The following is a 115,343-nucleotide window of genomic DNA, read 5'->3' as shown; positions in this document are numbered from 1 at the left end:
AACCATTGGCACAAAAAAGCCCGTGGGGCTTTCAACTTAAGTGCTTATAGGACTTTATTGGATGATTCTGGAGTTAAGATGGAGCCTTAAAGGCTTGCACAACATGGTCTGTGCGGGCTTTGCTGTGACTGCCTTGTCCCATTGAGAGTGAATAGATTTCACATCTCACGGCACCCTGTTTTTGACTCACAGTTTAAGGACGCAAAGTTTCAAGATTTGGAACAGGATAAAAGCCATCCTCCAAAAAAAATTCAGAAGAAGTCATGTTAAAGGAGAATGATGGGGTAGATATTTTATTTTTTATTGATTAGTTTAAATTCATTTCTTCTATTTCCTGTGGCAATACAGCTGCCATCGGTCATTCTGATATAGTAATAAACTGGATTTGGGAAGTGACCTAACATCCAAGGAAGTTCGTCGTTATATTTTATATCTGAGGTGGAAATGATCCAGACAGGCTCTCCATGCAAAACGGTTTCCTCTGCTTCATGATAATTCTCATCCCAGGCATTTTCGCTTTTAACAGCATATTCTTTCGCTATCTGTAATGCCTTTTCTTTAGAGATCATCGTTGTACTCCGTACCACGCTCTGTACATTATTTGTTTAATGCAGTTTTCTTCCGTGTGTCTATCGTGTACCTATTATTTTTTCTCATTAGGAAATGTACTCCTGAAAGCGTCACTTCTGTGAGCAAATCTGACGTACAGTCATCAGGAATTCATGAACAGTGGTTTCCCATAGTTCAGGCGCAAAATCAAACTCGTATCGTTTCTTGAACTCTTCCTCTACACCATCAGCATAGGTGGAGATGAAATCATCAACTTCTTCAACCAGATCTTTCAGCATCCAATCTGGCGCTGATTTTTTGAATATTTGAACGGTCCCTTCGATTGTGTCTTCTCCATCATTGATGATGTCGGCGTCCTGGTTGAAATAACCGAAAATCAGTTGGTCTAGAAAGTGGAAGTTTTGCATTTGTACCTTAAGCCTGCCAAATCTCATTAGATTCGAGCTTAGCATCCCGGAAGATTACAGGCACAAAAAAGCCCGCAGGGCTTTCACCGTGCGGGCTCTTAGGACTTCATCGGATGACTCTGGTGTCACCGATGGAGAATTTTGGTGGAGCTGGCGGGAGTTGAACCCGCGTCCGAAATTACTACACCGTCGGCACTACATGCTTAGTCAATCTTTACATTCGCCGGCCAGCTGCGGACAGACACGCCACTGACAAACTAGCCTGATTAGATTTAATGCTTCAACCCCAGGCAGGGCATCCACACGATCTCTTTTGGGTTTGACCTCTCTTGATCCCCGTCTTAAGAGCGGAAGCTAGGGAGAGAGGGCTTCAAAGCAGGGTATTAAGCTGCTAAAGCGTAGTTTTCGTCGTTTGCGACTATTTTTTTGCGGCTTTTTACGAGGCAAACCGCCCCTCGGCATGCTCCTAAGGCTTCACAATCCCGTCGAGTCCAGAATCAGCCCCAGAACTTCTCATACTACAGAAAGATGACGTCTGAATCCAGTGCTTAACGCTTTGAATTCTTCATAATACGTGCTTTATCCATCTTCCATTCACGTTCTTTCACGTCGTCACGCTTGTCGTGTTCTTTCTTACCGCGTGCCACACCAATTTTCAGTTTGGCCCAGGCGTTTTTCCAGTACATCGACAACGCAACCACGGTAAAACCTTCGCGATTCACTCGGCCATAGAGCGAGTCTAGTTCGCGCTGTTTTAACAGCAGTTTACGGTTACGGGTCGGGTCGCACACCACGTGTGTGGAGGCTACGGCCAGCGGTTGGAAAGTGGAACCAAACAGATAGGCTTCGCCATCGCGCAGCAAAATATAGCTGTCGCTGATGTTGGCTTTACCGGCGCGGAGTGATTTGACTTCCCATCCTTGCAACGACAGACCTGCTTCGAACTCTTCTTCAATGAAGTATTCGTGGCGAGCGCGTTTGTTGAGGGCAATAGTGGCTGAACCGGGTTTGTGAGCTTTTTTCTTTGTCATAGTGCGGCGTAGTCTACATCACTCAGTCTGTGGGCGCATCCCCCTGTCCTGGGGGCGGTAAAAAACAGTTCATTTTAGCACAGCTAGCAAACCCGTGAATTTTGTTTGGTAACCGAAAATGGTATTATTCAACGGTTTTGTGATGAACAGGAACCATTATGGCCCAGATTAGCCGTTCGGCGTTGGTCCCCTATAGCGCTGAGCAGATGTACCGTCTTGTTAATGACGTGGATGCTTATCCCGAATTTCTGCCAGGCTGCACGGGTAGCCGAGTGTTAGATAACAGCGGAAATCAGATGACGGCGGCGGTGGATGTCTCGAGAGCAGGCATCAGTAAAACCTTTACCACGCGCAATACATTGATCAGTAATCAAAGCATTTTGATGCAACTGGTTGACGGTCCTTTTCGTAAGCTGACCGGTGGGTGGCACTTCACCTCTTTAGGAGATGATGCCTGTAAAGTCGAGCTAAGCCTCGACTTCGAATTCACCAACATGCTGGTAGAAATGGCGTTTGGTCGCATCTTTAAAGAGTTGGCCAACAGTATGGTGCAGGCGTTCTCACAGCGCGCCAAAGAGGTTTACCGTGGCTGATATCAGCGTTGAAGTGGTGTATGCGCTGCCCGAAAAGCAGTATTCGCGCACTGTCACGCTCGATGAAGGCGCGACGGTAGAGCAGGCGATTAAAGCATCGGGACTCTTAACGCTGCGCAAAGACATTGACCTGAAAAGTAACAAAGTCGGTATCTTCAGCCGCCCGGTCAAATTGGGTGATGCCGTTCAGGATGGCGATCGTGTAGAGATTTATCGCCCGCTGATTGCCGATCCGAAAGAGATGCGCCGTCAACGCGCGGAACGTTCAGCTACCAATAAGTAACCCAATCTCAGACACAAAAAAAGGCGCTCAGGCGCCTTTTTTTGTTGTCATTCACTTAGCCTTCCGACCCAGTGAGCTTCGGTTTGTTGTCGATATTGGTCAACGTACCGTTGCTGTCGAAGGTCAGCGTCAGCGTTTGCTGTTTTACACCTTCATGACCTGGTTCCTGGCGGAACACGTAATACCAAACGTTGCTGCCAAACGGGTCGTGCATCATCGGCGTGCCGAGCGTGTAGGCAACCTGTTGCTGCGTCATGCCGGTGTGAATCTTCGACACATCGTTGGCGACCAGGTAGTTACCTTGGTTGATGTCCGGGCGATACACTACGCGCTCAAGGGTGGAACATCCGGCGGTCATCATCAACATTACCACTGCCGCGGCAGTCAGCGTTTTACAGCGCATCTATACATTCCTTTTCTGGGGCCAAACGCCTTTCATCAGGCAGTTTTGTTGCCATCGAAATCTGAACTCTGCATACGGCAGGCTTTATTATGGCGATATATACCCTTCATACTTCAAGTTGCAGGTGCGTTGACTAAGTGCATTCACCTCAGTCACTTACTTCAGTAAGCTCCTGAGGATTCATGCACTTGTCGCCTTCCTGAAACTCGAATTATTTTGTGTATTACTCCCGATGATAATAAACCTTTGTCCTATTGGAAACCTCTACAGAGCAAGCATATGACCATTGGGCCAGAAAAAAGTGCGGTATCAGGCTGCTAAAAGTTCTTTGGCGTTGGCCAGGGTGTTACGCGTGACTTCGCTGCCGCCCAGCAAACGTGCCAGTTCTTGCAGGCGAGCACGTTTATCCAGCGGCTGCATATGGGTTTCTGTCATGGCGCCATCCGTCTCTTTACTGACGAAGAAGTGTTGATGTCCGCAACCGGCTACCTGTGGTAAATGCGTCACGCACATCACCTGGGTTGACTCACCCAGTTGACGCAACATTTGACCCACCACCGCAGCCGTTGGTCCACTGATACCGACATCGACTTCATCAAAGATCATCGCCGGGGTTTCCATTTTCTGCGCGGTGATTACCTGGATCGCCAAGGCGATACGTGACAGTTCACCGCCGGACGCCACTTTGCCCAGTGGTTGCAGCGGTTGGCCTGGGTTGGTGGTCACGCGGAATTCAATACGGGTTGCGCCGTCCGCCGTCAGTTGATCGGCATTGAATTCCAGCTCAATGGCAAACTGACCGTGCGGCATGGAGAGGGTGCGCATGCTTTGGGTAATCAGTTGGCTCAACTCATGTGCTGACTGTTCACGCAGCTGATGCAGTTTTTCCGCACAGGCCAGTGCCGCCTGATGATGGGCAACGACTTCAGTTTGCAACGTTTCCTGATCGCTCTCTTGCTGCGACAGCTGTTCGGCTTCATCCAGCAACTGCTGATACAGCACCGGCAAGGTTTCCGGGGAAACGTGATGCTTACGGGACAAGGCGATCTGGCGTGACAGGCGCTGCTCCAGCTCATGCAAGCGGTTAGGATCGAGATCCAGTCGCTCGCAGTAATGGCGCAATTCATCGCTGGCTTCACTCAACTGAATCGCGGCTTCTTCCAGCAGATTGAACACGCCACTCACTTTGTCATCCAGCGTCACTAATTCACCCAGCATATTACGGGCGCTATACAACAAACTTTGCAGGTTCGTATCGTCACTGTCGGCAAGAATCTGCAGGGCCTGTTGGCTGGTTGAGAGCAGTTGGCCGCTATTAGCCAGGCGCTTGTACTCTTCATCGATCTGTTCAAACTCACCAGGCTGCGGGGCAAATTCATTGAGTTCTTTTAGCTGATATTGCAGCAGTTCACGACGCGCCTCACGCTCTTGCGAGAGTTGCTGATGCTGCGCCAGCGCGCGGCAGCTTTGATGCCAGCGCTGGTAGTGCTGGCGCATGTCGGTGAGCAGGCCATCATGGGCTGCATAGGCGTCCAGCAGGTGTTTTTGGTGATCGGATTTAAGCAGGAGCTGATGCGCATGCTGACCGTGAATCTGGATTAGCAGTTGGCCCAGTTCGCGTAGCTGTGAGAGCGGTACGGAAGTGCCGTTGATAAAGCCACGGGAACGGCCATCGGCGCTGATCACGCGGCGCAACAGGCACTCGTTGCCTTCATCAAGTTGATTCTCGATCAACCAGCGCTGGGCTGACGGCGAGGCTTTCAGTTGGAAGCGCGCACAGATATCTGCTCGACTGGCACCCTGACGCACCATATCTGCTTCAGAACGGCCGCCCAGGCACAGGCCCAACGCATCAATTGCGATGGATTTACCTGCGCCGGTTTCCCCTGTGATTGCTGTCATACCACGATGAAAGTCAATCTCCAGTTCACGAACGATAGCAAAGTTACTGATGGTCAGTTGTGCCAGCATAGAATCACCTGTATGTAAAAACAGATATGGTTTTTCATACAGTATAAACTGGTTTTTTATACAGTAAAGTAGCTGGCGGTGATTTTCAGAACAATTTTTTAGACCAGCCTAATTTTGAGCTTAAGGTATTAAAATAATTGTAATTTTTTGGATGGATAAGATTGAGGTGATGAGCGCTGCGACGGATCAACACATCCTCTCCTTCCTGAATTGGCAGCGCGATTTGGCTGTCGCAACTGATCTCCAGGTCGCTTCGCAGTGAGGAAAAACGCAGGCGAATGGTGCTGCTGCTGTTAATCACCAACGGGCGAGCGGAAAGCGTGTGTGGGAACATCGGCACCAGCGCAATCGCATCCAGCGACGGCGTCAGGATCGGGCCGCCAGCGGAAAGCGAGTAGGCGGTTGAGCCCGTCGGTGTGGAAATAATCAATCCATCGGAGCGCTGTGAAAACGCAAAGACTTCATCGATATAGACCTCGAATTCAATCATATGCGCCACTTTGCCCGGATGCAGCACCACTTCGTTGATAGCGCTGCCAATACGCGGTGAGCAGTCTTGCTTACACACTTGTGCTTCCAGCAGGAAACGGCTCTCCACGAAGTATTCGCCCTGCAGCACATCATCTAACTGTTGCTGAGCGTTGTCGGGGTCGAGATCGGTGAGAAAACCGAGATTGCCGCGGTTAATCCCAATCACTTTAATGTCATAACGTGCCAGCACGCGCGCGGCACCCAGCATGTTGCCGTCACCCCCGACCACGACCGCTAAATCGGCGCGTTGACCGATATCCGCCAGGCTGCCGGTTTCCACATCTTTCAAATTCAATTCGCGGGCAATCTGCTGCTCGACGATCACCTCATAGCCTTTTGCTGTCAGCCAGCGCCAGAGCATTTCATGGGTGGTTAACGCAGTGGGATGACGCGGATGACCCACAATCCCAATGCAGTTAAAGTGTTTGTTCATTTAGCAGGTGTTCCTCATAAGCCAAAACGGCCAGGCAATGTGATGGGTTCACTTGAAACCGTCAAACTGATCCCCATAATAAGCCAACCAGCGAGATGAATGTGCAAAACGCGGAGAAATTCATGAGTAGTAAAGAACAGAATACCCCTAACGAGCAAGTCTCAGACGAAATTCAACAGGATCAACAGCACGTGGACGCAGAGACGGCAACTGAGGTGGATCCGCGTGATGAGCGTATTGCGCAACTGGAAGCTGAATTAGCCCAGTCGCAGACCGGCGTGCGCGATGCGCAGCTGCGTGCTCAGGCGGAGATTGAAAATATCCGTCGCCGTGCCGAAATGGACGTGGAAAAGGCGCACAAGTTTGCGCTGGAAAAATTTGCCAATGAGCTGCTGCCGGTGATCGATAGCCTGGAGCGCGCGTTGGAAGTGACCGACAAAGAGAACACCGAGCTTGCCTCTATGATTGAAGGCATCGAGCTGACGCTGAAATCCCTGCTGGGTGCCGTACGTAAGTACGGTGTGGAAGTGGTCGGTGAAACCAATGTGCCATTCAACCCAGACGTGCATCAGGCGATGTCGATGATTGAATCTGAAGATATGGCGCCTAATCACGTGCTGATGGTGATGCAGCGTGGTTATACCCTCAATGGTCGCCTGCTGCGCCCGGCGATGGTGGCCGTGACCAAAGCAAAAGGTTAATTAGCCCGTTTTAAAGATCAACGGCCGCTGAATGCGGCCGTTTTTATTTGTCAGGGTAATACCGGCATCCAGTCGATAGGTGTTTGCCCAGACTGGCGCAGCAGCGCATTGGCCTGCGAGAAGTGCTGGCTGCCGAAAAATCCACGGTGGGCCGAGAGCGGTGAAGGGTGGGGCGCTTTCAAAACGTGATGGCGCTGAGTATCAATGATGCTGCCTTTCTTCTGCGCATGTGAACCCCACAGCAAGAAAATCACCCCTTCACGATGTTGATTAATGGCGCTGATCACGTTGTCGGTAAAGGTTTCCCAACCGAAACGCGCATGGGAATGCGCCTTGCTGGCTTCGACGGTGAGCACGGTGTTTAACAGCATCACGCCTTGCGTGGCCCAGCTTTCCAGAAAGCCATGCTTTGGGCGGATAAAACCGGGAATATCCTTCTCAAGCTCTTTGTACATATTCAATAGAGAAGGCGGGATGTTCACGCCCGGTAATACCGAGAAGGCCAAACCGTGGGCCTGATTGGGACCGTGATAGGGATCCTGGCCCAGAATCACCACTTTGATGTCACCCAGCTCCGTCAAACGGAAGGCATTGAACACATCTTTCTGCGGCGGATAAACGGTGACACCGGCTGCGCGCTCATTCGCCACCGCTTTTAACGTGTCGATAAAATAAGGTTTCTCTTTCTCTTCAGCCAGCACACTGTGCCAGGTTAGCTTTTCAGCCATTTTCAACTCCCTGCAAAATTTTGCACCTAGCTTAACGTGTCGTAAGCGGTAGCAGAAGGGTAAAAATAATTTGAGAAAACACAAAAAAAGTTATTGCGCATAATGGTTATGAATCAATTTGTTAGTTTTTTCGCTGACATTCGGGCTGGGCATAATTGATGCAGGTCAAAACGGCCTGTTTATCGGGGTGATATACCAGAGCATCTAATCACATGATGAACCGCGCTGTGCCTGTCAGCAGCGCATCAAAGCCCTGGAGGTCACTATGATTACTGGTATTCAAATTACTCAGGCCAACAACCCAAAACTTCTGAACTCATTCTGGTTGCTGGATGACGAGAAAGCCGAAGCGCGTTGCCTGTGTGCTAAAGGCGATTTCACTGAAGATCAGGTCGTTGCGATCAGCGATTTGGGCGAGATTGCTTACCGTGAGATCCCACTGGAGCAGAAGCCAGAAGTGCGTATTGAAGGGGGCCAGCATCTGAATGTGAATGTGCTGCGCCGTGAAACGCTTGAAGACGCCGTCAAGCACCCGGAGAAATATCCGCAGCTGACCATTCGTGTTTCAGGTTATGCGGTGCGCTTTAATGCGCTGACGCCGGAACAGCAGCGCGATGTGATTACCCGTACTTTCACTGAAAGTCTGTAATTGATCGGCTGACCAAAAGTCACACAATCATTCAGGCCGTGCCGATGTCAGTCGGTGCGGCCTTTTTTGCATTTAATGATGTGCGCCAAGAGTGTCAGAAAGGTCATTGAGATGAAAAGCGTAGCGTGAAGGCTATTTCTTATCTTCAGACATAAAAAAACGCCTCAAAAGAGGCGCTTTAATTGTGCGAGTGCTGTTTTATTCCGCACTGCTCTCTGGCGTGCTGCTGCCGCTTGGCTTGCGGCGCTTCCCGACATTTTTAGTGTCGCGATGACGCTGTTTAACACGCGGTTTTTCCGCTTCTTTCTCTTTTTGTTCTTTTCGCTTCGCCAGCACCTTTTTCGACGGTTTACCCGTGACTTTGGCACTTGGCGCGCGTGATTCTGGGCGCAACTCTTCAATCACGCGAGCCTTAACGGGCTCATTGATATAACGCGTGATTTTGCCCAGCAGCAGATGGTCATGCGCTTCAACCAGCGAAATCGCCGTGCCTTTACGGCCAGCGCGTGCGGTGCGGCCAATGCGGTGCAGATAGACATCAGCGGTGCGCGGCAGGTCAAAGTTAATCACATGCGTCACATCATCAATGTCGATACCGCGCGCGGCAACGTCAGTGGCAATCATCACGTTTACGCGATTTTCATTGATGCGCTTGATCGCTTCGTTGCGGTTGACCTGCACCATCTCACCTTCCAGATAACTGGTGCGGATGCCGGCTTCGTGCAACCAGGTCACCACCTCATGCAGACGCTCACGCTTGCGTACAAAGACGATCACGCGCTTGGCTTCTGGCATTTTCAGCAGATGGATCAGCAACTTGGTTTTGTGCTCAAGATTGTCGGCGCGGTAATACCATTGCTGAATCTTTTTACGTTCGCTTTTGCTCGGATCGGCTTCAATCGACACCGGATCATTCAGCAGACGCTCGGCGAAATCTTTGATGTTGTCGCCTTCCAGCGTGGCAGAGAACAGCAACGTCTGCTTACGCCAGCGCGTTTCGGCCGCGATGGTTTCGATATCTTGCGCGAAGCCCATGTCGAGCATGCGATCGGCTTCGTCGAGAATCAGGGTTTCAACGGCACGGCAATCAAAGTTCTCTTCTTTGATGTACTGCAGCAAACGGCCGGTGGTGGCCACCACGATGTCCTGGTTTTCACTGAACACTTCTGCGTGGTTCATGTACGCCACGCCGCCGGTAATGGTGGCGATATCAAGATGGGTGTGTTTTGCCAGCTCACGTGCCTGGTCAGCCACTTGCATCGCCAGTTCACGGGTAGGCGTAACAATCAGGATACGCGGTGGGCCCGATTTTTTACGTGGGAAATCGAGCAGGTGCTGTAATGCAGGCAGCAGAAAGGCTGCCGTTTTCCCCGTCCCGGTTGGAGCCGAACCCAGAACGTCACGGCCTTCCAGCGCGGCAGGAATGGTCTCAGCCTGAATAACAGTGGGGCGCGTGTAGCCTTTTTCCTGCAAAGCTTGCAGCAGGCTTTCGTCAAGTTCGAGTTCGGAGAATGTGGTTACGGTCATGGTCTACCTCAGTTTGGGGCGCTGATTATAGACAGATCAAACATAATCTTCATCTGTTTGTGCATTTCAGGTGCAGGTGAATTCCCCGCGTGACCACGTTACACTCCCCGCAGTAAACAATTCAATGGTAGTGAAGAATGTCTCAGGACCAGCCGCAGACGCGGGCGATGTTAAGAAAAGATGGTTTCACCTTTAAGCAATTTTTCGTGGCACATGACCGCTGTGCGATGAAAGTCGGTACGGATGGCGTGTTACTTGGCGCCTGGGCTCCCGTGGCGGGGACGCGTCGCATCCTCGATATTGGCTGTGGCAGCGGGTTGATTGCCTTGATGCTGGCACAGCGTACCCCCGATCAGGTCACCCTTGATGCGGTTGAGCTGGAGGAGAGTGCCGCAAGTCAGGCTCACGAGAATGTGCAGGCTTCACCCTGGGCCGATCGTATCACCATCCATCATCAGGATATTGTGAGCTGGAGTGAGCAAAGCGAGAAACGCTACTCTCTGATTGTCAGTAACCCTCCGTTTTTTGCACCGGGCAGCACCACCGGCAGTGTCGAGCGGGATAACGCGCGCAGCACCGCCACGCTCGACCATCCCACGTTGTTACGCTGCGCCGCACAATTAATAGAAGAAGAGGGGATTTTTTGTGTGGTGCTGCCTGAAGAGGCGGGAGAACAGCTGATTTCCCTCGCACTGGCAGAAGGCTGGCATCTGCGTTACCGCTATGATGTCGCGGCTTATGCCCAACGCCCACCAAATCGTCTGGTATTGGGCTTTTCCCCGACCGCGGGCGAAACGTTGCTGGAACGTCTCGCCATTCGCGATGAAGATAAGAGTTATTCGGCTGACTGGCTCAGCCTGGTTTCTGATTTTTATCTGTTCAGATAATTATCTGGCTGGAGTTGCGTGGGTAGGGCTTCAGAAAGCTGATCGGGATAGTCTGGCGTGTAATGCAGACCTCGGCTCTCTTTGCGCTGCAGCGCACAGCGCACCATCAACTCCGCCACCTGAACTAAATTGCGCAGTTCCAACAGATTGTTAGAGAGACGGAAGTGCGCATAGTATTCATCAATTTCCTGCTGTAACAACGTAATGCGACGCAGGGCGCGCTCCAGTCTTTTGGTGGTACGCACAATGCCCATGTAGTCCCACATAAACAGGCGTAGCTCATGCCAGTTATGCTGAATCACCACGCGCTCGTCGGCGTCATCCACGCGGCTTTCATCCCATGCGGGTAACTGCTCAACAGCGGTAACCGCTGGCAGGCGACGAATCATATCTTCCGCCGCCGACCAGCCATAAACCAGACACTCCAGCAGTGAGTTGGATGCCATGCGATTGGCGCCATGCAGTCCGGTATAGCTCACTTCTCCGATGGCATACAGCCCATCAACGTCGGTACGGCCGTGCTGATCCACCATCACGCCACCGCAGGTGTAATGTGCAGCGGGGACGATCGGAATGGGCTCTTTAGTGAGATCCAAACCGAAGGTCAGCAATTTTTCATAGATCATCGGGAAGTGGGCGCGCACAAAACTTTCCGGCTGATGGCTGATATCGAGATACATGCAATCCACGCCCAGGCGCTTCATTTCGTGATCGATGGCGCGCGCCACGATATCGCGCGGTGCTAACTCAGCACGCTCATCAAAGTCAGGCATAAAGCGCGAACCGTCCGGACGCAGTAGCCACGCACCTTCACCGCGCAGGGCTTCGGTCAGCAAAAAGTTCTGCGCCTGAGGGTGGAATAAACAGGTAGGATGGAACTGGTTGAACTCCAGATTGGCCACGCGACAGCCCGCACGCCACGCCATGGCAATACCATCACCGGAGGCGACATCCGGGTTAGTGGTGTATTGATACACTTTTGCCGCGCCGCCAGTCGCCAGCACTACGGCTCGTGCACGGCAGGTTTCAACCTGTTCGCGATTGCGATTCCAGAACCATGCCCCCACCACTCGACGTTTGCCCGGCAGTCCGACTTTATCTGAAAGAATTAAATCCACTGCGTTGGTACGTTCAATGATGCGTATATTGGGATGGCTTAACGCCTGGCTGACCAGTGTCGTTTCCACTGCGCGACCTGTGGCATCGGCACTGTGCAGAATACGGCGATGGCTGTGGCCGCCTTCACGCGTCAGATGATAACGCGCCTCACCGTCGGGTTGCGGCTCCATATCGAACGCCACGCCATTATCAATTAACCACTGCACGCAATGGCGCGCGTTGCTGGCGATAAAGCTGACGGTTTCACGGTCGCATAACCCGGCGCCAGCGATCAGAGTATCTTCAACGTGGGATTCAATGCTGTCGGTTTCATCAAACACCGCCGCGATCCCGCCCTGTGCATACAGTGTTGAGCCTTCGTTAACCTGCGCTTTGCTCAGCACGGTTACCTGGTAATAGGGGGCAAGACGCAGCGCCAGCGACAAACCGGCGGCACCGCTGCCCACAATCAACACATCACATTGGTAATCAGGTATCGAAGTCATGGTGTTTAATTTACTAAACAAAAGGTGACCCGAGCATATGCCTGGATGGCGGTCGTGTGAAGTATTTTGAACAAATTACGCGGAAAAAATCTTCAGGCAGTGGAGATAACAACGCGATTTCAGTGAGTTATGTCTTAAAATGAGCACCTCGTGTTTTTTATATCAAACACTATGAAAATTCAGGTAATAAAGATGAAAATTAGGGCGTCATAGGGTACTCTGCCAGCGATTATCGGTGCCGCAAAAGACACCACCAGCGTAGTCAGTCGCTACACTGAAAGACAATCAACAACAAATGATGTCGTGGTTCCGATACGGAAATTATCTGGTCGTAGTGAACTTCAGGCCAACATATGACTCAAAGCGCATGCTTGCTCAGAACAATGAGATGTGCTGGCAGTTCACTTACGAATAAAAAAGATTTGGGGAGACATTACCTCGGATGAGCGAGCAGTTAACGGATCAGGTTCTCGTTGAGCGGGTTCAGAAGGGAGATCAAAAGTCATTTAACATACTGGTTATTCGATACCAGCATAAAGTGGCGAGCCTGGTTTCACGCTATGTTCCTTCAGGCGATGTGCCTGATGTGGTTCAGGAATCCTTTATCAAAGCGTATCGCGCACTGGAATCATTCCGTGGCGATAGCGCCTTTTATACATGGCTGTACCGCATCGCGGTGAATACCGCAAAAAATTACCTGGTGGCTCAGGGGCGTCGTCCACCCTCTAGTGATGTGGATGCGATTGATGCAGAAAATTTCGAAAGTGCGGGTGCACTAAAAGAAATTTCGAACCCTGAGAACTTAATGTTGTCAGAGGAACTGAAACAAATTGTTTTTCGGACCATTGAGGCGCTTCCCGAAGATCTGCGTATGGCCATTACCCTGCGGGAATTGGATGGCTTAAGTTACGAAGAGATTGCCGCCATCATGGATTGCCCGGTTGGTACCGTACGTTCGCGTATCTTCCGCGCCCGAGAGGCCATTGATAATAAAGTTCAACCGCTTATCCAACGTCAGTGATAACGGCTACTGGAAGGGTACCAAAGCATGCAGAAAGAAAAACTTTCCGCTTTAATGGATGGTGAAACTTTAGATAACGAGCTGTTGGCGTCGTTATCGAAGGATGCAGATCTTCAAAAAAGTTGGGAGAGCTACCATCTAATCCGCGACACCATGCGAGGTGACGTTGGTGAAGTGCTGCATTTTGATATCTCCGCACGTGTTGCAGCGGCCATTGCTCTTGAACCAGCGCGCAAAGTCACTACGCTGATTCCTGAAGCGCAGCCGGAGCCTTCACGCTGGGAGAAAATGCCATTCTGGCGTCGTGGCGGCACCTGGACTGCGCAACTGGCGCAAATCGGTGTGGCTGCCTGTGTGTCGCTGGCGGTGATTGTGGGTGTTCAACATTACAACAATCAACCTGGCAGTGGCGCGACAGAAGCATCTGATTCCCCTGCATTCAATACGCTGCCTATGATGGGTAAAGCTTCACCTGTCAGCCTCGGCGTGCCGTCTGATGCGTTTGACACCAACAGCTCTAACCAGCAGGTGCAAGAACAGCGTCGTCGTGTGAATGCAATGCTGCAGGATTACGAATTGCAACGCCGTCTGCATGCCGATCAGGTTCAGTTTGATGAGAAGAACGATCCGCAGCAGGCCCAGGCTAACGTTCCCGGAAATCAGTCGTTAGGAACTCAACAGCAGTAATGAAGCAGCTTTGGTGTGCCGTTAGCCTGCTGGCAGGCAGCCTGCTTTGGTCATCCACCGCCCCGGCGCAGACCTCTGCGTCCGGGGCGTTGTTACATCAAATGGAGCAGGCAAGTCAGAACCTCAACTACGAATTTGCCTACATCAATGTCTCGCGTCTTGGCATTGAGTCTCTGCGTTATCGTCACGCGGTTATCGACAATCGTATCTTTGCCCAACTGTTGCAGATGGATGGACCACGCCGTGAAGTGATTCAACGGGGTAATGACATCAGCTATTTCGAGCCAGGGCTTGATCCCTTCTCGTTGCCGGGTAACCACATCATCGATGCGCTGCCTGCGTTGATGTTTGCGGATTTCTCGCGTTTAGGTGAAGCCTACGATTTCATTCCGGTAGGGCGTTCACGCATGGCTGACCAGATGTGTGAAGTGGTGCGCATCGTGTCGCGTGATGGCACCCGTTACAGCTATGTGGTGTGGTTGGATGTGGACACCAAATTGCCATTGCGTATCGATCTCCTCGATCGTGATGGTGAAACGCTGGAGCAGTTCCGCGTGATCAGTTTTGCTGTCGATGAAGGCGTGCGAAACCTGATGCAAGGGCTGGAAAAAGCCAATCTGCCACCTACCTTGTCATTACCGGCGGGCGATAAAGTCCAACTCAGCTGGCAGCCAGGTTGGCTTCCGGCAGGGATGACGCTGATTTCGCAAAGCCGCCGCGATATGCCGGCCATGAACAAAACGGTCGAATCTCGTCTGTACAGCGATGGCCTGTTTAGCTTCGCCATCAATATTACCCCTGCCGATAAAAGCAGTGTGCCGCAGTCATTGCGCACTGGGCGTCGTACGGTGCAGACAGAAGTGCGCGATAATCGTGAAATCACGGTGGTGGGTGAGTTACCCCCTGCCACGGCTAAACGTATTGCGGACAGCATAGATTCAGGTGCACAAAAATGATGAGAGAATGGGCCACAGTGGTGGCGTGGGAGAAGGGCGTTGCCACGCTGCATTCGGAAGCTAAAACCTCCTGTAACAGCTGCTCGGCCCGTAAAGGCTGTGGCAGCCACGCGCTTAACCAACTGGGGCCGAAAAATGCCCATGTGATGACCATTGCCAGCCCAGAGCCTTTACAGCCGGGCCAGCGCATTGAGCTGGGCATCCGTGAAAGCAGCTTGTTGGGATCGGCGTTGTTGGTTTACATGACGCCACTGTTTGGCCTGTTTCTGGTTGCAGGCATCTTCCAGATGCTGTTCCACAGCGATTTAGCCGCAGCATGCGGTGCGCTTTTAGGCGGCATTGGCGGTTTTATTGTTGCGAAAGGTGTTTCCAGTCTGTTTGGCGATCGCGAAGCCTTCCAACCGGTGATTCTGAGCGTGGCGTTACCGCCTGATGCCTTACGCGTGGAAAACGAAGTTTGATCCCCGTCTGGGCCGCATCTGTGCGGCCTTTTCGTTTTGGCTTAACCGCTGAAATCTGTTGCGATTCCCCGCAGTTCCATTCTTTAACGCGCGGCATTAACAGTGTAATATGCGTCGTCATTAATGAGGCTGACAGGGTTCCGGGTGAAGCTCACTTTCCTGAATGTGTCTGTGCTCAAGTTTTCCACTGATTTTTTACGTGAAGATATTCATATAAATGAAGCACATACGAAATTTCTCTATCATCGCTCACATTGACCACGGCAAATCAACGCTGTCAGACCGTTTGATTCAAATTTGTGGTGGCCTTAGCGATCGTGAGATGGCAGCGCAAGTTCTGGACTCCATGGATCTGGAGCGCGAGCGCGGCATCACCATCAAAGCGCAGAGCGTGACGCTCGATTACAAAGCGTTGAACGGTGAAACTTACCAGCTCAATTTTATCGATACTCCCGGTCACGTTGACTTCTCTTACGAAGTTTCCCGCTCTCTGGCGGCGTGTGAAGGGGCATTGCTGGTGGTCGATGCAGGCCAGGGCGTTGAAGCACAGACGCTGGCAAACTGCTACACCGCAATGGAAATGGATCTGGAAGTGGTACCGGTTCTGAACAAAATCGACTTGCCTGCAGCCGATCCAGAGCGCGTGGCGGAAGAGATTGAAGACATCGTGGGTATCGATGCTGCTGATGCGGTGCGCTGCTCAGCGAAAACCGGCGTGGGTGTGCCTGATGTGCTTGAGCGTCTGGTGCGTGATATTCCACCACCGGAAGGCGACCCTGAAGGGCCACTGCAGGCGCTGATCATCGACTCATGGTTTGATAACTACCTGGGCGTAGTGTCCTTGATTCGTATCAAGAACGGTACATTGCGCAAAGGCGACAAAGTGAAAGTGATGAGTACTGGACAGACGTATAACGCTGACCGTCTCGGTATTTTCACGCCTAAGCAGGTTGACCGTAACGAACTGAACTGCGGCGAAGTAGGCTGGTTAGTGTGCGCGATTAAAGACATCCTCGGCGCGCCAGTCGGCGATACGCTGACGCTGCAGCGCAATCCTGCGGACAAAGTGTTGCCGGGCTTCAAAAAGGTGAAACCACAGGTTTACGCCGGTCTGTTCCCGATCAGCTCTGATGACTATGAAGCGTTCCGCGATGCACTGGGCAAACTGAGCCTGAACGATGCTTCCCTGTTCTATGAGCCAGAAAGCTCGACAGCATTGGGCTTTGGTTTCCGCATTGGCTTCCTGGGTCTGCTGCACATGGAGATCATTCAGGAGCGTCTGGAGCGTGAATACGATCTCGACCTGATCACCACGGCACCAACAGTAGTATACGAAGTGGAAACCACCGATGGTCAGGTGATCTACGTCGACAGCCCTTCCAAGTTGCCGCCGCTGAATAACATCGCTGAACTGCGTGAACCGATCGCGGAGTGCCACATGTTGCTGCCACAGGAGTTCCTCGGCAACGTTATCACCCTGTGTATCGAAAAACGTGGCGTTCAGACCAACATGGTTTACCACGGTAAACAAGTTGCGCTGACTTATGAAATTCCAATGGCGGAAGTGGTGCTCGACTTCTTCGACCGTCTGAAATCGACGTCTCGCGGCTATGCATCGCTTGACTACAACTTTAAACGTTTCCAAGCCTCTGACATGGTGCGTGTCGACGTGATGATTAACTCAGAACGTGTTGATGCGCTGGCGCTGATTACCCACCGTGATAACTCACAGTATCGTGGCCGCGACCTTGTGGAAAAGATGAAAGATCTGATCCCGCGTCAGCAGTTCGATATTGCGATTCAGGCGGCCATCGGCAACCACATTATCGCTCGCTCAACGGTCAAACAGCTGCGTAAAAACGTCCTGGCAAAATGCTATGGCGGTGACGTTAGCCGTAAGAAGAAACTGTTGCAGAAGCAGAAAGACGGTAAGAAGCGAATGAAGCAGGTCGGCAACGTTGAGCTGCCGCAGGAAGCATTCCTTGCCATTCTGCATGTCGGTAAAGACAGCAAATAAGGAATTTTAATGGCTAACATGTTTGCCCTGGTCCTGGTGATCGCCACACTGATAACTGGCGTTATCTGGTGTATCGATCGCTTTAAATGGGCACCCGCGCGTCGTGCTAAGCAGGCTGCTGCACAAGCGCAGGCTGGTAATACTTTAGACAGTAAAACGCTGGCCAAAGTTGCTGCACAGCCGGGCTGGGTCGAAACCACGGCATCGGTGTTCCCGGTGCTGGCGGTGGTGCTGATCGTTCGCTCGTTCATTTTTGAGCCGTTCCAGATCCCGTCTGGTTCAATGATGCCCACGCTGCTGATTGGCGACTTTATCCTGGTGGAGAAGTTTGCTTACGGTATCAAAGATCCGATTACGCAAACCACGCTGATCCCAACGGGTCATCCGCAGCGCGGTGATGTGGCGGTATTTAAATACCCGAAAGATCCCAGCGTGGATTACATCAAGCGTGTGATTGGTTTGCCGGGCGATAAAGTGGTGTTTGATCCTTACAGTAAAACGCTGACTATCAATCCAGGCTGTGGCACAGGCAAGTGTGAAACCGCACTGCCCGTGACCTACACCAATGTTGAACCGAGCGCCTTCATTCAGACCTTTAGTGGTTTTGATGGCAATGAAACCGGTAATGGTTTCTTCCAGGCGCCACAAGGCGAAACCATGAAAGGCGGTTTGCGCCTGGGGACACGCAAAGAGACATTGGGCACCGTCACGCACGATATCCTGTTAGTCAACGAAGCGCAGAGCCAGGCAAGCATGTATTATCAGCAGCCGGGCCAGCCGCAATCGACGTGGATCGTGCCGGAAGGGCAATACTTCATGATGGGCGATAACCGCGATAACAGCGCCGACAGCCGCTACTGGGGCTTTGTGCCTGAGAAGAACCTGGTCGGTAAAGCGGTGGCGATCTGGATGAGCTTTGATAAACAAGAAGGACAGTGGCCAACGGGCGTGCGCTTAAGTCGCATTGGCGGAATCCACTGATATTAAAAACGGTTGGCCTCTCTCGGGGGGCCACTGCACACCAAACAGAACGTGTTGGAACCTCAGCCCTGTTTCGTATGCAGAGTTACAGACGCACAGAATAACTGGAATCGCATGAACCCCATCCTTATTAACAAGCTGCAGCGCAAACTGGGCTACACTTTTACTCATCCGGAACTACTGCAGCAAGCGCTGACTCACCGTAGTGCCAGCAGTAAACATAATGAACGTCTTGAGTTTCTTGGCGATTCCATTCTCAGCTATGTGATCGCCAATGCGCTGTATCACCGCTTCCCGCGCGTTGACGAAGGCGATATGAGCCGCATGCGCGCCACGCTGGTGCGCGGCAATACGCTGGCAGAAATGGCGCGTGAATTTGAGCTGGGAGAATGCTTACGTCTGGGACCGGGCGAACTGAAGAGCGGCGGTTTCCGTCGTGAATCCATTCTTGCCGATACGGTGGAAGCGCTGATTGGCGGGATCTTCCTCGACAGCAATATCCAGACCGTCGAGAAGCTGATTCTCGACTGGTATCAAAATCGCCTTGATCAAATCAGCCCAGGCGATAAGCAAAAAGATCCAAAAACGCGTTTGCAGGAGTATCTGCAAGGGCGCCATCTGCCACTGCCATCCTATTTGGTAGTGCAGGTGCGTGGCGAAGCCCACGATCAGGAATTCACCATTCACTGTCAGGTGAGTGGCATGGCAGAACCGGTGGTGGGCGTAGGGTCCAGCCGCCGTAAAGCAGAGCAGGCTGCCGCCGAACAGGCGTTGATTAAGCTTGGTCTCGAATAAATAAATAGTCATATCGCAGCGTCAACAGTGGCGCTGCCCAAGTCAGGACTCGAATGAGCGAACTCGAAACATATAGCGGCTTTGTCGCGATTGTAGGCCGACCTAACGTCGGTAAATCCACTTTGCTGAACCAGTTGCTGGGGCAGAAAGTGTCGATTACGTCACGCAAGCCGCAAACCACGCGTCACCGCATCATGGGGATTCACACCGAAGGCGCTTATCAGGCGATTTACGTGGATACCCCAGGGCTGCACATGGAAGAAAAGCGGGCGATTAACCGTCTGATGAACCGTGCTGCCAGTAGTTCGATTGGTGATGTGGAGCTGGTGATTTTCGTCGTTGAAGGCACGCGCTGGACGCCAGACGATGAGATGGTGCTCAACAAGCTGCGCGACGGCAAAGTGCCCGTAGTGTTAGCCATCAATAAGGTCGATAACATTCAGGATAAAAGTATTCTGCTGCCGCATTTGCAGTTCCTCAGCCAGCAGATGAACTTCCTTGAAATCGTACCGATCTCGGCGGAAAGCGGGAAAAACGTTGATGCCATTGCCGCAATCGCGCGCAAATGCTTGCCAAAATCTGAGCATCACTTCCCAGAAGATTACGTCACCGACCGCTCTCAGCGCTTTATGGCCTCTGAGATCATCCGTGAAAAACTGATGCGCTTCCTGGGGGCTGAACTGCCTTATTCCGTCACCGTGGAGATCGAGCAGTTTGTCTCAAATGATCGCGGCGGCTACGACATCAATGGCCTGATCCTCGTTGAGCGTGAAGGGCAGAAGAAGATGGTGATCGGCAACAAAGGTGCCAAGATCAAAACCATCGGCATTGAAGCGCGTAAAGACATGGAAGAGATGTTTGAAGCGAAAGTGCATCTTGAATTGTGGGTCAAAGTGAAATCGGGCTGGGCAGACGACGAACGTGCGCTGCGCAGCTTGGGTTACTCCGACGAAGGTTAATTGATGGAAGGCTGGCAACGCGCCTTTGTGCTGCATAGTCGCCCTTACAGCGAAACCAGCCTACTCCTCGATCTGTTCAGCGAAAGCGAAGGGCGCGTTCGCGTCCTGGCCAAAGGCGCCCGCTCGCGCCGCTCTCAACTCAAAGGTGCTTTACAGCCTTTCACACCGTTGCTGGTGCGTTGGGGCGGTCGTGGTGAAGTGAAAACACTGCGCAGCGCCGAAGCGGTATCGCTGGCATTACCGCTCAGTGGCATCACACTCTACTGCGGACTGTACGTCAATGAACTGCTGTCCCGCGTGCTTGAGCAAGAAATTCCCTTCTCCGATCTCTTCTTCGATTACCTCAATTGCATCCAGATGCTGGCAGTTGGCAATGGCACGCCGGAACCTGCGCTGCGTCGCTTTGAGCTGGCGCTGCTGGGTCACCTGGGTTATGGCGTCGATTTCTTGCATTGCGCGGGCAGTGGCGAAGAGATCGATGACGGCATGACGTACAGCTACCGGGAAGAGAAAGGATTTATTGCCAGTCTGGTGGTGAATCAGCGCAGTTTTACCGGCCGCCAGCTGCGCGCCTTGTGGGAACGTGATTTCCCCGATGCCGACAGCCTGCGTGCGGCAAAACGCTTTACGCGAATGGCGTTGAAGCCCTACCTCGGCGGTAAACCCCTGAAGAGCCAGGAACTGTTTCGTCAGTTTGTCCCAAAAAAGAAACCCGATGTGTCAAACGACTAGCGCTGGTCGTACCGCTTGATATTCTTAAGCCCGGTAAACTGCAAACACACTGAACACATTTAAGGATTGTCATGGCTGAGTTGCTGTTAGGGGTCAACATTGACCATATCGCCACCGTACGTAACGCACGTGGCACGAATTATCCCGATCCCGTTCAAGCGGCGTTTGTTTCAGAGCAAGCGGGTGCAGATGGCATTACTGTTCACCTGCGCGAAGATCGTCGCCATATTACCGATCGTGATGTGCGGATCCTGCGTGACACCATCCAGACACGCATGAATCTGGAGATGGCGGTCACCGATGAGATGATCGATATCGCCTGTGAGATCAAACCGCATTTCGTCTGCCTGGTGCCTGAAAAGCGTCAGGAAGTGACCACGGAAGGCGGTCTGGATGTGGCGGGCCAGCAGGACAAAATCAACGCTGCGGTGCGCTTGTTAAGCGAGGCAGGCATTCTGGTCTCTCTGTTTATCGATGCCGATCACCGTCAAATAGAGGCGGCAGTGGCCAGCGGTGCGCCTTATATCGAAATTCATACTGGCGCTTATGCGGAAGCCCCGGAAGGCTTGGAGCGTGATGCTGAGTTGTCGCGCATTCGTAAAGCCGCGACCTTTGCCGCCAGTTTAGGTCTGAAGGTCAATGCCGGTCATGGCCTGACGTATCACAACGTGCAACCTATCGCGGAATTGCCAGAAATGCATGAGCTGAATATTGGTCACGCGATTATTGGTCGCGCACTGTTTAGCGGACTGGCTGATGCAGTAGCTGAAATGAAACAGCTGATGCGGGAAGCGCGTCGCTAATGGCGATCCTCGGGCTTGGCAGTGACATTGTCGAAATCGAACGTATTGCAGGTGTGATTGAACGATCCGGCGATCGTCTGGCGCGTCGCGTACTGAGTGAAGCCGAGTGGCAGCAATATCAAGCGCACCAGCAGCCCGTTCGCTTCTTGGCAAAACGTTTTGCCGTCAAGGAAGCGGCAGCCAAAGCGTTCGGCACCGGCATCCGAGGAGGATTGGCGTTTAATCAGTTCGAAGTCTACAACGATGCCTTGGGCAAACCGGGTTTACGTTTCTTCGAGCAGGCGAAAGTGATTGCCAGCCAACTCGGTGTGAAACACGTGCATGTCACGTTAGCCGATGAACGTCATTATGCCTGCGCCACGGTGATCATCGAAGATTAGACATTTAAGACCACAAATTTCTCCCACAGCGCCTCGCGACTTTCAGGGTGCTGTGGGTCCGAAATGATGGTGTTATCAATCGGGCAGACGCTTTGGCAGGTCGGCACATCATAATGGCCCACGCATTCTGTGCAGCGGTCGACATCAATCTCATAGATCGCCTCCCCTAAGCTGATCGCCTGGTTTGGGCATTCAGGTTCGCACATATCACAGTTGATGCATTTCGTGGTGATCAATAACGCCATGGTGTCTGTCAGTGTGTTTAGCAGGCGCGCACCTTAGCATAAATCACCTCAATTGACCCGACAGGGTATTGGCCTGCATCAAACAATCTGCGAATAAAACTCACTGTAGAACTATTCATCAATTATTGATGACGGGTTGCTAGTGAGTGGGAATAATCCGAGTTATCATTTCGTGCGATAATGACCGGCACAATTGCTTGTCATACAGGCATGAAAAATAACGAAGTGAAAAATATTCTGATTAAACAACACTGTTTGTGCTGCGGTCGACCCATTGGGTTCTGGGCGCGACTCATCTCTGCTGAGCAGTCGCTGTGCGATGAATGCTTACACCATCTGCAACGTGATAGTCGCGAAGCCTGTCGTCAGGCGGAAAGGGAGAGTGTTAAAAAGGCCGACTAATGGTCTATTCAGCTCACTAAACTAAACATTAAATCTTGATGCCAGTGCGCATTAATGTGCACCCTACGAAAATCGTGCTCGATCGTCGCAGGGTTGCCATGTATGGCGAGCAAAAAGCGCTTAAGTGACCAGCATCTGATTCAAACCAGCTTCTTCACCAACTCTTCACTGTGGCGAATATGGCTCGACGCGCGTTCTGGGTCGTTCTGAACCAGCGCCATAAACAGCAGGTCGGTCAACGCCAACTGTGCGCTGGTTGAAGAGATGGCCGCACTGCGTGTGCTCTGCTCTTCAGCCACGGTGTAGAGGCAGACAGACGCACACTGCTGCAATGAGTTAGGGGTGAAGCCGGTAAACGCCAGCACATCTACACCCAACTGCGCGGCTTCCTGCGCGGCAAGATTGATTTCCCGACGTTCACCGGTGTAGGAGATCGTCAGCAAGACATCGCCCGGAGCCATCGCCTGCACGCTCGCCAGTAAAGCATGCATATCCTGCTCGGCCACCGCGTTGATGCCAATCTTCATTAGCTTCCACGAGAAATCTTTCGCCACCAGCCCCGATGCGCCAATCCCGACCAACAAAATGCGGTTGGCGTTTTTCAGCAGTTGCAGCGTCTGTAACAGCTTCTCTTCGCTGTTGATATCCAGCGTGGCGCGGATTGCGGAGATCTTTTCTGTCAGCAACTTCTCACCCACTACTTTGAGCGGGTCATCGCTGAGGATATGGTTATGAACCGTAATGGCGTCACGATCGGCCAGCGATTCACTCAGCGCCAGCTTTAACGCCGGAAAACCTTTGTAGCCCAGTTTCTGGGCGAATTTCACCACGCTAGACTGGCTGACACCCGATTCCTCAGCCAGTTTTTGCGAACTCAGATGCCGTGCCCGATCCGGCTGCGACAGCAAAAAATCCGCCAGCCGACGCTCATTCAGCGCCAGTCGAGGGTAAAGCTGGCGAATTCGCAGCAATGAACTCATGTTCGATCCTTAATCCAACTATTCCCGATTGAGCGTAGTCTCTTTTCGCGCCGTCACTGTTTAATGACAGCGCACCGCTACAAAGAATAAACTATTCAGCTGGCATTGTAGTCATTGGAATTAAAAATGACTGTTTTCGCCCCCGAGAATGAAGCTGGCTACACTGTAGGGCAAGCCGTAGAGTTAAAAAGCGATAAGGAGTGAAGTTTGACTAAGGGTACGCAACGCCGAGTGGTATTTTTCGATCTGGATGGCACGCTGCACCAGCAGGACATGTTTGGCACCTTTATGCGCTATCTGTTGCGTCGTCAGCCGCTCAATTTGTTGCTGGTGGTGCCGCTGCTGCCGGTGATTGGCTTAGGCATGCTGATTAAAGGCCGGGCTGCGCGTTGGCCGATGAGCTTACTACTTTGGGCGATTACCTTTGGTCACAACGAACAGCGGCTACGTCAGCGTGAGGCGGAGTTCGCTGCCTGGTTCCGTCAACGTGTTACCGCATTTCCGGTGGTGCAGCAGCGACTCACCGACTATCTCAGCAGTGATGATGCCGACGTGTGGCTGATAACCGGTTCTCCGCAATCGCTGGTTGAGCAAGTTTATTTCGATTCGGCGTTCCTGCCACGTGTACAACTGATCGCCAGCCAGATGCAGCCAGGGCTGGGTGGGCGCGTGCTGGCGATGCGCTGCCTGGGTCATGAGAAGGTGGCACAGCTCGAAGAGAAGATTGGTACGCCATTACAGCTTTACAGCGGCTACAGTGACAGCAAGCAGGACAACCCGCTGTTATTCTTTTGCCAGCATCGCTGGCGCGTCACGCCGCGCGGTGAGCTGCAACAGCTGGAGTGAATCACGCGGCGATTCCGTCTATAATGCGCCGCCTTTTCTATCCGCAGGAGTTGCCGGTGAGCCCACAAACTGATGAATACTGGATGCGTCATGCGCTTGAACTGGCGCGGCGTGCGTGGGAGCAGGGCGAAGTGCCCGTGGGCGCGGTGTTAGTCCAGGGCGATAAAGTGATCGGCGAAGGCTGGAACCGCCCGATTGGTCAGTGCGACCCCACCGCCCATGCCGAAATCATGGCGCTGCGTCAGGGCGGGAAAATCCTCGAAAATTACCGTCTACTCGACACCACCTTATATGTCACGCTGGAACCCTGTGTGATGTGTGCGGGCGCGATGGTGCACAGCCGCATCACGCGGCTGGTGTATGGTGCGAAAGATGAAAAGACCGGTGCGGCAGGTTCACTGCTTGACGTGATTGGTCATCCGGGTATGAATCACCAGATTCAAATCGATTGCGGTGTATTAGCAGAAGAGTGTGCCGGGATGCTGAGTGACTTCTTCCGCATGCGCCGGGAACAAAAGAAAGCGCTGCGTCAGGCGCAGCGCGAAGGTTAATTCATCGCAATCTTGGGTTCGACCGCCGGATAGCCGGCACCCAGTTCGGCTTCCAGTGCAGACTGCTGCGCTAACCGCTTATCCTGCTCTTGCAGGTAACCCACCAGACTGATCTGATACTTACGGATATTCTCGACGTAATTATAGGCTTCATGGCCCCGCGCGTAGCCATAGGTGGTCTGCGCGTAGTAACGCTTCTGGCTGAGCATCGGCAGACGTAATTTCACATCGGCCCAGCTGTCGGGGTTACCGCCCTGTTTCGCCGTCAGCTTACGCACATCCAACATATGCGCATACCCCATGTTGTAAGCCGCCAGTGCAAACCAGATACGCTCGTCATCAGGAATGGTGTCGGGCACTTTTTCCATCATGCGTTGCAGGTATTCACTGCCACCGCGGATGCTCTGCTCAGGGTCGAGGCGGTCATTCACATTCAGGCTGTCTGCCGTGTTACGCGTCAGCATCATCATGCCGCGCACCCCGGTGGGGGAGGTGGCCTGAGGATTCCAGTGCGACTCTTGATAGGAGATGGCCGCCAGCAGACGCCAGTCCATGCTCGCCGCATACTTTTCAAACAGCGGCTTGATATCCGGCAGCGTGCTATCAATGGCGCGCAGGAAGGTACGCGTATCAACATAATCGAAGGTACCAACGTGACCGAGATATTTCTCTTCCAGCCGCGCCATGGTGCCTTCTTCACCCATCTGGCTGTAGAAGTCGAGCATCGCGGCATTCAGACTGTCGTCATCGTTACGCGGTAAATACCACGTCACCGGCTCTTCATCGGTCACGTCAAACGCCACGGCCAGCTGTGGATGGATACGCTGTAACAGGCCGATGGTCACGGAGTCGCCCACGGTGTAGTCAAGTTTGCCATCTGCCACCGCTTCCAGCAGGGCCTTTTGTCCCTGATCGGTGGATATCGCCCAATCGAGATCGGGATAGCTGTCAGCTTTAGCGGAACGTAAAGTTGACAGATATGCCGAACCGGACTGCACAATCAGGCGGCCTTTCAGATCGCCAAGGTTCTTCGGCCGTGGCTTATCAATGCGGTACACCAACTGCTGAGAAACGGAGTAGTAGCTGGGGCCACTTTGATAGTGGGCCAGGCGTTCACCGTTATAAATCAGCCCGGCTGCCAGCAAATCCGCTTTACCATCATCGAGATCGTCAAACAGATCGCCGAGGTTCGGACGCACCGTCACCTCAAGTTTGACGCCTAAATAATCGGCGAAGCGTTTCGCCAGCTCGTAATCCATACCGGCTGGTGCATTGTTGATGGTGTAGTAAGTCAGCGGGGAGTTCACAGTACTGATGCGCAGTACTCCCCGTGATTTAATCTGCGATAGCGCGTCTTTTCCACCGCCGTACCACGGGATGGAGGGCCACAGTGCCAGCGCAAGCAGCACGGTGATCAGACCGATAAACAGATAGTTTATTTTCAGGCGTTTCAAATAGTTGTCTCTTAATGGCTCACAGGCCTCTGTCTTTTAAAGGCAGTATTTATGTTGTTTTCACTCCCAGAGCGAGGGGCATTTTGCGCAACAAAGCGCAACAGGGCAACTTATATAGCAAGAATTGCGCAAAATTCAGCCAAATGCTGAGTGCCAGATTTTATGCGCAAACGGTTTCGTAACCCGCGAGGTTTCTCTATAATACCGCCCGTTTTCCCCTGTTGCGCCCAATGAAGCGTCGCCCGGCGCTTCAAAGACGAGAGATCTTTGATGATGGAAATTCTGCGTGGTTCGCCCGCTCTGTCGGCATTTCGTGTAAACAAACTGCTGACCCGCTTTCAGGACGCTCACCTGCCAGTGAGTGATATTTACGCCGAGTACGTCCATTTTGCCGATGTCAGCGCACCACTCAGTGCGGATGAACACGCCCGCCTGCAACGTTTGCTGAAATACGGTCCTTCTCTCGCCGAACACGCGCCACAAGGGCGTCTGTTGCTGGTGACCCCGCGCCCTGGCACGATCTCCCCGTGGTCCTCAAAAGCCACCGACATCGCGCACAACTGCGACTTGCCACAGGTTATTCGCCTGGAACGCGGTATGGCGTTTTATGTGCAGGCACCGCAACTGACCGAAGCACAATGGCAGCAGCTGGCTAGCCTGCTGCATGACCGCATGATGGAAACCGTGTTTGGTGACCTCAATGACGCACAGCAGCTGTTTGCACATCATGAGCCGCAGCCGCTGAAAAGCGTTGACGTGCTGGGCGCAGGCCGCATCGCACTGGAGCAAGCCAACACCACGCTGGGGCTGGCGCTGGCCGATGACGAGATCGACTACCTGCTGGATGCCTTTACCAAGCTGGGCCGCAATCCTAACGACATCGAGCTCTACATGTTTGCCCAGGCAAACTCTGAGCACTGTCGTCACAAAATCTTCAACGCCGATTGGATCATCGACGGTGAAAAACAGCCGAAATCGCTGTTTAAAATGATCAAAAACACCTTTGAACATAATCCAGAGCACGTGCTGTCTGCTTATAAAGACAACGCTGCTGTGATGGAAGGTTCACAGGTTGGCCGCTTCTACGCCGATGCGCAGAAGGGCGAATACAACTTCCATCAGGAAGATGCCCATATCCTGATGAAGGTGGAAACCCACAACCACCCAACGGCGATTTCACCGTGGCCAGGTGCGGCAACCGGTTCAGGCGGTGAAATCCGTGATGAAGGCGCAACCGGACGTGGCGCTAAGCCAAAAGCAGGTCTGGTCGGCTTCTCGGTTTCCAACCTGCGTATTCCGGGTTTTGAACAGCCATGGGAAGAAGATTTCGGTAAGCCAGATCGCATCGTCACTGCGCTGGACATCATGACCGAAGGCCCGCTGGGCGGCGCGGCGTTCAACAACGAATTTGGTCGTCCGGCCCTGAATGGTTACTTCCGTACCTACGAAGAGCGCGTCAACAGCCATAATGGCTCAGAACTGCGTGGATACCATAAGCCAATCATGCTGGCGGGCGGAATTGGTAACATTCGTGCCGACCATGTGCAAAAAGGTGAAATCGTTGTCGGCGCGAAACTGATCGTGCTCGGTGGCCCGGCGATGAACATCGGTTTAGGCGGCGGTGCGGCCTCTTCCATGGCGTCGGGTCAGTCTGATGCTGACCTGGATTTCGCTTCTGTACAGCGTGATAACCCAGAAATGGAACGTCGTTGCCAGGAAGTGATCGACCGCTGCTGGCAGCTGGGCGAAGCCAACCCAATTCTGTTCATCCATGATGTGGGTGCGGGCGGCCTGTCAAACGCAATGCCTGAACTGGTCAGCGATGGCGGCCGTGGCGGTAACTTTAATCTGCGCGATATCCTTAACGATGAGCCAGGCATGAGCCCGCTGGAAGTGTGGTGTAACGAATCGCAGGAGCGTTATGTGCTGGCGGTTGCGCCTGCGCAGTTAGCGCTGTTCGATGAGCTGTGTCAGCGTGAGCGCGCGCCGTATGCGGTGATTGGTGAAGCGACGGAAGAGCTGCATCTGAACCTCGGCGACAGCCACTTCGACAACAAACCTATCGATATGCCACTGGACGTGCTGCTGGGCAAAACGCCGAAGATGACGCGTGATGTTGCCAGCCAGCAAGCCAAAGGTGATGCGCTGGTACGTGACAACATTACCGTGGCCGATGCGATTAACCGCGTATTGCACCTGCCAACTGTGGCAGAGAAAACCTTCCTGATCACCATCGGTGACCGCAGTGTGACTGGTATGGTGGCACGCGATCAGATGGTGGGACCATGGCAGATTCCGGTAGCAAACTGTGCCGTCACCACCGCTAGCCTCGACAGCTATCACGGTGAAGCCTTCTCACTAGGCGAGCGTGCACCGGTCGCCTTGCTGGACTTCGCCGCATCAGGCCGTCTGGCCGTAGGTGAAGCGCTGACGAACCTGGCCGCCACCTCGATTGGTTCCCTGCAGCGCGTGAAACTCTCGGCAAACTGGATGGCCGCAGCCGGTCACCCAGGTGAAGATGCCGGTCTGTATGCGGCAGTGAAAGCGGTTGGCGAAGAGTTGTGTCCAGCGCTGGGTATCACTATCCCGGTGGGCAAAGACTCCATGTCGATGAAGACCCGCTGGCAGCAGGGCACCGAGCAGCGTGAGATGACCTCACCGCTGTCTCTGGTGATCACTGCATTTGCGCGGGTAGAAGATGTGCGTCGCACGGTTACTCCACAGCTGCAAGCGGATAAAGATAACCTGCTGTTGCTGGTTGATCTGGGTAACGGTGCCAACACCTTAGGTGCCACCGCGCTGTCTCAGGTTTACCGTCAGCTGGGCGACAAACCTGCTGATGTGCGTGATGCGTCGCAGCTGGCAGGCTTCTTTAACGCCATTCAGGCGCTGGTGGCCGAGCAGAAATTGCTGGCATACCACGACCGTTCAGATGGCGGCTTGCTGGTGACACTGGCCGAAATGGCCTTCACCGGTCACTGCGGTATTGAAGCCGATATCGCCGCACTGGGCAGCGATGCGCTGGCGGCACTGTTCACCGAAGAATTGGGTGCCGTGATCCAGATTAACGCCGCAGATCGTGCAGCCGTTGAGCAAGTGTTTGCCGATCATGGTCTGAGCAGCAACGTGCATGTGATTGGCCAGGCATTACCGGGCGATCGCTTTGTCATTCGTTCTGGCGACAGCGCCGTGTACAGCGAAAGCCGCACCACGCTGCGTACCTGGTGGGCAGAAACCACCTGGCAGATGCAGCGTCTGCGTGATAACCCAGCCTGTGCTGACCAGGAACATGAAGCGAAGAAAGACGACAACGACCCAGGTCTGAACGTGCATCTGACCTTCAAGCCAGAAGAAGATGTGGCTGCACCGATGATCGCCACTGGCGCTCGTCCACGTGTTGCCGTGTTACGTGAGCAGGGTGTGAACTCCCACGTTGAGATGGCGGCTGCCTTCCATCGTGCCGGCTTCACCGCCGTTGACGTCCACATGAGCGATCTGCTGGCGGGACGTCGTGGTCTGGAAGAGTTCCAGGCGCTGGTAGCCTGCGGTGGTTTCTCTTACGGCGATGTGCTGGGTGCCGGTGAGGGTTGGGCGAAATCGATTCTGTTCAACGGCCGTGTGCGTGACGAGTTTGAAAACTTCTTCCACCGTCCACAGACCCTGGCGCTGGGCGTGTGTAACGGTTGCCAGATGATGTCAAACCTGCGTGAGCTGATTCCGGGTAGTGAGCTGTGGCCACGTTTCGTGCGTAACCAGTCCGAGCGTTTTGAAGCGCGTTTCAGCCTGGTGGAAGTCGCGGCAAGTCCATCACTGTTGCTGGACGGCATGGCCGGTTCTCACATGCCTATCGCGGTTTCTCACGGCGAAGGCTTTGTGGAAGTACGTGATGCTAACCATCTGGCACAGCTGGAAAGCAAAGGCCTGGTGGCACTGCGCTTCGTTGATAACTTCGGTAAAGTGACCGAGAGTTACCCAGCAAACCCGAACGGTTCGCCGAACGGTATCACTGCGGTAACCAACGAAAGCGGACGTGTGACCATCATGATGCCACACCCGGAGCGCGTGTTCCGTACCGTGAGCAACTCCTGGCATCCGGCAGAGTGGGGCGAAGACAGCCCATGGATGCGTATTTTCCGCAATGCGCGTAAACAGCTGGGATAAGTCTTCCCATTCGTTTAAGAAGTCGCCTTCGGGCGACTTTTTTTTTGCGCCCGGTAAAGCGGTTTTTGCCGGATTTTAGCGAGTGTCTAAAATCGGCGACAATTATTGCTTGTTATTGTCTCTAAAAGGCGACATTTAACCCATTGATTTTTAATGTCTCAATTTAACGATCTTTATAACGTTGCCGATTAGCGACACTTTTACCGGACCAGCCGGTCCGCTTTGAGCCTTAAAACGTGATTAACCCCCGCATAACTCTGATAATACTGGCTATTTCATTTTTGGCACGATAGTTGCTATACTTACAACGTTGCTCATTCTCCTGTCTATGAATGCCCCGCATTGCGGTTGAGCTCATAAAAACTGAATGACGCACCAAACGGAGCCTGCCGTCCACCCCACCGATAATCGTTTGCTTTGCAACGTTATCAAGCATCGGACGTAACGTTGAGTAAGGCTCCACCTATTTTGCAAGCGATGCTGCGGCGTCGCTCTCACGGCAGGCCAAAAGGCCTGCCGTTTTCATATCTCCACTTTCTAACCTTCTGATACTTCGCTAGCATGCCTGCAGTTCACCTTTAAGGAAGCGCGGTTGTGAATAAATGGCGTCTGTTTCCCCGTTCTCTCAGGCAATTAGTGTTGCTGGCTTTCCTGCTGGTGCTGCTGCCGCTGTTAGTGCTGGCGTGGCAAGCGTGGGAAAGCCTCTCAGCGTTGAGCGATCAGGCGGCTGATACCAACCGCAATACCTTCACCGATGTCCGCCGCAGCGAAGCAATGGCGCGCACGGCACTGGAGTTGGAACGCAGCTACCGCCAGTATTGCGTGTTGGGTGATGCCACGCTGCAAAAGCTGTATCAGACGCAATGGACCCGTTACGGCCAGATGCTGGCAAGCCATGCCGCCAGCCTGCCGGATCTTCCCTCCTTTAAAGTGCTGCAGACGGCCTTACCGCAATTAGCCAACGTGCAATGTGACAATGGCAATCCACAGGCCGTTGCTGCTACGGCACTGGAACGTTTTTCAGACGCAAATGCGCAAATGGTGCAGGCAACGCGCGAAGTGGTGTTCTCTCGTGGGTTACAACTGCAACGTGAGATTGCCGATCGCGGCCAGTTCTTTGGCTGGCAAGCGCTGATACTCTTTCTTATCAGCCTGGCGCTGGTGCTGCTGTTTACCGGTATGATCATCGGTCCGGTCAAACGCGTCGAACGCATGATTAATCGTCTGGGGCAGGGCAAAGCACTGGGGGATAGCGTGAGTTTTCGAGGCCCAAGGGAGATCCGTTCACTCGGGCAACGTATTGTCTGGCTCAGCGAACGTCTGAGCTGGCTGGAAGCTCAGCGCCATGAGTTTCTGCGTCATCTTTCACATGAACTGAAAACACCGCTGGCCAGCCTGCGTGAAGGCACAGAGCTGTTGGCCGATCAGGTCGCTGGGCCACTGAATGCGGAGCAGCAGGAAGTGGTGGCGATTCTGGATACCAGCAGCCGTCATTTACAGCGTCTTATTGAACAGCTGCTGGATTACAACCGTAAGCTGGCGGATGGCCCTCTGGCGCTGGAGCCGGTGGCGATTAATGACATCGTTGATGCGGTGGTGAAAGTCCATTCACTGCCCGCCAGCGCCCGGCAGTTGACTACGCATGTTGATTTACAGGTGACGCATTGTCTGGCCGAGGCCACGTTGTTGCAACGCGTCATCGATAACCTCTATTCGAACGCCGTGAACTACGGCAGCGAATCCGGTAACATCTGGCTGCAGAGCCAGCAGAAAGGCAACCAGGTATGGATTGAGGTGGCGAATACCGGCACACCGATTCCTGCGGAAGAACAGGCTATGATCTTTGAGCCCTTTTATCAGGGCAGCCAGCAGCGCAAAGGGCCGGTTAAAGGCAGCGGGCTGGGCTTAAGCATCGCCAAAGATTGCTTGCGCAGGATGCAAGGCGATTTGCAATTGGTGACGCGCAAGGATGCAGATGTATGTTTTCGAATTATTTTGACTACCAGCGCCGGGAATGCCTGATTAATGAAACTCTCCCTGATGAAACTTTTCAGCTGCGCGTTAATGGCGTTTGGCCTGAGTGCCTGCCAGACGCCGCCAACGGGCAGCACCTTGCATGATGGTGCCAGTCTGGCTGAGCCAGACCTGCGGCTGCCCGATTATTTGGCCACCGATTGCCAAAATGTCTGGAAGATTGAAACCCCTGCGGCGATGAGCAATCCCCTTTACTGGCAGCGCGCCATCGACTGTGCTGAAAGGTTATCTCCTGCTGAAGCACGCGCTGAGGCGCGTCGTTGGCCGGTACAGGGCTGGGCGAGAGCCTATAAACAAAGCATTCTGCTGGCCAATGGCAACGTGACGCCAATCGAGCGCCGTCAGTATCTGGACACATTAGATGGCTACAGCGCAGCTTATCCCACGGCGGTTCGTCCACTGTTACAACTGTGGCGCAGTAATCAGGCGGCACAGTTAGCGCTCAGTGGTGAGCGTAGCCGCTATGCTGCGTTGCAGCAGAGTAATGACGCCGAACTCGATAGCCTGCGCCAGCAGCAGACTAAACTGCGTCAGTCGCTGGAAGAGACCCAGCGCAAGCTTGAGCGCTTAACGGACATCGAACGCCAGCTGTCATCACGTAAAGCACCTGACAGCAGCGATACGTCGCACGGTGCCAGTGATGCGCAAAGTGAGGATCAGTAATCATGAAACAGTCCGCACGTTTACTGCTGGTGGATGACGACCCAGGTTTGCTCAAGCTGCTGGGGATGCGGCTCAGCAGTGAGGGTTTTCAGGTATCGACAGCCGAAAGTGGCCCGGAAGCACTGCGTCATCTGCAAAAAGAGAAAGCAGATTTAGTGATTAGCGATCTGCGTATGGATGAGATGGACGGGCTGGCGCTGTTTGGCGAAATCCAAAAACGCCACGCCGGCTTACCGGTGATCATCCTTACCGCGCATGGCTCTATTCCTGAAGCCGTATCGGCGACGCAGCAGGGCGTGTTCAGTTTCCTGACCAAACCCGTAGATCGTGACGCGCTGTACAAAGCCATTGATGAGGCGCTGGCACAGCGAGCGCCCGCCAGTGATGATGCCTGGCGTGAGGCAGTAGTCACGCGCAACCCTTTGATGCTGCGTTTGCTGGAGCAGGCGCATATGGTGGCGCAATCTGACGTCAGCGTACTGATCAACGGCCAAAGCGGCACCGGCAAAGAGGTGCTGGCGCAGGCGATTCATGCCGCCAGTCCACGCGCGAAGAAAGCGTTTATCGCCATCAACTGCGGTGCATTGCCGGAACAGCTGTTGGAATCTGAACTCTTTGGTCATGCGAAGGGCGCCTTTACGGGGGCAGTCAGTGCGCGTGAAGGGTTGTTCCAGGCGGCTGAGGGCGGCACGCTGTTTCTGGATGAAATCGGGGATATGCCACAAGCGCTGCAGGTGAAACTGCTACGCGTGTTGCAGGAGCGCAAAGTGCGGCCGTTGGGCAGTAACCGCGATGTCGATATCAACGTGCGCATTATCTCTGCGACCCATCGCGATCTCCCTAAAGCCATGGAGAAGAAGAGCTTCCGTGAGGATCTCTACTATCGGCTCAATGTGGTGAATCTGAAGATCCCCGCGCTGCATGAGCGCGCTGAGGATATTCCGCTGCTGGCCAACCATCTGTTACGCCAGTCAGCTGAGCGGCATAAACCTTTTGTCCGCAGTTTTTCCGTTGATGCGATGAAACGGCTGGTCGGTGCCAGTTGGCCAGGCAACGTCCGGCAGCTGGTGAACGTGATTGAGCAGTGCGTTGCACTCAGCACCTCGCCGGTGATCAGCGATGCGCTGGTGGAGCAAGCGCTGGCAGGAGAAAATACGGCGCTGCCCACCTTTGTCGAAGCGCGAAATCAGTTCGAGCTGAACTATCTGCGTAAATTGCTGCAAATGACCAAAGGAAATGTCACCAATGCCGCGCGTCTGGCTGGACGTAACCGTACTGAATTCTATAAGCTGCTGTCACGCCATGAGCTGGACGCCAGTGAATTTAAAGAGTAGCTTGCTGCGGCAGCGTCAGGAACACATATACTAAGGTTATCCGTCCATCATGGAGGGAGTGAAAAAAGGATCTGTCATGAAAAAGATCGATGCAATTATTAAACCATTCAAACTCGATGATGTGCGCGAAGCGTTAGCAGAAGTGGGCATCACCGGGATGACGGTCAGTGAAGTGAAGGGCTTTGGACGTCAAAAAGGCCATACTGAGCTGTATCGTGGTGCGGAGTACATGGTCGATTTTCTGCCAAAAGTGAAAATCGAGATGGTGGTGGGTGATGACATCGTCGACACCTGCGTAGAAGCCATTATGAAAACCGCGCAAACCGGTAAAATCGGTGACGGTAAGATCTTCGTCTTCGACGTGGCGCGCGTAGTGCGTATCCGTACCGGTGAAGAGGACGAAGAGGCAATCTAAACCTCTCCGTTACCCACTAAAAAGCCTGCATTGAGCAGGCTTTTTTGTTTACAGCACTTTATGTGGTCCGAAGACTTCATAGTGGATGCGATCGGCACTGACTCCGGCATCAACCAGCTGACGGGCGACAAACTGCATAAATGGCAGAGGACCACACAACCAGTATTGGCGATCTTGCTGATTTAATTCACCTGAGACGCTGGCGAGATCCATCAATCCCTGCGCATCGTAACTTCCCGCATCCTGGCTTTCAGGCTGGCGATACCAGATATGGCTGCTGAATGTTGCCAGGCGCGCGCCTGTGGCTTTAACTTCGCCAGCAAACGCATGCTGTGATTTGCATTCGGCGGCATGTAGCCAATTGACGGCACCCGCATGCTGTTGGTCGGCTAGGCTGGCCAACATCGCCAGCATCGGGGTCTGTCCGACACCGGCTGAGATTAGCGTGACAGGGGCCGAGGATTCGGTTTGCAGGAAGAAATCACCGGCGGGCGCCGCACACTGCACAATGTCGCCGACTTTGGCGTTGGTGTGAAGCCAGCCTGAAACGCTGCCGTGTTCTTCGCGTTTAACGGCAATGCGATAAGCTTTTCCGTTAGGCAGATGCGTCAGTGAATACTGGCGATGCTGAATATTATCGCTGCCAGCGGGGCGCAGACTCACCGCCAGATACTGTCCGGGTAAGAAATCAGCCACTGGCTGTCCATCATTAGGCACCAGTTCAAAGCTTTTGATGACCGAACTTTCCTGATTGATGGCGCGGATACGGAAGTCTCGTGCACCACGCCAGCCACCGGCTTTCTCTTCGGATGTACGATAAATCTCTTCTTCACGCTGAATAAACACATTAGCCAGCACGCCGTAAGCTTTACCCCAGGCTTCCAGCACCTCATCGCCCGGATTGAGCAGCTCTTCAATGGTTGCCAGCAAGGTTTCACCCACCACGGCGTACTGCGCAGGCTGAATGTTCAGACTGGTATGTTTCTGTGCGATCTTCTCCACAGCGGGCAATAACACCGCCAGATTTTCCAGATTGCTACCGTACGCCACAATCGCATTGAACAACGCTTCACGCTGGTTGCCGCTGCGCTGATTATTCATGTTGAACACGTCTTTTAACTCTGGGTGTTGTGTTAACAAACGCTGATAGAAGTGGCCGGTGAGTTGAGGGCCAACCTGGGCTATGGCGGGTAAAGAAGATTTAACGGTAGCGATAGTCTGCGCATCTAGCATGGTGAATACCTCAGGGTAATTTTAAACATGTATTTTAAATGCATCTTATGATCGTTCACCTTGCCTGTAAATCCCCCGCTTTGATTACGGGTTATGCGGTAAAGCTGGAAGCTGGCACACAAACCTGAAAAATATTCCCGTTCAATGTGAAGGAATATCGTGATTTTCAGGCATAAAAAAATGCGTAAAAATCCCGTTCCAGCGCCATGCCAATCGTTTGCGTAAAAAGAGCGGGTTGCGGCTACCTTCACCTGACAAAACCGTTTACACTATTGGCCTTCGCCCCCTTGCCGGGGCCTAAACTGCCGTTAAAAGTTAGCTAGTCAGGAGATGCCGGATGTTAAAGCGTGATATGAACATTGCCGATTATGATGCCGAGTTGTGGCAGGCTATGGAGCAAGAGAAGGTGCGTCAGGAAGAGCACATTGAACTGATTGCTTCTGAAAACTACACCAGCCCACGCGTTATGCAGGCGCAAGGTTCACAGCTCACCAACAAATACGCGGAAGGGTATCCGGGCAAGCGTTACTACGGCGGATGCGAATACGTTGATATCGTTGAACAGCTGGCGATTGATCGCGCAAAAGAACTGTTCGGCGCAGACTTTGCCAACGTACAGCCTCACTCAGGTTCTCAGGCGAACTTCGCGGTGTACACTGCGCTGCTGCAGCCGGGTGATACCATCCTGGGGATGAACCTGGCGCACGGTGGTCACCTGACTCACGGTTCTCCGGTTAACCTGTCGGGCAAACTGTATAACGTTATCCCTTACGGCATCGACGAAACCGGTAAAATCAATTACGACGAACTGGCTGAGCTGGCTAAAACCCACAAGCCTAAAATGATCGTCGGCGGTTTCTCTGCTTATTCTGGTGTTTGTGACTGGGCTAAAATGCGTGAAATCGCGGATAGCGTGGGTGCTTACCTGTTCGTTGACATGGCGCACGTTGCCGGTCTGATCGCAGCGGATGTGTACCCGAACCCGGTTCCACATGCGCACATCGTCACTTCAACCACGCACAAAACCCTGGCGGGTCCACGTGGCGGTCTGATTCTGGCGAAAAACGGCGACGAAGATCTGTATAAAAAACTGAACTCCGCGGTGTTCCCGGGTGGTCAGGGCGGTCCATTAATGCACGTCATCGCCGGTAAAGCGGTCGCGTTCAAAGAAGCCATGGAGCCAGAATTCAAGTCTTACCAGCAGCAAGTCGCGAAAAACGCGAAAGCAATGGTAGAAGTGCTGCTGGAGCGTGGCTACAACATCGTTTCAGGTGGGACTTATAACCACCTGTTCCTGATCGATCTGGTGAGCAAAAACCTGACCGGTAAAGAAGCCGATGCTGCGCTGGGCCGTGCAAACATCACTGTGAACAAAAACAGTGTGCCAAACGATCCCAAGAGCCCATTCGTGACCTCTGGTGTGCGTATTGGTACCCCAGCGGTGACCCGTCGTGGCTTCAAAGAAGCAGAAGTTCGCGAACTGGCTGGCTGGATTGCGGATGTGTTGGACAACATCAACGACGAAGCGACCATTGAGCGCACTAAGCAGAAAGTTCTCGACGTCTGCGCACGTCTGCCAGTTTATGCCTGATTTGGCATAACGCTGAAGTGATAAAAAAGGATGGCGAAAGTCATCCTTTTTTTATTGTGCAACAAAAGCTTATCCAGCTGCATACCTTCACATTCCTCCTGTCTCACTATTTCTTTTTGAGTTCTCCTCTGACAAAGTAGCCGCCAAATGGGCTGCGGGCGCAGCCGACATGCCTGCGGGAGGCAAAATGACCATCGGATCGGCCAGATGGCTGGGACTCAGCTACTTCACTTATTTCTTTTGTTACGGCATCTATCTCCCTTTCTGGAGCGTTTGGCTAAAAGGCATCGGCTTAGATGCTGAGAAAATCGGCTTGCTGCTGGGATGCGGCATGGTGGCGCGATTCGTTGGCAGTTTGTTTATTGCCTCACAGGTGAAAAATCCCTCCCAACTTATTCTGGCGCTGCGGCTGCTGGCGTTAATGACCTGCTTATTCGCTTTGGGATTTTGGTTAGGCGGTCAGTGGCTCTGGCTGCTGCTGGTGATGGTGGGTTTTAATCTGTTCTTCTCACCCCTGGTGCCATTAAGCGACGCACTCGCCGCGACCTGGACGCAGCAAATCGGTCTGGCGTATGGTCCGGTGCGGTTATGGGGATCGCTGGCGTTTGTGATCAGTTCCGCGCTCACCGGGATGATGGTCAATGCCTGGTCATCGCAGGCGATTCTGGTTTTACTGAGTTTGGGCGTGCTGGTGATGTTATCCGGCATGATGCTGGTTCCTAAAACACGACCACAAGGGGATGTGCGGCAGGGAGCCAGCGGTGGATGGTCGGCGTGGTGCGACCTGCTGCGTGAAAATGCGGTTTGGCGCTTTATGCTGTGTGTGACATTAATGCAGGGCGCCCACGCAGCCTATTACAGCTTCAGTGCCATTTGGTGGCAGGACGCGGGCTACTCGACTTCAGTGATTGGCTATTTGTGGTCATTGGGTGTGGTCGCGGAAATTGTGATATTTGCCCTCAGTAATCGGCTGTTCCGCCGCTGGAGTGCACGTGACTTGCTACTGCTCTCCTGCGTTTGTGCGCTGGTGCGTTGGGTGATGCTCGGTTCAAGCACGGCGCTGCCGCTATTGATTGTGGCGCAAATTCTGCATTGCGGCAGTTTTACCGTGTGCCATCTGGCGGCGATGCGTTTTATTGCTTCACGTAAAGGGGCAGAAGTGATCCGTTTGCAGTCGCTCTACTCGGCGTTAGCGATGGGGAGCGGTATTGCCGTGATGACGATGATTTCCGGCGTGCTGTTCACCCATTTACAGGGACATCTGTTCTGGGTAATGGCACTGGTCGCGCTTCCTGCACTTTTCCTGCGGCCGCGCGCTACTTAAGCCTCCAGTAATTGTCGGATACGCTGCTGCTGATGATAACTCAGCGGCAGCTCGGCATGGATCAGTGGCGGGGAAAATAGCGGTAAAGAGGTGGCATAAGGGGTGATCACCAGCGCAATGTCACGCGGGGCGCCTTCACGCTGAAAATGCAGCATATCCTGATAGGTGATGTTGATGGGCAGCAGTGTCATCTCGCGGATCTGCTGCTCCAGTAATTGCTCCAGCGCAGCATCTGCGCCCGTTAACAGCAGTACCTGCTTTTCCTGCAATGCGCTCTCCTGCATCAGCCAGGCGCCAAAGAGTACCGCCACTAAACTCACCTCCTCAGCATTGAATTGCGTGCCGAAATCGCTGCTGAAGTGATACAGCGCGCGCTCGGTGGTGCGCAGCAATCGTGGATAGAGTCGCGCAACATCCAACGCCACACTGTTATCAATGCCAATGGCGAAATGGCTGCGATCCAGTGCCTGAGCCAGATGGGTAAAGAGTTGCAGTTTTAGCTCATGCTGATTTTTGATGCGTGTCTGTGCCAGTTGCTCAAAGCGGGCAATCAGCGCTTCCACCGCCGCCATTAGCTTCTCAGCCTGTGCATCCCGCAGTTGATTGCCATCCGGCGCATGGATCAAGCTGAATAACAGTGTCCAGAAATCAGTTTCACTGACGTCCGGGGCTAAATGACAACGCTTCTGCCAGTGATGGATGACATCGTCAGCCGCGCCGCGCTCTGTTTTAGCGGCCAGCCATATGCGTTGTTTTTCGCTGAACAAGGCGTTTTGCCGCTGGCACAGGGAATACTTCATGAAGATCTGCAGGAACAGGCGATCGCGCGGACTAAAGTCACGAGACAGCCTTAAACTGCAGTGCTGGATCAGCGCCTGTAAGTTGGTTTCATCCCACAGTGCTTTTTCGATGTTGAGTACTTTCAGGCGCTGGCGTAGCACCGGAGCAAAATGTTGGCAGACAAAATCCTGCGACAAACGCAGCGCGCGTCGCAACCAATGGAGCAGGCATAGCCGCCTGTCCAGTTCCGTCCCATGTATGCGAAAACTGCCATCGACCATCTGGTGTAACTCCAGTTGATGGTAGCGCTGTATCTCATCACCGACTTCCGCGATATCCTGTCGGGCGACGACAGGATCAACGCCATTTAACTGGCAGAGTTTTTCAAGCGTTAGCGCGGGAGCGGGCAGAAACAGTAGCAATAGCAGATGGCAACGACGCTGGGCGCGGCTGAAGAGTGGTGCAGATGAAGGTGCAGAACTCATCAAGTGTATTATCCGCAGGTCATTTTTTTAGCTAAGAATAGCTAACTCCACGCGGTAACCCTGCACTTTGTCGTGACTTTTGCTCAGAGCTTTAAAGCGGGTCACAGTTTTTCTGGACCACTATAATCTTCACTTGAGAATTGTTACTTTATAACACATGAAAATTTTACTCATTCCCATTACGCTGCTGTTTAGCGCCGCGGCCTGGTCACATCCGCATAGCTTTATCGATATGAAAACCGAGTTTGTCAGTGACAACAATCATCTGACCGGCATGAAGATGGTGTGGACCATGGACGAGATTACCTCAGCCGATTTGCTCTATGACGCGGGCAAGGCGAAACCCGGGGATGTGGTGTGGAAAAAGCTGGCGGCACAGGTGATGGCGAATGTGTTGGGGCAGCACTACTTTTCTGAAGTGTGGCAGGACAAAACGCGCGTGAAATTCCTGAATTTACCCAAGGAGTACAACTTGTCGCGTAATGGCAACAAAGCGGTGCTGGAGTTTATTGTGCCGTTTGGTGAGCCCCAGTTACTCACTGACAGGCAGTACCGCATCCAGACGTTTGATCCGAGTTACTTTGTCGATATGTATTACGACAACCCACAGGCATTAACCATGGACGACAGCGTGAAAGCGCATTGCCAGATTGATTTGCATACCCCGAAACCTGACGACTCGCTGAAACAATATGCGCTGTCACTGGACAAAGCCGATGCGCCGCCTGAAGACATGGACCTGGGCCAGCAATTTGCACAAACGGTAACCCTGACATGTCATTGATTTCTCTGCCTGCCCGTACACGTCGCCTTTGGCCGCTGTGGTTGTTAGCGTTAATCATGTTGGCGGCGGGTTTTACCTTATGGCAGCACTGGTCGCAAATTCTGCTGCAAAGCGTGATGTGGCAAAAAATTCTCAATCGCGAAATGACGCAGTTACTGCAGCAAGTTTCACAGCAGCCGCAGCAGGCGGGTGTAACGCTGATGCTGTTCAGCCTGGCGTACGGTGTCTTGCATGCGCTTGGGCCTGGCCACGGCAAAGTGGTGATCAGCACCTTTCTGGCCACCCATCCTGCAAAGCTAAAAACCAGTATGAAACTGACGCTGTTGGCCGCGCTATTACAAGGTGGCGTGGCGATTGGGTTGGTGACGGTGATGCTGGTGGTACTGCAAACCTCATCACGGCAGATGCACCTCGGCAGCTATTGGCTGGAGAAGGGGAGCTATCTGTTAGTGATGGCGCTAGGCGTGTGGGTGGGATGGCGAGCCCTGCGTTCTCTTTATCAGGTGTTACGTCCCGTGCGGCAAAAAATGCAGATTCACGCCCTTCGGCCGCATCATCAGCATGATGAAAACTGTGGATGTGGCCATGCGCACTTGCCCAGTGCTGAACAGATGGATCAGGCAGTCAGTAAAAAAACGCAGGCGCTGGTGGTGTTTTCCATGGGGATGCGCCCCTGTTCGGGAGCCATCATGATGCTGCTGTTTGCAAAGGTCATTGGTGTCTACGCCTGGGGTGTGGCCTCGGCGGTAGCGATGGCGGTTGGCACCGCGGTGACAGTATCCGCTATGGGGCTACTGGTTCAGCGATCGCGCCGACTGGCGGAACGATTAGGAGCTGCGAACAGCGGTACACGCATGGCAAAAATCGTGATGCCGGCGTTGGCATTGGCTGGAGGGGCATTATTGGTTCTGGCGGGAGCCTTACTGTGGCAAAGCGCGCAACCAATGATGAGTAGCGGTTTGCGCCCGTTTTAAGGGCGTAAAAAAGGCGGATAGGATATCCGCCTTTATTCTGCTTAGCGCTTCAGCGCTTCGCTCAGTTCTTCACGCATGGTCGCCAGCATGGCTTTCACCACGCGAGGGTTACCGGCAACGATGTTACCGGACATCATGTAGCCGTGGTTGCCGGTGAAGTCAGTCACCAGGCCACCTGCTTCACGCACCAGCAGTTCGCCCGCAGCGAAATCCCAAGGCTTCAGGCCGATCTCAAAGAAACCGTCCACACGACCAGCCGCCACGTAGGCCAGATCCAGCGCAGCAGAACCCGTACGACGGAAGTCAGCACACTGAGTAAACAGTTTGCCCACGATATTGATGTATGGCGTGGCGTGTTGCTTCAGTTTGAACGGGAAGCCGGTGGCGAGGATGGTGCCATCCAGATCGCGTGCTGTGCTGCCACGAAGACGGTAGCCATTCAGCTGTGCGCCCTGGCCGCGTACGGCGGTGAACAGTTCGTTGCGCATTGGATCGTAAACCACGGCAACTTCGGTGCGGCCTTTAATGCGCACAGCGATAGAAACAGAGAAGTGTGGTAAACGTTTGATGAAGTTGGTGGTGCCATCCAGCGGATCGATTACCCATTGAATATCTTGATCATCGCCCGCCAGTTCACCGCTTTCTTCGGTGACGATGGAGTGCTGCGGGTACGATTTACGAATGACTTCGATAATCAGACGTTCTGCGTCACGGTCAACATTGGTAACGAAGTCGTTGCTGCCTTTCTGGCTAGCTTCAACCGCGTCCGGGGTTTCATAATTCTTGGCAATTAAATTTCCGGCCTTGCGCGCTGCGCGCACGGCGATGTTGAGCATCGGATGCATCGGTATCTCTCGCTGGATGTTAAAGAACGGGTGAAAACGGCGCGGAGTATATCAGGGTGTTCAGCAAATGTCCTGCTTTTATGCTAGGCTACGCGCCATCATTTTCTCATCACTGACTATTATGCTGCAAAATATCCGAATCGTACTGGTTGAAACCTCGCACACCGGCAACATGGGCTCTGTTGCCCGCGCTATGAAAACCATGGGCTTATCCAATCTGTATCTGGTCAACCCGCTGGTTAAACCGGATTCACAGGCCATCTCGCTTGCTGCTGGCGCCAGTGATGTGATCGGCGACGCGAAGATCGTTGATACACTGGACGAGGCGATTGCCGGTTGTAGCTTAGTGGTGGGCACCAGTGCGCGTTCACGTTCACTGCCGTGGCCGATGCTGGATTCACGTGAATGCGGCATTAAAAGTGTCGAAGAGGGCCAGCAGGCACCCGTTGCACTGGTGTTTGGTCGCGAGCGCGTTGGCCTGACTAACGACGAATTGCAGAAGTGCCATTATCACGTTGCCATTCAGGCCAACCCAGAATACAGCTCGCTCAACCTGGCGATGGCCGTGCAGATTATTGCCTACGAAGTGCGTATGGCCTGGCTGGAAGCACAGGAAAAAGCCAACCCGCAGCCGCAAGAAGAGGAGTCTCCTTATCCTTTAGTGGACGATCTGGAGCGTTTCTATCAGCACATTGAAAAGATGATGCTGGACAGTGGCTTTATTCGCGAAGGTACGCCGAGCCAGGTGATGAGCAAACTGCGTCGTCTCTATACCCGCGCGCGCCCGGAGCGTGATGAATTGAATATCCTGCGCGGCATGCTGGCATCCTTCCAAAAGCCTAAAGGTGATAAGGGTAATAGTTGAGTAAAACAGTTGGTTAAATAGTTGAGTAAATTACTTGGTTAAATAGTTGACCGTTTTACTCAGGAATGGCAGACTGGCGTCAATTCATCAGATAGCCCGCCGATACCCGGACGGACGCTTACGAGGTTGTATGCTATGAGACTGACATCCAAAGGACGTTATGCCGTAACCGCTATGCTGGACGTTGCACTGCACTCCAATGAGGGCCCGGTGCCACTGGCAGATATTTCTGAGCGTCAGGGCATTTCGCTCTCCTATCTGGAGCAGTTATTCTCGCGTCTACGTAAGCACGGCCTGGTAGCCAGTGTTCGTGGCCCAGGCGGCGGTTATCTGTTAGGTAAAGATGCGGGCGCTATCGCCGTGGGTGCAGTGATTACCGCGGTTGACGAATCCGTTGATGCGACCAAATGCCAGGGCAAAGAAGGTTGCCAAGGCGGCGAACGTTGCCTGACCCACGTTCTGTGGCGTGATCTGAGCGAGCGCATCAGCGAATTCCTCAACAACATCACCTTGGCAGAACTGGTCAACAACCAAGAGATCCTGGACGTAGCAGACCGTCAGAATATGACTGATAACCGTCGCTTCCAGCAGCACCGCATGCAAGAAACCATCAACGTTAATCTGCGCGCTTAATTCTCTCCCAGTTCTAACCCGTCATGCTTGGTCTTCAGCCAAAGCATGACGGGTTCATTCCCTCAAACGTTTTCGTCGCCCACTCTTAAACTCTCAATTTCAACGCTATAGTTCTCGATCCCGACCCTAAATGATTTACGTTGCAAGAAGGCGGTAAGTGAACGAATCCCCAGGAGCTTACATCAGTAAGTGACTGGGGTGAGAGCGCGCAGCCAACGCACTTGTGGCGTAAAGCATGACGCATTCATTCCCTCAACGTTTTCGTCGCCCACTCTTAAACTCTCAATCCCAACGCTATAGTTCTCGATCCAGACCCTAAATGATTTACGTTGCAAGAAGGCGGCAAGTGAACGAGTCCCCAGGAGCTTACATCAGTAAGTGACTGGGGTGAGAGCGCGCAGCCAACGCACTTGTGGCGTAAAGCATGACGGGTCGATTCATGCTATAAAGGCGTATGATTTAATATACGGAGTTCTAGCGCAATGAAATTACCGATCTACCTGGATTACGCAGCGACCACGCCTGCGGATCCGCGTGTCGCCACCAAAATGATGCAGTTCCTCACTTTGGATGGCACCTTCGGTAACCCCGCTTCCCGTTCTCACCGTTTTGGCTGGCAGGCTGAAGAAGCCGTTGATGTGGCACGCAATCAGATTGCTGAGCTGGTTAACGCCGATCCGCGTGAAATCGTTTTTACCTCTGGCGCTACTGAAGCTGACAACCTTGCGATTAAAGGTGCAGCGCAGTTCCATCAGGCACGCGGCAAGCACATCATTACCAGCCAAACAGAGCACAAAGCCGTGCTGGATAGCTGCCAACAGCTGGAGCGTGAAGGTTTTGACGTCACCTGGCTTCAGCCGGGTAGCGACGGCATTGTCACGCCTGCGATGCTGGAAGCCGCGCTGCGTGACGATACCGTACTGGTTTCACTGATGCATGTGAACAATGAAACCGGGGTGATTCAGGACATCGCGGCCTTTGGCGCATTGTGCCGGTCGCGTGACATTCTGTTCCACGTTGACGCCACCCAAAGTGTGGGCAAGCTGCCGATTGACGTCAGTACACTGCCGGTCGATCTGATGTCGTTCTCTGCACATAAAATTTATGGTCCAAAAGGCATTGGTGCGCTGTGGGTGCGTCGCAAGCCTAAATTGCAGATTGATGCGCAGATGCACGGCGGTGGACACGAGCGAGGGATGCGTTCAGGGACGTTACCGGTGCATCAAATCGTGGGGATGGGCGAGGCGTACCGCATTGCGCGTGAGGAGATGGACAGTGAAATGGCGCGTCTTGCGACATTGCGTCAGCGTCTCTGGCACGGTGTGAGTCAGTTAGATAATGTTAAGGTTAACGGCTCGCTGGAGCAGGGCGCGCCGAATATTCTGAACCTCAGTTTTGCCCACGTTGATGGCGAATCGCTGATTATGGCGTTGAAAGACTTGGCGCTCTCATCCGGTTCCGCCTGTACCTCTGCCAGCCTCGAACCCTCTTATGTGCTACGCGCCATGGGCGTTGAACAGGAGCTGGCTCACAGTTCACTGCGCTTCTCTCTGGGCCGTTTCACCACAGAGGAAGAGATTGATTATGCTATTGAACTGGTTAAAAAAGCGGTCAGTCGTTTGCAGACGTTAACCCCTGCAACGTCCCGCTAATTCATGCACCCCTTGCGCCGGTTCTGGCGCAAGGTGACACCTAACGCAACGGAGCCACGCGATGACAACACAACCGATGACAATTACGCTCAGCTCCCAGGCCGCCGATGCGCGCTGGGGTGAAAAAGCGTTGCTGAGCAGTACTGAAAGTGGCATGACCGTACACCTGACTGGCGCGGATGCGCTGATGAGCATTCAGCGCGCGGGGCGTAAGCTGGACGGCCAGGGTATCCGCCATGTTGCACTGAGCGGTGAAGGCTGGGATTTAGAGAAGTGCTGGGCATTCTGGCAAGGCTATCGCAGCCCAAAAGGCCAGCGCCAGGTTGAGTGGCCAGAACTGAATGAACACGATCAGGAAGAATTCGATCGTCGTCTGAAGATCATTGATTGGGTTCGCAACACAATCAACCTGCCAGCGGAAGATCTGAGCCCAGAGCAACTGGCACACGGTGCTATTGATCTGATAACAGAAGTGGGCGCAGATGCTGTCAGCTATCGCATCACCAAAGGCGAAGATCTGCGCGAGCAAGGTTATGCCGGTATTCACACCGTAGGCCGCGGTTCAACGCGCCCACCGGTATTGTTGGCGCTGGACTTTAACCCGACTGGTGATGAGAATGCGCCAGTTTATGCCTGCCTGGTCGGTAAAGGCATCACCTTCGATACCGGTGGCTACAGCCTGAAGCAGAGCGCCTTTATGGATTCGATGAAATCCGATATGGGCGGGGCTGCAACCCTGACGGGCGCGCTGGCGTTGGCGATTTCACGCGGCCTGACGAAACGCGTGAAGTTGTATCTGTGCTGTGCAGACAACATGGTGAGCGGTAACGCGTTCCGTCTTGGCGACATCATCCGTTATCGCAACGGTAAAACCGTTGAAGTGATGAATACCGATGCCGAAGGCCGCCTGGTATTGGCTGATGGCTTGATCGATGCCAGCGAGCAGAATCCTGAGTTGCTGATTGATGCCGCCACCCTGACCGGTGCAGCGAAAACCGCGCTGGGTAACGATTATCACGCGCTGTTTACCTTTGATGACGTGTTGGCTGAATCACTGATGGGGAGCGCAACCGGTGAAAACGAAGCTTTCTGGCGTTTACCGCTGGCCGAGTTCCATCGTAGCCATCTGCCATCGAACTTCGCCGATCTGAATAACATCGCCAGCCCAGCGCATGCCGCCGGTGCCAGCAGTGCGGCCGCTTTCCTCTCGTATTTCGTTAGCAAATATCAGCAGGGCTGGCTGCACATTGACTGCTCTGCGACCTATCGCAAAAGTGCTGTCGATCAGTGGTCTGCTGGCGCAACCGGCCTTGGCGTGCGTACCGTCGCCAACCTGTTACTGAAATAAAGCCGCAGCGCATCATGCGCTGCTGCAGGGCCGCCATTTATGGCGGCCAAAAAGCGCTAAAGTCACATACTTCTGCCTGAGCTTGCCGTTTTTTGGAACTGGATAAATGAGTAATCGTCTTGAAGAGGTGCTGAAGCTGGCCGCTACTGAGCCCGCGCACCGTCCGGAATTTTTTCAACTGCTACTGGAATCTGACGTCTGGGTACCGGGTGAAAGTCCTGCTGAACAATTTGATGCCACCTCACCGGTGGAATTGCTGCACTGGGAAAAAGAGGGCGGTGGTAGCGTGATCCCGTTCTTCACTTCTGAAGAGGCGATGGGTGAGGCGATCAAAGAGGAGCAGCCATACCTGCGCTTACCGGCGCGAACCCTGTTCGAGATGACGTTGGGGGAGAGTTTGTTCCTCAATCCGAAGTTGCCAGCGGGCAAAGAGTTTTCTCCGGGCGAGATTGCGCATCTTATCGGTGAAGAGGGCAGTGCACTTAGCCAGCAAACCGTTCTGGAAGGTGGCCATGCGCTGTTATTGTCGGAAGTCGCTGAGCCACCGGCGCAGATGATTGATTCGCTCACGCAGCTGTTTGCCAAGTACAAGCAGGTGCGTCGTGCTTATATTGCCAGCATCCGCGAAAGCGCCACGGAAGAACCGAACCTGCTGATTGGCATTGAAGCGGACAGCAATATTGATGAGATTATCCAGGCCGCAGGCAGTGTCGCTACCGATACGCTGGCAGACGATGCCCCCATCGATATCTGCGAAGTGGTGAGCGATGAGAAGGGCGTGAGCCATTTCTTTACTGCTCACATCACACCGTTCTACGAGCGCCGCTGGGGCAGCTTCCTGCGTGATTTCAAAGGCAGCCAGCGCATTATTTAAAATACCCGTTGTAGCGGCGCAATTTATTGCGCATCGGTCAGCCATCGTGCGGCTTCAGATACGCGCGTTAAATCGCGCCGCTACCCTGCATTGCAATCTCTTATTTCTCGATCGGTAAATCGTCGCGGCTGCCCCATTCTCCCCAAGAGCCGTCATACAGCGTCACATCTCGCACACCCAAAGCGGTCAATGCCAGAATCACCACTACCGCCGTCACGCCAGAACCACAACTGGCGACAATCGGCTGATCCAGCTTGATTCCTGCTTTCTCGAACAGATCGCGCAGCTCAGCAGCGGGCTTAAGCGCACCGTTCACCACCAGATTATTCCACGGCATGTTCAGGCTGTTGGGAATGTGTCCGCGCAGTAAGCCGGGACGGGGCTCATCCACTTCAGCGTTAAAACGGTTAGCGGCGCGGGCATCAACGATCTGTGCGCCACCTTCATGGCTGATCAGCAGCACATCCGTCAGGCGCTTCACCTGCGCGCTGTCATAGTTGGCTTCAAACTCGCCTTCCGGCAAGCTGACTGGCCCCGTCGCAACGTCAAACCCGGCCGCTTTCCAACCCTGTAATCCTCCCGCCAGTATGGAGACGTTCACGCAACCAAAGGCGCGCAGCATCCACCAGGCGCGTGGCGCAGAAAACAGGTTGCCCTCATCGTAGATCACCAGATGTTTATCCTGGTTGACGCCCAGTTCGCGCATCGCGACTGCAAAAGCTTCGGGGCGCGGCATCATATGTGGATAAGCGCTGGTGTGATCGGATAAAGCTTCGATATTGAAGTAAGGCGCATCCGGCAAATGTCCAGCCAGATATTCTGCCTCGATATCGCGCACCGCTTCCTGACCAGGCGGCAACATGCGCGCATCCAAAACCTGCAACGTTTCCTCGGTGTAATGCTCTTTTAACCAATCGGCAGATACAAACAGGGGAGCTGTCATCGCAACAACCTCTTCTTAATCATCGGAAAGCAGAAAGGCCCAGTGTCCGGGAATGTGAACGCTATCTCAAGGGTATCATTGCTAAAGTGAGTAGGTTGATGTGAAATTGCGCAGCAAACACTTTTTAACCTTTTGGGGCTGGTGAGGGACTTACCATGGCAAGACGTGTTAATCGACTGCTGCTCAGTGTGCTGATCGGCGGATCACTTTTGGGCAGCACATTGCTGCCTGCACAAGCGGTGGATACGCCTGCGGTGCAAAAGGCGGCAAAAACACTCGCGGTTATCGACCTTTCAGAACTGCAACTGGATGGCGCGGCGGCACTGGTGTTGACCTTCAACACCGCGCTCGACAGCAAGCAGGATATCAATGCGCTTATCCACCTCAGCGATGAGAAAAGCGGTAAAGTTGATGGCGGCTGGGAGCTGGCGCAAAATGGCAAAACCTTGCGCTTCCGCCATCCTGAGCCGTCGCGCAAATTGACGGTCACCGTTGATGCTGGCCTCAAAGCCGCCGATGGCAGCAGCTTATCCAGCCCTTTTAACCAGACACTCACCACGCGTGACATCCAGCCGATGGTCGGTTTCTCCAGCCGGGGTTCATTACTGCCGCTGCGCCTGACGCAGGGTTTACCGGTGCTGGCGCTGAATGTGAATAACATTGATGTCGACTTCTTCCGGGTAAAAAGTGCCGCGCTGGCCGATTTTCTCGCCCAGTGGAATTACGGCAACAATCTTTCGTACTGGGAATCCCGCGACCTGCTGAAAAATGCTGATTTAATCTACAGCGGTCGTTTTGACCTCAATCCAGCACGTAACACCCGTGAAAAAATGCAGCTGCCGCTGGGTGACGTTGATGCACTCAAACAACCCGGCGTGTATCTGGCGGTGATGAAGCAGGCGGGCACTTATAACTACACGCAACCCGCGACCCTGTTCACCCTCAGCGACATTGGCTTATCGCTGCACAGCTTCCCGGATCAACTGGAACTCTTTACGCAAAGTCTGGCGAGTGGCGCGCCGCTGGATGACGTCAATGTGCAACTGCTGGATGAAAAAGGCCAGCAGCTGGCAAGTGGCACCAGTGACAGTCAGGGACATCTTCGTTTGCCCGCCAATGCTAAAGGCAAGCTGCTATTAGCGACGCTGAAAGGACAAACCTCGCTAATCGATCTTAATCGCCCCGCCTTGGATCTGGCCGAATTCCCGATCGACGGCCCACAAGGTTACGACAAACAGTTCTTTATCTTTGGTCCGCGCGATCTCTATCGCCCCGGCGAAACCGTCATTGTTAACGCATTACTGCGTGATGCGGATGGCAAACCGCTGCCACCGCAACCGGTGAAAGCTGAGGTGGTGCAGCCGAATGGTGAAGTCACACAAACCTTTGTGTGGCAGCCGGAAAACGGTGTCTATCAGCAGCGTTTTGCGTTACCTGCTTCGTCCATGACCGGAGAGTGGACGCTACGTATTAACAGCGGGGATAACCAGCCGCGAAACTGGTCATTCCATGTGGAAGATTTTCTGCCAGAGCGGATGGCGTTGGCGCTGAGCAACAGTGAACAGCCGCTGGCACCGGATGCGACAGTGACTTTTGCGGTTGAGGGGCGTTATCTCTATGGCGCGCCTGCGGCAGGCAATGAACTGCAGGGGCAACTGTTCCTGCGCCCGGCGCGTGAAGCGGTGACGGCACTCCCTGGCTACCAGTTTGGTGACATTACCGAAGAGCTAAAGCGCAGCCTGGACGATGTCGACGAGAAGCTGGATGAAAGCGGCAAGCTGCAGCTCAACGTGGAGAGCAACTGGGCGGAGAGTCACTCACCATTAAATTTGATTTTGCAAGCCAGCCTGCTGGAAACCGGTGGCCGTCCGGTGACGCGCCGCGCAACTCAAGCCATCTGGCCTGCGCCTGCACTGCCGGGTATTCGCCCGCTGTTTAACAGCGAATCAGTCTACGATTATCGCACCGATCGTTATCGTGATGAACCGACGGTGCCAGAAAACAGTCTGGCGGAATTCGATGTGGTTTATGCCAACCCTCAGGGGGAGAAACTGGCCGCACAGGATCTGGATGTGCGCCTGATTCATGAGCGTCGTGACTATTTCTGGAGCTTCTCCGACAGCGAGGGCTGGCAGTCGCGTTACGATCAAAAAGATCTGCAGGAAGATGAGCAGCACATCACTATCGCGGCGGGTGGCAGCCAGAAAGTGAGCTTCCCGGTGGAGTGGGGCACCTATCGGCTGGAAGTGCATGCGGGTGACAAGATTATCAGCAGTGTGCGCTTCAATGCCGGTTACTGGTGGCAGGACAATACCGACGGCACGGGTGCGCTGCGTCCCGATCAGGTCAAACTGAAAATCGATAAAAGCGCCTATCAGCCGGGTGACACTGCGCACGTGCAGGTCGAATCACCTGCGGCCGGTAAAGGTTATCTGATGGTGGAGTCAAGCAGCGGCACACTGTGGTGGCAACCGCTGGATGTGCCTGCAGGTGGCGCGACCATTGATGTCCCTGTCAGTGAAAGCTGGCAGCGTCACGATCTTTATCTCAGCGCTATCGTCGTGCGAGACGGCGATAAAGCCAGTGGCACCACACCCAAACGGGCGGTGGGTCTGCTGCATTTGCCGATGGCTACGGAAGCGCGTCGCCTTAACCTGGTATTGGATGCGCCGGATAAAATCCGCCCTGAGCAGACCATAAAAGTGAAGGTCAAAGCCAGCCGAGAAGGTGGCGAGTTACCCAAGCAGGTTCAGGTTTTGCTGTCTGCGGTGGACAGTGGCGTGTTGAACATCACGGATTACAAAACGCCGAACCCGTGGCAGGCGTTCTTTGGTCGCAAGCGCTACAACGCCGATCAATACGATGTTTATGGTCAACTAATTGAAGGCGGCGGCAAGCTGGCCGCGCTGCGTTTTGGCGGTGATGGTGACGATGCTGATGCGCTGTCTCGTGGCGGCAAGAAACCTGTGACGGACGTGCAAATTATCGCGCAGCAGCTGCAACCCGTCACGCTGGACGCTAATGGTGAAGGCACACTTGAACTGCCTGTTCCCGCCTTTAATGGTGAGTTACGCCTGATGGCGCAGGTGTGGAGTGACGACAGCTTTGGCTCGGCGGATCGTAAATTGGTGGTGGCTGCACCCCTGATCAGCGAGCTGGCAACGCCGCGCTTTATGGCCAGCGGTGACCAATCGACGCTGGCGCTGGATCTCACCAACCTCACCGATCAGCCTCAAACATTGAAGGTTGATGTGACGGCGAAGGGGTTGATTGCGTTGACCGGTAATGTGCCCTCTTCGGTGCAGCTGGCGAAAGGGGCGCGCACCACCTTGCAGATTCCCGTGAAAGCGCAGGGGGCCTTTGGCGAAGGCGCGGTGCAGGTCAAGGTTTCGGGCATGAGCCTGCCAGGGGAAACTTTGGCGCCGAGTGAGCGTCAATGGTCCATCGGCGTGCGCCCGGCCTATCCAGCACAAACCCTGAATTTCGAGAATGTGATGCAAACCGGCCAGAGTTGGCAGGTTGTCGCCAGCGCGTTTAATGGCCTGCAAAAAGACACCTTGACCGGGCAATTATCCCTGAGCAATCGACCACCGCTGAACATCGCCAGCTTCATCAGCCAACTTTATGCTTATCCTTACGGTTGCCTGGAGCAGACGGCCAGCGGGATTTGGCCGTCGGTATTCACCAACAAGGCGCAACTGGATGCCTTAGGCATCAAAACCAGCACAGACGAGGCGCGCCGCGCGTCGATTGCTACCGGTATTGCGCGCCTTGCTGGCATGCAACGTGGCAACGGCAGCTTTGGCCTGTGGAGCAAAGAGAGCGCTGAAGAGTTCTGGCTGACCGCTTACGTCACCGACTTCCTGCTGCGCGCCAGTGAGGCGGGGTACAGCGTGCCAGAAGGCGTCATCAGCCGTGCAGATGAGCGTCTGCTGCGCTACTTGCAGGACCCGTCACAGATTGAAACCAGCTGGAGCAGCGATGCCGATGGCCTGCGTTTCAGTGTGCAAGCCTATGCCGGCTTGGTATTGGCACGCCAGCAACAGGCACCACTCGGGGCACTGCGTGCCTTGTATGACAAGCGTGAACAGGCAAAATCGGGTCTGGCACTGGTGCAACTCGGCGTGGCGTTGAAACTGATGGGCGATCAACAGCGCGCGCAGCTGGCATTGGCGCAAGGAATCGGATTGGAGCGTAAACCGAATAGCTGGCTGGGAGACTATGGTAGCCCGGTGCGCGATCGTGCACTGATACTCTCGCTGTTAACGGAAAATCAGCTGTTGCCAGATATGCAGGGGCCATTACTGATTGACCTGGCAAAAGCGGTGCACGGCCAGCGCTGGTTCTCCACCCAGGAAAATAACGCCCTGTTCCTTGCTGCGCGCACCTTACAGCAGCACAAAGGTGAGCAGTGGCAAGCCTCGCTACAAGGAAGAAGCGAACCGTTGAGCAGCAATCAGGCAATCAACATGGGGATCGACGAAGCGCAGCTGCGACAAGGGCTGTCGGTGAAAAGCGACAATGCGTCACCACTGTACGGCACGCTGAATGTGGTGGGTTATCCGCGTACGGCACCGTCGCCAATGAGCAACGTCCTCAGCATTACCCGTGAATACTTCACACTGGAAGGGAAACCGGCCGAACTCACTAATCTGAAGAGTGGTGAACTGCTGGTGGTCCGACTGAAGGTGGCGGCCAGCGAACGTGTCAGTGATGCTTTGGTGGTGGATCTGTTGCCCGCGGGGCTTGAGCTGGAAAACCAGAATCTCAGCGACAGCAGCGCCAGTCTTGGCGACAGTGCTGATGCGCTGAAAGAGAGCATGATGGATATGCAGCAGGCCAACATCAAACACATTGAGTTCCGCGACGATCGTTTTGTCGCGGCGCTGGCGCTGGATGGCTACACGCCAGGCACGTTGCTGTATCTGGCGCGGGCCGTGACGCCGGGTAGCTATCTTCTGCCGCCGCCGCAGGTGGAATCCATGTATGTGCCAGAGTGGCGCGCGATTGGCAGCACGCCAGAAAAACTCAATGTGCGCTAAGCATTGATGAACAAGGTAAAGCGACTAAAGCGGTGGCGCTGGCTGCCGCTTTTTTTACTGCTGCTGTTAGCGGGCTTGTGGTTGCTGGATCAGCTCGATCCGCTGCCGCTGCGAGAGGTGCAGCCCGCGCGTGTCGTGGTGGCCGAAGATGGCACACCGCTGTGGCGTTTTGCGGACCAACACGGGGTCTGGCGTTATCCCGTCACGCTGGAAGAGGTCTCGCCTGATTATATCCAGGCACTCCTGACCTACGAAGATCGCTGGTTCTGGCATCATCCGGGCATCAACCCGATGGCGGTTGTGCGTGCCATCGGGCAAAACGTGCTGCATCACAGCATTGTCTCGGGCGGCAGTACACTCACAATGCAAGTCGCGCGGCTGATCGATCCGCAACCGCGTACGCTGCGTGGCAAAGTGGTTCAGGCGTGGCGCGCACTGCAACTGGAGTGGCACCTGTCGAAGCGCGACATTCTGACGCTGTATCTCAATCGCGCCCCTTTTGGCGGTACCGTTGAAGGTGTCGGAGCGGCAAGCTGGATGTGGCTGGGTAAGCCACCGTCACAACTCACTAAAGGTGAGGCGGCGTTACTCGCGGTACTTCCGCAGGCGCCGAGCCGTCTGCGCCCAGACCGCTGGCCGCAACGTGCGGAAGCCGCCCGCAACAAAGTCCTGGATCGTCTCGCTGAGTATCGGGTGTGGTCGGCGCAAGATGTCGCTGATATCAAACAGGAGTCCGTCTGGTTGCCGCCGCGTCAGACGCCGCAAATGGCTCCGTTACTGGCGCGTCGTCTGCTGTCGCTCTCACCCGACAATAAAATTACCTCCACGATTGATGTGTCGCTGCAGCGTGAGCTGGAGAATCTGGCCACTTCGCTTAAAACTCAGTTGCCACCGCGCACCTCGCTGGCACTGCTGGTGGTCGATCACAGCAATATGAAGGTGCGTGGCTATGTGGGTTCGGTGTCTTTCAATGACGACAGCCGCTTTGGCCATGTCGATATGATCGCCAGCGTGCGCTCGCCCGGTTCGGTGCTAAAGCCTTTTGTCTATGGTATGGCGCTGGATGAAGGGCTGATCCACGGTGAATCGCTGTTACAGGATGTGCCGCGCCGCTTTGGCGATTATCGTCCGGGTAATTTTGATGCCGGTTTTCATGGCCCGGTCAGTGCCAGTGAAGCGCTGGAACGTTCGCTGAATCTGCCTGCGGTACAGTTACTGGATGCGCTCGGCCCGAAAACGGTGGCGGCGCGCTTACGCAATGTGGGCTTGAACCTGCGATTCCCGGCTGGCGCCGAGCCCAACCTGTCATTGATCCTGGGCGGCACGGGCGCAAGACTGGATGATATTGTCGCGGCGTACAGCGCTTTTGCCCGTCAAGGTAATGCGGCGCAACTGCGCTGGTTACCTGACCAGCCTCTGCTGGAACGGCCCTTGCTGTCACCCGGAGCAGCCTGGATTATTCGGCGCATACTGGCAGGTGAAGCGCTGCCTTCGGGCGCGGTGCCGGATATTGCACCACTGGCATGGAAAACCGGCACCAGCTATGGCTATCGGGATGCCTGGACCATTGGCATCACGCCACGTTATCTGATTGGTGTATGGGTCGGCAGACCTGACGCCACACCCGTCGCCGGGCAGTTTGGCTTTGCCTCGGCTGTGCCGGTAATGAATCAGGTCAACAATCTGCTGGCGGGGCATATGTCGGTGCGCGGCGCACCGCGTGACCCGCGCCCGGACTCGGTCAGCGCCATGAGCATTTGCTGGCCCGGAGGTCAGCCTTTACCGATGGGTGACGATAACTGCCGCCAGCGTCGCCAAAGTTGGGTGCTGAATCAAACGGTGCCGCCCACGCTATTGGCACCCGGTCAGGAGAGCGTTAACGGTCTACGCCAGCAATACTGGCTGAATAGCCAAGGCTTACGTGTGGCGGCAGATTGTCCGGATGCGCAAAGCCATGAGCGGCTGATGTGGCCATTACCGCTTGAGCCCTGGCTACCCTTAGCAGAGCGCCGCGAACAGCGCTTGCCGCCGATTGACCCGCGCTGCCCGCCGTTAAATCAAGGCAATGCGCCACCAATGGTGATCACCGGCGTCATCAACGGTCAGCGCGTGCAGCCGCTGCCGGGCAAAATGGTATTGATATTGCCGGTGGCGGTGCAGGGTGGAAAAGGGGAGCAGCGCTGGTGGTTTTTGAATGGACAACCCGTTGAGCAGGAAGCGGAGAAAAACAGTGCCGCACTGGTGTTGAGTGAGCCGGGCCCGTATCAACTGGTGGTGATGGATGAAGCGGGGCAACTGGCATCCGTCTCATTTATTCGCGGCTGAATCCACGCTATGCCAGATTTTGCGCGTGTCCGCCCCGACAAAAATCAATTATTTTCGATAATTCCACCAATCGGCAATAGGCAACGCCTGATGATGTCCCTATAATCGGCGCGTTTTCTTACCGGGAGCGAGTTCCCGGTTTCTTCAGGATGCTAACTAGAGGTCATCATGGCAATCGAACGTACTTTCTCAATCGTTAAACCAAATGCTGTCGCTAAGAACGTGATTGGTGCTATCTACAACCGTTTTGAAAGCGCAGGCTTCAAAATCGTTGGCGCGAAAATGCTGCACCTGACCAAAGAGCAGGCAGAAGGCTTTTACGCTGAGCACAAAGGCCGTCCATTCTTCGATGGTCTGGTTGAGTTCATGACTTCTGGTCCCGTTGTTGTTTCTGTTCTGGAAGGCGAAAATGCCGTTCAGCGTCACCGTGACCTGATGGGTGCTACCAACCCAGACAACGCACTGGCCGGTACTCTGCGTGCTGATTACGCTGACAGCTTCACCGAGAACGCGACCCACGGTTCTGACTCAGCTGAGTCTGCTGCACGTGAAATCGCTTACTTCTTCGCTGAGAACGAAGTCTGCCCACGCACTCGCTAAGTGCGTTGCAGCTGATGCGGATAAACGTCTTTACACCTTTTACGCTTAAGTAAAGTCGTTCCCCCTGGCATCATGCAGCAGATGTAGTACAATTATGCGCCCTTGTTGAGCCAGCCTCAGCGAGGGCGCCTTTTTTTTCCTATTCTTAACCAGAGCCGTAACGTGTAACAACGAGGCCAGAGAACATTATGTCCGAACAGATTGTGACGCCGTCGTCCGCTTCCCCCGTGGTTGTTTCCCCAAAAAACGAAAAAATTAACCTGCTGGATCTTAACCGTCAGCAGATGCGTGAATTCTTCCTTGAAATGGGCGAAAAGCCGTTCCGCGCTGATCAAGTCATGAAGTGGATGTACCACTACTGCTGCGACGATTTCGAGCAGATGACGGATATCAACAAAGTGCTGCGTGGCAAACTGATGCAACGCGCTGAAATTCGTGCGCCGGAAGTGGCGGAAGAGATGCGTTCCAGCGATGGCACCATCAAATGGGCGATCCGCGTGGGCGATCAGCTGGTAGAAACCGTCTATATCCCGGAAGCCGACCGTGCAACGCTGTGCGTCTCCTCGCAGGTAGGTTGTGCGCTGGAGTGCAAATTCTGTTCGACCGCGCAGCAGGGCTTTAACCGTAACCTGCGCGTCTCCGAAATCATTGGTCAGGTATGGCGTGCGGCGAAAATCATCGGCGCAGCTAAGATCACCGGCCAGCGCCCGATCACCAACGTGGTGATGATGGGCATGGGTGAGCCATTGCTCAACCTCAACAACGTGGTGCCTGCGATGGACATCATGCTGGACGATTTTGGTTTTGGTCTGTCAAAACGTCGCGTGACGCTTTCGACTTCAGGCGTAGTTCCCGCACTGGATAAGTTGGGCGATATGATCGACGTTGCGCTGGCGATTTCACTGCACGCGCCGAACGATACCATCCGTGATGAAATTGTGCCGATCAACAAAAAGTACAACATCGAAACCTTCCTGGCTGCAGTGAAGCGTTATATCGGCAAATCAAATGCCAATCAGGGCCGTGTGACCATTGAGTACGTGATGTTGGATCACATCAATGACAGCACCGACAATGCCCATGAACTGGCGGCCTTGCTGAAAGATACACCGTGCAAAATCAACCTGATTCCATGGAACCCCTTCCCTGGCGCACCTTACGGCCGCAGCTCAAACAGCCGTATTGACCGCTTCTCTAAAGTGCTGATGGATTACGGTTTTACCACTATCGTGCGTAAGACGCGCGGCGATGATATCGATGCCGCCTGTGGTCAGCTGGCAGGGGATGTGATTGACCGTACCAAGCGCACACTGCGTAAGAAAATGGCCGGTGAAACCATCTCTGTGAAGGCGCTCTGAAACCCATCGTCTGGTGATATTCACCGGGCGTGAGGCGTGCCAGTCTCTCTGCTCGATTTTGAGCAGGAGAGACAGAAATGCGTAAAGGATTACTCGCGGTGGTTGTGGCTGGCTTTGTTGTAAGTGGTTGTGTCAATCCACCCCCCAACACCCGTGCCGCTGACATCAGACTACAGTTAGGATTACACTATCTGGCTGTGAAAGATTATGGCGCGGCGCACCGCAATCTATTACGTGCAGAGCGTGCCGCACCAAAGGACTACCGCGTGCCGTTGGCGCTTGCGCGATTGGCACAGGCGCAGCAGAATAGCGCGCAGACACATTGGCACTACCAACGCGCTCAGCAGTTAGCGCCAACGAATGGCTATGTCGCTAACAATTACGGTGCGTTTCTCTGCGGTTTAAGGCAGTATGACGAAGCGCATCAACAGTTTAAGCTGGCGATCGCAGCGCAGGAAATTGATGCCCGGCAGGATGCATTTCTGTTTTCGGGCTATTGTTACCTGCAGGCTGGAGAGAGTGCCGCAGCGCGCGAGCCACTAGGCCACGCGCTGGATGCCGCACCGGAGCAGGGGAGTCATCTGCTTGCGGAAGTGGAAAGGCGTCTTGAGCAGCAGGATCGCACGGCGGTTCCGCTGTTATTAGAAGTGTACCACCAGCGGTTGCCCGCAACGGCAGACAGCCTGTGGTTACAAATACGTTTCGCCGCGCAACAGGGAAACGCTGCTGACGTTACACGTTATGGCGATCTGTTGGCGCGAAGTTTTCCACAATCGATACAGTACCAGCGTTATTTTGCTAATGAATACTGAAGCCACTCAAGAGAATTCTGCAGTACATTCCACAGGTGAACGCCTGCGTCTGGCCCGTGAGCAGATGGGACTGACCCAGCAAAACGTCGCTGAACGCCTGTGCCTGAAACTTTCTACCGTGCGGGATATTGAAGAGGACAAATCACCAGCTGATTTAGCCTCAACTTTCCTGCGAGGTTATATCCGTTCTTATGCTCGTCTGGTGCATGTGCCGGAGGATGACCTGTTGCCGATGATGGCAAAACAGGCACCGGTGCGCGCGGCTAAAATTGAGCCGATGCAGAGCTTCTCATTGGGCAAACGCCGTAAAAAGCGCGATGGCTGGTTGATGATTTTCACGTGGCTGGTGGTCTTTGTGGTCATCGGCCTGACAGGTGCCTGGTGGTGGCAGAACCATAAAGCCTCGCAGGCGGATCTGGTCTCCATGGCGGACCAGAACGGCAGCAGCAACGATAGCAGCCAGTCAATTCCGTTGGGTGATAGCAGCACTGACAGTGCTGCAGATACAGACACCAATGCAGCAGGTACACCGGTCGACAATGGTGCCGGTGCCGTTGCGACGCCGAACACCAGCAGCAATGCTCCAGTGGCAAACACCTCTTCTCCGGCAGCAACTAGCGATAACGCGGTGGTCTCGCCAAGCCAGGCGCCTGTTGACAACGCACCGCCAGCAGCCACTTCACCGGCTCCGGCCAACAGCATTCCGGCGGGTCAAATGCCGACGGGTAATGCCGCAGTCAGCGAGCCAGCGGGCGATCCGAACGCTGTCGTCATGAATTTCAAAGCGGATTGCTGGTTGGAAGTCACAGACGCGACCGGTAAGAAGCTGTTCAGTGGTCTGCAACGTAGCGGCGGTAAGCTCAGCCTGTCTGGAACGCCTCCGTATCGTCTGAAAATTGGTGCTCCAGGTGCGGTTGATGTGCAATATCAGAATCAGCCCGTTGATTTAAGTCGTTTTATCCGTAATAACCAGGTTGCCCGTCTGACGCTGGGTGCGCAATAACGCGCAGCGCGCTTTCCGGGTAATTGTGGAGAGAGAATATGCATAACGAAGCACCCATTATCCGTCGCAAATCAACACGGATTTACGTCGGCAAGGTGCCGGTTGGTGATGGTGCGCCCATTGCCGTTCAGTCAATGACCAACACCCGCACCACGGATGTGGAAGCCACGGTTAACCAGATTCGCCAGCTTGAGCGAGTCGGTGTCGATATCGTCCGTGTTTCTGTGCCTACCATGGATGCGGCTGAAGCGTTCAAACTGATTAAGCAACAGGTCAATGTGCCGCTGGTGGCGGACATTCATTTTGACTATCGCATCGCCTTGAAAGTCGCCGAATACGGCGTAGATTGCCTGCGTATCAATCCGGGCAACATCGGCAACAACGAGCGTATTCGCCAGGTGGTGGATTGCGCGCGTCACTACAATATTCCTATCCGTATTGGCGTTAACGCCGGTTCACTGGAAAAGGATCTGCAGGAAAAATACGGTGAGCCAACGCCTCAGGCGCTGCTTGAATCCGCTATGCGTCACGTTGATCACCTCGATCGCCTCAACTTTGATCAATTCAAAGTGAGTGTTAAAGCCTCTGACGTCTTCCTCGCCGTTGAATCTTATCGTCTGCTGGCGAAAGCCATTGATCAGCCACTGCATCTCGGTATCACCGAAGCAGGCGGCGCGCGTGCCGGTTCGGTGAAATCGGCTATCGGCCTCGGTTTGCTGCTGGCAGAAGGTATTGGCGATACGCTGCGTATCTCGCTGGCGGCCGATCCGGTTGAAGAAGTCAAAGTCGGTTATGACATTCTGAAATCACTGCGTATTCGTTCTCGCGGCATTAACTTCATTGCCTGCCCAACCTGCTCACGTCAGGAGTTTGATGTGATCGGTACCGTGAATGCGCTGGAAGAACGTCTTGAAGACATCATCACGCCAATGGATATCTCCATCATCGGGTGCGTGGTGAACGGTCCGGGCGAAGCGACGGTTTCAACCATGGGCGTGACGGGCGGTAGCCGCAAAAGTGGTTTCTACGAAGACGGCGTGCGTCAACGTGACCGCCTTGATAACGACAACATGATTGACCAGCTGGAAGCGCGCATTCGTGCCAAGGCCAGTATGCTGGATGAAAGCCGCCGCATTAACGTGCAGCAGCTGGAAAAATAAGGGACGGTGCGCGTTCGCCGCGCGCCAGTTTGTGAATGAACCTGTGCGGTTTCATCCTCATAAGGTATGATGCCGGACAGGTTTTTTTGTATTAAGAGATTCTAACGTGGCGAAGAATATTCAAGCGATCCGTGGGATGAACGATTACCTGCCGGCGGATACCGCGATTTGGCAGCGTATTGAGGGCACCCTGAAGCAGGTGCTGGCCAGTTACGGTTTTAGCGAAATTCGCTTACCGATTGTGGAACAAACGCCGCTGTTTAAACGCGCAATCGGTGAAGTCACCGATGTGGTTGAAAAAGAGATGTATACCTTTGACGACCGCAACGGTGAAAGTCTGACGCTGCGCCCAGAAGGTACCGCAGGCTGCGTGCGTGCCGGTATCGAGCATGGCTTGCTCTACAACCAGGAACAGCGTTTGTGGTACATCGGCCCGATGTTCCGCTACGAACGTCCGCAAAAAGGTCGTTATCGCCAGTTCCATCAGATTGGCGCTGAAGTGTTTGGTCTGCAAGGACCGGATGTCGATGCCGAACTGATTATGATGACCGCACGTTGGTGGAAAGCGTTGGGTATTGCTGACCACGTGCGTCTGGAACTGAACTCCATCGGCTCCCTTGAAGCGCGTGCTAACTATCGTGATGCACTGGTGGCATTCCTCGAACAGCATAAAGATAAGCTGGACGAAGATTGCAAACGCCGCATGTACAGCAACCCGCTGCGCGTGCTGGACAGCAAGAATCCGGACGTGCAGGTTCTGCTGAATGACGCGCCAACCTTGAACGAGTACCTTGACGAAGATTCTCGTGCGCACTTCGACGGCCTGTGTGCCCTGTTGGACGATGCGGGCATTGCTTATACCGTGAATCAGCGTCTGGTGCGTGGTCTCGACTATTACAACCGTACCGTCTTCGAATGGGTGACCAGCAGCCTCGGCGCACAAGGTACCGTGTGTGCCGGTGGCCGCTATGATGGCCTGGTTGAACAGTTAGGTGGACGCGCCACGCCAGCCGTTGGTTTCGCGATGGGTCTGGAGCGATTGGTGTTGCTGGTTCAGGCGGTTAATCCAGATTTTGAACCGACGCGCATTGTTGATGTCTATGTTATCGCTTCGGGGCAGGGCGTTCAGTCTGCCGCGATGCAACTGGCGGAAAAACTGCGTGATGCTGATCCGGCACTGAAGCTCATGACGAACTTCGGTGGTGGTAACTTCAAGAAGCAGTTTGGCCGTGCAGACAAGTGGGGCGCACGCATTGCGCTGGTGCTGGGTGAAGATGAAGTGAAAACCGGTCAGGTTGTCGTCAAAAATCTGGCAACCGGCGATCAACAAACTATCGCCCAGAGCGAAGCCGCAGCAACGTTGCGCACGCTGCTGCAGTCAGCGTAGCACTGCGACAGCCATTTACAGGAGAGGGATTGCGTGGAAGTTTACAGCAACGAAAACGAACAAGTTGACGCACTGCGTCAGTTCTTTGCCAACAACGGTAAAGCACTGGCTGTGGGTGTGATCATCGGCATCGCTGCGCTGGGTGGCTGGCGTTTCTGGACCAGCCATCAGGATGGTGCAGATAAAGCCGCATCGGCACAGTATCAACAGTTGACCACGGCAATGCAGGCTGACAAGCCTCAGACGCTGGAAGCCGTCGCGACGTTTGCCAGTGAAAACAACAACACCTACGGTGCACTGGCGTCGCTGGATTTGGCGAAGCAGTACGTCGAAGCCAATCAGCTAGACAAAGCCATTACGCTGTTGCAAAGCGGGCTGAAAGACACCAAAGATGCCAACCTGCAGGCGGTGATTAACCTGCGTCTGGCGCGCATTCAACTGCAACAAAACCAGGCTGATGCCGCACTGACTACCCTCAACAATGTTAAGGGGGATGGCTGGACAGCCATTATTGCGGACATTCGTGGTGAAGCACTGCTGAGTAAAGGCGATAAGCAGGGCGCACGTGATGCCTGGAGCAAAGGCGCTGAATCGCAGGCCTCTCCTGCGTTGAAGCAGATGCTGCAGATGAAGATGAATAACTTAAGCTAAGCCAGTCAAGAGAGCGCACATGGAATTACGTAAATACCTGCTGCCAGGGCTGATTTCAGTCACCTTGCTCAGCGGTTGCTCGCTGTTCAGCGGCGAAGAAGATGTAGTGAAAATGGCCCCGCTGCCGAAAGTGGAAAACCAGTTTACGCCACAGACTGCCTGGAGCACCTCTGTGGGTGACGGCGTTGGCGATTTCTATTCCAATCTGCATCCGGCCTGGCAAGATGGCACCGTCTATGCAGCTGACCGCTTTGGTGTGGTGAAAGCGTTGGACGCCAGCAACGGTAAAGAGAAATGGAAAGTTAATCTCTCTGAGAAAACCGGCTTCTTCTCGAAAAACATTTCGGCACTGCTCTCTGGCGGTATTACCGCTACCAGCGATCGCATCTATATCGGCAGCGAACGTGGCCAGGTCTATGCGCTGAACAACAGTGATGGCAGCATCGCATGGCAGACCAAAGTCGCCGGTGAAGCCTTGTCGCGCCCGGTGGTTAGCGACGGTCTGGTGCTGATTCATACCAGCAACGGCATGTTGCAAGGATTGGATCAGAGCAGCGGCGCCATCAAATGGAGCGTAAACCTGGACATGCCTGCGCTGTCACTGCGTGGTGAATCTGCCCCAACCGTGGCCTTTGGTGGTGCGATTGTCGGCGGTGATAACGGTCGTGTCAGTGCCGTGATCCTGAACCAGGGGCAGCTGATTTGGCAGCAGCGTATTTCGCAACCGAGCGGCGCCACTGAAATTGATCGTCTGAGTGATGTGGATACCACGCCAGTTGTGGTCAATGGTGTCGTTTACGCGCTGGCGTACAACGGTAACCTGACGGCACTGGAATTGCGCTCAGGCCAGATTTTGTGGAAACGTGAAATCGGCGGCGTGAAAGATATGGTGATTGATGCGGGCCGTATTTATCTGGTCGATCAGGACGACCGTGTGATTGCACTCAATGCTGACGGTGGCGTGGCCATCTGGCGTCAGAGTGATCTGCTGCACCGTAATCTGACTTCACCAGTACTGTTCAACGGTTATCTGGTAGTGGGTGATAGCGAAGGCTACCTGCACTGGATCAACACGCTGGATGGTCGCTTTGTCGCGCAGCAGAAACTGGACAGCGATGGCTTCCAGACTGAGCCGGTCGTGGCGGGTGATAAGCTACTGATTCAGGCGAAGGGCGGCGAAGTTTACGCCATCACGCGTTAAGATCTGGCTCTGCGGGGATCGATTTCCCGCTCGCTTTTACGGCTCCTGATTCGTCAGGGGCCGTTTCGTTTTTTGTCAGGCATGGTATTCTTTGCGCCTTCAGCCTGACGCCTTCCGGCAAATGTCGTTATAATCACGCCATTCGGGCGATTTATTTTTAAAACTGAGGCAAGTGTTATGGTACCTGTGGTCGCGCTGGTTGGGCGTCCCAATGTGGGAAAATCTACGCTATTTAACCGCTTAACGCGCACTCGTGATGCGCTGGTAGCGGATTTTCCTGGACTGACTCGCGATCGCAAATATGGTCGCGCCGAAGTGGAAGGGCGCGAATTTATTGTTATCGATACCGGTGGTATTGATGGCACCGAGGAAGGCGTCGAAAACCGCATGGCAGAACAGTCGCTGCTGGCGATCGAAGAAGCCGATGTGGTGCTGTTTATGGTCGATGCGCGTGCAGGCGTCATGCCGGCCGATCAGCAGATCGCCAATCATTTGCGAGCACGTGAAAAAGCCACCTTTGTGGTCGCCAACAAAACGGACGGCATCGATCCGGATGCTGCGGTGTTGGATTTCTACGCGCTGGGCTTGGGTGAAATTCATCCCATCGCTGCCTCGCATGGTCGCGGTGTAAACAACTTGCTCGAAGCAGCACTGCTGCCGTGGATGGACGAAATCGTTCCAGAAGTCGAGCTAACGGAAGAAGAAGAGAACGCTGCCTATTGGGCCGCGTTAGAAGCAGAAGAGAACGATCAGGCACTCGAGGAAGAGGAAGAAGAAGATTTCGATCCCACCACCTTGCCGATCAAGCTGGCTATCGTTGGTCGCCCTAACGTAGGTAAATCCACGTTAACTAACCGTATTCTTGGCGAAGACCGTGTTGTGGTCTACGACATGCCAGGCACAACACGTGACAGCATCTATATCCCGATGGAGCGTGATGAGCGCGAATACGTGCTGATCGACACTGCGGGTGTACGTAAGCGCGGTAAGATCACGGAAACTGTCGAGAAGTTCTCCGTCATCAAAACCTTGCAGGCCATCGAAGATGCCAACGTGGTGATGCTGGTGATTGATGCGCGTGAAGGCATCTCTGATCAGGATCTGTCGCTGCTTGGCTTTATCCTCAACAGCGGACGCTCACTGGTGATCGTGGTCAACAAGTGGGATGGCATGACGCAAGAAGCCAGAGAAGAAGTCAAAGAAATGCTGGACTTCCGTCTGGGCTTTATCGATTTCGCGCGCATCCACTTTATCTCGGCACTGCACGGTAGCGGCGTAGGTAACCTGTTCGAGTCCGTGACCGAAGCTTACGATTGCTCAACCAAACGTGTTGGCACCGCGATGTTGACACGTATTATGACCATGGCGTCAGATGACCATCAGCCGCCATTGGTACGCGGTCGTCGTGTGAAGCTGAAGTATGCTCATGCCGGTGGTTATAACCCGCCTATCGTGGTGATCCACGGTAACCAGGTGAAGGACCTGCCAGATTCTTATAAACGTTATCTGATGAATTACTTCCGTCGTTCACTTAACGTCATGGGTACACCAATTCGTATTCAGTTTAAAGAGGGCGATAACCCGTATGCGGGCAAACGCAATCTGTTGACGCCAACGCAGCAGCGTAAACGTCAGCGTCTGATGTCGCACCTGAAGAAAAACAAACGTTAATATGATGAGGGCCCATACGGGCCCTTTTTTTTGGCTTTAAAATGGGATCACGCCGCTACGACTTGTGCCATATCAGGCGCGAAAAATGTAACAAGGAGAATCTATGCCCCATTTGTGCCCCCACTGCCAGCACGCTCTCAACCCTACCGATACCGGCTTCACTTGCGATAATTGCCATCACCATTATGCCCAACGCGCGGTCTGCCCGGATTGCCAGCAGCCGCTACAGGTGCTGAAAGCCTGCGGTGCAGTGGACTATTTTTGCCAGCACGGACACGGGTTGATCTCGAAAAAGCGTGTCGAATTCGTGCCTGAATTCCCAGCGCTCTAAAAATCTCACCTTAGCGGCGTCATATTTATTAATACCTTACGACTGGTTTTGTAGCAAAAATGCTATTAGCCAGTAACTCCTTCGTTATGGATGTTCACTTTCTAATGTACCAGGTGGTACAATCCTGCCGCCTTGAAGCGAGAATGACTCTCACCTGCGATGTGTCCTCGCTCACAAGCGCCGAATCACGGGCATTGTACCCGTACCAATAGATATAAAATAAAGCGTAACGGATTAGCTCTTGCCGCCAGTTTCGGCGGGAGCATTGTCACCGGCTGCCAATGGCGTATCGGCACCAGCGCGTTATTTTTTCAGGAGAGTTTTTGTTATGGCAGAAAATTCCGCTCGTCCCTGTAAAGGGCTGAGTATCTGGTCTGTATTGTTCGGGCTGGTCCTTCTGGCTGTCGGTCTGTTCTTCGCGATCGGTGGCGGCAAGTTGGTCGCTTTGGGCGGCAGTTGGTACTTCCTCATTTCCGGTATTGTGATGTTGCTGTCGGCGATTCAGTTCTTCCGTCGCAAATCCTCTGCCGTCACCCTGTTTATTCTGGTCTTCGTTGGCACCCTGATTTGGGCGCTGTTCGACGCAGGCTTCCATTTCTGGCAGTTGGTTTCTCGTCTGATGGTCCCAGCGGGCCTGATGCTGCTGGCGTTCCTGACATGGCCTGCACTGCGTAAGCGTGAAGGCAAAAGCTCACTGGCGAAAGTGTCTTACGTGCTGTCTGCGGTCATCGCTGTGGGTATGGTGGCGACTTTCGTTCAGATGTTCCAGCCGCATCCAACCGTTGCGTTTGAAGGCAAACAACTGCCGCTGATTCCGGTAGACAAGTCTAAGCCACAGCAGGACTGGAGCAGCTATGGCCGTACGCCAGAAGGCGACCGTTTTGCGGCAATCGACCAGATTACCCGTGATAACGTTAAAGACCTGCAGGTTGCATGGACCTTCCACACGGGCGATACGCCAATCAGCCCAACCGGTAACGGCGCAGAAGATCAGGAAACGCCACTGCAAGTGGGTAACACACTGTATCTTTGCACCCCACACAACAACGTGATTGCGGTTGCAGCTGATACCGGTAAGCAGATCTGGAAGCGTGAAATCAACGCGCAAGCCGAAGTGTGGAACCGTTGCCGTGGTCTGGCGTATTTCGATGCGACCAAACCTGTGCAGCAGCCCTCTCAGCCGGGTTCAACACCGGTTCCTGCGCCGGCACTGGCGGCAGGTGATACCTGTCAGCGTCGTATTCTGATGAACACCATTGATGCGCGTCTGATTGCTATCAACGCTGACAACGGTGAATTCTGTGAAGACTTCGGTGACCACGGTGTGGTTGACCTGAAAAAAGGTCTGGGCGCTGCGCCAGATCCACAATATCAGCTGACCTCTGCGCCACAATTAGCCGGTACCACCGTTGTGGTGGGTGGCCGTGTAGCGGATAACGTACAGACGGATATGCCTGGCGGCGTACTGCGCGGCTTTGATGTGATCACCGGTCAGATGCGTTGGGCGTTTGACCCAGGTAATGTTGATCCAAATGCCGTTCTGATGCCGGGCAAAGACTACACCCGTAGTACCCCGAACTCATGGGCTCCGATGTCTTACGACCCAGCCATGAACACCGTGTTCCTGCCGATGGGTAGCTCATCTGTTGACCTGTATGGTGCAGATCGTACCAAGCTGGATCACACCTATGGCGCGTCTATCCTTGCGCTGGATGCCACCACCGGTAAGCAGAAGTGGGTTTATCAGACCGTGCATAACGATCTGTGGGACTTTGACCTGCCAATGCAGCCGAGCCTGGTCGACTTCCCGATGAAGGATGGTACGACCAAGCCTGCTGTAGTTATCGGTGCGAAAACCGGCATGATTTGGGTGTTGGATCGCCTGACCGGCAAGCCTTTAACGAAAGTTGAAGAGCAGCCAATGCCGCAGGGTCATATCCCGAACGAGCAGTACACCAAAACTCAGCCGCACTCAGTGGAAATGCCAAACATTGGCAACCAGAAGCTGACCGAGTCTGATATGTGGGGTGCAACACCGTTTGACCAGTTAGTCTGCCGTATTGCCTTCAAAGGCATGCGTTACGATGGCCTGTTCACCGTACCCGATACAGATAAGTCTCTCAGCTTCCCAGGTTCTCTGGGTGGGATGAACTGGGGCAGCATCTCGTTTGACCCGAACAACCAGTACATGTTCGTCAACGACATGCGTCTGGGCTTGTGGGTGCAGATGATTCCTCAGGACACCACTAAATCGGCTGCCAGCAACGGTGGTGAAGCCATCAACACCGGTATGGGTGCGGTTCCGCTGAAAGGTACGCCGTATGCGGTGAACAAAAACCGCTTCATGTCACCGCTGGGCATTCCGTGCCAGGCGCCACCGTTCGGAACCTTGTCTGCTATCGACATGAAAACCCGCCAGATTGTTTGGCAGGTGCCAGTGGGTACGGTGCAGGATACCGGTCCATTTGGTATCAAGATGCATGCACAGATGCCAATCGGTATGCCTACGCTGGGCGGTACTTTAGCGACTCAGGGCGGCCTGGTGTTCATCGCCGGTACGCAGGATTACTATCTGCGCGCCTTTGATAGCTCAACCGGTAAAGAAGTGTGGAAAGCACGTCTGCCAGTGGGCAGCCAGGGCGGTCCGATCAGCTATGTTTCACCGAAAAATGGTAAACAGTACATCCTGATCTCTGCAGGTGGTGCTCGCCAGTCACCAGACCGTGGTGATTACGTGATTGCTTACGCGTTGCCAGACAGCAAGTAAGTTGCCTTAAATATGAGAAAGGCCGACATCATGATGTCGGCCTTTTTTTATAACCATCCGTGGCGCACACATTCCCTTAAGGTACCTTATTTACTGCTGCTTGGAGGGGCGACGGCTTTTTTGACCTCCTTTTCTTCCAGCTTCCCTGGCTCTCTCAGGATCGTTTCTGAAATTGCCCCCACTGACTTTGCCGCCAGCACTGCCGGCTTCCCTGGCACGCTCTGGGTCCTCTGCAAAGTTCCCAGCACCGCCTCGTTGCTTCTTTTGTGTCATAGCAGAGACCTCATCTAAGGGTGTTTTCTTCGACGTGGACTAGCTAGCCACTTAATGATTATAGTCAGTAAGTTACAGCCTGCTTTGGGAGATCTCTGAGATTACTGGCCGTCACGCCACAGCGCCTCCAGCTCAGGAGAAGCCAGCGTTTCCGGAATCAAAATCACGACTGATCCCGCTTCCTGATGTGTGGCATAGGTGATTTGAATACGGAAATAGCGTTGATCGCCACGTCCAAGATTAGCTGCCTGATCTTCAGGCTCACCCAGCGGCAGTGCCTGCTCCAGCACGTTGCAGACGCGCTGTTTTTGCGGTTCGGGCAGCTGCCCCAAAGCAATGCGTCGTTCTCCGCGTAAACGAGGGATAAAGGCGATACCGCCCTCGCGTGCCAGCTCAATGACGGCGTCATCACTCAGATGAATGTTCACGTTACGCCTACCTGTTGCCATGCGGATTGAATCGCTTCCGCTACCGAACGGTTAAAGCGTTTGCCGCCATGCTCAATGGTAAAGCGAGCGAAGGTGCTGAAGTCAGCATCCTGCGGCAGTGCTTTATCGCACAAGGTGTCATACCAGGCTTGGCCCGCAAGCTCCCATGCAAAGCCCCCCAGCGCACTGGCGGCAAGATAAAACGCCCGGTTGGGAATGCCTGAATTGAGATGCACACCGCCATTGTCATCGCGTGTTTCAATGTAGTGCGCCATATCGGCAGGTTGGGGATCTTTGCCGAGTTGTGGATCGTCATAGGCGGTGCCAGGCGCGGACATCGAACGTAGACCGCGGCCATGAATGCCTTTTGCCAGCAATCCTTCACCAATGATCCAGTCAGCCTGATCGGCGCTCTGTTTAAGATGAAACTGTTTAACCAGTGAACCGAACACATCGGACATCGATTCATTCAGCGCACCAGACTGCTGGAAATAGACCAACCCCGCCTCGGTTTCCGTCACCCCGTGCGTCAGTTCGTGCGCCACCACATCTAAGGCGATGGTGAAGCGGTTGAATATCACACCGTCGCCATCGCCAAACACCATCTGTTGGCCGTTCCAGAAGGCGTTCTGATATGCCTTGCCATAGTGTACGGTGCCGTCCAGTTTCAGCCCTTTGTTATCCAGAGAATTGCGCTTGAAGGTTTGCCAGTAGAAGTCGTAGGTGATGCCAAGATAGTTCCAGGCTTCTTCAGCCGCCACATCGCCATTGGTGGGTTGCCCTTCATCACGAATCAGTGTGCCGGGCAAGTTTTGTGTATTTTCGGCATCATAAATGGCACGTAGCACTGTGCCCGGTGGCGAAGTCGCAACGCCGATATTAGGACGATTGTGCTCAGCCATCAGTTGTTGAACATGGGTGAGGGTGCGGCGAGCGGAATCTTGAGGTGCACCTGAACAGTGGTCAATGATATTGCGTAGCATGTACGGAGGAATAACGCTGTAAGGCATAGTAACTCCTGGCCGTGAGTGAACATGCCAGAAGTATAGTTTTTCAGCTAGGTACGTGCTTTACGACTGCGTGATTTGAGGGGTTCGAGAGTGGTCACCTGGCTTTCCACCCAGCCATCATCCAGACGTGTGCGCAGCAAATCGCCTTTGTGCAGTTGCCTGGTCTTCTTCACCAGTTGGCCTTGGGTATCGGTGGTGACACTGAAGCCACGAGCCAACGTCGCCAAGGGACTGACGCCTTCCAGCTGTGCCGCCAGCGTACCAAAGCGCTGACGATTGTGGTTGAGCTGTTTTTCCATACCCTGCTGTAAGCGATATTGCCACTGCTGCATTTGCTGTTGTGCACGATGAATACGGCCCTGTGGCTGTTGCGTGTTGAGACGGTGGAGCAGGCGATCCTGTTGGCGACTGGCTAAACGCAGCCGTTGATCCATCGCTTCACCGAGGCGGCGTTGCAGCTGGAACAGCGTGGTTTGCTGACGTGCCAGGCGTAACTGAGGATGTTGCTGCTGTAAGCGGTGATGAATGCGTGTGAAGCGGCACTGCTGCTCAGCCAGATAGAAATCCATCGCCATTTCCATCCGCTGCTGCTGGGACTGCAAACGACGCAGCAGTTCTTGCTGATTACGGCTCACCAGCTCTGCCGCAGCGGAAGGGGTTGGCGCCCGCAGGTCAGCCACAAAGTCGGCGATGGTGATGTCGGTTTCGTGTCCGACCGCGCTGACAATCGGTAAACGGCTGGCAAAGATCGCCCGCGCGACGCGTTCGTCGTTAAAACTCCACAGATCCTCTAATGATCCACCGCCACGGCCGACAATCAACACATCACACTCATCGCGCAGGTTGGCTAGCTCGATGGCGCGCACAATCGCTGCGGGCGCATCCACACCTTGTACCGGAGTGGGGTAGATCACTACGGGCAATGAGGGATCGCGCCGATGCAGAACACGCAGTACATCATGCAGCGCCGCGCCGGTGGCGGAGGTAATCACGCCAACCTGACGAGCGGGCTCGGGCAACGGCTGCTTGAACTGTTGATCAAACAAGCCTTCTGCTGCCAGGCGCGCTTTCATCTGCTCGAACTGTTGTTGCAGCAGGCCTTCACCCGCAGGGTGCATGCTTTCGATAATCAGTTGATAATCGCCACGCGGCTCGTACAACGTGATGCTGGCGCGCACCAAAACCTGCTGACCGTGTTGCGGACGGAAAGTGACCCGACGATTGCTGTTGCGGAACATCGCACAACGCACTTGTGCACCATCATCTTTCAGTGTGAAGTACCAGTGACCGGATGAGGGCTGGCTAAAATTTGAAATTTCCGCACTGAGCCACACCAGGCCCATCTCATTTTCCAGCAGTTGACGCACTGTGGTATTGAGGCGACTGACAGTAAAAATATTGGCGGTTGGCGGTAGCGACATGTGATGTAGATCAAATTTTAAATCAGAGGGTTAATTAACCAATACTACATGCCTGACCAGGAGGATCAAGACTTTTTCTGAAAAAACACTGGAGGCAACCGATTTCGGCCTGTATAATGCCGCGGCAATATTTTATCTGTTTTAATCGCCCCCAGGTGGAGATATTGCTATGTTAAGAATCACTAAAGAAGCCCTCACTTTTGACGACGTTCTGCTCGTTCCAGCTCACTCCACTGTCTTACCGAACACCGCTGATCTCAGCACCCAACTGACGAAAAACATCCGTCTGAACATCCCTATGCTGTCTGCTGCAATGGACACCGTGACCGAAGCCGGTCTGGCAATTGCACTGGCACAAGAAGGTGGTCTGGGCTTTATCCACAAAAATATGTCGATTGAGCGCCAGGCGGATGAAGTTCGCAAAGTTAAAAAACACGAAAGTGGCGTAGTGACCGATCCGCAAACTGTACTGCCAACCACCACGCTGGCGGCAGTACAAGAGTTGACTGAGCGTAACGGTTTCGCCGGTTACCCGGTGGTCAACACCGACAACGAACTGGTTGGTATCATTACCGGTCGTGACGTGCGTTTCGTCACCGATTTGAACCAACCTGTTTCTGCGGTGATGACCCCGAAAGAGCGTCTGGTCACGGTGAAAGAGGGTGAAGCACGCGACATCGTACTGCAGAAAATGCACGAAAAACGTGTTGAGAAAGCGCTGGTTGTTGATGACAGCTTCCACCTGCTGGGCATGATCACCGTTAAAGATTTCCAGAAAGCAGAACGTAAACCTAATGCGTGTAAAGATGCAGAAGGTCGTCTGCGCGTAGGCGCTGCGGTGGGTGCCGGTGCGGGCAACGAAGAGCGTGTTGATGCGCTGGTCGCTGCCGGTGTTGACGTGCTGCTGATTGACTCTTCACACGGCCACTCTGAAGGCGTATTGCAGCGTATCCGTGAAACCCGTGCGAAATATCCAAATCTGGAAATTATCGGCGGTAACGTGGCGACCGGTGCAGGTGCACTGGCGTTGGCGAAAGCCGGTGTTAGCGCGGTGAAAGTGGGTATCGGCCCAGGTTCAATTTGTACCACGCGTATTGTTACTGGTGTCGGTGTACCACAGATCACTGCGGTTTCAGATGCGGTTGAAGCACTGGAAGGCACTGGCATCCCGGTTATCGCTGATGGCGGTATTCGTTTCTCCGGTGATATCGCGAAAGCGATTGCTGCGGGCGCGGCGGCTGTGATGGTGGGTTCTATGCTGGCGGGTACTGAAGAGTCTCCTGGCGAAATCGAACTCTATCAAGGCCGTTCATTCAAATCCTACCGTGGTATGGGTTCACTGGGCGCGATGTCTAAAGGTTCATCTGACCGCTACTTCCAGACCGACAACGCTGCTGACAAACTGGTACCTGAAGGTATCGAAGGTCGCGTAGCCTATAAAGGCCGTCTGAAAGAGATCGTGCACCAGCAAATGGGTGGCCTGCGTTCATGCATGGGCCTGACCGGTTGCCCAACCATTGACGACCTGCGTACCAAGGCTGAGTTCGTGCGCATCAGTGGCGCAGGCATCAATGAAAGCCACGTGCATGATGTGACCATCACCAAAGAGTCACCGAACTACCGCATGGGTTCATAATCCCGTAAGATTCAACGCCCGGCACCTGCCGGGCGCTTTTATTATTAAGTCCATCCCAATGGAAACGCCTCAATGACGACTGAAAATATTCATAAACATCGCATTTTGATCCTCGATTTTGGTTCTCAGTATACGCAGCTGGTTGCGCGCCGCGTGCGTGAGCTGGGCGTCTACTGTGAACTCTGGGCGTGGGATGTCACCGAAGAGCAAATTCGTAGCTTCAATCCTAACGGCATCATCCTGTCAGGTGGCCCGGAAAGCACCACTGAGTTGAACAGCCCACGTGCGCCAGAATACGTGTTCAACGCTGGCGTGCCGGTTCTGGGTGTGTGCTACGGTATGCAGACCATGGCGATGCAGCTGGGCGGCAAAGTTGAAGGTTCTAACGAGCGTGAGTTTGGCTATGCGCAGGTCGAAGTGCTGACCCAGAGCGCGCTGGTGCGTGACATCGAAGATGCCATCAGTGCCGCCGGTAAACCGCTGCTGGATGTGTGGATGAGCCACGGTGACAAAGTCACTGCCATCCCAGCCGGCTTTGAAACCGTCGCCAGCACCGAGACTTGTCCGTTTGCCATCATGGCGAACGAAGAGAAGAAATTCTACGGCGTGCAGTTCCACCCCGAAGTGACGCACACCCGTCAGGGTCTGCGCATGCTGGAGCGTTTCGTCCGCGATATCTGCGGCTGTGAAGCACTGTGGACCCCAGCCAAGATCATCGAAGATGCGGTAGAGCGTATTCGTGAGCAGGTCGGCGAAGATAAAGTGATCCTCGGCCTGTCTGGTGGTGTGGATTCTTCTGTGACCGCAATGCTGCTGCACCGTGCCATCGGTGAGCGCCTGACTTGTGTGTTCGTGGACAACGGCCTGCTGCGTTTGAATGAAGCCGAGCAGGTGATGGACATGTTTGGTGACCACTTCGGTCTGAACATCGTGCACGTTGCCGCAGAAAACCGTTTCCTCGACGCACTGGCGGGTGAGAACGATCCAGAAGCCAAGCGTAAGATCATTGGGCGTGTGTTCGTTGAAGTGTTCGACGAAGAAGCACTGAAACTGACTGATGTGAAATGGCTGGCGCAGGGCACCATCTATCCGGACGTGATCGAGTCTGCGGCTTCTGCCACCGGTAAAGCGCACGTGATCAAATCGCACCACAACGTGGGCGGTCTGCCGAAAGAGATGAAGATGGGTCTGGTTGAGCCGCTGAAAGAGCTGTTCAAAGATGAAGTGCGCAAGATCGGTCTGGAACTCGGCTTGCCGTACGCGATGCTGTATCGCCATCCGTTCCCAGGTCCAGGCCTCGGCGTACGTGTGCTGGGCGAAGTGAAGAAAGAGTACTGCGATCTACTGCGCCGTGCAGATGCGATCTTCATCGAAGAGCTGCATAAAGCCGACCTGTACAACAAAGTGAGCCAGGCCTTCACCGTGTTCCTGCCAGTACGCTCTGTTGGTGTGATGGGCGATGGTCGTAAATATGATTGGGTGGTATCACTGCGTGCAGTTGAAACCATCGACTTCATGACTGCGCACTGGGCGCACCTGCCGTACGATTTCCTCGGCCGCGTTTCCAACCGCATCATCAACGAAGTGAACGGCATTTCCCGCGTGGTTTATGATATTTCAGGTAAACCACCAGCGACTATTGAGTGGGAGTGATTCCCCTTATTTGAACCGTCCATCAAGCCCGCTTAACAGCGGGCTTTTTCTTTAGAGGTGAGGGATCAACCTAACGCCTGCCGCACGAGTAATCTCAGTGAGTGTAGAGATCGTAGGATTGCCCTTTTCGGAGAGTGTCTTATACAACTGCTGGCGTGATAGACCTGATTTACGGGAGATTTCGCCTATACCCCCTCGGGCTTCAACAACTCGGCGCAGGGCGATCAGAAAGGCTGCAATGCCGCCATCTTCGTAGATATCTTCCAAAGCGGTTTGCAGGTAGATTTCAGCGTAATCAGGGTTTTCTCGCAGCTCCGCTACCATCGCATCGTCGTGACTGACTGTTTTTTTCTTAGGTGCAGATTGATTGATGATAGTCATGCTGTTACCTCGTTTGATATTCACGCCAGAATTTGACTGCTTTCGCTAAATCGCGAGACTGTGACGATTTATCCCCACCAATGAGTAACAAAATTATGTTATCGCCATCGAGTGCGTAATAGACACGATAGCCCGGGCCATAATCGATTTTGAATTCCCAAACGCCATCTCTTTCAAATCTGTAGTCGCCAAAATTTCCGCTTTCAGCCCGATCCACTCGAGTATCAATCTTTGCTGCGGCGCGAGGATCCTTTTTCCTCAATTTGGTTATCCATTCGGTGTAGGGAACATCGCCATCAGCATCCTGATAACGTTGAGTGGTGTATAGCATAGCGTCCTGGCAAGCATTCAATCCAGTAAAAACTGTCTTTTATAAGCGACGAGAAGGCAAGGTAAGTGTAGGGGAAGTGCGCACAAATGCGAGCCACACACCAATCTACCGGGGCAACATGCACCAGTTTTTCATAACAAATTGCTCTATCGCATAGTTGGTGAATACAAACTCACTTCTCTCAATGCATGATGGCCGATGAATTGTTACTCATCAGGATGCCGTCGATGCTGCCACTGAAAGCCTTTTTACTCTCCTTTCTGTGCATTGTGCTGCTCTCTTTGGCAGCCAGTCTTGCGCAGGCCACGCGTACCGGCGAATTGACTACCGAACGTGGTGGTTGGGCCACTGCAAGACGAGATTCTGCCGGGTTAGCGCCGGACCCGCACCAATATGCCAATCTGGCTATTGTGCAGGTCTATGCCGCGCCCACCTATGGCTGGAAGGGCGCAGTTGCCGTACATCCGTGGATTATTTTTAAACGTGCCGGAGAAACGGCATACAGCCGCTATGAAGTGATCAGTTGGGGCAGTGATAATAAGGTACGGCGCAACTCAAACTTGCCCGACGGTTACTGGTATGGCGCGAAACCACGGTTGCTGGTGGAGCATCGCGGCAAAGCGGCAGAGGCGATGATTCCGCAGATCGAAGCGGCGATAAAATCGTATCCGTGGCCGCACACCTATCACGCATGGCCGGGGCCGAACAGCAACACCTTTATGGCGCACATTGGTCGTGAAGTACCGTCGTTGCAACTAGATCTGCCCGCTAACGCGATTGGTAAAGATTACCGCTCGTTGCTGCATCCGATTGGTTTACCGCCGTCCGGGCGTGGTGTGCAGGTTTCCCTGTTGGGTGTGCTTGGCGTTACCGTGGGGGCAGAAGAGGGGCTGGAGGTGAATGTATTGGGGCTGAATCTGGGGCTCGACTTCACGCCGTTTAAGCTGCGTTTGCCCTTTATCGGCGGGATAGGGCAGGACAATTTGCAGAAAGAGAATCCGTGATTGTTAAGGTCGCGCAATAAATTGCACCGCTACGTTAGAGCGCATTGCACTGTAGCGGCGCGATTTATCGCGCAATCAATACTCAGCACACGCCGAAATCACCGTCTTCGTGATACAACGCCACGGTATCCGCTCTGAGTTCAATTTCACGCTTGATGTGATCATCAATGCGGGCGCACCAAAGCAATTCCCCTTCAACGCGCGTGACCTGCATTTTTGGGCCACCGGTTTTCGACTGCACAATATCACCTACATTAAACATGCTGTATCTCCGTCAGGTCAGTGTTAGCGCTAAGTGTATATGCGCATGTGATAAGGAGCGCCTGATTTTGTGCGCTGCTTTTTTTAACCCCCCAAGTAATAAATGAATGGTATCACTTAACTGCTGGTCATTTATTGTCACTCAGTGTGATTACTTGGTTGTCATTTGACAACCTTGGCTGGTATATTCGTTTTATATTTTGGATCGGCGGAGTATTAAAAATGGAATTTGAATTTACCCTTCGTTTTCAGTTGAGTGATGCCATTTCTTGCGATGAAGCGCTGGAACGTCTCGGCGCTGCGGGATGCACTGATGCGCTGGTAGGGGCTGGCGTTGCTGGGAAGTTGAGTATGGTATTTACGCGGGAAGCGACCGATGCGCAGCAAGCCATTCGTAGCGCGCTGGATGATGTTATTGCGGCACTGCCCGATGCTGAGCTGATTGAAGCGGCGCCAGACTTAGTGGGGCTGACAGATATTGCCGAGTTGATTGGTGTATCGCGCCAGAATATGCGTAAGCTAATGCTGGCGCATAGCCCGCAGTTTCCACGCCCGATTCATGATGGGAAAACCGCGCTCTGGCATTTTGTTGACGTTGTGGAATGGTTAAATCAACGAGGTTCGGCAAGGGTGGCCCCGGGAGTGAGCGAACTGGCTCGCGCAACGTTACAGCTCAACATGCAGCAGGCACTGCAACGTTACGCGCACTGTCTCTAGCTTAATGATGCAGCAAAAACACCGTCGCCAAACCGAGGAAAATAAAGAACCCACCGGTATCGGTGATCGCGGTGATCAACACGCTGGAGCCCACGGCCGGATCGCGTTTCATCTTGGTCATGATCAACGGAATCAGTACGCCCATTAAAGCCGCGAGCAACAAATTCAGCACCATTGCCAGCATCATCACGCCGCCAAGCGGCAGGTTGTCGTACATCAACCAGGTGATGCTGCCCATAATCCCGCCCCAGAACAGACCGTTAATCAACGCGACACCGAGTTCACGCACCACCAGGAATGAGAAGTTACCTGGCTCAACCTGATGCAATGCCAATGCGCGCACAATCATGGTGATGGTCTGGTTGCCGGTGTTACCGCCAATCCCGGCCACAATCGGCATCAACGCTGCCAGCGCCACCAGTTGGGAGATGGTTTCTTCAAACAGGCCGATCACCCGTGAAGCGATAAACGCCGTACACAAGTTGATGGCGAGCCAGGCCCAGCGTTTACCCACGGCTTTGCGCACTGGAGCAAACACGTCTTCACCCTGGCTGATACCCCCCATTTTACGGATATTGCTTTCGTTCTCTTCGTTGACCAGGTCGATGACATCTTCCACGGTAATACGACCAATCAACTTGCCTTTCGCATCCGTCACGGCAGCCGAAATCAGGTTATAACGTTCGAAGGCACTGGCCGCCTCTTCCGCATTGTCGTTGAGCTGAAAAGTGGTGGGGCGGGCGTTCATCACGTCTGCGACCAGGGTTTTCGGCTTATTGAGCAAAATATCGGTCAGCGATAACTCACCCAGCAGCTGGTTCTCTTCATTGGTGATGAAAATTTTATCCGTGCCATCCGGCATGCTTTTACGCTTGCGCAGAAAACGCTGCACCGTGGCGAGCGTCACATCTGAACGGACGGTCAGGATGTTGAAATCCATCACCTGGCCCACGCGGTCACGATCTAACTCGATGACCTCCAGCAGGCGTGCTCGCAGGCTGGGTTCCAGCGTGGTCAGCAGGCGTCCAGTCAGGTCTCGCGGCAGATAGCGCGCCAGATATACCTGATCGTCGATGTCCAGCGGCTCTATAGCGTGCAGAATCTCGCGATCAGTCATACCTTCGGTCAAACTGGCCCAGACGGTTTCCGATGCTTCAACCAACACGCGGCCTCGTTGCTCGGAGGGCACCAGACGCCACAATGCCAGACGTTCTTGCTCGGGTAACGCCTCAAGAATATCCGCCAAGTCAGCGGCATGCAGATGTTGAAGCTCATCTTCCAACTGCTGACGCCAGTCGGTGATCTCGCGCAGTTCCGCTGCGTTGAGATCGACAGATTTATCCAGTAACACGTCGACTAAGTCGTGCTCACTGAGTAACAGGTGAAGAATGCGTTGGCGGGTTTCGGTTAATTGTTGTGCATACGGTGCAGACATAGCGCGTCCCTTGTGTCTGTAAAGTCAGGTCAAAGTGTAGCGCGTTGCGGGTTATCAGGGCGAGTTAAGCAGCATTGTCATATCCGGACAATGTGGACGAGCAACGATGACCCGCAAATTCTCTAGCGCGAATCGCTGATGCTCAGTGTAGGGACCGGCTCAGGTAAGGCTTTTTTTTGCTGATGATGCTCAATGGCACCAGGGATGATGAAAATCAGACGGCCAACCAAAATAAAGAAACTGATCAGCAAAATAATGCGAGTCATGGTGCCGGTTTTAGGACGTCTTCGTGCAGGGAAAGCGCTGTTCACGCGGGGTGGTTCCTGTAGATACCCAGTTGGGCGATGGCAACATTTAGTCACAGTTAGATCTTCAGGTCAATCGCTGTGTGAAAAATGAGCAGGAATGGTTAAGGGTAAATTGATCAAAACCAGATTAGGCCGCGGGTGGCGGCCTTATTTTTTAATAGCTGGCTTTCTGTGCCAGCAGCGTGGCAAAGCGGTACTTAATGCGATTGCCGTTTTCGTCGCGGCGATGCAACTCGCCCACATCCTCGTTGTACTTCACGATATGCCAGTTACGGTAATAATGGCTCAGCTCACCGGATTTAAAGGTGAACGGAAAATTCTGCGAGTTCGGGTAATCTTCCGTGCTCATCGCTGCCACAATCAGGTTGTAGCCGTATTTCACCGTGCTGGCCTGCATATCGGCAATCAGCCGCGGAATGGTCTCCGGCTGCAGGAACATCATCACCACGGTCGACAGCACAAACTGATAGCCGCCGTTGAAACGAACCTGATTGAGATCGCACAGTTCAGTGCGAATGTTCTGCAGATTCTCTTCCTGGATAATGCCATTCAGCCGCTCAAGGCTTTGGGGATTGCTGTCCCAGGCCGTCACGTCAAAGCCATGTTGATTGAGGAACAGGCTATTACGGCCCTGGCCGCAGCCTAAATCCAACGCCTTACCCACTTCCAGTTTTGGCAGTGCGGCCAGCACTTCGGAGTGGGTGGGCGTCAGGCCATATTTTTCCGCATAAAAGTTTTCGGGACGGTTTGTCATAGTGATACAGCGGGCCAGCAGCCCGCGTTACTCCTCTTCCAGCGTCAGTTTCCAGCCAGCCACATCATTCCAGTAAGCCTGTTCGCGCTCCAGATCCAGCTGCACCAAGGTATTCTGGCTCAGATAACCATTGGGGAATTTCAGCGTCCAGTTACCGTCATCCGTGGTCAGCTTCAGCGAATCAGGTTTGGTGGTGGCCTGGCGCTGATTATTCAGCAAGGTGCCCAGGCGCAGCAGGAACACCATCGGTAGAAACTGTTTCTTTTTAAACAAGGTGAAACGTGGCATCTCATCCTGCTTCACCGCTTTACGATGGTAGCGTACCAGCGTGGCCAGCAGCATCTGTTGATCCTGATTAAAACCAGGCATGTTAGAGTTTTGCAGGATGTAAGCTGAATGGCGCTGCATGCCACTGTGATTGATGGTCAACCCCACTTCATGCAGCAGCGCAGCCCATTTCAACAGGGCGGAAAGCTGTGGATTGGCTTGTTTCGGGTTCTGATCCAGCCACTGCAGGTAGAGCTGCTCGGTGGTTTCCAGTACCCGACGCGCCTGATCGCTATCAATGGCGTAATGATTGGCCAGACTCTGCGCGGTGCGGCTTCGAATATCCTGATGGCGGAAACGGCCCTCCATCTCATACAGCACGCCTTCACGCAGTGCGCCATCCGACAGGCGCAACTCGCGGATCGCCAGCGCATCAAACACACCGCAAAGAATTGCCAGGCCCGGCACAAACACGGCTTTACGCTCTTCCGACAAGCCCGGCAGGCTCAGCGCATTGAAAGACTTATGCTTCAACACCTCGGTGACCAGCATCTCCAGCGTTTCTGGGGTGATCAGTTTTTCTTTCTCGCCCATCGCCAGCAGTACTTCACAGGCCGCTTTGATCGAACCCGACGCGCCCAGGGCGTATTGCCAACCATGCAAACGATACTGCCAGGCCATGGTTTCCAGCTTCTGCGCCGCCGACAAACGTGCACGGCGGAAGTGTTCTGGCGAGATTTCCCCTTTCGGGAAATAGAGATTGGCAAAGCTGACGCAGCCCATGCGGCGGCTTTCCACCAGTTGCGGCTCGAAATCTTCACCGATCACCAACTCCGTCGAGCCACCACCGATGTCGATAACCAGTTTGCGGCCTTTTTCCGGCTGAGTATGTTCCACGCCCATGAAGATTAAACGCGCTTCTTCATTGCCGGATATCACCTCAATCGGGTAGGGGATCACTTCGGCAGCACGCTGCAGGAACTCTTCCGCATTGGTAGCAATACGCAGCGTGTGCGTGCCGACAATGGTCACGTTCGCCGCACTGAACCCTTGCAGCCGCTCAGCAAACAGTGCAAGGCAGCTCAGGCCGCGCTCCATCGCCTCATCACTCAGGCGATTTTGCGCATCCAACCCATCGGCCAGATGCACGCGCTGTTTCAGACGCCCCAACACCTGCATCGCGCCATCCACCACACGGGCGATCACCATATGGAAACTGTTTGACCCGAGGTCGATGGCCGCAAATTCCTGCGGTTTTGGCGTACTTTTATGGGAAATTGGCATAGGCGTTATTCGGGTTGTTCCAGTTTCTTGATGTAATCATAAATGGCCAGCTGCGACCGCACCTTCTTGCGATTGCCGCGCGGAACATAACGGTTACTCAGTTCTTTGTCCACGATGCGGGCTTTCACCGTATCACTCAACAGAATGGCGATAATATCCAGAATGCGCTGCTTCACCCGCGGATCGAGAATCGCCACGGCCACCTCAATACGGTGATCGATATTACGTGTCATCCAGTCTGCGGAAGAGAGGTAGACTTTTTTCTCGCCGCCACTCTCAAAAATATAGACGCGGTCGTGCTCCAGATAACGGTCAACGATGCTGGTGATGCGAATATTTTCGCTGATGCCTGGTAAATCAGGGATCAGAGAGCACATGCCGCGCACCAGCAGATTAATTTTCACGCCTGCTGCGGAAGCCGCATACAGCCGATCAACCAGGCCGTTATCCACCAGGTTATTGATTTTAAGCGTAATGCCAGCCGGTTTCTTCTGCTGGGCGTTGGCAATCTCGGCATCAATCAACTTATACAACATGTCGCGCGAGTTTTGCGGCGATACCAGCAGATGTTCGAACGTCACCGGGCGATACGGGTTTTCAATAAAGTTAAACACGCGGCGCACTTCGTTGGTGATACGCGCATCGGCGGTCAGCAATGAATAGTCAGTATAAATGCGTGCGGTTTTTTCGTTGAAGTTACCGGTGCCGATATGCGCATAACGCACGATTTCATCGCCTTCGCGACGTGAAATCAGGAACAGCTTGGCGTGAATTTTCAGACCTGGCGCGGAGAAGATCACGTGCACGCCCGCTTCCGTCAGGCGTTTTGCCCAGCGGATGTTGGCTTCTTCATCGAAGCGCGCCTGCAACTCCACCACCACGGTGACTTTTTTACCGTTATAGGCGGCGTGAATCATCGCATCCATGATGCGCGAGTTTTTGGCCACGCGATAAATATTGATCTTAATTGCCAGCACGCTTGGGTCGAACGATGCCTGACGCAGCAGTTCCAGTACGTGCTCAAAGGTGTGATACGGATAATAGAGCAGCACATCGCGATTGCGGATGGCGTCAAAACCGTTGCGGAAGCCGTCAAAGCCGATGTGGCGAATCTGCGGCAGCGCGCGGTTTTCAAGGTTGGCTTTGCCGACGTTCGGGAAACCGATAAAGTCTTTAAAGTTGTGATAGCGGCCGCCCGGCACGATAGAGTCGTAATTGGAAATCGACAGCTTGTGGCGCAGCATTTCTACCATCGCATCTGGCATATCTCGCTGATAAACAAAACGGACCGGCTCAGCATTCAGACGCTGCTTAAGGCTGGATGACATCAATTCCAGCAGGCTCGATTCCATTTCGGTGACCAGATCGTATTCGGCGTCACGCGTCATTTTCATCGAATAGGCATTCAGCGCATCGTAATCGAAGAAGCCTTTGAAAATTTCGTCCAGGCAATAGCGCAAAATGTTATCGAGAAGAATCATCGGCTTACGACGACGCGGTGATTCAGCAGGCAGATTAATAAAACGCGGCACCTTATCGGACGGAATCTCCAGCAGCGCATAACGAATATCGTCACCGCGAATAATTTCGACCGCCAGATAGGTGTAGTCGTCCTTAAGGAATTCAATCAGGTCGGTGTCGTGATTGATCAGAATCGGCGTAACGTGCTGGCGTAATTGATGTTTGAAGTAATAGCGCAGCCACTCTTGCTGATTCGGCGACAGTTGACGCTCGTTAATCAGGAAGATCTGATTACGCGCCATCTCCAGCAGCAGGTCGTTGTACAGTGCATCGAATTCCTGATCCGATTTCTGCACCCGCAGCTGAATTTTTTTCAATATATGGCGTAACGTCGTCGGCGTACCTTGCTCTTCACCAATCAGAATGCGACGTTTCAGATCGGCGAAGCGCACTTTGTAGAATTCTTCGAGATTGTTGGAATAGATACCCAGGAAGCGCATACGCTCAATCAGCGGGTTGGTTTTGTCCGCCGCTTCCTGCAAAACACGTTCGTTGAAGCTTAACCAGCTTAGTTCTTTTTCTATATACAGCTTTTCCTGACCCATTCTGACTCCGTGATGCTGTTGCTGGACGGATTGTCCGGCGGGATAATCGTAAAAATGCGCTCCCGCTCAGTGTCCGTCACCATTATGGCGAGAGTATGGCAAGCTTGTCCAACGCCAAAGGTTGTCTTATCAATCAGCTACGGGCAACATAGCGACGTGTCTTCACCTGTAACCTGGCCTGCATGAGCATAAACCGAATTCCTGTCCACTTTAGCGACCGCCGTCGACGCGCCACCGATCACGTTGTTCGTCGTGTGGTGACCGCGTGTGGCGTAGGCATTTTGCTACTGATGCTACTGCTTTTCTTCTGGTTGATCTGGGTGGTGCTACCGCTTTTTAGCGCGCCTGGCATGCAAGCGACCACCAATTTGCAACTTTGGGATAAAGCCCCCGTGCTGGCCATGGGCAGCGACGGCCATCTTGGCTGGCGCATAAGCCGCAATGAAGCGCGTTTTATTCCGCTTGATGGACAACCTGCCACCGACGCCTTGCCGTTACCCGGTAAACCCGATGCCGCGGTGTACAGCAGCAACAGCAGTAGCGTATTACTCAATATGCAGGGCGCGCTGTTGTTGATGCAACCGCTGATCCACGACAACCACGGTGAATGGTATTTTCCATTCGGCGATCGCCCGCTGCAATTGAAGCAAGGGCCGGTGAGCAACATGGCGTTGGCTTCGCTGGGCGATCATCAGTGGCGTATCGCCGCGCAAACGCCCGCAGGCATCAGCCTGATGACGTTAGAAAATCAGCAAACCCTCAATCAAATTCTACTGCCGCAGCAACAAGCCGATCATTTGCTGTTGTCGCCCGACGGCAAGCTGCTCTACGCCAGTGAAGGGCGTTTACTGCGTGTGTGGGAGATCACCGCAGAGGGCGCACAACTGCGCGAAACCCAAACGCTCAATCAGCGTCCGCAGAGCCTGCATATTCTTACCGGCGGACAGACTCTGTTAATTCAGGATACCCAAGGCGTAAATCAGTGGTTTGCGATTGCGAGTGATAAAGGCCCGCGCCTGCAGGATATTCACACCTTCAACAACAGTAAAGATGCAGTGAGTATTGTGCCTGAGCCACAGCGTCGCGTGTTTGCCACCTTTAATCATGCTGGTGAGGTCAAACTGTTTGCCAGTAAACAACAGGGGCCGATTCTGACTCGCCAACTGGCACCAGGCATTCAGGCGCTGGCGTTTGCACCGCGCGGGGATGCACTGATTGTTGAGCGCGATGGGCAGTGGCAACAATTTGCTCTGGATAATCCGTGGCCCGATTTCACCTGGCGAAACCTGTGGCAGAAAATCTGGTACGAAAACTATCCGCAACCGGATTGGGTGTGGCAATCCACGGCGGCGGGAGACAGCTATCAAGCCAAATTCAGCCTGATACCGATGGTGGTTGGCACGCTGAAAGCCGCGGCGCTGGCTCTGCTGTTCGCCACGCCTCTGGCGCTGGCCGCAGCAATGTATACCGCCTGGTTTATGTCGCCGGGATTACGGCGCTGGGTGAAGCCCGGCATAGAAATGATGGGTGCGTTACCGAGCGTGGTGATCGGACTGATTGCCGGCGTGTGGCTGGCACCGCATATCAGTACTGCGCTGGTAGGCGTGCTGCTGTTGCCACTGGTGCTGGCCGCAACATTGTTGCTCTGTGGCGTGCTCAGTCCGCATCTGCCACTCCGCTGGCGTCGCCCTGGTTTTGAAGTGATTTTGTTGCTGCCTGTGTTGCTGGTGGTGACGTTGTTGACACTGTGGCTGCCAACGCAGCTGTGGCCGAACATTGGGGAGCAGCTTGCACATTACGAGCAACGCAACTTACTGATCGCCGGGCTGGCGATGGGATTCGCCTTAGTGCCGTTGATATTCACCCTGTCAGAAGATGCCTTATTCAGTGTGCCGGGGGCGTTAGGGCAGGGATCGCTGGCATTAGGCGCAACGCCATGGCAAACCCTGACGCGTGTGGTGCTGCCTGGCGCATCGGCGGGGATCTTTGCGGCCTTGATGATCGGCTTTGGCCGCGCGGTGGGTGAAACCATGATTGTGCTGATGGCCACCGGAAACACGCCGGTCAGTGAAGGCGGGTTGTTTGCGGGCTTGCGTGCGCTCTCTGCCAATATCGCGATCGAAATGCCGGAGGCGGCAGCGGGCAGCGCTCATTATCGTATCCTGTTCCTCAGTGCGCTTTTACTGCTGATGTTTACGCTGGTGATCAACACCATGGCGGAGTTGATTCGTCAGCGCCTGCGTCAACGTTACAGCCAGCATGAGGGACAGGGATGAAAGCGATGCGTCAAAACGATCGCTGGCGCTGGCTCACGGCCGGTGCGGTGGCGGTGTGCCTGCTGGCGTTTACCTTGTTAATTGGCTTGCTGGGCTGGCAGGGCGTGCGCGCCTTCTGGCCGCAACCGGTCGATCAATATCTTTTCCAGCCACCGGAAGGGCCAGCGGTAATGGTGCTGGGTGAGACCTTGCACAAACAGCCGCAGGGCGAGCAGTGGCGCTATGTAGTGAAAACCGGCAACCGTGATTTTGCCGCACCGGATTTTCGCGTGCTGTACAGTCAGGGCGCGGCGAAAACCCGTCGCCCGGCGGATGTGATTGTGCTGCAACGCCGCAGCGGCGGTAACGCCTACGGCTGGCTGATTGAGCTGCGTGAAGATAACGAAGTGTTGACCGCGCGTGACCGTGATGCGCTGCTGCATCAGCGTTTGACGCAGGTGCATGAGCAGCTGCGCCAGGCCAGTCACATTCGTCGCGTGCAGATGGCGCGTCTCAATGCCCAGTTAGAAAGCCTGCAGCAGCAAGCCGATGAGCAGCAGCGTCACGGGACCTTTACCTTGCAGGAGCAGTCGGAGTTTGATGCTAACAGCTCTGCGCTGCATCGCCGCTTTAGCGAGTTAGCCCAGCAGCTGACTCGTCTGCAGCAGCAAAGCCAGCGCGATAGCCTGGTGCTGCGTGATGTGCAGGGCCAGGATCACATTATTCCTTTGGCACAGGTGGTGGACGCCTGGTATCCCAATGCGATGTCTTTCGGCCAGCAACTCCAGCACTTCTTCAGCCAGATTTGGCAGTTTGTCAGTGACTCGCCGACATCGGGCGGTGGTGAGAGCGGGGCTTTCCCGGCGATCTTTGGCACCGTGCTGATGGTGCTGCTAATGTCGATCATCGTTATGCCGTTGGGCGTGGTGGCAGCGGTGTGGCTGCATGAGTACGCCGGACGCAACGCGCTGACCCGCCTGGTGCGCATCGCCGTCGTGAATCTGGCGGGGGTGCCGTCGATTGTTTATGGTGTGTTTGGTCTCGGTTTCTTTGTCTGGTTGATTGGCGGCACCATCGACCAACTGCTGTTCTCACGCTCGCTGCCCAATCCCACTTTTGGTACGCCAGGCTTGCTTTGGGCAGCGTTGACGCTGGCACTGTTAACCTTGCCAGTGGTGATTGTTGCTACCGAAGAGGGCTTGTCACGTATTCCAGATAATCTGCGTCAGGGATCACTGGCGCTGGGAGCAACGCAGGCGGAAACGCTGTGGCGCGTGGTACTGCCGTTGGCCGTTCCGGCGATGCTGACGGGCCTGATTTTGGCCGTTGCGCGCGCGGCGGGTGAAACCGCGCCCTTGATGCTGGTGGGCGTAGTGAAAATGGCCCCTGAATTGCCGGTCGATGCGGTTTTCCCTTACCTGCATCTGGATCGCAAATTTATGCACCTCGGATTTCAGATTTACGATTTGGCCTTCCAGAGTCCAAACATCGATGCTGATCGACCCTTGGTTTACGCCACCGCGCTGTTGCTGGTGGTGATCATCCTGTCGCTCAATCTGCTGGCCATGGCGTTGCGCCATCGTCTGCGCGAGCGTTACCGGCTAATGACGCACTAAAAAGGTTTTGAGATGACGCCCGATTACGACATCGCGTTAACCGTCAACCAGCTGTCGCTGTGGTACGGCGAGCGCCAGGCGCTAAACAGTATTGATTTACAGATCCCGAAAAACCGCATCACGGCGCTGATCGGTCCCTCTGGCTGTGGTAAATCGACGCTGTTGCGCTGCTTTAATCGCATGAATGATGTGATTGACCGCTGTCGCATTGAGGGCGAAATTCTGCTCGACCAACATGCGGTGATGCAGGCGAATCAGGATCTGCCAGCATTGCGCCGCCGTATTGGTATGGTGTTCCAGCGGCCGAATCCGTTCCCGAAATCGATCTACGAAAACGTGGTGTATGGCTTGCGTCTGCAAGGTGTGCGCGATCGTCGTGTACTGAATGAAGCCTGCGAACGTGCGCTGCGCGCTGCGGCCCTGTGGAGTGAAGTAAAGGATCAACTGGGGCAGAATGCGCTGACCCTTTCCAGCGGTCAGCAGCAGCGCTTGGTGATTGCGCGCGCAATCGCGATTGAGCCGGAAGTTTTACTGCTGGATGAGCCGACGTCGGCGCTTGATCCCATTTCCACGTTAGTGATCGAGGAGCTGATGACCACGCTGAAGCAACATTTCACGCTGGTGCTGGTGACGCACAACATGCAGCAGGCGGCGCGCGTGTCGGATTTCACGGCGTTTATGCATAACGGCCAGTTAGTGGAGTTCGATGAAACCGATCGGATTTTTACGTCACCGAGAGCACGAAAAACGGAAGATTATATTACGGGGCGGTTTGGTTGATTCATTCTGCGATCAGTAGCGGCGCAATTTATTACGCTGAGTTTTGCGCACATAAAAAAACAGCGCGATAAATCGCGCCGCTACGATATGTGCTTACCTGTATTCGGTGCGCATTTATGCGTACCAAAACTTCAGTCGTGTGCGTATCCAGCAGGCGGCAACGGTTGCCCATCTAGCCAGGCTTTCCCTTCACGCATCTGCAAACGTCCATCGACAAACCAGCTAATCACCAGCGGATAGATCGCATGCTCCTGATGCTGCACGCGTGCGGTGATCTCTTCTTCGTCATCTTCAGCAAACACCGGTACGCGCGCCTGAAGAATCACCGGTCCGCCATCCAGCTCATCGGTGACAAAGTGCACTGAGGTACCGTGCTCCTCGTCACCATTTTCTAACGCCTGGCGATGGGTGTGCAGTCCGGGATATTTCGGCAACAGCGACGGATGGATATTCACCAGCCGGTCGTGATAATGCGCGACAAATGCCTGGCTGAGAATGCGCATGTAACCGGCCAACACCACCAGATCTGGCGCATAAGCGTCGATTTCCTGCATCAGCTGGCGATCAAAGGCATCACGGTCGGCGAAATCACTGGCGGCGAGGGCATGGCCAGGCACGTTCGCGTCCTGCGCACGGGTTAAACCATAAGCCGAGGCTTTATTACTGAAAACGGCAGCGACGCTGCCGTTAACACGCCCACTTGCGCAGGCGTCAAGGATGGACTGAAGATTGCTTCCGTTGCCGGAGATCAGTACAACCAGTTTTTTCATGGATTAATAACCACACGCTCTTCAGAGTCAGAGGCTTTAATCACACCGATTTTCCACGCTTTCTCGCCTGCGTCGCTCATCAGCTGTACCGCTTTATCGGCATCAGCCGGGCTCAGCGCGATGATCATGCCCACGCCGCAGTTAAAGGTACGGTACATTTCGTGACGGCTCACGTTGCCCGCTTGCTGCAACCAGCTGAATACGGACGGCCATTGCCAGCTTTTCTCGTCCAGCACCGCTTGGGTGTTGTCTGGCAGCACGCGAGGAATGTTTTCCCAGAAGCCGCCACCGGTCAGGTGAGAAATCGCATGAACATCAACCTGTTCGATCAGGCTCAGGATGTTTTTCACGTAGATGCGGGTCGGTGCCAGCAGGTGATCGGCCAGTGGTTTGCCATCCAGCTGTTTGGTTTCTGGATTGGTCTGGCTGACTTCCAGAATTTTGCGCACCAGGGAATAACCGTTCGAGTGCGGGCCGCTGGAACCCAGCGCGATCAGCACGTCGCCGTCCTGCACTTTCGAACCGTCAATGATTTCTGATTTCTCTACTACGCCAACGCAGAACCCGGCCACGTCGTAATCTTCACCGTGGTACATGCCTGGCATCTCAGCAGTTTCACCGCCGACCAGCGCACAGCCTGACTGCAAGCAACCTTCGGCGATGCCGGTGATCACTGCCGATGCGGTGTCCACATCCAGTTTGCCGGTCGCGTAGTAGTCAAGGAAGAACAGTGGCTCAGCGCCCTGAACAATCAAATCGTTCACACACATCGCAACCAGATCGATACCGATGCTGTCATGACGCTTGAGGTCCATTGCCAGACGCAGCTTGGTGCCGACGCCATCGGTTCCAGAGACCAGCACAGGCTCGCGGTATTTCTGCGGCAGCGCACAGAGCGCGCCAAAGCCACCCAATCCACCCATGACTTCCGGGCGGCGAGTTTTCTTTACTACGCCTTTGATACGGTCAACCAGATCGTTACCAGCATCGATATCAACACCGGCGTCTTTGTAGCTGAGAGAGGTTTTGTCGGTCACTGCGGAGTCCCCACGCGAATTGCGGTTGGTGGCAAAAATTAAGCGCGCTAATTCTACCAGTGCAGGCAAACGTTTGCGAGTCCCATCTCTCGCCGCTTTGCGCGGCGCTGATTTTTCGTTAATTCTTATGATTGAGCAAATTGCGCTAAGCCATTGACCAATGACAAGTGGCGCAGCGACAAAAAGGCGGTATAATCCGGCGATTTTTTTTAGCTCAACTCAATTCCGGGAGAACAATCATGAAGATCGTGGAAGTCAAACACCCGCTGGTCAAACATAAACTGGGCCTGATGCGTGAGCATGATATCAGCACCAAACGATTCCGCGAGCTGGCCTCGGAAGTCGGCAGCTTGCTGACTTATGAAGCCACTGCTGATTTGGCAACCGAGCGCGTGACCATCGAAGGCTGGAATGGCCCGGTCGACGTCGATCAAATCAAAGGCAAAAAGATCACCGTTGTCCCGATTCTGCGCGCTGGACTGGGCATGATGGAAGGTGTATTGGAGCACGTGCCAAGCGCGCGTATCAGCGTGGTGGGTGTGTACCGTGATGAAGAGACGCTGGAGCCGGTCCCGTACTTCCAAAAACTGGTCTCCAACATCGAAGAGCGCCTGGCGTTGGTGGTTGACCCGATGCTGGCGACCGGTGGTTCGATGATCGCCACCATCGACCTGCTGAAAAAAGCCGGCTGCAACAGCATTAAAGTGCTGGTGCTAGTCGCTGCACCGGAAGGAATTGCCGCGCTGGAAAAAGCGCATCCGGACGTTGAACTGTATACCGCGTCAATCGATCAGGGGTTAAACGAAAAAGGTTATATCATCCCCGGCCTCGGCGACGCTGGCGACAAGATTTTCGGAACCAAGTAATGATCGCTCCGGGCTATTTTGCTTGCCACTTTGCTCCCGGGCAGTGCTCGAAATCCTCACGTACTCCAGTACGCTCCGGTTTCTCCGCGCTGGCCGTGAACAAATTGCCTGCGCCAATAACGCCCGGCCTGCATCTGCAGGCAGAATATGCATTCGCATTATTTGAAAAATAGCATTTGAGTAGCCGGCCAAAGAGTCGGCTTTTTTTTGGCAAAAACACAACAATCCTCCCCAAGTTATTCGAGCCATGGCAAGGCGGCAAGCGAGTTCATCCCGATGAGCTTACATCAGTAAGTGATTCGGGTGAACGAGAGCAGCCAACGCAGCCATGGTTTGAAGGACGCAGGGGAGAGGGGATAAATGATGACAAGACGTGCCATTGGTGTCGACGAACGTCCACCGCTGCTACAAACCATACCTCTCAGCCTGCAACATCTGTTCGCCATGTTTGGTGCCACGGTGCTGGTGCCGATTCTGTTCCACATCAACCCGGCCACCGTGTTGCTGTTTAACGGTGTGGGTACGCTGCTATATCTGTTTATCTGTAAAGGCAAAATCCCGGCGTATCTGGGCTCAAGCTTTGCCTTTATTTCACCGGTTCTGCTGCTGTTGCCTCTGGGCTACGAAGTGGCGCTGGGGGGCTTTATCCTGTGTGGATTCCTGTTCTGCGTGGTGGCGCTGATTGTTAAAAAAGCTGGCACCGGCTGGCTCGACGTGATGTTCCCGCCTGCGGCGATGGGGGCGATTGTGGCGGTGATCGGCCTGGAGTTGGCGGGTGTTGCGGCCAACATGGCGGGTCTGTTGCCTGCGGATGGCACATCACCTGACAGCAAAACCATTATCATCTCGATGGTGACGCTGGCGGTCACCGTGTTCGGTTCCGTGCTGTTCCGTGGCTTCCTTGCCATCATTCCGATTCTGATCGGCGTGCTCGCAGGTTATGCGCTCTCCTCCTTTATGGGCATTGTGAACTGGAGTTCAGTCGCGGATGCACCTTGGTTTGCCTTACCCACCTTCTATACACCACGCTTTGAATGGGCTGCCATGCTCACCATTCTGCCTGCTGCGCTGGTGGTGATTGCGGAGCACGTGGGTCACCTGGTGGTGACGGCGAACATCGTGAAAAAAGATCTGATCCGCGATCCGGGCCTGCACCGCTCCATGTTCGCCAACGGCTTATCCACCATGATCTCCGGTTTCTTCGGCTCCACGCCGAATACCACTTACGGCGAAAACATCGGCGTGATGGCAATTACCCGCGTTTACAGTACCTGGGTGATCGGCGGGGCGGCGATCTTCGCTATCCTGCTCTCTTGCGTCGGTAAACTGGCGGCCGCCATTCAGGCGATCCCGGTGCCCGTGATGGGCGGTGTTTCTCTGCTGCTGTACGGGGTGATTGGTGCTTCCGGTATTCGTGTACTGATTGAATCCAAAGTGGATTACAACAAAGCGCAGAATCTGATCCTGACTTCGGTGATCCTGATCATCGGTGTGAGTGGTGCGAAAGTGCATATTGGTGCGGCAGAATTGAAAGGCATGGCGCTGGCGACCATTGTTGGTGTTGCGCTGGCTTTGATCTTCCGCGTTATCAACTTGATACGTCCAGAAGAAGTGGTGCTGGATGCCGAAGAAAAGCGTCAGGCCTGATGCGCTTCGTCGGGCAGGGACGCCCGGTTCATCTCTTGCAAAGATCGTGATAAACTTGCGCCGTTTTCTGCCTGCTCATCCGTTGAGGTACTTCTGAACACGCCGGCACAGCTTTCACTGCCACTCTATTTACCCGATGATGAAACCTTTGCCAGTTTCTGGCCGGGGGAAAATCCGTCTTTGCTGGCGGCGCTGCAAGGCGCACTCTCTCAGCAACACGGCAGCTATCTCTATTTTTGGTCCCGCGAAGGCGGTGGTCGTAGCCATCTATTGCATGCAGCCTGTGCGGAAATGTCCGCGCGCGGTGAAGCGGTGGGCTATGTCCCGCTGGATAAGCGTACCTGGTTTGTGCCGGAAGTCTTAGATGGTATGGAGAACCTGGCGCTGGTGTGCATCGATAACATCGAATGTATTGCGGGCGATGCCGAGTGGGAAATGGCGATCTTCGATCTCTACAACCGCATTCTGGAAATCGGCAAAACGCGCCTGCTAATAACCGGCGATCGTCCTCCGCGCCAGTTGAATCTGGGGCTGCCGGATCTGGCTTCACGACTCGACTGGGGGCAAATTTATCGTTTGCAGCCGCTGTCAGATGAGGACAAATTGCAGGCGATGCAGCTGCGTGCAGGACTGCGTGGTTTTGAACTGCCAGAAGATGTCGGGCGTTTCCTGCTGAAACGCCTCGACCGCGAAATGCGTACCCTGTTTGACACCTTGGATCGGCTCGATCGCGCATCCATCAGCGCACAGCGCAAACTCACCATTCCCTTTGTCAAAGAAGCGCTGGAGCTTTAAATAATCTCCAGCACCGCTTCCGGCGGACGGCCAATACGCGCTTTGTCACCATTCAGAACGATCGGACGTTCGATCAGTTTGGGGTGATCCACCATCGCCTGCAGCAGCTGATCTTCACTCAGATTGCTGTCCGCAAGCTGCAACTCTTTATACAACTCTTCTTTACGGCGCATCAGTTCACGCGCGCTGCTCATACCCAGTCTTTTCAATAAAGTCTTGAGTGTTGCCACATCCGGTGGGGTTTCCAGATACATCACGACATCCGGCTGAATGCCCTTCTCTTGCAACAGCGCCAGGGTTTCACGGCTCTTGCTGCAACGCGGGTTGTGATAAATGCTAACCATTGATAAATATCCCTTTCTGGTGCGCATTAATGCGCACGCTACATAATTACTGCGGACAAAGGTAGGGTCGCCATTGATGGTGACCGCCAGATCATCCCTTCTGATACTGACGGAACCGTTTTTGCAGCTCGCGGAACTGATCAATACGCGCATCGTAACGTGCCTGTTTCAGGCTGCCGAGTGGCACCTGCGCACTGGCGCTGCTTAAGGTGGTAATCGCCTGGTCGAGTTGACCATTCAGCGCCAGACCTTCAGCGCGAGCGGAGAGTTCTTCATCACGCAGCCCCTGAGCAGCCGAAGCTTGTGCCAGCAAGTCCCAGGCGTTGACGTCATCCGGGTGCGCGAAGGTATAGCGGTTCAAAATACGGCTGGCGTTGGCCGGTTGTTTCGCCTCGACATACGCGTTGGCGAGGTTGAGTTGCAGTACCGGATTGGTGCTGCTGCCTTTGGCGCTGGTCAGCATACTGATCGCTTGCTGCGGTTGATTCAAGCCAATATCGATATCCGTCATGATATCCAAAAACCAAATGTTATCCGGCTGTTTAGCCAGCATCGGAGCGATGATCTTCTTCGCGCTGTCGAAGCTTTTCGCCTGTAAAAACTGGACGGCTTTGCCGTATTGCGAGGCCATCTGTTCACGTGAGTTGCCTTTGGCGTACTCATTGAGCAGATCGTCGGTGAGCTGGTTACGTCCCGTGGCGTACATGCCGAGTGAACGCACTTTCGCCATATAGAAGCCTTCGGACGACTGCACCACCACCGGACGCATCTGGTTGGCACGGTTGCGCGCATCCGCCAGACGACTGTCGGGTAACGGGTGCGTCAGTAAAATTTCCGGCGGCTTGGAAGAGAAGCGGCTTTGATCGGCCAGTTTCTGCAAGAAGGCGGGCATGGCTTGCGGATCAAAGCCAGCACGTTGTAAGACCTGAATGCCGATGCGATCCGCTTCCTGCTCGTTGGATTGGGTAAAGCTGATCATCCCCTGTTGGGTACCGGCCAGTGTACCGGTCAGCGCCGCCATCCCGGCTTGTGGACTGGCGATCGCCAGCAGGATGGAACCCAGTGCACCTACCCACGTCAACGGCGCATTGCGCTTCTGTTCTTCCATCGCGCGGGCCAGATGGCGTTGGGTGACGTGGGAAATTTCGTGCGCCATTACCGATGCCAGCTGGCTTTCATTATCGGTATAGCGGAACAGCGAGGAATGTAGCACCACATTGCCGCCAAAAAAGGCAAAGGCGTTCAGTTCATCGTTTTGAATGAGGAAGAAGTGGAATGGCGTGCGAACGGAGTTAGCATGCGCCACTAAACGCTGTCCGAGTTCATTAATGTATTGATTCAACAGCGGATCGTTTATCAGTGGCGCACTGGCACGCAGTTGGCGCACGTAGAAATCGCCAATTTGCAGTTCCTGATTTATCGACAGCGTTGAACCTGCGGTGGTGCCCATATCGGGCAGGTTATCACTCACATCAGCGCGAACCGAGAGCGCGGGTGTCAGCAGCAGCGTAGGAATAAGGGCCGCCAGCACTGATTTCTTCAACCGGTTAAACATGCCTTGATCCTGTAAAAGTCACCCGTAGTTGGACAGGTAAGTCGTTCAAATGTTCTGCGCATGCTTTCCTTTGGCGCAGCGAGTCTATCTTAGCCAGTGCGGGATGGCACGCAAGGTGAAATCAATAAACCGATCAGCCAGAAATTACAGCAAAAAATTGAATAGTTTTCAGCGACCGTATAAACGAATATTCAAGATAAAAGTTAAAGTTACGTAAAGTTGCTCAAAATAATTGAATTTGGCATGAACTTTTCCAGGTTTACTCTGAAAAACAGGCGGTCATCTTCGAGACTGGCCTGATTTATCCATCAGTGATTTTAATTGTGCTGATTTAGCATTCAGCGAAAATTTTAGTTAAGTGTGGTCTGGTTTTTGATATTCGATAACTGACTCAACGCTCGCAAATTAAATAATAAAGCAGCCATTTATTTTTTAAGCGCCAATTCAACCTCAATCAAAAGCCTTATTCAATTAGCCTGACTCATTATTTTTCCTGCAACGAAAACCCCGGACGCCCGAAAGTACAGGCGTTTTGCCATGCTCACGCTGTGGTATAGATAACGTACTTTGTTCAAACGGACTGTGAAGTTAAGCGCAGTGCATGCCGGAGAGTTTCTATGCGTTCTGTTGTCTCCTACGCCTTGATAGCGATTGTGGGTGGGGTTGTCGGTGCCACCGTGACAAAAAGTGATGATATTTATCAGCGTGTGGCTAGCCATTTTTCTGCCGAGCCGACCGATCCCGACGGTTTTTGGAGCACCCCAGCCGTTGAGGGATACGGCAAGATCCATTACGAACCCGATGCCGCGTTTAAACCGGTGGTGGGGTTAAGCAATAAAGTGGTGTTTCAAATCACCAAAAGCGAAGGGGATATGAAGCGTCCTAATCTGGGGTTAGAGCGCGTTGCGCGCGTGGTGAATCTCTATATCGCTTCAGGCGTTCCCGCCGATCAGTTGCACTTTGTGGTGTCCGTAACGGGGGATGCAACGCCCGCCATGCTGGACAATGCCCACTTCCAGCAGTTTTACAAAGTCGATAACCCGAATCTGGCGTTGATCAGTGAGATGAATAAGCTGGGGGTGAAAGTGTCAGTGTGCGATCAGTCGGTGGCATTCCACCACTTCCCGAAAGAGTGGATCGATCAATCGGTCATTCATGCATTGTCCAGCCCGACCACCGTGTCGACGCTGGAAAATCAGGGCTATGCCTTCCTGCAAATGTAATTGGGCTTCCAGTCTTTTATCGAGGAGAAGTGAAATGCGTCCAGCGTCCTATATTGTTATCGCTGCACTGGCAGGCTTCGTGGGCGGTAATGTGTTACAGCTTCCAGAGCTGGTGGATAAGGTCAGCAGCAAATTCGCTGACAATAAGTCCGAACCGGCTGATTTCTGGAGCACACCGGCTATTGCAGGCTATGGCAAAATTCATTTTGTGAACACGCCAGATTACAACCCGGCTAACACACCGGGCCTGAGCAACAAGATCGTATTCCAAATCAATCGCACCGAAGGCGATGTGCGCCAGCCCAATCTTGGACTGGAGCGCGTGGCGCGGGTGACCAACCTCTACTACGCAGCCGGTGTGCCGCTCAATCAACTGAACTTTGTGGTGTCGATCAACAGTGATGCCGTTCCTGCGGCACTGAATAACGAGCAGTTCCGCAAAGCCTACGGCACGGACAACCCGAATCTGAAGTTGATCGATGAGTTGAAGCAGGCGGGGGTGAAAGTCACCATTTGCGATCAGTCGGTGGCGTTCCACCAGTTGCAACGCGAGTGGATTGACACCCGTGTCACGCACACGCTCTCCAGCGGCACCACCGTGGCCTCTCTGCAAAACGAAGGGTATGCCTTCCTGATGTTGTAATTCTCTCCTGACAGCAGTTTGCGCTGCTGTCATCTTTCCGTCATCTCCCCGCGATGTTGTTGTCACAGTTCGCCGCTACTTTAAGCGCCAATGAGATCGATCTCATTGGCAATTCACGAGGCGAACATGTCCGATTTAATCAGTGTGGCAAAGCTGGCTGGCGTATCCCGCGCTACTGCCGCGCGCGCATTCTCTGATCCTCATCTGCTGCGACCAGACACGCTGGAAAAAGTGCTGGCGGCATCAGAGCAACTCGGTTTTCGCCCCAATCACATTGCCCGTCAATTACGCACGCAAAGCTCCACCACGCTGGGTGTGCTGCTGCCGTCACTGCTGAATCCGATTTTCTCCCGCCAGTTGCAGGCGATGGAGCGCCAGGCACGCGCCGCCGGTTACGGTTTGCTGGTCGCCACCAGTGATTATCAGCCCGAACGCGAGGCGGCGATTGTTGAACATATGCTACGTCAGCGTGTGGCCGGTTTAGTGCTAACCGTGGCGGACGCCGATAACAGCGCCGTGTTGAATACGCTGCACGAAGCCAGCATGCCGTTTGTGCTGGCGCATAACGTGCCGCAGCAAAGTCACTGGCCAGCCATTTGCGTCGACAACCGCCAGGCGATGGAGGAGGCCACACAGCATCTGCTGGCGCTCGGCCATCGTCATATCGGCATGGTCGCGGGGCCGATGCTGCAATCAGACCGTGCGCGCCTGCGCTATCAAGGCTACTGCGATGCGATGCACCGTGCCGGGCTGCATGCGCTGCCCGTGATTGAAATGACCAGCCACACCCACTCAGATTTTACGCTGCTGCAACCGCAGTTGCAGGGCGCTGCGCCGCTGACGGCGGTGATTTGTACTAACGATTTGCTCGCCATCAGCCTGATTGGGGCGGCGGCACGTGCAGGTTTGCGCGTCCCGCAACAGCTTTCGGTGATGGGCTTCGATGGCATCGATATTGGCGAGCAGATTGCGCCGTCACTGGCCAGCGTCACTCAGCCAGCCGACATGCTCGGTGCCTGTGCGATAGACATGCTGTTACAACAGGCCAGCCGCGGCACCCGCGTACTGGCACATCGGTTGCGGGTTGGCGAAAGCATTGCTGCACCTGCCACCACTTTAACCACACCAGGGAACCACCATGACCTTTAATAAAAAAGTGAAAATTTTGACAGGCGCGATCGTGCTGACCGCCGGTTCGCTGTTCAGCATGATGACGCAGGCCGCTGAAACGGCGATCTGTTACAACTGCCCGCCCGAGTGGGCTGACTGGGGCACACAGCTTAAAGCCATTGCCAGAGACACCGGCATCACCGTGCCACAAGACAACAAAAACTCCGGCCAGGCGCTGGCGCAAATGGTGGCGGAGAAAGGCAATCCAGTGGCAGATGTGGTGTATTACGGCGTCAGTTTCGGCATCCAGGCGGACAGCGCCGGCGTCATCACCGGCTATAAACCCCAACACTGGGATGAGATCCCAGCCGGAATGAAAGATCCCAATGGTAAATGGGTCGCGCTGCACTCAGGCACCATGGGCTTTATGGTGAACGTGGATGCATTGAATGGCGCGCCTGTGCCGCAGTCTTGGGATGACCTGCTGAAGCCCGAATACAAAGGAATGATCGGCTACCTCGATCCGGCCAGTGCCTTTGTCGGTTACGTGGCAGCGGTGGCCGTTAACCAGGCGAAAGGCGGTAACATGCAAGACTTTACCCCCGCGCTGAACTGGTTCAAGAAACTGCAAGCTAACCAGCCGATCGTACCGAAACAGACTGCCTATGCGCGTCTGATCTCCGGCGAAATCCCGATTCTGCTCGACTACGATTTCAACGCCTATCGCGCCAAGTATAAGGACCATGCCAACGTGGCCTTTGTTATCCCGAAAGAGGGCACCGTCACCGTGCCTTACGTGATCAGCCTGGTGAAGAACGCGCCGCATGAAGCCAACGGTAAAAAAGTCATCGACTATGTGCTGTCTGACAAAGGCCAGGCCATTTGGGCCAACGCCTTCCTGCGCCCGGTGCGTACTTCAGCCATGTCACCCGAAGCGAAGAAGTTCTTCCTGCCAGATAGCGATTATGCGCGTGCTCAAACCGTTGATTATCAGCAGATGGCCGATGCGCAGAAAGCCTTCTCTGCTAAGTACCTGAGCGAGATTCACTGATTATGTCGATCTCCGACAACCTGGCGGTTTCACGCCGCCAGGTTCGTGCTTTGCCGGGCAGCCGCTGGTTATGGCTGACGCTGCCCGCGTTACTGTTCTTCTGCGCCTTCTGGTTGCTGCCGTTTGCGCGCCTGTTGCAAATGGGCATGCAGAACGATCGCAGCAGCGGTAACAGTGGTTACTGGACGGTGGTGAGCCAGCCAAATTACTTGTTCAGCCTGCTGAATACTGTGGTGCTGTCAGTGCTGGTCACGCTGGTGACGCTGGCGATTGCCGCCATCGTCGGCTGTTTTCTTGCGCGTCAGCGTTTTACCGGACGCGGCACCTTATTAGCGCTGCTGACCTTCCCACTGGCTTTTCCCGGTGTGGTAGTGGGTTTTCTGGTGGTGATGTTGGCGGGGCGCCAGGGCTTGCTGGCGCAAATCAGCATGAGCCTGGTGCAAGAGCGCTGGACGTTGGCCTACTCGCTCACCGGTTTGTTTATCGGTTATCTCTATTTCTCACTGCCGCGCGCCATCGTCACCCTGGTCGCTGCCAGTGAAAAGCTGGATCGTTCGCTGGAAGAGGCGGCACGTTCGCTCGGTGCCAGCCAGTGGCGTATCACCTGGGATGTGATTGTGCCCGGCCTGCAACCGGCGTTGCTCTCAACCGGGGCGCTTTGCTTCGCCACCAGTATGGGGGCCTTTGGCACCGCGTTTACCCTCGGCACCAATTTGGCGGTGTTGCCGCTAACGATCTACGGCGAATTTACTAACTACGCCAACTTTGCCACGGCGGCGGCGCTGTCGGTGGTGATGGGAGCAGTAGCGTGGCTGGCGCTGATGTTCGCACGCCGGTTGGCACACAAGGGGGCGGTATGAATCGTCGCGGATTATTTAGCCTGCAACTGCTGGTCACCACGCTGACAGCGCTGTTCATGATTGTGCCCGTGGTGTTGTCGATGCTGGCGGGCGTGACGAACAACTACTTTATTGGCCTGCGCAGCGGCTTGACCCTGAAATGGGTGGAACAGGTATGGGAAATGTATGCCGACACCTTTTGGCTGTCGCTGCTGATTGCGCTGTTCTGCCTGTTAGTGACGTTGGTGATTGGCGTACCTGCCGCGTGGGGCTTGCTGAAAGCGCCCGGACGCTGGGCGGCACGTATCGAAGAGTGCCTGATGTTGCCGGTCGCACTGCCGGGATTGGCCACCGCGCTCGGCATCATTCTGCTTTACGGTCAGTTCTCTGCGCTGCGTGATAGCTGGGTCTTCATTTTGATAGGGCACGTGCTGTTCACACTGCCCTTTATGATGCGCCCGGTGCTGGCGGTGATGCAGGCGGTGGATATGCCGCGTCTTGAAGAAGCCTCTGCCAGCCTTGGGGCCAGTCTCTGGCAGCGCTTCTTCACCGTAGTCGTACCCAACTGCCGCAACGGCATTTTGGCGGGGGCTTTTATGGTGATTACCTTGTCAGTGGGTGAATTCAACATCACCTGGATGCTGCACACGCCACTGACCAAAACCTTGCCGGTCGGGCTTGCTGACAGCTATGCCTCGATGCGACTGGAAGTGGGCTCTGCTTACACCCTGATTTTTATTCTGATGATTCTGCCGCTGTTGCTGATGCTCAATGCGGTCAATCACTGGCTTAACCGCGCGGTTTCGCGCCAAAACAAGGAGGCGGCATGAATCCTGCGGCCGTAACCGTGAAGCTGCGCAACTGCTCACGTCAATTCAATCATCAACTGGCCTTGCATCCGCTTGATTTAACGGTCAATCCCGGTGAAACCTTAGTGCTGCTCGGGCCTTCTGGCTGTGGCAAAACCACCACACTGCGCATCATTAGCGGACTTGAGCGCAGTGATGAAGGCGGGGAAGTGTGGTTCGATGATCGCAACGTCACCGCACTGCCGATTGAGAAACGCAATGTCGGCATGGTGTTCCAGAACTACGCGCTGTTTCCCAATCTCAACGTGGCGGAGAACGTGGCGTACGGCCTGAAAGTGCAGGGCGTGCCACGTGCCGAGCGTGAAGCGCGCGTGCAGGAGATGCTGGAATTGGTGGATCTCAGTGCCTTGTCGCAACGCAGTATCGACAAGCTTTCCGGTGGGCAAAAACAGCGTGTCGCTTTAGCTCGTGCGCTGGCGGCACGCCCGAAAGTTTTACTGTTTGATGAGCCACTGGCGGCGCTGGATGCGCGCCTGCGCGACCGTCTGCGCCTTGAAATCGGCTCTCTGCTCAAAAAGCTGGCGATCACCGCAGTTTACGTCACCCACGATCAGCAAGAGGCGATGGCACTCGGCGACCGCATCGCGGTAATGGAGCATGGCCGACTGGTGCAAATCGACACGCCGCAGAACATTTATCAGCATCCCGCGTCGAAATTTGTCGCCGATTTTGTGGGCGCAATTAACTGCGTGGATGTCGATACCCGTGGCAACCCGCAGCGCTTCTGTCGCCCGGAGGATGTGTTGTTGGCCGATGACAACCGCTATGCGCGCCAGGGCTTTATTTTGGCCAGCACCTTTTTAGGTGCATCACAGCGGCTAATGATCGATATCGGGCTGGCAACCCCCATTCAGGTTGATCGTCATGCACGTGAAGCCTGGCATGCCGGACAACCGGTGAGCTGGACGCTGGCGCAGGACGCCGCACTCCAATTTTCTGCATCCTGAGGAAGAGATTCGTGTTTGAAGCATTGACGCTGATTGCGCAAATTAGTGACTTACACATCAAAGCGAACGGTCGCCTATCGTATAAAAAAGTCGATACCCAGGCGGCATTGCTGCGGGTGATTGAGACATTAAATCATCTGACACCGCGCCCGGATAAAGTGGTGATTACCGGCGACTTAGTGGATTTTGGCACCGCCGAAGAGTACCAGACGCTGCGCGCGGCGCTGCGTCGGCTGCAGCTGCCCTTTATGCTCATGCCTGGCAACCACGACGATCGGCAGCAGTTACGTGCCGCGTTCCCGGATCACCACTACTTGCAGCACGGTGAAACGCTGAACTGGCAGGCGCGGGTGAAAGGCGTGCAGCTGCTGGCGCTGGATTCCAGCGTACCACAGCAGCCCTGGGGCTATGTGGATGAGGCGCAGTTAGATTGGCTGGACGATCAGTTATCGCGCGAACCTCAGCTACCGACACTGGTGATGCTGCATCATCCCCCTTTTGTTTCTGGCATTGGCCATATGGACAAGCAGCCGCTGCGTAATCCGGAGGCACTGGCAAACATCATTAGCCGCCATCCACAGGTTGAGCGCGTGCTGAGCGGCCATCTGCATCGCTCGGTGCAGGCGCGGTTCGCCGGAACATTAGCCTGTGTTGCACCTGGCGTATCGCATCAGGTGGCCTTTGATTTATCTGAAAATGGACCGGCCAACTTTGTGCTGGAACCCCCCGGATTCCTGCTGCATCGCTGGCACCCGCAACAGGGCATGACCACCCACCAGTGTGCGATTGGCGATTATCCTGGCCCCTGGCCATTTTATGACGCCAATGGGTTGATCGATTAGCACCGAGGTTTGCTGAATAATTACGCGTGTCTGACAGGATGGTTCGTGCTCAATTTGGTTTACAGGTGTACAATTGGCGGTTCCCTCACCAGGGGTAGCTAGTCCAACTATAACTATATTGTCAGGCACACGAATGATTAACCTATTCACCAGGGCGGCTGCGTCATGCTAACGCGCATCCGGCCGAAAACCGACCTGCGAACGCTGATCGCGTTGCTGGCGATCACCAGTATCGTCATCACTCTCGCCAATACGCTGTACGCCACCTGGCGTGTGCAGCGCATGGTCCTGATCGAAAGCACCCTCGAAGCTAACCGCGCGTACGCCACTAAGCTGGCCGCCACCACTGAGGTCTTCTTTCAGTTGGCGCAGTCTCAACTGCACTACAGCGCGACTCAGCTGGGCAAAGACTTTGATAATACGGCGCTGGCACAGCAGGAAGTGAATCGGTTACGTGAGCAGACCAACAGTTTTAACTCGGTCGCGGTGGTGGGAACGGACGGTATCGTGAAAGCGATTTCCCCTGAGTCTCTTATGCTAAAAGGCATGCAGCTCACCAGCCAGGCCTCGCGTGAGGCGCTGGCGCAGCGTCAGCCTATGGTCAGCAAACCCACGGTTTCGGCAGCCAACAACCTGATTGTGTTTGTTTCCTGGCCTATCTGGAGCAATGAAGGGCGTTACCTCGGCTATGTGGGCGGCACTATCTATCTGAAGAAGAAAAGCATCCTTAATGCGTTGCTTGGCGAGCAGTTCTATCGCGATGGCACGCATGTGTATGTCATGGACCGCAACAATCAGGTGCTGTATCACCAGAACAGTCAACTGATTGGTAAAACCGTGCCGGAGATCGTCAGCGAACGCGAACGTAAAGAGAGCACCAATGGCGAAGTGCAATTAACCGAAGATGACACGCCTAAGCTGGCGGGTTATGCCATTGTGCCGACCACTGGCTGGATGGTGGTGGCACTCAAGCCAACCGATGTCACGCTGCAACCGCTTTCTGGGCTGCTGCTGAAAGTGCTGAAAAACTCAGTGCCGTTTGCACTGCTGACCTTGCTGATGGCCGTGATTTTTGCCCGCCTGATTGCCCTGCCGCTGTGGCAACTGGCACGAAAAGCGAGCCAGATGGATACCCAAGGCGTTTCCAGTGAAATCGGCGGTATTCGTGCATGGTATTTCGAGGCTGCACAGGTCAAACGTGCGCTGCTGACCGGCATCGGCTTAGTGCAGGATAAAATTGGCCGTCTGAAGTCGGAAGTACAAACCGACCCGATGACCAGCCTGCTGAACCGCCGTGGACTCAGCGCGGTGCTCGACTATTTCGATACCATGCGTCAACCCTATGCCGTGTTGGCGTTGGATATCGACCACTTCAAACGCGTAAACGATAACTTTGGTCACGACGTGGGTGATGAAGTGATCAAGCAGGTGGCGCGTACACTGCGCCACAGCGCACGGCAAACTGACGTGGTGTGTCGAAACGGTGGCGAAGAGTTTTTGATGCTGCTGCCTGCTACATCCACCGAAGAAGCCCGCATGATCGCTGAGCGAGTGCGCACCAGTATTGCTGAGAGCTGGATTGACTATGTTGGCCACATCACGCTGTCTGTTGGGATCGCCCACTGGGATGTTGAAAATGGTACCCATGAGCAGAGCCTTAAACAGGCCGATGCAGCCCTGTATCAGGCGAAACATGCCGGACGTAACTGCGTGATGATTGCCGGCCAGGATGCGCTGGTCAGCAGCATTACGCACTGATTCACCCAGTCGCCATCAATGGCAAACTTATAATGGCCTGTGCGGCTTGTGTGGGTATTCGGTTTCACCTGGTCGTCATAAATGGTAACCCTACGTTGATATGCGTGGATTGCCTCTCGGTCAACTTTGGGTTGTAGGGTGCGCATTTATGCGCACCAGCTATTTCTGTACAATCGTCGACTTGTTTTTGGCACCAAGGAAGTGAAATGCTGGCTCTGCTTTATCAATGGTATAAACGTCGTTTTAGCGACCCGCAGGCGATAGGTCTGCTGGTCATTCTGCTAATGGCGTTCTGTATCCTGTTCTTCTTCAGTGGCTTGCTGGCCCCGTTGCTGGTGGCACTGGTCCTGGCTTACTTACTTGAATGGCCAACGGTACGCTTACAACGTCTGGGGTGCAGCCGCACCTGCGCAACCAGCGCGGTATTAATCGTGTTCGCCGGGATTTTGCTGGTGATGGTCCTCATCGTCGCCCCGGTCGCCTGGCAGCAGGGCATTAACTTGCTGCGCGACCTGCCTAATATGTTGAATAAGCTCTACGTCTATGCCGCAGGTCTGCCAAAGCGTTTCCCGGCCCTGGTGGATGCAGGCATCATCGACATCATCGTCGAGAACCTCCGCAGCCGCCTGACGGGGCTGGGTGAATCATTAGTGAAGTACTCACTGGCCTCGCTGGTGGGGTTGATGACGCTGATGATCTATCTGGTGCTGGTGCCGCTGATGGTGTTTTTCCTGCTCAAAGATAAAGAACAGATGCTCAATGCTGTGCGCCGTGTCTTGCCGCGCAATCGAGGCTTAGCTGGCGTGGTGTGGCAGGAGATGAATCAGCAGATCACCAACTATATTCGCGGCAAAGTGCTGGAGATGGTGGCGGTCGGATTTGTCACCTGGATTGCTTTCCTGGTGCTCGGTCTCAACTACGCGCTGTTGCTGGCGGTGCTGGTAGGCATTTCAGTGCTGATTCCCTACATCGGCGCCATGGTGGTGACTATCCCGGTGATCGGCGTGGGCCTGTTCCAGTGGGGCTTAGGCAGCGATTTCTGGACAATGTTTATCGTCTATCTGGTGGTACAAGCGCTGGACGGCAATGTGTTGGTGCCGATTCTGTTCTCGGAGGCCGTCAATCTTCATCCACTGATAATTATACTCTCGGTGGTGATTTTCGGCGGGATGTGGGGCTTTTGGGGTGTGTTCTTTGCCATTCCGCTGGCCACCCTGATTAAAGCAGTGGTGCGCGCCTGGCCGGAAACCTCGCTGGAGCAGCATCAGGCTTAAAAGAAACGGGTGCACATTGTGCACCCGTTTGCTATCAGGCGGACTTCAAATAATCCAACACGATGTCGTGGTGGTTTGACGTTTTGAAATCGTCGAAGACTTTCTCTACCTTGCCGTTGCCGTCAATCAGGAAGCTGATGCGGTGAATGCCGTCATAGGTTTTACCCATAAAGGTTTTTTCACCCCAAACGCCAAACTGCTCACACACTTGATGATCTTCATCGGATAGCAGTGTGAAATTCAGCACTTCTTTCTCAGCAAAGCGTGACAGTTTTTCAGGTTTGTCAGTGCTGATACCCAGCACTTCCACACCCACGGTTTTCAACTGATCCATGTTGTCGCGCAGACCACAGGCCTGTACGGTGCAACCCGGCGTCATGGCTTTCGGATAGAAGTAGACCAGAACGCGCTGTCCCTGGAAGTCGGCCAAATTTACTTGTTCGCCGTCCTGATCGGGCAAGCTAAATTTCGGTGCGGTATCACCGGCTTTCAGTGGATTCATCACAACTCTCCATTTTTTTCATGCTGTGGGTTTTACACCCTCTGGGTTATTTCACTACACGGTATGCCACGACGGCAGAGTGTGTGGAGAAATAACCCGGATTAAGATTATGCGGTGCTACTGGCATCGTCGGTGACACTATAAAGACGAATTGAGCCTTGTGCATGCAGTTCTTCACACAGTTTGTTGAAGGCTTGTTCAAACGGTGCGCTGGCATGGTTATCCGGACTGTGTGCGGTCATCTGCACGTAGAGCGTCGGCGGGATACCTTCCTGGGCGGGCTGGATACGAGAAACCAGTTCAGCGATGTTCATTTGATGTTTGTCGAACAGATCAGTGAAGCGCTCGATGATGTGGGGCGAATCCGGCACTTCTACCTGCACCCACACGGTAGCGGGCATGGGCGGAGTGACACGCGCGTTGGTTCGCTTCATCACGATCAGCAGTTCCAGCTCGGCACCTTTCATTGGCAGCGTTGATTCAATCAGGGTAATCGCGTTCCAGCTGCCAGAAAGCAGCATGATAAAGGTGAACTCATCACCGAGCATGGCCAGACGGCTGTCTTCGATATTACAACCGCAGCTGCTGACGTGGCGGGTGATGGTATTGACGATTCCCGGACGATCGACGCCCAAGGCGGTAATCACCAAATGGTGAGGCTGTGACTGCGACAAAATGGCATTTCCTGTACGTTCGCTAATAACCATAAGGTAAACATAAAAAAAACTGCTGACAAGCGCGGGAATGGCTTGGCTCACTTGCTTTTCTTTCGAGGTAAAACGTAACATGAGGCACTTGTTTGTCGAGGGGATAGCCCATGTTCACCGGAAGTATTGTTGCGCTCATTACGCCAATGAATGAAAAAGGCAATGTCTGCCGCGAGAGTTTGAAAAAACTGATTGATTATCATGTTGCCAGCGGTACCGCGGCAATTGTTTCTGTTGGTACCACCGGCGAGTCTGCCACCCTGAGCCATGACGAACATGGCGATGTGGTCATGCAAACTCTGGAATTGGCAGATGGTCGCATTCCGGTCATCGCGGGTACTGGTGCAAACGCCACTGCGGAAGGTATCTCCCTCACTAAGCGCTTCACAGGCACCGGTGTCGTGGGTTGTCTGACCGTAACGCCTTACTACAATCGTCCTACTCAGGAAGGTCTGTTCCAGCACTTCAAAGCGATTGCGGAAAGCACCGACCTGCCACAGATGCTGTATAACGTCCCTTCGCGTACTGGCTGCGATATGCTGCCTGAAACCGTTGCTCGTCTGGCCGAAATTAAAAATATTATCGGAATCAAAGAGGCCACCGGGAACTTATCGCGCATTTCTCAGATCCAAGAGCTGGTTAATGATGAGTTCGTTATTGTGAGCGGCGATGACGCCACGGCACTGGACTCAATGCAACTGGGCGGCAAAGGCGTCATTTCGGTCACGGCTAATATTGCAGCACGTGAAATGGTTGAACTCTGTGCCTTAGCGCAACAGGGGAAATTCGCCGAAGCGCGTCGCCTGAATCAGCGCCTGATGCATCTGCACCAGACGCTTTTCTGTGAACCGAATCCAATCCCAGTCAAATGGGCAGCGAAACAGCTAGGATTAATCGCAGATGACACGCTGCGCTTGCCGATGACGCCACTGACCGAAGCGGGTCAGGCGAAAACGGCTCAGGCGCTGATTAAAGCGGGTCTGCGATAAATTAGGGAGAATCAATGAGTTATTCAGTTAAGCGCTCGACGCTGGCAACCGTGGTGGGCTTGTCCACCCTGATGCTGCTAACAGCTTGTTCCAGCGATCAGCGTTATAAGCGCCAGGTCAGCGGTGATGAATCTTACCTGCAGGCGCCTGAACTGCATGATTTAAAAGCCCCAGCGGGCATGATTCTGCCGCTGCAGAATGGTGATTATGATGTGCCGCACACCGTCGCGAAGGGTGCTGTAGGTAAAGAGTTGGATATTCGTCCTCCTGCTCAACCACTGGCATTGCTGAACGGCACGCGTGCTCAGTTCACTGGCAATACTGGCGTGCTGGCGGTAGAGAGCAGCCGTGGTTCCATCTGGTCGCAGGTGGTTAACGTGGTGCAGTCTTACAAGTTCCCGATTGCGCAGCGTGATGATGCGGCGCAGCAGCTGACGACTGATTGGGTACAGTGGAATCGCGCGGATGAAGACAACCAGTATCGCGGACGCTATCAGATCAGCGTACAGAACCAGAGCTATCAGCAGGTGCTGACCGTTCGTCTGCTGGAACTGCAGCAGAATGGCCAGGCGGTGACATCACCAGCGCAGGTTCAGCGCTACACTGCTCAGATGCTGAACGACATCAGTACCGGTCTGGATAAAATCGATACCGCCAGCGCAGATGCCGCTGCGGGCCGCGCGACCGGACAGATTGATGTTCAGAGCGGCGCGGATGATACCGGTCTGCCAATGTTGGTGCTGCGTTCACCGTTTAACGTGACCTGGCAGCGTCTGCCAGCGGCACTGAAACGTATGGGCATGGAAGTGACTGATGACAACCGTTCACAGGGTAGTCTGAAAGTGACGTACAAGCAGCCGGGCAGCAGCGCGTTTGATGCGATTGGTGCGAAAGATCCAGAACTGCCAAACGGCGATTACAAATTGCAGGTGGGTGATTTGGATAACCGCAGCAGTCTGCAGTTCATCGATCCTAAGGGCCATGTGCTCACTCAGTCGCAGAATGATGCGCTAGTGGCTGTGTTCCAAGGGGCACTGAACAAATAAATTGCCAAAGGGCCGGAGATTTCCGGCCTTTTTGTTTTGGATTTGGCATAGATACAAATACTTCAAGCTACAGATGCGTTGGCTGCTCTCGTTCACCCGAATCACTGACTTGAGTAAGCTCATCGGGACTCTCTCTTTTGCCGCCTTCCTGTATATCGAATTATTTTGTGTATAATAGCGCCCGGCGAAGTAAACGATTGCGTCAGGCAGTCATCGCGCGGTGAAACACCGCTGAACGGGTTCTTTCATGTTTGGAGTTAACAAGATGCAAAAGCGAGCTGAGTTGTATCGCGGTAAAGCGAAAACCGTATACAGCACCGATAATCCGGATCTGCTGGTACTCGAATTCCGCAACGATACGTCAGCAGGAGACGGTGCACGAATCGAGCAGTTTGATCGTAAAGGAATGGTGAACAACAAGTTCAACCATTTCATCATGACCAAATTGCAGGAAGCGGGCATCCCGACCCAGATGGAAGCGCTGCTGTCGGATAACGAAGCGCTGGTGAAAAAGCTGGAGATGGTGCCGGTAGAGTGCGTGGTTCGTAACCGCGCGGCAGGATCGCTGGTGAAACGTCTGGGCGTGGAAGAGGGCATGCTGCTCAATCCACCGCTGTTTGATCTCTTCCTGAAAGATGACGCCAAACACGACCCGATGGTTAACGAATCTTATTGCGAGACATTTGGCTGGGTAAGCAAAGCCAATCTGGCCCGTATGCAGGAACTGACCTTTAAAGCCAATGACGTGCTGAGCAAACTGTTTGATGACGCGGGCTTAATCCTCGTCGATTTCAAACTGGAGTTCGGTTTATTCAACGGCGAAGTGACGCTGGGTGATGAGTTCTCACCAGACGGTGCACGTTTGTGGGACAAAGAGACCATGGACAAAATGGACAAAGACCGTTTCCGTCAGAGCCTCGGTGGCCTGATTGAAGCCTATGAAGAAGTGGCACATCGTCTGGGTGTGAAGCTGGATTAATGCTCATTGGTGCGCATAAAAGTGCACCCTACGAGATCGTGCCAGCCTGATATAGGGTCGTCATTTATGGCGACCTTTTCTTTTTTATCGCCTCCTTTCTCTCAATCTCGTCACGCTTGCGCCGCAACGCTGGTGATTAGCCATGCCGCAAACTAAAATCATGCAAAACCTCTTAAACAGGAGTAGGCCATGCGCTGGCAAGGTCGTCGTGAGAGCGACAATGTAGAAGATCGCCGCAATGATTCACCCGGATTGGGCGGCGGCGGTGGGCGGCAAATCCGCATCCCGCGTGGCAAGGGCGGTATCATCCTGTTAATTGTGGTGGCCGTGGCCGGTTATTATGGTTATGACCTCACGGCGCTGCTGGAGGGGGGCGCACCCGTCTCGCAACAGCAACAGCAGCGTCCGGTGAATTCAGCACAGGATAATGAAGATGCCAAATTCACCAAGGTGATGCTGGCCACCACGGAAGATACCTGGAGCACGCTGTTCCAGAAAATGGGCAAACAGTACGTGCCGCCAAAGCTGGTGATGTACCGTAACTACACCTCCACAAATTGCGGTACCGGCCAGTCCGCGATGGGGCCGTTTTACTGCCCGGCAGACCAAACCGTCTATATCGATCTCTCATTCTACGATGACATGAAAACTAAACTCGGGGCCGGCGGTGATTTCGCCCAAGGCTATGTGATCGCGCATGAGGTGGGCCATCACATCCAGAAATTACTCGGCATTGAAGCCAAAGTGCGTCAGCTGCAGCAGGGCGCCAGCCAGGTACAGGCTAACCAACTTTCGGTGAAAATGGAGCTACAGGCCGACTGTTTTGCTGGCGTGTGGGGCCACTACGTACAGCAGCAAAATATGTTGGAAGTGGGGGATTTGCAGAAAGCGCTCAATGCGGCTGAAGCGATAGGGGATGACCGCCTCCAACAGAAAAGCCAGGGCCGCGTGGTGCCAGACAGCTTCACACACGGCACGTCGCAGCAACGCTATACGTGGTTCAAACGCGGATTTGATAGCGGCAATCCGGGTGATTGCAACACCTTCGCGACCAACTGATGCGGTTGCCTACGATCACCGACGCCATGCAGCGTGCGGGGATAAGACGTCTGTGTGTGATTGCCGGTGAAGCGGAATGGGCCATGCAGCAGACGGCTGACTGGCGCGCCGCATTATCCGGTGACTGGTTAACGCTCAGTGACAGCCAGGATGTCCCGCAGCGCGTGGCGCCCGCCGCGTTGCGCACCTTGCTGGGACGTGAATTCCTGCACGCTATTTTTGATGCGCGTGAAGGTTTCCATGCCGAAGCCTTTGCCGCGCTGGCTGGGACATTGCGGGCAGGCAGTTGGCTCTTACTGCTCACCCCCCCGTGGCAATCCTGGGCAGCCGAACCTGACGCAGACAGCCTGCGCTGGGCGGATGTGGCAGAGCCTATTGCCACGCCAAATTTTACACGTCACCTTCAGCATCTGATCCTGCAGGACCCGCAGGTGATGGTGCTGCGTCAGCATCAGCCCATCCGCGAGCCCGCGAGCCTGACCTTACTCGACTGGCAATGCCAGGCCCCACAGCAACAGGCGCAAATTCTGCAACAGTTGTTAGCCCTGCCGCCGGGTGTTGCGGTGATTACTGCTGCGCGCGGACGTGGCAAATCAGCTCTGGCCGGAATGCTGGCACAGCAGCATCAACACTGTTTAGTGACTGCGCCCGCCAAAGTCTCGACCCAGGTATTGGCCGAATTTGCCGGGGAGCATTTTCACTTTATGGCACCGGATGCGATCCTGGCGGCAGAAGATCTGCCGCAGGCGGCGTGGCTAATTGTGGATGAAGCTGCTGCGATTCCTGCGCCCGTGCTGCATCAGTTGGTACAGCGTTTTCCACGCGTGCTGCTGACCACCACGGTGCAAGGCTATGAAGGCACCGGCCGCGGATTTATGTTGCGCTTTTGCGCCACATTGCCGCAGGTACGCTATTTTCAGCTCGATGAGCCGTTACGTTGGTCTGCGAGTGATCCGCTTGAGCAATGGCTGAGTCAGGCGCTGTTGTTTGAGGATGCGGCAGAACGCACAGTCGTGGGTGAAACGACTATTTTTTCCGCGACGCCGCAAAATGCATTCCGTTCTCTTGAAGAGGGGTATCGTCTGCTGGCGAGCGCCCACTATCGCACCTCTCCCTTGGATCTGCGGCGCATGCTTGATGCACCCGGCATGCGATTCTGGCTGGCAGGACAATCCGATAGTGTCGTGGCTGCCTTATGGCTGGTGGAGGAGGGAGGATTAGACCCGCAACTTGCCGAGGCAGTATGGGCGGGATTGCGACGCCCACGCGGCAACCTGGTGGCGCAGTCGATGGCCGCGCATGCCGGTTTTACCGAGGCGGCAACCTTGCGTTCGCAGCGTATCAGCCGGATTGCGGTACAGGCAGCGCAGCGGCAGCGGGGTATCGGTCAAGCACTGGTCGAAGCGGCGCAGCAGCAGGCGCAGGGATGTGATTTCCTCTCGGTTAGCTTTGGTTATACCGAGTCACTGTGGCAGTTCTGGCGCAGCTGTGGTTTTCGCCTGGTACGGATAGGATCGCAGCGGGAAGCCAGCAGTGGTTGCTATGCCGCGATGGCAATACGCGCTTTGACGCCAGCGGGAGCAGAATTGCAGCATCAGGCTGAACAACGTCTGCTGCGTGACTGGGTATGGCTTCGCGAGATGATTGAACTTCCCCTCACTTTGGGCGGTGGCGATCAACGATTAAGTGACGACGACTGGCCGCTACTGGCGGGGTTTGCCTGGGCACAGCGCCCGTTTGAGGCCAGCTATCCGACGTTGCAGCGTTTAGTGCGTGCTTTGCCGCGACCGCTTCTTCAGGCGATTTTGGTACAAAAACAAGCGCTGACTGCCGTGGCGCAGCAGGCGGGATTGAGTGGGCGTAAAGCCTTGGTGCAGCGGCTGCGTCAGGAGTCGGCAGAGGCGCTGATACTGCTGGATGCGCAGCGGGCTGAGCAGTGGCAACAGCGGCTCGCCTCATTGCAATAAATCCATTATCTCGTTCAAATTTTCCCAATATCACTTCAGCAGCAGCGGCGTATAGTGATTTGAGGAGGATCATATGGCACTACGATATGTAATTGTTCAGCAACCCACTCAGGCCGCGCAGCTGTTCCTGCTGTATCACGGCGTGAACGACAATCCTGATTCCATGGCGCAAATCGGTAACTGGTTCGCGCAGGCATTCCCGGAAGCGTTGGTGGTGGCCGTCGGCGCACCTTATCCTGCCAGCGCGCCACAGGGGCGCCAGTGGTATCTGGAGATTCCGGCGCATGACCGTTCTGAACAGCAGGGCGTTGATGCGGTGATGCCTACGTTTATCGAGTCGGTTCGTCACTGGCAGCAGGAAAGTGGCGTTCAGCCAGCAGCGACGGCGCTGGTTGGTTTTTCACAAGGCGGCACCATGGTGCTGGAAGGCATTAAAGCACAGCCTGACCTGGCGGGCAGAGCCATCGTGTTCAGCGGCCGCTATGCCACGCTGCCGGAGCGCGCCAGCTCGCGCAATACCCTGCATCTGATCCACGGTGATTACGATGAGCAAATCCCTTTGGCACATGCCGAAGCGGCAATGCAACGGCTGACGGCACTGGGTGGCGATGTGACGTTGGATGTGGTGGACGATTTACCGCATGCGATTGATGAACGCGGTATGCAATTAGCGTTGAATCATCTGCGTTATACCGTCCCACGTCGTTATTTCGACGAGGCGCTCAGCGGAGCCAAGCCCGGCGATGATGATGTGGTGATGATGCTATAAATGATGTGTACCAAACGGTAGCGGCGCGAAAATCGCGCCGC

The 115,343-nt window shown here is 54.2% G+C and carries 105 protein-coding genes and 1 other RNA gene; 71 read left to right on the top strand and 35 right to left on the bottom strand.

All coding sequences use genetic code 11. The features are described 5' to 3' along the window. Window positions 1-293 precede the first annotated feature (293 nt). From ACPUC8_RS03855 to smpB, 4 genes are all read right to left on the bottom strand, one after another. Entirely contained in the window at window positions 294-569 is a 276-nt protein-coding gene (locus tag ACPUC8_RS03855) for a hypothetical protein (protein WP_494925599.1), read from the bottom strand. Window positions 570-680: 111 nt separating this feature from the next. Continuing rightward, on the bottom strand, window positions 681-977 hold the full coding sequence (locus ACPUC8_RS03850) for a contact-dependent growth inhibition system immunity protein (RefSeq protein WP_039329941.1): 297 nt from the start codon (window positions 975-977) through the stop codon (window positions 681-683). Between the two features lie 142 nt (window positions 978-1,119). Beyond that, window positions 1,120-1,482: a transfer-messenger RNA gene (gene ssrA, locus ACPUC8_RS03845) on the bottom strand. Window positions 1,483-1,525: 43 nt separating this feature from the next. Further along, window positions 1,526-2,008 (bottom strand): SsrA-binding protein SmpB, encoded by a 483-nt coding sequence (gene smpB, locus ACPUC8_RS03840; protein ID WP_039329939.1) that lies wholly within the window; start codon window positions 2,006-2,008, stop codon window positions 1,526-1,528. 158 nt (window positions 2,009-2,166) lie between these two features. Here smpB and ACPUC8_RS03835 point away from each other — a divergent pair, with 158 nt between their 5' ends. Next, a complete protein-coding gene (locus tag ACPUC8_RS03835; protein WP_494925598.1) occupies window positions 2,167-2,601 on the top strand; it encodes a type II toxin-antitoxin system RatA family toxin in 435 nt (144 codons plus the stop codon). Next, complete coding sequence (locus ACPUC8_RS03830; protein ID WP_039329935.1) at window positions 2,594-2,884, top strand: RnfH family protein; 291 nt, start codon at window positions 2,594-2,596, stop codon at window positions 2,882-2,884. Before ACPUC8_RS03835 ends, ACPUC8_RS03830 begins: the two co-directional genes overlap by 8 nt. Window positions 2,885-2,939: 55 nt before the next feature. Here ACPUC8_RS03830 and bamE read toward each other — a convergent pair whose 3' ends face one another. The 3 genes from bamE to nadK form a co-directional block, all read right to left on the bottom strand. Then, window positions 2,940-3,287 (bottom strand): outer membrane protein assembly factor BamE, encoded by a 348-nt coding sequence (gene bamE, locus ACPUC8_RS03825; RefSeq protein WP_038645338.1) that lies wholly within the window; start codon window positions 3,285-3,287, stop codon window positions 2,940-2,942. A 309-nt stretch (window positions 3,288-3,596) separates the two neighbouring features. Continuing rightward, window positions 3,597-5,258, bottom strand: a complete 1,662-nt coding sequence (gene recN / locus ACPUC8_RS03820; RefSeq protein WP_494925597.1) for a DNA repair protein RecN — start codon at window positions 5,256-5,258, stop codon at window positions 3,597-3,599. Window positions 5,259-5,343: 85 nt separating this feature from the next. Then, window positions 5,344-6,222, bottom strand: a complete 879-nt coding sequence (gene nadK / locus ACPUC8_RS03815; protein ID WP_039329930.1) for an NAD(+) kinase — start codon at window positions 6,220-6,222, stop codon at window positions 5,344-5,346. Window positions 6,223-6,344: 122 nt separating this feature from the next. On the opposite strand from nadK, the gene grpE reads away from it, so the two are divergent. Continuing rightward, window positions 6,345-6,923: a nucleotide exchange factor GrpE gene (gene grpE / locus ACPUC8_RS03810; protein WP_039329975.1), complete on the top strand. Its 579-nt coding sequence runs from the start codon at window positions 6,345-6,347 to the stop codon at window positions 6,921-6,923. 50 nt (window positions 6,924-6,973) lie between these two features. Here the strand turns inward: grpE and ung are convergent, their stop codons facing one another. Next, window positions 6,974-7,651 carry a uracil-DNA glycosylase gene (gene ung, locus ACPUC8_RS03805; RefSeq protein ID WP_494925596.1) on the bottom strand — a complete coding sequence of 226 codons (678 nt, stop codon included), beginning with the start codon at window positions 7,649-7,651 and terminating at the stop codon, window positions 6,974-6,976. Window positions 7,652-7,916: 265 nt separating this feature from the next. Between ung and grcA the strand changes: the two genes are divergently transcribed. Next, window positions 7,917-8,300 (top strand): autonomous glycyl radical cofactor GrcA, encoded by a 384-nt coding sequence (grcA, locus tag ACPUC8_RS03800; protein WP_039329927.1) that lies wholly within the window; start codon window positions 7,917-7,919, stop codon window positions 8,298-8,300. Between the two features lie 198 nt (window positions 8,301-8,498). Here grcA and srmB read toward each other — a convergent pair whose 3' ends face one another. Continuing rightward, on the bottom strand, window positions 8,499-9,827 hold the full coding sequence (srmB, locus tag ACPUC8_RS03795; protein WP_039329925.1) for an ATP-dependent RNA helicase SrmB: 1,329 nt from the start codon (window positions 9,825-9,827) through the stop codon (window positions 8,499-8,501). Between the two features lie 137 nt (window positions 9,828-9,964). Here srmB and trmN point away from each other — a divergent pair, with 137 nt between their 5' ends. Further along, window positions 9,965-10,714, top strand: a complete 750-nt coding sequence (trmN, locus tag ACPUC8_RS03790) for a tRNA(1)(Val) (adenine(37)-N(6))-methyltransferase TrmN (protein WP_039329923.1) — start codon at window positions 9,965-9,967, stop codon at window positions 10,712-10,714. Here trmN and nadB read toward each other — a convergent pair. Then, entirely contained in the window at window positions 10,699-12,318 is a 1,620-nt protein-coding gene (gene nadB / locus ACPUC8_RS03785) for an L-aspartate oxidase (protein ID WP_494925595.1), read from the bottom strand. The two genes, trmN and nadB, sit on opposite strands and share 16 nt — an antisense overlap. A gap of 442 nt (window positions 12,319-12,760) precedes the next feature. Here nadB and rpoE point away from each other — a divergent pair, with 442 nt between their 5' ends. From rpoE to acpS, 11 genes are all read left to right on the top strand, one after another. After that, window positions 12,761-13,339: an RNA polymerase sigma factor RpoE gene (gene rpoE, locus ACPUC8_RS03780; protein WP_039329921.1), complete on the top strand. Its 579-nt coding sequence runs from the start codon at window positions 12,761-12,763 to the stop codon at window positions 13,337-13,339. 27 nt (window positions 13,340-13,366) lie between these two features. Continuing rightward, entirely contained in the window at window positions 13,367-14,026 is a 660-nt protein-coding gene (rseA, locus tag ACPUC8_RS03775) for an anti-sigma-E factor RseA (protein ID WP_039329919.1), read from the top strand. Beyond that, window positions 14,026-14,982, top strand: a complete 957-nt coding sequence (gene rseB / locus ACPUC8_RS03770) for a sigma-E factor regulatory protein RseB (RefSeq protein WP_039329917.1) — start codon at window positions 14,026-14,028, stop codon at window positions 14,980-14,982. The genes rseA and rseB overlap by 1 nt, the downstream gene beginning before the upstream one ends. After that, on the top strand, window positions 14,979-15,443 hold the full coding sequence (rseC, locus tag ACPUC8_RS03765; RefSeq protein WP_039329915.1) for a SoxR-reducing system protein RseC: 465 nt from the start codon (window positions 14,979-14,981) through the stop codon (window positions 15,441-15,443). The genes rseB and rseC overlap by 4 nt, the downstream gene beginning before the upstream one ends. A 217-nt stretch (window positions 15,444-15,660) precedes the next feature. Further along, the gene (lepA, locus tag ACPUC8_RS03760) at window positions 15,661-17,460 is read left to right on the top strand and encodes a translation elongation factor 4 (protein WP_039329914.1); all 1,800 of its coding nucleotides are present in this window, start codon (window positions 15,661-15,663) and stop codon (window positions 17,458-17,460) included. Between the two features lie 9 nt (window positions 17,461-17,469). Further along, window positions 17,470-18,441 carry a signal peptidase I gene (gene lepB, locus ACPUC8_RS03755; RefSeq protein ID WP_039329913.1) on the top strand — a complete coding sequence of 324 codons (972 nt, stop codon included), beginning with the start codon at window positions 17,470-17,472 and terminating at the stop codon, window positions 18,439-18,441. A 114-nt stretch (window positions 18,442-18,555) separates the two neighbouring features. Next, window positions 18,556-19,236, top strand: a complete 681-nt coding sequence (gene rnc, locus ACPUC8_RS03750; protein ID WP_039329911.1) for a ribonuclease III — start codon at window positions 18,556-18,558, stop codon at window positions 19,234-19,236. Between the two features lie 53 nt (window positions 19,237-19,289). Then, window positions 19,290-20,195: a GTPase Era gene (gene era / locus ACPUC8_RS03745; RefSeq protein ID WP_039329909.1), complete on the top strand. Its 906-nt coding sequence runs from the start codon at window positions 19,290-19,292 to the stop codon at window positions 20,193-20,195. A 3-nt stretch (window positions 20,196-20,198) separates the two neighbouring features. After that, window positions 20,199-20,927: a DNA repair protein RecO gene (gene recO, locus ACPUC8_RS03740; protein WP_039329908.1), complete on the top strand. Its 729-nt coding sequence runs from the start codon at window positions 20,199-20,201 to the stop codon at window positions 20,925-20,927. A 71-nt stretch (window positions 20,928-20,998) separates the two neighbouring features. Beyond that, a complete protein-coding gene (pdxJ, locus tag ACPUC8_RS03735; RefSeq protein ID WP_039329907.1) occupies window positions 20,999-21,730 on the top strand; it encodes a pyridoxine 5'-phosphate synthase in 732 nt (243 codons plus the stop codon). Beyond that, a complete protein-coding gene (gene acpS, locus ACPUC8_RS03730) occupies window positions 21,730-22,110 on the top strand; it encodes a holo-ACP synthase (protein WP_034825626.1) in 381 nt (126 codons plus the stop codon). The genes pdxJ and acpS overlap by 1 nt, the downstream gene beginning before the upstream one ends. Here the strand turns inward: acpS and ACPUC8_RS03725 are convergent. Both ACPUC8_RS03725 and ACPUC8_RS03720 read right to left on the bottom strand, forming a co-directional pair. Then, complete coding sequence (locus ACPUC8_RS03725; RefSeq protein ID WP_039329905.1) at window positions 22,107-22,355, bottom strand: YfhL family 4Fe-4S dicluster ferredoxin; 249 nt, start codon at window positions 22,353-22,355, stop codon at window positions 22,107-22,109. The genes acpS and ACPUC8_RS03725 overlap by 4 nt on opposite strands. A gap of 542 nt (window positions 22,356-22,897) precedes the next feature. Then, complete coding sequence (locus ACPUC8_RS03720; RefSeq protein WP_039329903.1) at window positions 22,898-23,737, bottom strand: MurR/RpiR family transcriptional regulator; 840 nt, start codon at window positions 23,735-23,737, stop codon at window positions 22,898-22,900. Between the two features lie 207 nt (window positions 23,738-23,944). Here ACPUC8_RS03720 and yfhb point away from each other — a divergent pair, with 207 nt between their 5' ends. Next, window positions 23,945-24,583 (top strand): phosphatidylglycerophosphatase C, encoded by a 639-nt coding sequence (gene yfhb / locus ACPUC8_RS03715; RefSeq protein ID WP_039329901.1) that lies wholly within the window; start codon window positions 23,945-23,947, stop codon window positions 24,581-24,583. A 56-nt stretch (window positions 24,584-24,639) separates the two neighbouring features. Continuing rightward, window positions 24,640-25,134, top strand: a complete 495-nt coding sequence (tadA, locus tag ACPUC8_RS03710) for a tRNA adenosine(34) deaminase TadA (RefSeq protein ID WP_039329972.1) — start codon at window positions 24,640-24,642, stop codon at window positions 25,132-25,134. Here the strand turns inward: tadA and mltF are convergent. Then, window positions 25,131-26,588: a membrane-bound lytic murein transglycosylase MltF gene (mltF, locus tag ACPUC8_RS03705; RefSeq protein WP_039329899.1), complete on the bottom strand. Its 1,458-nt coding sequence runs from the start codon at window positions 26,586-26,588 to the stop codon at window positions 25,131-25,133. The genes tadA and mltF overlap by 4 nt on opposite strands. A gap of 270 nt (window positions 26,589-26,858) precedes the next feature. Between mltF and purL the strand changes: the two genes are divergently transcribed. The 5 genes from purL to glnB all read left to right on the top strand — a co-directional run bounded on the left by purL (window position 26,859) and on the right by glnB (window position 35,195). Continuing rightward, window positions 26,859-30,749, top strand: coding sequence for a phosphoribosylformylglycinamidine synthase (gene purL, locus ACPUC8_RS03700; RefSeq protein ID WP_494925594.1), 3,891 nt, complete (start codon window positions 26,859-26,861; stop codon window positions 30,747-30,749). Window positions 30,750-31,343: 594 nt separating this feature from the next. Further along, entirely contained in the window at window positions 31,344-32,771 is a 1,428-nt protein-coding gene (locus ACPUC8_RS03695) for a sensor histidine kinase (protein WP_494925593.1), read from the top strand. An 18-nt stretch (window positions 32,772-32,789) separates the two neighbouring features. After that, the gene (gene qseG / locus ACPUC8_RS03690) at window positions 32,790-33,446 is read left to right on the top strand and encodes a two-component system QseEF-associated lipoprotein QseG (protein WP_058968163.1); all 657 of its coding nucleotides are present in this window, start codon (window positions 32,790-32,792) and stop codon (window positions 33,444-33,446) included. 2 nt (window positions 33,447-33,448) lie between these two features. Next, complete coding sequence (glrR, locus tag ACPUC8_RS03685) at window positions 33,449-34,780, top strand: two-component system response regulator GlrR (RefSeq protein WP_039329892.1); 1,332 nt, start codon at window positions 33,449-33,451, stop codon at window positions 34,778-34,780. A 76-nt stretch (window positions 34,781-34,856) separates the two neighbouring features. Next, window positions 34,857-35,195, top strand: a complete 339-nt coding sequence (gene glnB / locus ACPUC8_RS03680) for a nitrogen regulatory protein P-II (protein ID WP_039329891.1) — start codon at window positions 34,857-34,859, stop codon at window positions 35,193-35,195. Between the two features lie 48 nt (window positions 35,196-35,243). Here glnB and hmpA read toward each other — a convergent pair whose 3' ends face one another. Continuing rightward, a complete protein-coding gene (gene hmpA / locus ACPUC8_RS03675) occupies window positions 35,244-36,428 on the bottom strand; it encodes an NO-inducible flavohemoprotein (RefSeq protein ID WP_494925592.1) in 1,185 nt (394 codons plus the stop codon). Window positions 36,429-36,765: 337 nt separating this feature from the next. Here hmpA and glyA point away from each other — a divergent pair, with 337 nt between their 5' ends. Both glyA and ACPUC8_RS03665 read left to right on the top strand, forming a co-directional pair. Beyond that, on the top strand, window positions 36,766-38,019 hold the full coding sequence (gene glyA, locus ACPUC8_RS03670; RefSeq protein WP_058968038.1) for a serine hydroxymethyltransferase: 1,254 nt from the start codon (window positions 36,766-36,768) through the stop codon (window positions 38,017-38,019). Between the two features lie 187 nt (window positions 38,020-38,206). After that, entirely contained in the window at window positions 38,207-39,343 is a 1,137-nt protein-coding gene (locus ACPUC8_RS03665) for a 3-phenylpropionate MFS transporter (protein ID WP_494925591.1), read from the top strand. On the opposite strand, the gene csiE is transcribed toward ACPUC8_RS03665, so the two are convergent. Next, on the bottom strand, window positions 39,340-40,608 hold the full coding sequence (csiE, locus tag ACPUC8_RS03660) for a stationary phase inducible protein CsiE (RefSeq protein WP_494925590.1): 1,269 nt from the start codon (window positions 40,606-40,608) through the stop codon (window positions 39,340-39,342). The genes ACPUC8_RS03665 and csiE overlap by 4 nt on opposite strands. Before the next feature lie 157 nt (window positions 40,609-40,765). On the opposite strand from csiE, the gene ACPUC8_RS03655 reads away from it, so the two are divergent. Further along, window positions 40,766-41,392: a DUF1007 family protein gene (locus tag ACPUC8_RS03655; RefSeq protein WP_058968035.1), complete on the top strand. Its 627-nt coding sequence runs from the start codon at window positions 40,766-40,768 to the stop codon at window positions 41,390-41,392. Further along, window positions 41,383-42,366, top strand: coding sequence for a nickel/cobalt transporter (locus ACPUC8_RS03650; RefSeq protein ID WP_494925589.1), 984 nt, complete (start codon window positions 41,383-41,385; stop codon window positions 42,364-42,366). Before ACPUC8_RS03655 ends, ACPUC8_RS03650 begins: the two co-directional genes overlap by 10 nt. Window positions 42,367-42,407: 41 nt before the next feature. Here the strand turns inward: ACPUC8_RS03650 and suhB are convergent, their stop codons facing one another. Further along, complete coding sequence (gene suhB, locus ACPUC8_RS03645; protein ID WP_039329879.1) at window positions 42,408-43,211, bottom strand: inositol-1-monophosphatase; 804 nt, start codon at window positions 43,209-43,211, stop codon at window positions 42,408-42,410. A gap of 121 nt (window positions 43,212-43,332) precedes the next feature. Here suhB and trmJ point away from each other — a divergent pair, with 121 nt between their 5' ends. From trmJ to sseB, 5 genes are all read left to right on the top strand, one after another. Then, window positions 43,333-44,076, top strand: coding sequence for a tRNA (cytosine(32)/uridine(32)-2'-O)-methyltransferase TrmJ (gene trmJ / locus ACPUC8_RS03640; protein ID WP_039329970.1), 744 nt, complete (start codon window positions 43,333-43,335; stop codon window positions 44,074-44,076). A 135-nt stretch (window positions 44,077-44,211) separates the two neighbouring features. Next, window positions 44,212-44,709, top strand: coding sequence for a Fe-S cluster assembly transcriptional regulator IscR (gene iscR / locus ACPUC8_RS03635; protein WP_038645393.1), 498 nt, complete (start codon window positions 44,212-44,214; stop codon window positions 44,707-44,709). A 482-nt stretch (window positions 44,710-45,191) separates the two neighbouring features. After that, entirely contained in the window at window positions 45,192-46,361 is a 1,170-nt protein-coding gene (locus ACPUC8_RS03630; protein ID WP_039329865.1) for an IscS subfamily cysteine desulfurase, read from the top strand. Between the two features lie 61 nt (window positions 46,362-46,422). Further along, window positions 46,423-47,709: an aminopeptidase PepB gene (gene pepB / locus ACPUC8_RS03625; RefSeq protein ID WP_039329862.1), complete on the top strand. Its 1,287-nt coding sequence runs from the start codon at window positions 46,423-46,425 to the stop codon at window positions 47,707-47,709. Between the two features lie 106 nt (window positions 47,710-47,815). Beyond that, window positions 47,816-48,583 (top strand): enhanced serine sensitivity protein SseB, encoded by a 768-nt coding sequence (gene sseB, locus ACPUC8_RS03620; RefSeq protein WP_039329860.1) that lies wholly within the window; start codon window positions 47,816-47,818, stop codon window positions 48,581-48,583. Between the two features lie 100 nt (window positions 48,584-48,683). Here the strand turns inward: sseB and sseA are convergent, their stop codons facing one another. Beyond that, window positions 48,684-49,526, bottom strand: a complete 843-nt coding sequence (gene sseA, locus ACPUC8_RS03615; protein WP_058968030.1) for a 3-mercaptopyruvate sulfurtransferase — start codon at window positions 49,524-49,526, stop codon at window positions 48,684-48,686. A gap of 155 nt (window positions 49,527-49,681) precedes the next feature. Between sseA and ACPUC8_RS03610 the strand changes: the two genes are divergently transcribed. The 13 genes from ACPUC8_RS03610 to ACPUC8_RS03550 all read left to right on the top strand — a co-directional run bounded on the left by ACPUC8_RS03610 (window position 49,682) and on the right by ACPUC8_RS03550 (window position 69,834). Next, a complete protein-coding gene (locus tag ACPUC8_RS03610; RefSeq protein WP_494925588.1) occupies window positions 49,682-54,568 on the top strand; it encodes an alpha-2-macroglobulin family protein in 4,887 nt (1,628 codons plus the stop codon). Window positions 54,569-54,574: 6 nt separating this feature from the next. After that, window positions 54,575-56,893: a peptidoglycan glycosyltransferase PbpC gene (gene pbpC / locus ACPUC8_RS03605; protein ID WP_494925587.1), complete on the top strand. Its 2,319-nt coding sequence runs from the start codon at window positions 54,575-54,577 to the stop codon at window positions 56,891-56,893. A 168-nt stretch (window positions 56,894-57,061) separates the two neighbouring features. Next, window positions 57,062-57,493, top strand: a complete 432-nt coding sequence (gene ndk / locus ACPUC8_RS03600) for a nucleoside-diphosphate kinase (RefSeq protein ID WP_007884899.1) — start codon at window positions 57,062-57,064, stop codon at window positions 57,491-57,493. Between the two features lie 188 nt (window positions 57,494-57,681). Next, on the top strand, window positions 57,682-58,851 hold the full coding sequence (rlmN, locus tag ACPUC8_RS03595; protein WP_494925586.1) for a dual-specificity RNA methyltransferase RlmN: 1,170 nt from the start codon (window positions 57,682-57,684) through the stop codon (window positions 58,849-58,851). 77 nt (window positions 58,852-58,928) lie between these two features. After that, entirely contained in the window at window positions 58,929-59,663 is a 735-nt protein-coding gene (gene pilW, locus ACPUC8_RS03590; protein ID WP_039329849.1) for a type IV pilus biogenesis/stability protein PilW, read from the top strand. After that, window positions 59,653-60,666, top strand: a complete 1,014-nt coding sequence (gene rodZ, locus ACPUC8_RS03585) for a cytoskeleton protein RodZ (protein ID WP_039329847.1) — start codon at window positions 59,653-59,655, stop codon at window positions 60,664-60,666. The genes pilW and rodZ overlap by 11 nt, the downstream gene beginning before the upstream one ends. Before the next feature lie 38 nt (window positions 60,667-60,704). Continuing rightward, complete coding sequence (gene ispG, locus ACPUC8_RS03580; RefSeq protein WP_039329846.1) at window positions 60,705-61,826, top strand: flavodoxin-dependent (E)-4-hydroxy-3-methylbut-2-enyl-diphosphate synthase; 1,122 nt, start codon at window positions 60,705-60,707, stop codon at window positions 61,824-61,826. Between the two features lie 106 nt (window positions 61,827-61,932). Continuing rightward, entirely contained in the window at window positions 61,933-63,213 is a 1,281-nt protein-coding gene (hisS, locus tag ACPUC8_RS03575; protein WP_039329844.1) for a histidine--tRNA ligase, read from the top strand. A gap of 33 nt (window positions 63,214-63,246) precedes the next feature. Then, entirely contained in the window at window positions 63,247-63,864 is a 618-nt protein-coding gene (locus ACPUC8_RS03570) for a YfgM family protein (protein WP_039329843.1), read from the top strand. Between the two features lie 19 nt (window positions 63,865-63,883). After that, entirely contained in the window at window positions 63,884-65,065 is a 1,182-nt protein-coding gene (bamB, locus tag ACPUC8_RS03565) for an outer membrane protein assembly factor BamB (protein ID WP_039329841.1), read from the top strand. Window positions 65,066-65,242: 177 nt separating this feature from the next. After that, window positions 65,243-66,736 carry a ribosome biogenesis GTPase Der gene (gene der, locus ACPUC8_RS03560; RefSeq protein WP_058968024.1) on the top strand — a complete coding sequence of 498 codons (1,494 nt, stop codon included), beginning with the start codon at window positions 65,243-65,245 and terminating at the stop codon, window positions 66,734-66,736. Window positions 66,737-66,839: 103 nt separating this feature from the next. Then, complete coding sequence (locus tag ACPUC8_RS03555) at window positions 66,840-67,067, top strand: zinc ribbon domain-containing protein (RefSeq protein ID WP_494925585.1); 228 nt, start codon at window positions 66,840-66,842, stop codon at window positions 67,065-67,067. Between the two features lie 328 nt (window positions 67,068-67,395). Further along, on the top strand, window positions 67,396-69,834 hold the full coding sequence (locus ACPUC8_RS03550) for a glucose/quinate/shikimate family membrane-bound PQQ-dependent dehydrogenase (protein ID WP_494925584.1): 2,439 nt from the start codon (window positions 67,396-67,398) through the stop codon (window positions 69,832-69,834). Window positions 69,835-69,924: 90 nt separating this feature from the next. Here the strand turns inward: ACPUC8_RS03550 and ACPUC8_RS03545 are convergent, their stop codons facing one another. From ACPUC8_RS03545 to xseA, 4 genes are all read right to left on the bottom strand, one after another. Continuing rightward, window positions 69,925-70,107, bottom strand: a complete 183-nt coding sequence (locus tag ACPUC8_RS03545) for a con-10 family general stress protein (protein WP_045814915.1) — start codon at window positions 70,105-70,107, stop codon at window positions 69,925-69,927. Between the two features lie 101 nt (window positions 70,108-70,208). Continuing rightward, window positions 70,209-70,556, bottom strand: a complete 348-nt coding sequence (locus tag ACPUC8_RS03540) for a protealysin inhibitor emfourin (RefSeq protein ID WP_197063314.1) — start codon at window positions 70,554-70,556, stop codon at window positions 70,209-70,211. Beyond that, window positions 70,532-71,545 (bottom strand): M4 family metallopeptidase, encoded by a 1,014-nt coding sequence (locus ACPUC8_RS03535; RefSeq protein WP_494925583.1) that lies wholly within the window; start codon window positions 71,543-71,545, stop codon window positions 70,532-70,534. The genes ACPUC8_RS03540 and ACPUC8_RS03535 overlap by 25 nt, the downstream gene beginning before the upstream one ends. A 47-nt stretch (window positions 71,546-71,592) precedes the next feature. Next, window positions 71,593-72,966 carry an exodeoxyribonuclease VII large subunit gene (gene xseA, locus ACPUC8_RS03530; protein ID WP_494925582.1) on the bottom strand — a complete coding sequence of 458 codons (1,374 nt, stop codon included), beginning with the start codon at window positions 72,964-72,966 and terminating at the stop codon, window positions 71,593-71,595. A gap of 169 nt (window positions 72,967-73,135) precedes the next feature. Here xseA and guaB point away from each other — a divergent pair, with 169 nt between their 5' ends. Both guaB and guaA read left to right on the top strand, forming a co-directional pair. Then, window positions 73,136-74,602 carry an IMP dehydrogenase gene (gene guaB, locus ACPUC8_RS03525; RefSeq protein WP_039329830.1) on the top strand — a complete coding sequence of 489 codons (1,467 nt, stop codon included), beginning with the start codon at window positions 73,136-73,138 and terminating at the stop codon, window positions 74,600-74,602. A 72-nt stretch (window positions 74,603-74,674) separates the two neighbouring features. Further along, entirely contained in the window at window positions 74,675-76,255 is a 1,581-nt protein-coding gene (gene guaA, locus ACPUC8_RS03520; RefSeq protein ID WP_039329828.1) for a glutamine-hydrolyzing GMP synthase, read from the top strand. Between the two features lie 51 nt (window positions 76,256-76,306). Here the strand turns inward: guaA and ACPUC8_RS03515 are convergent, their stop codons facing one another. Together ACPUC8_RS03515 and ACPUC8_RS03510 are read right to left on the bottom strand one after the other, a co-directional pair. After that, complete coding sequence (locus tag ACPUC8_RS03515) at window positions 76,307-76,636, bottom strand: addiction module antidote protein (RefSeq protein ID WP_039329825.1); 330 nt, start codon at window positions 76,634-76,636, stop codon at window positions 76,307-76,309. 4 nt (window positions 76,637-76,640) lie between these two features. Then, window positions 76,641-76,967: a type II toxin-antitoxin system RelE/ParE family toxin gene (locus tag ACPUC8_RS03510; RefSeq protein ID WP_494925581.1), complete on the bottom strand. Its 327-nt coding sequence runs from the start codon at window positions 76,965-76,967 to the stop codon at window positions 76,641-76,643. Window positions 76,968-77,194: 227 nt separating this feature from the next. On the opposite strand from ACPUC8_RS03510, the gene ACPUC8_RS03505 reads away from it, so the two are divergent. Beyond that, window positions 77,195-77,971 (top strand): DUF3750 domain-containing protein, encoded by a 777-nt coding sequence (locus ACPUC8_RS03505; protein WP_058968019.1) that lies wholly within the window; start codon window positions 77,195-77,197, stop codon window positions 77,969-77,971. An 82-nt stretch (window positions 77,972-78,053) separates the two neighbouring features. On the opposite strand, the gene ACPUC8_RS03500 is transcribed toward ACPUC8_RS03505, so the two are convergent. Then, on the bottom strand, window positions 78,054-78,233 hold the full coding sequence (locus tag ACPUC8_RS03500) for a GDFGVC terminal motif YodC-like protein (protein WP_058968018.1): 180 nt from the start codon (window positions 78,231-78,233) through the stop codon (window positions 78,054-78,056). Between the two features lie 221 nt (window positions 78,234-78,454). On the opposite strand from ACPUC8_RS03500, the gene ACPUC8_RS03495 reads away from it, so the two are divergent. Beyond that, window positions 78,455-78,949, top strand: coding sequence for a DNA-binding protein (locus tag ACPUC8_RS03495; protein WP_494925580.1), 495 nt, complete (start codon window positions 78,455-78,457; stop codon window positions 78,947-78,949). Window position 78,950: 1 nt separating this feature from the next. On the opposite strand, the gene mgtE is transcribed toward ACPUC8_RS03495, so the two are convergent. The 5 genes from mgtE to ppk1 all read right to left on the bottom strand — a co-directional run bounded on the left by mgtE (window position 78,951) and on the right by ppk1 (window position 85,063). Beyond that, window positions 78,951-80,384 carry a magnesium transporter gene (gene mgtE, locus ACPUC8_RS03490; RefSeq protein WP_039329816.1) on the bottom strand — a complete coding sequence of 478 codons (1,434 nt, stop codon included), beginning with the start codon at window positions 80,382-80,384 and terminating at the stop codon, window positions 78,951-78,953. 122 nt (window positions 80,385-80,506) lie between these two features. After that, a complete protein-coding gene (locus tag ACPUC8_RS03485) occupies window positions 80,507-80,695 on the bottom strand; it encodes a YfgG family protein (RefSeq protein WP_039329814.1) in 189 nt (62 codons plus the stop codon). A gap of 151 nt (window positions 80,696-80,846) precedes the next feature. After that, window positions 80,847-81,446 carry a tellurite resistance methyltransferase TehB gene (gene tehB, locus ACPUC8_RS03480; RefSeq protein WP_494925579.1) on the bottom strand — a complete coding sequence of 200 codons (600 nt, stop codon included), beginning with the start codon at window positions 81,444-81,446 and terminating at the stop codon, window positions 80,847-80,849. Between the two features lie 27 nt (window positions 81,447-81,473). Beyond that, window positions 81,474-82,997, bottom strand: coding sequence for an exopolyphosphatase (ppx, locus tag ACPUC8_RS03475; RefSeq protein WP_494925578.1), 1,524 nt, complete (start codon window positions 82,995-82,997; stop codon window positions 81,474-81,476). Window positions 82,998-83,002: 5 nt separating this feature from the next. Beyond that, window positions 83,003-85,063 (bottom strand): polyphosphate kinase 1, encoded by a 2,061-nt coding sequence (gene ppk1 / locus ACPUC8_RS03470; protein ID WP_039329808.1) that lies wholly within the window; start codon window positions 85,061-85,063, stop codon window positions 83,003-83,005. Between the two features lie 182 nt (window positions 85,064-85,245). Here ppk1 and ACPUC8_RS03465 point away from each other — a divergent pair, with 182 nt between their 5' ends. Genes ACPUC8_RS03465 through pstB form a run of 3 tightly spaced genes read left to right on the top strand, consistent with a single transcriptional unit; the run spans window position 85,246 to window position 89,714 of the window. Next, window positions 85,246-87,339: an ABC transporter permease subunit gene (locus ACPUC8_RS03465; RefSeq protein ID WP_494925577.1), complete on the top strand. Its 2,094-nt coding sequence runs from the start codon at window positions 85,246-85,248 to the stop codon at window positions 87,337-87,339. Further along, window positions 87,336-88,934 (top strand): phosphate ABC transporter permease PstA, encoded by a 1,599-nt coding sequence (pstA, locus tag ACPUC8_RS03460; protein WP_039329804.1) that lies wholly within the window; start codon window positions 87,336-87,338, stop codon window positions 88,932-88,934. Before ACPUC8_RS03465 ends, pstA begins: the two co-directional genes overlap by 4 nt. A gap of 12 nt (window positions 88,935-88,946) precedes the next feature. Next, window positions 88,947-89,714, top strand: coding sequence for a phosphate ABC transporter ATP-binding protein PstB (gene pstB / locus ACPUC8_RS03455; protein ID WP_494925576.1), 768 nt, complete (start codon window positions 88,947-88,949; stop codon window positions 89,712-89,714). Window positions 89,715-89,845: 131 nt separating this feature from the next. Here the strand turns inward: pstB and purN are convergent, their stop codons facing one another. Continuing rightward, window positions 89,846-90,484 carry a phosphoribosylglycinamide formyltransferase gene (gene purN / locus ACPUC8_RS03450; RefSeq protein WP_039329800.1) on the bottom strand — a complete coding sequence of 213 codons (639 nt, stop codon included), beginning with the start codon at window positions 90,482-90,484 and terminating at the stop codon, window positions 89,846-89,848. Beyond that, a complete protein-coding gene (gene purM, locus ACPUC8_RS03445; RefSeq protein WP_039329968.1) occupies window positions 90,481-91,521 on the bottom strand; it encodes a phosphoribosylformylglycinamidine cyclo-ligase in 1,041 nt (346 codons plus the stop codon). The genes purN and purM overlap by 4 nt, the downstream gene beginning before the upstream one ends. Window positions 91,522-91,760: 239 nt before the next feature. On the opposite strand from purM, the gene upp reads away from it, so the two are divergent. The 3 genes from upp (at window position 91,761) to hda (ending at window position 94,829) form a co-directional block, all read left to right on the top strand. Continuing rightward, window positions 91,761-92,387, top strand: a complete 627-nt coding sequence (gene upp, locus ACPUC8_RS03440; RefSeq protein ID WP_034825735.1) for a uracil phosphoribosyltransferase — start codon at window positions 91,761-91,763, stop codon at window positions 92,385-92,387. Window positions 92,388-92,750: 363 nt separating this feature from the next. Beyond that, complete coding sequence (gene uraA, locus ACPUC8_RS03435) at window positions 92,751-94,034, top strand: uracil permease (RefSeq protein WP_039329798.1); 1,284 nt, start codon at window positions 92,751-92,753, stop codon at window positions 94,032-94,034. A 93-nt stretch (window positions 94,035-94,127) separates the two neighbouring features. Next, window positions 94,128-94,829, top strand: a complete 702-nt coding sequence (hda, locus tag ACPUC8_RS03430) for a DnaA inactivator Hda (protein ID WP_039329796.1) — start codon at window positions 94,128-94,130, stop codon at window positions 94,827-94,829. Here hda and arsC read toward each other — a convergent pair. Together arsC and bepA are read right to left on the bottom strand one after the other, a co-directional pair. Further along, window positions 94,826-95,173 (bottom strand): arsenate reductase (glutaredoxin), encoded by a 348-nt coding sequence (gene arsC / locus ACPUC8_RS03425; protein WP_039329794.1) that lies wholly within the window; start codon window positions 95,171-95,173, stop codon window positions 94,826-94,828. The two genes, hda and arsC, sit on opposite strands and share 4 nt — an antisense overlap. A gap of 91 nt (window positions 95,174-95,264) precedes the next feature. Beyond that, window positions 95,265-96,728: a beta-barrel assembly-enhancing protease gene (gene bepA, locus ACPUC8_RS03420; protein WP_039329792.1), complete on the bottom strand. Its 1,464-nt coding sequence runs from the start codon at window positions 96,726-96,728 to the stop codon at window positions 95,265-95,267. 617 nt (window positions 96,729-97,345) lie between these two features. On the opposite strand from bepA, the gene ACPUC8_RS03415 reads away from it, so the two are divergent. From ACPUC8_RS03415 to ACPUC8_RS03370, 10 genes are all read left to right on the top strand, one after another. Next, window positions 97,346-97,951, top strand: coding sequence for a DsrE family protein (locus ACPUC8_RS03415; RefSeq protein WP_039329789.1), 606 nt, complete (start codon window positions 97,346-97,348; stop codon window positions 97,949-97,951). Between the two features lie 34 nt (window positions 97,952-97,985). Next, entirely contained in the window at window positions 97,986-98,594 is a 609-nt protein-coding gene (locus tag ACPUC8_RS03410) for a DsrE family protein (RefSeq protein WP_039329787.1), read from the top strand. 126 nt (window positions 98,595-98,720) lie between these two features. Continuing rightward, the gene (locus ACPUC8_RS03405; protein ID WP_039329785.1) at window positions 98,721-99,743 is read left to right on the top strand and encodes a substrate-binding domain-containing protein; all 1,023 of its coding nucleotides are present in this window, start codon (window positions 98,721-98,723) and stop codon (window positions 99,741-99,743) included. After that, on the top strand, window positions 99,733-100,755 hold the full coding sequence (locus ACPUC8_RS03400) for an ABC transporter substrate-binding protein (protein ID WP_039329783.1): 1,023 nt from the start codon (window positions 99,733-99,735) through the stop codon (window positions 100,753-100,755). The genes ACPUC8_RS03405 and ACPUC8_RS03400 overlap by 11 nt, the downstream gene beginning before the upstream one ends. A gap of 2 nt (window positions 100,756-100,757) precedes the next feature. Beyond that, complete coding sequence (locus ACPUC8_RS03395) at window positions 100,758-101,615, top strand: ABC transporter permease (RefSeq protein ID WP_039329780.1); 858 nt, start codon at window positions 100,758-100,760, stop codon at window positions 101,613-101,615. After that, the gene (locus ACPUC8_RS03390) at window positions 101,612-102,424 is read left to right on the top strand and encodes an ABC transporter permease (protein ID WP_200578165.1); all 813 of its coding nucleotides are present in this window, start codon (window positions 101,612-101,614) and stop codon (window positions 102,422-102,424) included. The genes ACPUC8_RS03395 and ACPUC8_RS03390 overlap by 4 nt, the downstream gene beginning before the upstream one ends. After that, on the top strand, window positions 102,421-103,410 hold the full coding sequence (locus ACPUC8_RS03385; protein ID WP_039329776.1) for an ABC transporter ATP-binding protein: 990 nt from the start codon (window positions 102,421-102,423) through the stop codon (window positions 103,408-103,410). Before ACPUC8_RS03390 ends, ACPUC8_RS03385 begins: the two co-directional genes overlap by 4 nt. Before the next feature lie 11 nt (window positions 103,411-103,421). Further along, window positions 103,422-104,252, top strand: coding sequence for a phosphodiesterase (locus tag ACPUC8_RS03380; RefSeq protein WP_039329775.1), 831 nt, complete (start codon window positions 103,422-103,424; stop codon window positions 104,250-104,252). A gap of 165 nt (window positions 104,253-104,417) precedes the next feature. Next, window positions 104,418-106,010, top strand: a complete 1,593-nt coding sequence (locus tag ACPUC8_RS03375) for a sensor domain-containing diguanylate cyclase (RefSeq protein WP_039329773.1) — start codon at window positions 104,418-104,420, stop codon at window positions 106,008-106,010. Between the two features lie 206 nt (window positions 106,011-106,216). Beyond that, window positions 106,217-107,284 (top strand): AI-2E family transporter, encoded by a 1,068-nt coding sequence (locus ACPUC8_RS03370; RefSeq protein WP_039329771.1) that lies wholly within the window; start codon window positions 106,217-106,219, stop codon window positions 107,282-107,284. 34 nt (window positions 107,285-107,318) lie between these two features. Here the strand turns inward: ACPUC8_RS03370 and bcp are convergent, their stop codons facing one another. Together bcp and ACPUC8_RS03360 are read right to left on the bottom strand one after the other, a co-directional pair. Beyond that, window positions 107,319-107,786, bottom strand: coding sequence for a thioredoxin-dependent thiol peroxidase (gene bcp / locus ACPUC8_RS03365; protein ID WP_039329769.1), 468 nt, complete (start codon window positions 107,784-107,786; stop codon window positions 107,319-107,321). A 107-nt stretch (window positions 107,787-107,893) separates the two neighbouring features. After that, window positions 107,894-108,493 carry a glycine cleavage system transcriptional repressor gene (locus tag ACPUC8_RS03360; RefSeq protein ID WP_418903642.1) on the bottom strand — a complete coding sequence of 200 codons (600 nt, stop codon included), beginning with the start codon at window positions 108,491-108,493 and terminating at the stop codon, window positions 107,894-107,896. A 110-nt stretch (window positions 108,494-108,603) separates the two neighbouring features. Between ACPUC8_RS03360 and dapA the strand changes: the two genes are divergently transcribed. The 6 genes from dapA (at window position 108,604) to ypfH (ending at window position 115,302) form a co-directional block, all read left to right on the top strand. Then, window positions 108,604-109,482 carry a 4-hydroxy-tetrahydrodipicolinate synthase gene (dapA, locus tag ACPUC8_RS03355; RefSeq protein WP_039329765.1) on the top strand — a complete coding sequence of 293 codons (879 nt, stop codon included), beginning with the start codon at window positions 108,604-108,606 and terminating at the stop codon, window positions 109,480-109,482. A 14-nt stretch (window positions 109,483-109,496) separates the two neighbouring features. Further along, the gene (gene bamC / locus ACPUC8_RS03350) at window positions 109,497-110,528 is read left to right on the top strand and encodes an outer membrane protein assembly factor BamC (RefSeq protein ID WP_039329763.1); all 1,032 of its coding nucleotides are present in this window, start codon (window positions 109,497-109,499) and stop codon (window positions 110,526-110,528) included. Between the two features lie 265 nt (window positions 110,529-110,793). After that, complete coding sequence (gene purC / locus ACPUC8_RS03345) at window positions 110,794-111,507, top strand: phosphoribosylaminoimidazolesuccinocarboxamide synthase (RefSeq protein ID WP_034825771.1); 714 nt, start codon at window positions 110,794-110,796, stop codon at window positions 111,505-111,507. A 189-nt stretch (window positions 111,508-111,696) separates the two neighbouring features. Continuing rightward, entirely contained in the window at window positions 111,697-112,566 is an 870-nt protein-coding gene (gene ypfJ / locus ACPUC8_RS03340; RefSeq protein ID WP_039329762.1) for a KPN_02809 family neutral zinc metallopeptidase, read from the top strand. After that, the gene (locus tag ACPUC8_RS03335) at window positions 112,566-114,533 is read left to right on the top strand and encodes a tRNA(Met) cytidine acetyltransferase TmcA (protein ID WP_494925575.1); all 1,968 of its coding nucleotides are present in this window, start codon (window positions 112,566-112,568) and stop codon (window positions 114,531-114,533) included. The genes ypfJ and ACPUC8_RS03335 overlap by 1 nt, the downstream gene beginning before the upstream one ends. Before the next feature lie 73 nt (window positions 114,534-114,606). Then, window positions 114,607-115,302, top strand: coding sequence for an esterase (ypfH, locus tag ACPUC8_RS03330; RefSeq protein WP_039329758.1), 696 nt, complete (start codon window positions 114,607-114,609; stop codon window positions 115,300-115,302). Window positions 115,303-115,343 lie beyond the last annotated feature (41 nt).

The sequence above is a fragment of the Pantoea sp. CFCC18177 genome (assembly GCF_059412425.1).
This window is presented reverse-complemented; position numbering and strand designations above follow the sequence as displayed.

What these genes read in the sequence shown, in the direction of transcription:
- ACPUC8_RS03855 (WP_494925599.1), bottom strand. Translation starts at nt 569, where the DNA reads ATGATCTCTAAAGAAAAGGCATTACAGATAGCGAAAGAATATGCTGTT.
- ACPUC8_RS03850 (WP_039329941.1), bottom strand. Translation starts at nt 977, where the DNA reads ATGCAAAACTTCCACTTTCTAGACCAACTGATTTTCGGTTATTTCAAC.
- smpB (WP_039329939.1), bottom strand. Translation starts at nt 2,008, where the DNA reads ATGACAAAGAAAAAAGCTCACAAACCCGGTTCAGCCACTATTGCCCTC.
- ACPUC8_RS03835 (WP_494925598.1), top strand. Translation starts at nt 2,167, where the DNA reads ATGGCCCAGATTAGCCGTTCGGCGTTGGTCCCCTATAGCGCTGAGCAG.
- bamE (WP_038645338.1), bottom strand. Translation starts at nt 3,287, where the DNA reads ATGCGCTGTAAAACGCTGACTGCCGCGGCAGTGGTAATGTTGATGATG.
- recN (WP_494925597.1), bottom strand. Translation starts at nt 5,258, where the DNA reads ATGCTGGCACAACTGACCATCAGTAACTTTGCTATCGTTCGTGAACTG.
- nadK (WP_039329930.1), bottom strand. Translation starts at nt 6,222, where the DNA reads ATGAACAAACACTTTAACTGCATTGGGATTGTGGGTCATCCGCGTCAT.
- grpE (WP_039329975.1), top strand. Translation starts at nt 6,345, where the DNA reads ATGAGTAGTAAAGAACAGAATACCCCTAACGAGCAAGTCTCAGACGAA.
- ung (WP_494925596.1), bottom strand. Translation starts at nt 7,651, where the DNA reads ATGGCTGAAAAGCTAACCTGGCACAGTGTGCTGGCTGAAGAGAAAGAG.
- grcA (WP_039329927.1), top strand. Translation starts at nt 7,917, where the DNA reads ATGATTACTGGTATTCAAATTACTCAGGCCAACAACCCAAAACTTCTG.
- srmB (WP_039329925.1), bottom strand. Translation starts at nt 9,827, where the DNA reads ATGACCGTAACCACATTCTCCGAACTCGAACTTGACGAAAGCCTGCTG.
- trmN (WP_039329923.1), top strand. Translation starts at nt 9,965, where the DNA reads ATGTCTCAGGACCAGCCGCAGACGCGGGCGATGTTAAGAAAAGATGGT.
- nadB (WP_494925595.1), bottom strand. Translation starts at nt 12,318, where the DNA reads ATGACTTCGATACCTGATTACCAATGTGATGTGTTGATTGTGGGCAGC.
- rpoE (WP_039329921.1), top strand. Translation starts at nt 12,761, where the DNA reads ATGAGCGAGCAGTTAACGGATCAGGTTCTCGTTGAGCGGGTTCAGAAG.
- rseA (WP_039329919.1), top strand. Translation starts at nt 13,367, where the DNA reads ATGCAGAAAGAAAAACTTTCCGCTTTAATGGATGGTGAAACTTTAGAT.
- rseB (WP_039329917.1), top strand. Translation starts at nt 14,026, where the DNA reads ATGAAGCAGCTTTGGTGTGCCGTTAGCCTGCTGGCAGGCAGCCTGCTT.
- rseC (WP_039329915.1), top strand. Translation starts at nt 14,979, where the DNA reads ATGATGAGAGAATGGGCCACAGTGGTGGCGTGGGAGAAGGGCGTTGCC.
- lepA (WP_039329914.1), top strand. Translation starts at nt 15,661, where the DNA reads ATGAAGCACATACGAAATTTCTCTATCATCGCTCACATTGACCACGGC.
- lepB (WP_039329913.1), top strand. Translation starts at nt 17,470, where the DNA reads ATGGCTAACATGTTTGCCCTGGTCCTGGTGATCGCCACACTGATAACT.
- rnc (WP_039329911.1), top strand. Translation starts at nt 18,556, where the DNA reads ATGAACCCCATCCTTATTAACAAGCTGCAGCGCAAACTGGGCTACACT.
- era (WP_039329909.1), top strand. Translation starts at nt 19,290, where the DNA reads ATGAGCGAACTCGAAACATATAGCGGCTTTGTCGCGATTGTAGGCCGA.
- recO (WP_039329908.1), top strand. Translation starts at nt 20,199, where the DNA reads ATGGAAGGCTGGCAACGCGCCTTTGTGCTGCATAGTCGCCCTTACAGC.
- pdxJ (WP_039329907.1), top strand. Translation starts at nt 20,999, where the DNA reads ATGGCTGAGTTGCTGTTAGGGGTCAACATTGACCATATCGCCACCGTA.
- acpS (WP_034825626.1), top strand. Translation starts at nt 21,730, where the DNA reads ATGGCGATCCTCGGGCTTGGCAGTGACATTGTCGAAATCGAACGTATT.
- ACPUC8_RS03725 (WP_039329905.1), bottom strand. Translation starts at nt 22,355, where the DNA reads ATGGCGTTATTGATCACCACGAAATGCATCAACTGTGATATGTGCGAA.
- ACPUC8_RS03720 (WP_039329903.1), bottom strand. Translation starts at nt 23,737, where the DNA reads ATGAGTTCATTGCTGCGAATTCGCCAGCTTTACCCTCGACTGGCGCTG.
- purL (WP_494925594.1), top strand. Translation starts at nt 26,859, where the DNA reads ATGATGGAAATTCTGCGTGGTTCGCCCGCTCTGTCGGCATTTCGTGTA.
- qseG (WP_058968163.1), top strand. Translation starts at nt 32,790, where the DNA reads ATGAAACTTTTCAGCTGCGCGTTAATGGCGTTTGGCCTGAGTGCCTGC.
- glrR (WP_039329892.1), top strand. Translation starts at nt 33,449, where the DNA reads ATGAAACAGTCCGCACGTTTACTGCTGGTGGATGACGACCCAGGTTTG.
- glnB (WP_039329891.1), top strand. Translation starts at nt 34,857, where the DNA reads ATGAAAAAGATCGATGCAATTATTAAACCATTCAAACTCGATGATGTG.
- hmpA (WP_494925592.1), bottom strand. Translation starts at nt 36,428, where the DNA reads ATGCTAGATGCGCAGACTATCGCTACCGTTAAATCTTCTTTACCCGCC.
- glyA (WP_058968038.1), top strand. Translation starts at nt 36,766, where the DNA reads ATGTTAAAGCGTGATATGAACATTGCCGATTATGATGCCGAGTTGTGG.
- ACPUC8_RS03665 (WP_494925591.1), top strand. Translation starts at nt 38,207, where the DNA reads ATGACCATCGGATCGGCCAGATGGCTGGGACTCAGCTACTTCACTTAT.
- csiE (WP_494925590.1), bottom strand. Translation starts at nt 40,608, where the DNA reads ATGAGTTCTGCACCTTCATCTGCACCACTCTTCAGCCGCGCCCAGCGT.
- ACPUC8_RS03655 (WP_058968035.1), top strand. Translation starts at nt 40,766, where the DNA reads ATGAAAATTTTACTCATTCCCATTACGCTGCTGTTTAGCGCCGCGGCC.
- ACPUC8_RS03650 (WP_494925589.1), top strand. Translation starts at nt 41,383, where the DNA reads ATGTCATTGATTTCTCTGCCTGCCCGTACACGTCGCCTTTGGCCGCTG.
- suhB (WP_039329879.1), bottom strand. Translation starts at nt 43,211, where the DNA reads ATGCATCCGATGCTCAACATCGCCGTGCGCGCAGCGCGCAAGGCCGGA.
- trmJ (WP_039329970.1), top strand. Translation starts at nt 43,333, where the DNA reads ATGCTGCAAAATATCCGAATCGTACTGGTTGAAACCTCGCACACCGGC.
- iscR (WP_038645393.1), top strand. Translation starts at nt 44,212, where the DNA reads ATGAGACTGACATCCAAAGGACGTTATGCCGTAACCGCTATGCTGGAC.
- ACPUC8_RS03630 (WP_039329865.1), top strand. Translation starts at nt 45,192, where the DNA reads ATGAAATTACCGATCTACCTGGATTACGCAGCGACCACGCCTGCGGAT.
- pepB (WP_039329862.1), top strand. Translation starts at nt 46,423, where the DNA reads ATGACAACACAACCGATGACAATTACGCTCAGCTCCCAGGCCGCCGAT.
- sseB (WP_039329860.1), top strand. Translation starts at nt 47,816, where the DNA reads ATGAGTAATCGTCTTGAAGAGGTGCTGAAGCTGGCCGCTACTGAGCCC.
- sseA (WP_058968030.1), bottom strand. Translation starts at nt 49,526, where the DNA reads ATGACAGCTCCCCTGTTTGTATCTGCCGATTGGTTAAAAGAGCATTAC.
- ACPUC8_RS03610 (WP_494925588.1), top strand. Translation starts at nt 49,682, where the DNA reads ATGGCAAGACGTGTTAATCGACTGCTGCTCAGTGTGCTGATCGGCGGA.
- pbpC (WP_494925587.1), top strand. Translation starts at nt 54,575, where the DNA reads ATGAACAAGGTAAAGCGACTAAAGCGGTGGCGCTGGCTGCCGCTTTTT.
- ndk (WP_007884899.1), top strand. Translation starts at nt 57,062, where the DNA reads ATGGCAATCGAACGTACTTTCTCAATCGTTAAACCAAATGCTGTCGCT.
- rlmN (WP_494925586.1), top strand. Translation starts at nt 57,682, where the DNA reads ATGTCCGAACAGATTGTGACGCCGTCGTCCGCTTCCCCCGTGGTTGTT.
- pilW (WP_039329849.1), top strand. Translation starts at nt 58,929, where the DNA reads ATGCGTAAAGGATTACTCGCGGTGGTTGTGGCTGGCTTTGTTGTAAGT.
- rodZ (WP_039329847.1), top strand. Translation starts at nt 59,653, where the DNA reads ATGAATACTGAAGCCACTCAAGAGAATTCTGCAGTACATTCCACAGGT.
- ispG (WP_039329846.1), top strand. Translation starts at nt 60,705, where the DNA reads ATGCATAACGAAGCACCCATTATCCGTCGCAAATCAACACGGATTTAC.
- bamB (WP_039329841.1), top strand. Translation starts at nt 63,884, where the DNA reads ATGGAATTACGTAAATACCTGCTGCCAGGGCTGATTTCAGTCACCTTG.
- der (WP_058968024.1), top strand. Translation starts at nt 65,243, where the DNA reads ATGGTACCTGTGGTCGCGCTGGTTGGGCGTCCCAATGTGGGAAAATCT.
- ACPUC8_RS03555 (WP_494925585.1), top strand. Translation starts at nt 66,840, where the DNA reads ATGCCCCATTTGTGCCCCCACTGCCAGCACGCTCTCAACCCTACCGAT.
- ACPUC8_RS03550 (WP_494925584.1), top strand. Translation starts at nt 67,396, where the DNA reads ATGGCAGAAAATTCCGCTCGTCCCTGTAAAGGGCTGAGTATCTGGTCT.
- ACPUC8_RS03545 (WP_045814915.1), bottom strand. Translation starts at nt 70,107, where the DNA reads ATGACACAAAAGAAGCAACGAGGCGGTGCTGGGAACTTTGCAGAGGAC.
- ACPUC8_RS03540 (WP_197063314.1), bottom strand. Translation starts at nt 70,556, where the DNA reads ATGGCAACAGGTAGGCGTAACGTGAACATTCATCTGAGTGATGACGCC.
- ACPUC8_RS03535 (WP_494925583.1), bottom strand. Translation starts at nt 71,545, where the DNA reads ATGCCTTACAGCGTTATTCCTCCGTACATGCTACGCAATATCATTGAC.
- xseA (WP_494925582.1), bottom strand. Translation starts at nt 72,966, where the DNA reads ATGTCGCTACCGCCAACCGCCAATATTTTTACTGTCAGTCGCCTCAAT.
- guaB (WP_039329830.1), top strand. Translation starts at nt 73,136, where the DNA reads ATGTTAAGAATCACTAAAGAAGCCCTCACTTTTGACGACGTTCTGCTC.
- guaA (WP_039329828.1), top strand. Translation starts at nt 74,675, where the DNA reads ATGACGACTGAAAATATTCATAAACATCGCATTTTGATCCTCGATTTT.
- ACPUC8_RS03515 (WP_039329825.1), bottom strand. Translation starts at nt 76,636, where the DNA reads ATGACTATCATCAATCAATCTGCACCTAAGAAAAAAACAGTCAGTCAC.
- ACPUC8_RS03510 (WP_494925581.1), bottom strand. Translation starts at nt 76,967, where the DNA reads ATGCTATACACCACTCAACGTTATCAGGATGCTGATGGCGATGTTCCC.
- ACPUC8_RS03505 (WP_058968019.1), top strand. Translation starts at nt 77,195, where the DNA reads ATGCTGCCACTGAAAGCCTTTTTACTCTCCTTTCTGTGCATTGTGCTG.
- ACPUC8_RS03500 (WP_058968018.1), bottom strand. Translation starts at nt 78,233, where the DNA reads ATGTTTAATGTAGGTGATATTGTGCAGTCGAAAACCGGTGGCCCAAAA.
- ACPUC8_RS03495 (WP_494925580.1), top strand. Translation starts at nt 78,455, where the DNA reads ATGGAATTTGAATTTACCCTTCGTTTTCAGTTGAGTGATGCCATTTCT.
- mgtE (WP_039329816.1), bottom strand. Translation starts at nt 80,384, where the DNA reads ATGTCTGCACCGTATGCACAACAATTAACCGAAACCCGCCAACGCATT.
- tehB (WP_494925579.1), bottom strand. Translation starts at nt 81,446, where the DNA reads ATGACAAACCGTCCCGAAAACTTTTATGCGGAAAAATATGGCCTGACG.
- ppx (WP_494925578.1), bottom strand. Translation starts at nt 82,997, where the DNA reads ATGCCAATTTCCCATAAAAGTACGCCAAAACCGCAGGAATTTGCGGCC.
- ppk1 (WP_039329808.1), bottom strand. Translation starts at nt 85,063, where the DNA reads ATGGGTCAGGAAAAGCTGTATATAGAAAAAGAACTAAGCTGGTTAAGC.
- ACPUC8_RS03465 (WP_494925577.1), top strand. Translation starts at nt 85,246, where the DNA reads ATGAGCATAAACCGAATTCCTGTCCACTTTAGCGACCGCCGTCGACGC.
- pstA (WP_039329804.1), top strand. Translation starts at nt 87,336, where the DNA reads ATGAAAGCGATGCGTCAAAACGATCGCTGGCGCTGGCTCACGGCCGGT.
- pstB (WP_494925576.1), top strand. Translation starts at nt 88,947, where the DNA reads ATGACGCCCGATTACGACATCGCGTTAACCGTCAACCAGCTGTCGCTG.
- purN (WP_039329800.1), bottom strand. Translation starts at nt 90,484, where the DNA reads ATGAAAAAACTGGTTGTACTGATCTCCGGCAACGGAAGCAATCTTCAG.
- upp (WP_034825735.1), top strand. Translation starts at nt 91,761, where the DNA reads ATGAAGATCGTGGAAGTCAAACACCCGCTGGTCAAACATAAACTGGGC.
- uraA (WP_039329798.1), top strand. Translation starts at nt 92,751, where the DNA reads ATGACAAGACGTGCCATTGGTGTCGACGAACGTCCACCGCTGCTACAA.
- arsC (WP_039329794.1), bottom strand. Translation starts at nt 95,173, where the DNA reads ATGGTTAGCATTTATCACAACCCGCGTTGCAGCAAGAGCCGTGAAACC.
- bepA (WP_039329792.1), bottom strand. Translation starts at nt 96,728, where the DNA reads ATGTTTAACCGGTTGAAGAAATCAGTGCTGGCGGCCCTTATTCCTACG.
- ACPUC8_RS03415 (WP_039329789.1), top strand. Translation starts at nt 97,346, where the DNA reads ATGCGTTCTGTTGTCTCCTACGCCTTGATAGCGATTGTGGGTGGGGTT.
- ACPUC8_RS03410 (WP_039329787.1), top strand. Translation starts at nt 97,986, where the DNA reads ATGCGTCCAGCGTCCTATATTGTTATCGCTGCACTGGCAGGCTTCGTG.
- ACPUC8_RS03405 (WP_039329785.1), top strand. Translation starts at nt 98,721, where the DNA reads ATGTCCGATTTAATCAGTGTGGCAAAGCTGGCTGGCGTATCCCGCGCT.
- ACPUC8_RS03400 (WP_039329783.1), top strand. Translation starts at nt 99,733, where the DNA reads ATGACCTTTAATAAAAAAGTGAAAATTTTGACAGGCGCGATCGTGCTG.
- ACPUC8_RS03395 (WP_039329780.1), top strand. Translation starts at nt 100,758, where the DNA reads ATGTCGATCTCCGACAACCTGGCGGTTTCACGCCGCCAGGTTCGTGCT.
- ACPUC8_RS03390 (WP_200578165.1), top strand. Translation starts at nt 101,612, where the DNA reads ATGAATCGTCGCGGATTATTTAGCCTGCAACTGCTGGTCACCACGCTG.
- ACPUC8_RS03385 (WP_039329776.1), top strand. Translation starts at nt 102,421, where the DNA reads ATGAATCCTGCGGCCGTAACCGTGAAGCTGCGCAACTGCTCACGTCAA.
- ACPUC8_RS03375 (WP_039329773.1), top strand. Translation starts at nt 104,418, where the DNA reads ATGCTAACGCGCATCCGGCCGAAAACCGACCTGCGAACGCTGATCGCG.
- ACPUC8_RS03370 (WP_039329771.1), top strand. Translation starts at nt 106,217, where the DNA reads ATGCTGGCTCTGCTTTATCAATGGTATAAACGTCGTTTTAGCGACCCG.
- bcp (WP_039329769.1), bottom strand. Translation starts at nt 107,786, where the DNA reads ATGAATCCACTGAAAGCCGGTGATACCGCACCGAAATTTAGCTTGCCC.
- ACPUC8_RS03360 (WP_418903642.1), bottom strand. Translation starts at nt 108,493, where the DNA reads ATGGTTATTAGCGAACGTACAGGAAATGCCATTTTGTCGCAGTCACAG.
- dapA (WP_039329765.1), top strand. Translation starts at nt 108,604, where the DNA reads ATGTTCACCGGAAGTATTGTTGCGCTCATTACGCCAATGAATGAAAAA.
- bamC (WP_039329763.1), top strand. Translation starts at nt 109,497, where the DNA reads ATGAGTTATTCAGTTAAGCGCTCGACGCTGGCAACCGTGGTGGGCTTG.
- purC (WP_034825771.1), top strand. Translation starts at nt 110,794, where the DNA reads ATGCAAAAGCGAGCTGAGTTGTATCGCGGTAAAGCGAAAACCGTATAC.
- ypfJ (WP_039329762.1), top strand. Translation starts at nt 111,697, where the DNA reads ATGCGCTGGCAAGGTCGTCGTGAGAGCGACAATGTAGAAGATCGCCGC.
- ACPUC8_RS03335 (WP_494925575.1), top strand. Translation starts at nt 112,566, where the DNA reads ATGCGGTTGCCTACGATCACCGACGCCATGCAGCGTGCGGGGATAAGA.
- ypfH (WP_039329758.1), top strand. Translation starts at nt 114,607, where the DNA reads ATGGCACTACGATATGTAATTGTTCAGCAACCCACTCAGGCCGCGCAG.